General features: G+C 67.2%; 100 protein-coding genes and 2 pseudogenes (2 of these 102 cut by a window edge). 59 read left to right on the plus strand and 43 right to left on the minus strand.

The window, feature by feature from the left end; genetic code table 11:
* From ftrA to WS70_RS22415, 7 genes are all read left to right on the plus strand, one after another.
* On the plus strand, positions 1-307 hold the end of the coding sequence (gene ftrA, locus WS70_RS22380; RefSeq protein ID WP_059469605.1) for a transcriptional regulator FtrA. 650 nt of this gene lie to the left of the window's left edge; the window shows 307 of its 957 coding nt (coding positions 651-957); its start codon lies off the left edge, out of view; it ends in the stop codon at positions 305-307.
* 351 nt (positions 308-658) lie between these two features.
* Positions 659-2,110, plus strand: coding sequence for a M20 family metallopeptidase (locus tag WS70_RS22390; protein ID WP_059469607.1), 1,452 nt, complete (start codon positions 659-661; stop codon positions 2,108-2,110).
* 115 nt (positions 2,111-2,225) lie between these two features.
* Positions 2,226-2,585, plus strand: coding sequence for a TfoX/Sxy family protein (locus WS70_RS22395; protein WP_059469714.1), 360 nt, complete (start codon positions 2,226-2,228; stop codon positions 2,583-2,585).
* A gap of 493 nt (positions 2,586-3,078) precedes the next feature.
* Positions 3,079-3,657 carry an NnrU family protein gene (locus WS70_RS22400; RefSeq protein ID WP_059469715.1) on the plus strand — a complete coding sequence of 193 codons (579 nt, stop codon included), beginning with the start codon at positions 3,079-3,081 and terminating at the stop codon, positions 3,655-3,657.
* A 491-nt stretch (positions 3,658-4,148) separates the two neighbouring features.
* Complete coding sequence (locus WS70_RS22405) at positions 4,149-6,332, plus strand: hypothetical protein (RefSeq protein WP_418230171.1); 2,184 nt, start codon at positions 4,149-4,151, stop codon at positions 6,330-6,332.
* Positions 6,333-6,730: 398 nt separating this feature from the next.
* Complete coding sequence (locus WS70_RS22410) at positions 6,731-7,195, plus strand: GNAT family N-acetyltransferase (RefSeq protein ID WP_059597883.1); 465 nt, start codon at positions 6,731-6,733, stop codon at positions 7,193-7,195.
* A 100-nt stretch (positions 7,196-7,295) separates the two neighbouring features.
* A complete protein-coding gene (locus tag WS70_RS22415; RefSeq protein WP_059597884.1) occupies positions 7,296-7,514 on the plus strand; it encodes a DUF1653 domain-containing protein in 219 nt (72 codons plus the stop codon).
* A 218-nt stretch (positions 7,515-7,732) separates the two neighbouring features.
* Here WS70_RS22415 and WS70_RS22420 read toward each other — a convergent pair whose 3' ends face one another.
* Positions 7,733-8,944: a winged helix-turn-helix domain-containing protein gene (locus WS70_RS22420; RefSeq protein ID WP_059597885.1), complete on the minus strand. Its 1,212-nt coding sequence runs from the start codon at positions 8,942-8,944 to the stop codon at positions 7,733-7,735.
* Positions 8,945-9,341: 397 nt separating this feature from the next.
* Entirely contained in the window at positions 9,342-10,739 is a 1,398-nt protein-coding gene (locus tag WS70_RS22425) for an MFS transporter (RefSeq protein ID WP_059469612.1), read from the minus strand.
* Between the two features lie 110 nt (positions 10,740-10,849).
* Between WS70_RS22425 and WS70_RS32190 the strand changes: the two genes are divergently transcribed.
* Complete coding sequence (locus WS70_RS32190) at positions 10,850-11,209, plus strand: hypothetical protein (RefSeq protein WP_162498984.1); 360 nt, start codon at positions 10,850-10,852, stop codon at positions 11,207-11,209.
* Positions 11,210-11,254: 45 nt separating this feature from the next.
* Positions 11,255-12,982 (plus strand): alpha,alpha-trehalase TreA, encoded by a 1,728-nt coding sequence (gene treA / locus WS70_RS22430; RefSeq protein ID WP_059597886.1) that lies wholly within the window; start codon positions 11,255-11,257, stop codon positions 12,980-12,982.
* 318 nt (positions 12,983-13,300) lie between these two features.
* Here treA and WS70_RS22435 read toward each other — a convergent pair whose 3' ends face one another.
* Positions 13,301-14,191: a helix-turn-helix transcriptional regulator gene (locus tag WS70_RS22435; protein WP_059469615.1), complete on the minus strand. Its 891-nt coding sequence runs from the start codon at positions 14,189-14,191 to the stop codon at positions 13,301-13,303.
* Positions 14,192-14,551: 360 nt separating this feature from the next.
* Here WS70_RS22435 and WS70_RS22445 point away from each other — a divergent pair, with 360 nt between their 5' ends.
* Both WS70_RS22445 and asnB read left to right on the plus strand, forming a co-directional pair.
* On the plus strand, positions 14,552-15,376 hold the full coding sequence (locus WS70_RS22445) for an autoinducer binding domain-containing protein (RefSeq protein ID WP_059597887.1): 825 nt from the start codon (positions 14,552-14,554) through the stop codon (positions 15,374-15,376).
* Positions 15,377-15,594: 218 nt separating this feature from the next.
* Positions 15,595-17,565, plus strand: coding sequence for an asparagine synthase (glutamine-hydrolyzing) (gene asnB / locus WS70_RS22450; RefSeq protein WP_059597888.1), 1,971 nt, complete (start codon positions 15,595-15,597; stop codon positions 17,563-17,565).
* A gap of 49 nt (positions 17,566-17,614) precedes the next feature.
* Here asnB and WS70_RS22455 read toward each other — a convergent pair whose 3' ends face one another.
* The 3 genes from WS70_RS22455 to WS70_RS22465 all read right to left on the minus strand — a co-directional run bounded on the left by WS70_RS22455 (position 17,615) and on the right by WS70_RS22465 (position 21,428).
* Complete coding sequence (locus WS70_RS22455; protein ID WP_059469618.1) at positions 17,615-18,067, minus strand: winged helix-turn-helix domain-containing protein; 453 nt, start codon at positions 18,065-18,067, stop codon at positions 17,615-17,617.
* 658 nt (positions 18,068-18,725) lie between these two features.
* A complete protein-coding gene (locus WS70_RS22460; protein ID WP_059597889.1) occupies positions 18,726-20,963 on the minus strand; it encodes a xanthine dehydrogenase family protein molybdopterin-binding subunit in 2,238 nt (745 codons plus the stop codon).
* 3 nt (positions 20,964-20,966) lie between these two features.
* Complete coding sequence (locus WS70_RS22465; protein ID WP_059597890.1) at positions 20,967-21,428, minus strand: (2Fe-2S)-binding protein; 462 nt, start codon at positions 21,426-21,428, stop codon at positions 20,967-20,969.
* Positions 21,429-21,625: 197 nt separating this feature from the next.
* On the opposite strand from WS70_RS22465, the gene WS70_RS22470 reads away from it, so the two are divergent.
* Positions 21,626-22,612, plus strand: a complete 987-nt coding sequence (locus WS70_RS22470) for an AraC family transcriptional regulator (RefSeq protein ID WP_059469621.1) — start codon at positions 21,626-21,628, stop codon at positions 22,610-22,612.
* A 99-nt stretch (positions 22,613-22,711) separates the two neighbouring features.
* On the plus strand, positions 22,712-23,143 hold the full coding sequence (locus tag WS70_RS22475; protein ID WP_059469716.1) for a nuclear transport factor 2 family protein: 432 nt from the start codon (positions 22,712-22,714) through the stop codon (positions 23,141-23,143).
* Between the two features lie 400 nt (positions 23,144-23,543).
* Here the strand turns inward: WS70_RS22475 and WS70_RS22485 are convergent, their stop codons facing one another.
* Positions 23,544-23,900, minus strand: a complete 357-nt coding sequence (locus WS70_RS22485) for a DUF3564 family protein (protein ID WP_059469623.1) — start codon at positions 23,898-23,900, stop codon at positions 23,544-23,546.
* Positions 23,901-24,293: 393 nt separating this feature from the next.
* On the opposite strand from WS70_RS22485, the gene WS70_RS22495 reads away from it, so the two are divergent.
* From WS70_RS22495 to WS70_RS22505, 3 genes are all read left to right on the plus strand, one after another.
* Complete coding sequence (locus WS70_RS22495) at positions 24,294-25,532, plus strand: SfnB family sulfur acquisition oxidoreductase (protein WP_059469624.1); 1,239 nt, start codon at positions 24,294-24,296, stop codon at positions 25,530-25,532.
* Positions 25,533-25,536: 4 nt separating this feature from the next.
* Positions 25,537-26,751 carry an SfnB family sulfur acquisition oxidoreductase gene (locus tag WS70_RS22500; protein ID WP_059469625.1) on the plus strand — a complete coding sequence of 405 codons (1,215 nt, stop codon included), beginning with the start codon at positions 25,537-25,539 and terminating at the stop codon, positions 26,749-26,751.
* Between the two features lie 88 nt (positions 26,752-26,839).
* A complete protein-coding gene (locus tag WS70_RS22505; RefSeq protein WP_059597892.1) occupies positions 26,840-28,243 on the plus strand; it encodes an LLM class flavin-dependent oxidoreductase in 1,404 nt (467 codons plus the stop codon).
* 357 nt (positions 28,244-28,600) lie between these two features.
* Here WS70_RS22505 and WS70_RS22510 read toward each other — a convergent pair whose 3' ends face one another.
* Positions 28,601-29,929, minus strand: coding sequence for an ATP-binding protein (locus tag WS70_RS22510; RefSeq protein WP_059469627.1), 1,329 nt, complete (start codon positions 29,927-29,929; stop codon positions 28,601-28,603).
* The gene (gene bprR, locus WS70_RS22515; RefSeq protein WP_059469628.1) at positions 29,930-30,652 is read right to left on the minus strand and encodes a two-component system response regulator BprR; all 723 of its coding nucleotides are present in this window, start codon (positions 30,650-30,652) and stop codon (positions 29,930-29,932) included. It lies immediately after the preceding gene.
* Positions 30,653-30,887: 235 nt separating this feature from the next.
* On the opposite strand from bprR, the gene WS70_RS22520 reads away from it, so the two are divergent.
* Positions 30,888-31,634, plus strand: coding sequence for a MipA/OmpV family protein (locus tag WS70_RS22520; RefSeq protein WP_059597893.1), 747 nt, complete (start codon positions 30,888-30,890; stop codon positions 31,632-31,634).
* A 23-nt stretch (positions 31,635-31,657) separates the two neighbouring features.
* The gene (locus WS70_RS22525) at positions 31,658-32,842 is read left to right on the plus strand and encodes an SDR family oxidoreductase (RefSeq protein WP_059597918.1); all 1,185 of its coding nucleotides are present in this window, start codon (positions 31,658-31,660) and stop codon (positions 32,840-32,842) included.
* Positions 32,843-32,864: 22 nt separating this feature from the next.
* Here the strand turns inward: WS70_RS22525 and hpaR are convergent, their stop codons facing one another.
* Entirely contained in the window at positions 32,865-33,302 is a 438-nt protein-coding gene (hpaR, locus tag WS70_RS22530) for a homoprotocatechuate degradation operon regulator HpaR (RefSeq protein WP_059469630.1), read from the minus strand.
* Between the two features lie 165 nt (positions 33,303-33,467).
* Between hpaR and WS70_RS22535 the strand changes: the two genes are divergently transcribed.
* From WS70_RS22535 to hpaI, 7 genes are all read left to right on the plus strand, one after another.
* The gene (locus WS70_RS22535; RefSeq protein WP_059597894.1) at positions 33,468-34,157 is read left to right on the plus strand and encodes a fumarylacetoacetate hydrolase family protein; all 690 of its coding nucleotides are present in this window, start codon (positions 33,468-33,470) and stop codon (positions 34,155-34,157) included.
* Positions 34,154-34,918: a fumarylacetoacetate hydrolase family protein gene (locus WS70_RS22540; protein ID WP_059469632.1), complete on the plus strand. Its 765-nt coding sequence runs from the start codon at positions 34,154-34,156 to the stop codon at positions 34,916-34,918. Before WS70_RS22535 ends, WS70_RS22540 begins: the two co-directional genes overlap by 4 nt.
* Positions 34,919-34,941: 23 nt before the next feature.
* Positions 34,942-36,405, plus strand: a complete 1,464-nt coding sequence (gene hpaE, locus WS70_RS22545) for a 5-carboxymethyl-2-hydroxymuconate semialdehyde dehydrogenase (protein WP_059597895.1) — start codon at positions 34,942-34,944, stop codon at positions 36,403-36,405.
* A 69-nt stretch (positions 36,406-36,474) separates the two neighbouring features.
* Positions 36,475-37,323: a 3,4-dihydroxyphenylacetate 2,3-dioxygenase gene (gene hpaD / locus WS70_RS22550; RefSeq protein WP_059597896.1), complete on the plus strand. Its 849-nt coding sequence runs from the start codon at positions 36,475-36,477 to the stop codon at positions 37,321-37,323.
* A gap of 91 nt (positions 37,324-37,414) precedes the next feature.
* Positions 37,415-37,807, plus strand: coding sequence for a 5-carboxymethyl-2-hydroxymuconate Delta-isomerase (locus WS70_RS22555; RefSeq protein ID WP_059469635.1), 393 nt, complete (start codon positions 37,415-37,417; stop codon positions 37,805-37,807).
* A 23-nt stretch (positions 37,808-37,830) separates the two neighbouring features.
* Entirely contained in the window at positions 37,831-38,634 is an 804-nt protein-coding gene (gene hpaH, locus WS70_RS22560) for a 2-oxo-hept-4-ene-1,7-dioate hydratase (protein ID WP_059469718.1), read from the plus strand.
* 9 nt (positions 38,635-38,643) lie between these two features.
* Positions 38,644-39,450, plus strand: a complete 807-nt coding sequence (hpaI, locus tag WS70_RS22565) for a 4-hydroxy-2-oxoheptanedioate aldolase (RefSeq protein ID WP_059469636.1) — start codon at positions 38,644-38,646, stop codon at positions 39,448-39,450.
* Here hpaI and WS70_RS22570 read toward each other — a convergent pair.
* A complete protein-coding gene (locus WS70_RS22570; RefSeq protein ID WP_059597897.1) occupies positions 39,444-40,286 on the minus strand; it encodes an AraC family transcriptional regulator in 843 nt (280 codons plus the stop codon). The genes hpaI and WS70_RS22570 overlap by 7 nt on opposite strands.
* A gap of 344 nt (positions 40,287-40,630) precedes the next feature.
* Here WS70_RS22570 and WS70_RS22580 point away from each other — a divergent pair, with 344 nt between their 5' ends.
* The gene (locus WS70_RS22580; RefSeq protein ID WP_059597899.1) at positions 40,631-41,596 is read left to right on the plus strand and encodes a quinone oxidoreductase family protein; all 966 of its coding nucleotides are present in this window, start codon (positions 40,631-40,633) and stop codon (positions 41,594-41,596) included.
* A gap of 67 nt (positions 41,597-41,663) precedes the next feature.
* Here the strand turns inward: WS70_RS22580 and WS70_RS22585 are convergent, their stop codons facing one another.
* The 4 genes from WS70_RS22585 to WS70_RS22600 form a co-directional block, all read right to left on the minus strand.
* The gene (locus WS70_RS22585) at positions 41,664-42,755 is read right to left on the minus strand and encodes a porin (protein WP_059597900.1); all 1,092 of its coding nucleotides are present in this window, start codon (positions 42,753-42,755) and stop codon (positions 41,664-41,666) included.
* 362 nt (positions 42,756-43,117) lie between these two features.
* Positions 43,118-44,185: an ABC transporter ATP-binding protein gene (locus WS70_RS22590; protein WP_059469641.1), complete on the minus strand. Its 1,068-nt coding sequence runs from the start codon at positions 44,183-44,185 to the stop codon at positions 43,118-43,120.
* Positions 44,178-45,947, minus strand: a complete 1,770-nt coding sequence (locus tag WS70_RS22595) for an ABC transporter permease (protein ID WP_059597901.1) — start codon at positions 45,945-45,947, stop codon at positions 44,178-44,180. The genes WS70_RS22590 and WS70_RS22595 overlap by 8 nt, the downstream gene beginning before the upstream one ends.
* A 100-nt stretch (positions 45,948-46,047) precedes the next feature.
* On the minus strand, positions 46,048-47,136 hold the full coding sequence (locus WS70_RS22600; RefSeq protein WP_059469643.1) for an ABC transporter substrate-binding protein: 1,089 nt from the start codon (positions 47,134-47,136) through the stop codon (positions 46,048-46,050).
* A gap of 126 nt (positions 47,137-47,262) precedes the next feature.
* On the opposite strand from WS70_RS22600, the gene WS70_RS22605 reads away from it, so the two are divergent.
* Both WS70_RS22605 and WS70_RS22610 read left to right on the plus strand, forming a co-directional pair.
* On the plus strand, positions 47,263-47,934 hold the full coding sequence (locus WS70_RS22605) for a response regulator (protein WP_059597919.1): 672 nt from the start codon (positions 47,263-47,265) through the stop codon (positions 47,932-47,934).
* A complete protein-coding gene (locus WS70_RS22610) occupies positions 47,931-49,430 on the plus strand; it encodes a sensor histidine kinase (protein WP_059597902.1) in 1,500 nt (499 codons plus the stop codon). The genes WS70_RS22605 and WS70_RS22610 overlap by 4 nt, the downstream gene beginning before the upstream one ends.
* Before the next feature lie 125 nt (positions 49,431-49,555).
* Here the strand turns inward: WS70_RS22610 and WS70_RS22615 are convergent, their stop codons facing one another.
* Positions 49,556-50,425 (minus strand): MOSC domain-containing protein, encoded by an 870-nt coding sequence (locus tag WS70_RS22615; RefSeq protein ID WP_059597903.1) that lies wholly within the window; start codon positions 50,423-50,425, stop codon positions 49,556-49,558.
* A gap of 729 nt (positions 50,426-51,154) precedes the next feature.
* On the opposite strand from WS70_RS22615, the gene WS70_RS22620 reads away from it, so the two are divergent.
* Complete coding sequence (locus WS70_RS22620; RefSeq protein WP_059469646.1) at positions 51,155-52,360, plus strand: porin; 1,206 nt, start codon at positions 51,155-51,157, stop codon at positions 52,358-52,360.
* A gap of 489 nt (positions 52,361-52,849) precedes the next feature.
* On the opposite strand, the gene WS70_RS22625 is transcribed toward WS70_RS22620, so the two are convergent.
* Complete coding sequence (locus WS70_RS22625) at positions 52,850-53,200, minus strand: hypothetical protein (protein WP_059469647.1); 351 nt, start codon at positions 53,198-53,200, stop codon at positions 52,850-52,852.
* Between the two features lie 391 nt (positions 53,201-53,591).
* On the opposite strand from WS70_RS22625, the gene WS70_RS22635 reads away from it, so the two are divergent.
* Positions 53,592-54,386: an enoyl-CoA hydratase gene (locus tag WS70_RS22635; protein WP_059469648.1), complete on the plus strand. Its 795-nt coding sequence runs from the start codon at positions 53,592-53,594 to the stop codon at positions 54,384-54,386.
* Positions 54,387-54,597: 211 nt separating this feature from the next.
* On the opposite strand, the gene alr is transcribed toward WS70_RS22635, so the two are convergent.
* On the minus strand, positions 54,598-55,722 hold the full coding sequence (gene alr, locus WS70_RS22640) for an alanine racemase (protein WP_059469649.1): 1,125 nt from the start codon (positions 55,720-55,722) through the stop codon (positions 54,598-54,600).
* A gap of 536 nt (positions 55,723-56,258) precedes the next feature.
* On the opposite strand from alr, the gene WS70_RS22645 reads away from it, so the two are divergent.
* The 3 genes from WS70_RS22645 to egtD all read left to right on the plus strand — a co-directional run bounded on the left by WS70_RS22645 (position 56,259) and on the right by egtD (position 59,016).
* Positions 56,259-56,639 (plus strand): DUF427 domain-containing protein, encoded by a 381-nt coding sequence (locus WS70_RS22645; RefSeq protein ID WP_059469650.1) that lies wholly within the window; start codon positions 56,259-56,261, stop codon positions 56,637-56,639.
* A 168-nt stretch (positions 56,640-56,807) separates the two neighbouring features.
* Entirely contained in the window at positions 56,808-58,040 is a 1,233-nt protein-coding gene (egtB, locus tag WS70_RS22650) for an ergothioneine biosynthesis protein EgtB (RefSeq protein ID WP_059469651.1), read from the plus strand.
* Between the two features lie 4 nt (positions 58,041-58,044).
* The gene (egtD, locus tag WS70_RS22655) at positions 58,045-59,016 is read left to right on the plus strand and encodes an L-histidine N(alpha)-methyltransferase (protein WP_059469652.1); all 972 of its coding nucleotides are present in this window, start codon (positions 58,045-58,047) and stop codon (positions 59,014-59,016) included.
* A 109-nt stretch (positions 59,017-59,125) separates the two neighbouring features.
* On the opposite strand, the gene WS70_RS22660 is transcribed toward egtD, so the two are convergent.
* On the minus strand, positions 59,126-59,539 hold the full coding sequence (locus WS70_RS22660; RefSeq protein ID WP_082715954.1) for a DUF3455 domain-containing protein: 414 nt from the start codon (positions 59,537-59,539) through the stop codon (positions 59,126-59,128).
* A gap of 651 nt (positions 59,540-60,190) precedes the next feature.
* Between WS70_RS22660 and WS70_RS22665 the strand changes: the two genes are divergently transcribed.
* Together WS70_RS22665 and WS70_RS22670 are read left to right on the plus strand one after the other, a co-directional pair.
* Positions 60,191-61,303, plus strand: coding sequence for a patatin-like phospholipase family protein (locus WS70_RS22665; protein ID WP_059597904.1), 1,113 nt, complete (start codon positions 60,191-60,193; stop codon positions 61,301-61,303).
* Positions 61,304-61,515: 212 nt separating this feature from the next.
* Positions 61,516-62,121: a TetR/AcrR family transcriptional regulator gene (locus WS70_RS22670; protein ID WP_059469654.1), complete on the plus strand. Its 606-nt coding sequence runs from the start codon at positions 61,516-61,518 to the stop codon at positions 62,119-62,121.
* 81 nt (positions 62,122-62,202) lie between these two features.
* Here WS70_RS22670 and WS70_RS31765 read toward each other — a convergent pair whose 3' ends face one another.
* Positions 62,203-62,577 (minus strand): hypothetical protein, encoded by a 375-nt coding sequence (locus WS70_RS31765; RefSeq protein ID WP_159082944.1) that lies wholly within the window; start codon positions 62,575-62,577, stop codon positions 62,203-62,205.
* On the opposite strand from WS70_RS31765, the gene WS70_RS22680 reads away from it, so the two are divergent.
* The 6 genes from WS70_RS22680 (at position 62,578) to WS70_RS22710 (ending at position 68,126) form a co-directional block, all read left to right on the plus strand.
* Positions 62,578-63,258 carry a type 1 glutamine amidotransferase domain-containing protein gene (locus WS70_RS22680; protein ID WP_059597906.1) on the plus strand — a complete coding sequence of 227 codons (681 nt, stop codon included), beginning with the start codon at positions 62,578-62,580 and terminating at the stop codon, positions 63,256-63,258.
* Positions 63,259-63,422: 164 nt separating this feature from the next.
* Positions 63,423-64,520, plus strand: coding sequence for an NADH:flavin oxidoreductase/NADH oxidase (locus WS70_RS22685; protein ID WP_059597907.1), 1,098 nt, complete (start codon positions 63,423-63,425; stop codon positions 64,518-64,520).
* Between the two features lie 591 nt (positions 64,521-65,111).
* Positions 65,112-65,873: an enoyl-ACP reductase FabI gene (gene fabI / locus WS70_RS22695; RefSeq protein ID WP_059469658.1), complete on the plus strand. Its 762-nt coding sequence runs from the start codon at positions 65,112-65,114 to the stop codon at positions 65,871-65,873.
* A 123-nt stretch (positions 65,874-65,996) separates the two neighbouring features.
* The gene (locus tag WS70_RS22700) at positions 65,997-66,425 is read left to right on the plus strand and encodes a GNAT family N-acetyltransferase (protein WP_059597908.1); all 429 of its coding nucleotides are present in this window, start codon (positions 65,997-65,999) and stop codon (positions 66,423-66,425) included.
* Positions 66,426-66,534: 109 nt separating this feature from the next.
* The gene (locus tag WS70_RS22705) at positions 66,535-67,605 is read left to right on the plus strand and encodes an AI-2E family transporter (RefSeq protein WP_059597909.1); all 1,071 of its coding nucleotides are present in this window, start codon (positions 66,535-66,537) and stop codon (positions 67,603-67,605) included.
* 125 nt (positions 67,606-67,730) lie between these two features.
* Positions 67,731-68,126: an outer membrane protein assembly factor BamE gene (locus WS70_RS22710; protein WP_059469661.1), complete on the plus strand. Its 396-nt coding sequence runs from the start codon at positions 67,731-67,733 to the stop codon at positions 68,124-68,126.
* Between the two features lie 7 nt (positions 68,127-68,133).
* Here the strand turns inward: WS70_RS22710 and pdxR are convergent, their stop codons facing one another.
* Positions 68,134-69,657 carry a MocR-like pyridoxine biosynthesis transcription factor PdxR gene (pdxR, locus tag WS70_RS22715; RefSeq protein ID WP_059597910.1) on the minus strand — a complete coding sequence of 508 codons (1,524 nt, stop codon included), beginning with the start codon at positions 69,655-69,657 and terminating at the stop codon, positions 68,134-68,136.
* 103 nt (positions 69,658-69,760) lie between these two features.
* Between pdxR and WS70_RS22720 the strand changes: the two genes are divergently transcribed.
* Positions 69,761-70,474: a pyridoxamine 5'-phosphate oxidase family protein gene (locus tag WS70_RS22720; RefSeq protein WP_059469663.1), complete on the plus strand. Its 714-nt coding sequence runs from the start codon at positions 69,761-69,763 to the stop codon at positions 70,472-70,474.
* Between the two features lie 156 nt (positions 70,475-70,630).
* On the opposite strand, the gene WS70_RS22725 is transcribed toward WS70_RS22720, so the two are convergent.
* The 5 genes and pseudogenes from WS70_RS22725 to WS70_RS22740 form a co-directional block, all read right to left on the minus strand.
* Complete coding sequence (locus tag WS70_RS22725) at positions 70,631-70,906, minus strand: ATP-binding protein (RefSeq protein ID WP_108034118.1); 276 nt, start codon at positions 70,904-70,906, stop codon at positions 70,631-70,633.
* Positions 70,855-71,010: pseudogene (locus WS70_RS33145) on the minus strand (efflux transporter outer membrane subunit); the annotation flags it as partial. The pseudogene WS70_RS33145 and the gene WS70_RS22725, both read right to left, overlap by 52 nt.
* A 112-nt stretch (positions 71,011-71,122) precedes the next feature.
* Positions 71,123-71,695, minus strand: a complete 573-nt coding sequence (locus WS70_RS33150; protein ID WP_226382993.1) for a hypothetical protein — start codon at positions 71,693-71,695, stop codon at positions 71,123-71,125.
* A gap of 238 nt (positions 71,696-71,933) precedes the next feature.
* Positions 71,934-72,192: pseudogene (locus tag WS70_RS33690) on the minus strand (helix-turn-helix transcriptional regulator); the annotation flags it as partial.
* A gap of 82 nt (positions 72,193-72,274) precedes the next feature.
* On the minus strand, positions 72,275-73,036 hold the full coding sequence (locus WS70_RS22740) for a Crp/Fnr family transcriptional regulator (protein ID WP_226382942.1): 762 nt from the start codon (positions 73,034-73,036) through the stop codon (positions 72,275-72,277).
* Positions 73,037-73,190: 154 nt separating this feature from the next.
* On the opposite strand from WS70_RS22740, the gene WS70_RS22745 reads away from it, so the two are divergent.
* Positions 73,191-74,852, plus strand: a complete 1,662-nt coding sequence (locus tag WS70_RS22745) for an acyl-CoA synthetase (protein ID WP_059469665.1) — start codon at positions 73,191-73,193, stop codon at positions 74,850-74,852.
* 326 nt (positions 74,853-75,178) lie between these two features.
* On the opposite strand, the gene WS70_RS22750 is transcribed toward WS70_RS22745, so the two are convergent.
* From WS70_RS22750 to WS70_RS22780, 6 genes are all read right to left on the minus strand, one after another.
* The gene (locus WS70_RS22750) at positions 75,179-77,152 is read right to left on the minus strand and encodes an APC family permease (RefSeq protein WP_059597911.1); all 1,974 of its coding nucleotides are present in this window, start codon (positions 77,150-77,152) and stop codon (positions 75,179-75,181) included.
* 158 nt (positions 77,153-77,310) lie between these two features.
* Positions 77,311-79,356 carry a methyl-accepting chemotaxis protein gene (locus WS70_RS22755; RefSeq protein ID WP_059597912.1) on the minus strand — a complete coding sequence of 682 codons (2,046 nt, stop codon included), beginning with the start codon at positions 79,354-79,356 and terminating at the stop codon, positions 77,311-77,313.
* Between the two features lie 720 nt (positions 79,357-80,076).
* A complete protein-coding gene (locus WS70_RS22765) occupies positions 80,077-81,654 on the minus strand; it encodes an efflux transporter outer membrane subunit (RefSeq protein ID WP_059597914.1) in 1,578 nt (525 codons plus the stop codon).
* Between the two features lie 53 nt (positions 81,655-81,707).
* Complete coding sequence (locus tag WS70_RS22770) at positions 81,708-83,675, minus strand: glycosyltransferase (RefSeq protein WP_059597915.1); 1,968 nt, start codon at positions 83,673-83,675, stop codon at positions 81,708-81,710.
* Positions 83,676-83,677: 2 nt separating this feature from the next.
* The gene (locus tag WS70_RS22775; protein WP_418230172.1) at positions 83,678-85,003 is read right to left on the minus strand and encodes a glycoside hydrolase family 88 protein; all 1,326 of its coding nucleotides are present in this window, start codon (positions 85,001-85,003) and stop codon (positions 83,678-83,680) included.
* Positions 85,004-85,038: 35 nt separating this feature from the next.
* Positions 85,039-86,547 (minus strand): HlyD family secretion protein, encoded by a 1,509-nt coding sequence (locus WS70_RS22780; protein WP_059469672.1) that lies wholly within the window; start codon positions 86,545-86,547, stop codon positions 85,039-85,041.
* A gap of 1,054 nt (positions 86,548-87,601) precedes the next feature.
* Here WS70_RS22780 and WS70_RS22790 point away from each other — a divergent pair.
* The 6 genes from WS70_RS22790 to WS70_RS31785 all read left to right on the plus strand — a co-directional run bounded on the left by WS70_RS22790 (position 87,602) and on the right by WS70_RS31785 (position 91,007).
* Positions 87,602-87,925 (plus strand): hypothetical protein, encoded by a 324-nt coding sequence (locus tag WS70_RS22790; protein ID WP_059469673.1) that lies wholly within the window; start codon positions 87,602-87,604, stop codon positions 87,923-87,925.
* A 268-nt stretch (positions 87,926-88,193) separates the two neighbouring features.
* Positions 88,194-88,385, plus strand: coding sequence for a hypothetical protein (locus tag WS70_RS22795; RefSeq protein ID WP_059469674.1), 192 nt, complete (start codon positions 88,194-88,196; stop codon positions 88,383-88,385).
* 418 nt (positions 88,386-88,803) lie between these two features.
* On the plus strand, positions 88,804-89,100 hold the full coding sequence (locus tag WS70_RS31775; RefSeq protein WP_159082945.1) for a hypothetical protein: 297 nt from the start codon (positions 88,804-88,806) through the stop codon (positions 89,098-89,100).
* 29 nt (positions 89,101-89,129) lie between these two features.
* Positions 89,130-89,270, plus strand: a complete 141-nt coding sequence (locus WS70_RS31780) for a hypothetical protein (RefSeq protein WP_159082946.1) — start codon at positions 89,130-89,132, stop codon at positions 89,268-89,270.
* A 359-nt stretch (positions 89,271-89,629) separates the two neighbouring features.
* Positions 89,630-90,598 carry an acetyl-CoA carboxylase carboxyltransferase subunit alpha gene (locus WS70_RS22805; RefSeq protein WP_059597920.1) on the plus strand — a complete coding sequence of 323 codons (969 nt, stop codon included), beginning with the start codon at positions 89,630-89,632 and terminating at the stop codon, positions 90,596-90,598.
* Between the two features lie 175 nt (positions 90,599-90,773).
* Positions 90,774-91,007: a hypothetical protein gene (locus tag WS70_RS31785; protein WP_156441187.1), complete on the plus strand. Its 234-nt coding sequence runs from the start codon at positions 90,774-90,776 to the stop codon at positions 91,005-91,007.
* Positions 91,008-91,312: 305 nt separating this feature from the next.
* Here the strand turns inward: WS70_RS31785 and WS70_RS22815 are convergent, their stop codons facing one another.
* Entirely contained in the window at positions 91,313-91,585 is a 273-nt protein-coding gene (locus tag WS70_RS22815; RefSeq protein WP_059597916.1) for a hypothetical protein, read from the minus strand.
* Between the two features lie 793 nt (positions 91,586-92,378).
* Between WS70_RS22815 and WS70_RS22820 the strand changes: the two genes are divergently transcribed.
* Positions 92,379-93,701, plus strand: a complete 1,323-nt coding sequence (locus WS70_RS22820; protein ID WP_059474209.1) for an IS5 family transposase — start codon at positions 92,379-92,381, stop codon at positions 93,699-93,701.
* A 455-nt stretch (positions 93,702-94,156) separates the two neighbouring features.
* Here WS70_RS22820 and WS70_RS22825 read toward each other — a convergent pair whose 3' ends face one another.
* From WS70_RS22825 to WS70_RS22830, 3 genes are all read right to left on the minus strand, one after another.
* A complete protein-coding gene (locus WS70_RS22825) occupies positions 94,157-94,651 on the minus strand; it encodes a 2,4'-dihydroxyacetophenone dioxygenase family protein (RefSeq protein WP_059596427.1) in 495 nt (164 codons plus the stop codon).
* A gap of 267 nt (positions 94,652-94,918) precedes the next feature.
* Entirely contained in the window at positions 94,919-95,083 is a 165-nt protein-coding gene (locus WS70_RS31790) for a hypothetical protein (RefSeq protein WP_159082947.1), read from the minus strand.
* Between the two features lie 289 nt (positions 95,084-95,372).
* A complete protein-coding gene (locus tag WS70_RS22830) occupies positions 95,373-96,323 on the minus strand; it encodes a LysR family transcriptional regulator (RefSeq protein ID WP_059469677.1) in 951 nt (316 codons plus the stop codon).
* Positions 96,324-96,381: 58 nt separating this feature from the next.
* On the opposite strand from WS70_RS22830, the gene aptA reads away from it, so the two are divergent.
* Together aptA and WS70_RS22840 are read left to right on the plus strand one after the other, a co-directional pair.
* Positions 96,382-97,782, plus strand: coding sequence for an omega-aminotransferase AptA (aptA, locus tag WS70_RS22835; protein ID WP_203236022.1), 1,401 nt, complete (start codon positions 96,382-96,384; stop codon positions 97,780-97,782).
* 219 nt (positions 97,783-98,001) lie between these two features.
* Positions 98,002-99,519 (plus strand): CoA-acylating methylmalonate-semialdehyde dehydrogenase, encoded by a 1,518-nt coding sequence (locus WS70_RS22840; protein WP_059596426.1) that lies wholly within the window; start codon positions 98,002-98,004, stop codon positions 99,517-99,519.
* Between the two features lie 775 nt (positions 99,520-100,294).
* Here the strand turns inward: WS70_RS22840 and WS70_RS22845 are convergent.
* Positions 100,295-100,675: a COG4315 family predicted lipoprotein gene (locus WS70_RS22845; RefSeq protein ID WP_059596425.1), complete on the minus strand. Its 381-nt coding sequence runs from the start codon at positions 100,673-100,675 to the stop codon at positions 100,295-100,297.
* Between the two features lie 194 nt (positions 100,676-100,869).
* Positions 100,870-101,643, minus strand: coding sequence for a helix-turn-helix transcriptional regulator (locus WS70_RS22850; RefSeq protein WP_226382943.1), 774 nt, complete (start codon positions 101,641-101,643; stop codon positions 100,870-100,872).
* Positions 101,644-101,792: 149 nt separating this feature from the next.
* On the opposite strand from WS70_RS22850, the gene WS70_RS22855 reads away from it, so the two are divergent.
* Together WS70_RS22855 and WS70_RS22860 are read left to right on the plus strand one after the other, a co-directional pair.
* Entirely contained in the window at positions 101,793-103,199 is a 1,407-nt protein-coding gene (locus WS70_RS22855; protein ID WP_059469682.1) for an APC family permease, read from the plus strand.
* Positions 103,200-103,226: 27 nt separating this feature from the next.
* The gene (locus tag WS70_RS22860; RefSeq protein ID WP_059469683.1) at positions 103,227-104,357 is read left to right on the plus strand and encodes a DmpA family aminopeptidase; all 1,131 of its coding nucleotides are present in this window, start codon (positions 103,227-103,229) and stop codon (positions 104,355-104,357) included.
* Here WS70_RS22860 and WS70_RS22865 read toward each other — a convergent pair.
* The 3 genes from WS70_RS22865 to WS70_RS22875 form a co-directional block, all read right to left on the minus strand.
* On the minus strand, positions 104,348-105,997 hold the full coding sequence (locus tag WS70_RS22865; RefSeq protein WP_059596424.1) for a histidine-type phosphatase: 1,650 nt from the start codon (positions 105,995-105,997) through the stop codon (positions 104,348-104,350). The two genes, WS70_RS22860 and WS70_RS22865, sit on opposite strands and share 10 nt — an antisense overlap.
* A 173-nt stretch (positions 105,998-106,170) precedes the next feature.
* Positions 106,171-106,386, minus strand: a complete 216-nt coding sequence (locus WS70_RS22870; protein ID WP_059469685.1) for a hypothetical protein — start codon at positions 106,384-106,386, stop codon at positions 106,171-106,173.
* 126 nt (positions 106,387-106,512) lie between these two features.
* The gene (locus WS70_RS22875) at positions 106,513-108,738 is read right to left on the minus strand and encodes an FUSC family protein (RefSeq protein WP_059596423.1); all 2,226 of its coding nucleotides are present in this window, start codon (positions 108,736-108,738) and stop codon (positions 106,513-106,515) included.
* Between the two features lie 206 nt (positions 108,739-108,944).
* Between WS70_RS22875 and WS70_RS22880 the strand changes: the two genes are divergently transcribed.
* A complete protein-coding gene (locus WS70_RS22880; protein ID WP_059596422.1) occupies positions 108,945-109,955 on the plus strand; it encodes a LysR family transcriptional regulator in 1,011 nt (336 codons plus the stop codon).
* A 354-nt stretch (positions 109,956-110,309) separates the two neighbouring features.
* Here the strand turns inward: WS70_RS22880 and WS70_RS22885 are convergent, their stop codons facing one another.
* Positions 110,310-110,612, minus strand: a complete 303-nt coding sequence (locus WS70_RS22885; RefSeq protein WP_059469688.1) for a DUF4148 domain-containing protein — start codon at positions 110,610-110,612, stop codon at positions 110,310-110,312.
* Positions 110,613-110,679: 67 nt separating this feature from the next.
* Positions 110,680-110,913, minus strand: a complete 234-nt coding sequence (locus WS70_RS32485) for a hypothetical protein (protein ID WP_059469689.1) — start codon at positions 110,911-110,913, stop codon at positions 110,680-110,682.
* Between the two features lie 17 nt (positions 110,914-110,930).
* Here WS70_RS32485 and WS70_RS22895 point away from each other — a divergent pair, with 17 nt between their 5' ends.
* The 4 genes from WS70_RS22895 to WS70_RS22915 form a co-directional block, all read left to right on the plus strand.
* Positions 110,931-112,085: a porin gene (locus WS70_RS22895; RefSeq protein WP_059469690.1), complete on the plus strand. Its 1,155-nt coding sequence runs from the start codon at positions 110,931-110,933 to the stop codon at positions 112,083-112,085.
* A gap of 119 nt (positions 112,086-112,204) precedes the next feature.
* A complete protein-coding gene (locus WS70_RS22900) occupies positions 112,205-112,669 on the plus strand; it encodes a VOC family protein (protein WP_059469691.1) in 465 nt (154 codons plus the stop codon).
* A 529-nt stretch (positions 112,670-113,198) separates the two neighbouring features.
* Positions 113,199-114,461: a cytosine permease gene (gene codB, locus WS70_RS22910; RefSeq protein WP_059469693.1), complete on the plus strand. Its 1,263-nt coding sequence runs from the start codon at positions 113,199-113,201 to the stop codon at positions 114,459-114,461.
* Between the two features lie 4 nt (positions 114,462-114,465).
* Positions 114,466-114,690, plus strand: the start of a protein-coding gene (locus WS70_RS22915) for a PucR family transcriptional regulator (RefSeq protein ID WP_059596421.1). It continues 1,008 nt past the right edge of the window; only the first 225 of its 1,233 coding nucleotides appear in the window; it begins with the start codon at positions 114,466-114,468; the stop codon falls past the right edge of the window.

Here is a 114,690-nt window from a genome sequence, read left to right on the forward strand (position 1 = left end):
GATCGACTGGATGCGCGCGCATGCTGCACAGCCGCACACGCTCGCGGCGCTCGCCGCGCGCGCGGCGATGAGCCCGCGCACGCTGCAGCGGCAGTTCCGGGATGCGACGGGGCTCGGACCTTACGAGTGGCTGATCCGCGAGCGGGTCGGGCTCGCGAAGGAGATGATCGAGCGCGATCCCGCGCTGCCCGTCGCGCGCGTCGCCGCGCTTGCGGGATTCGGCTCGGAGGAGTCGCTGCGCCGGCACTTCAGGCGCATCGCGGCGACGAGTCCGGCCGCGTATCGCCGCGGCTTCGATGCGCGTTAGCGAACGCCGGCACGCGAGCGGCTCGGCGGTCGAGAAGGCGCCGCCGCGACGGCGGCCGGCTTGGCACGATTCGGCGCGGCGGCGATCGAGCGACGCAAGTCGAGTCGAGGCATTCGTCGTGCGATGCCGCCATGCGATCGACATCGAGAAACGCGCCGGACGGCGGTTCGATTCGACCTCGATGTCGATCTCGCTTTCACACGCGTGACCGGTCCCTCGACCGGCGCGGAGAAACGATGCATCGAGTTGCATCGCACAACGCGCATCGCCTTTGCGACGCGTGCGTAACCGCCCGCATCGGCGCTATCATCGCCACTCCACTTCCGTCAGACAGCTCGCCTGTTCAGCGCCATGACCATCGCCACGGCTCCCGCCATCGCCCACGACCGCCTCGCCGATTTCATCGAACGCAAATGGAACGACGAGATCCTGCATGCGCTGACCGACTACATCGCGGTGCCCGCGAAAAGCCCCGCGTTCGACCCCGACTGGGCGAAGCACGGCTATCTCGAACGCGTCGTCGTCGATGCCGCGCAATGGGCCGAGCGGCAGCCGGTCAAGGGCCTGAAGGTCGAGATCGTGCGGCTCGCCGGCCGCACGCCGGTGATCTTCTTCGAGACGCCTGCAACGCGCTCGGACAGCACCGACACGATCCTGCTGTACGGCCATCTCGACAAACAGCCCGAATTCGACGGCTGGCGCGCCGACCTCGGCCCGTGGACGCCGAAGTTCGAGGGCGGCAAGCTGTACGGCCGCGGCGGCGCGGACGACGGCTATGCGATCTACGCGAGCCTCGCGGCGCTCGGCGCGCTCGACGCGCAGGGCATCGGGCGGCCGCGCTGCGTCGGCCTCATCGAGACCTGCGAGGAATCGGGCAGCTACGACCTGCTGCCGTACGTCGACGCGCTGCAAGCGCGGCTCGGCGACGTGAGCCTCGTCGTGTGCCTCGATTCGGGTGCGGGCAATTACGATCAGCTGTGGCTCACGACGTCGCTGCGCGGACTCGTGTCGGGCGACTTGCAGGTCGAGGTGCTCGAGGAGGGCGTGCATTCGGGCGTGTACGGCGGGATCGCGCCATCGAGCTTCCGCGTGATGCGGCAGCTCTTCGAGCGGCTCGAGGACGCGGCGACCGGCAATCTGCTGCCGTCGTCGTTCCACTGCGACGTGCCGGCGCGCCGTTTGCGCGAGACGGACGCGGCCGCGTCGATTCTCGGCGACACCGTGTGGAAGGGGCTGCCGTGGGCGTGCGGGCAGGACGGCAAGCCGGTGCTGCCGACGACGACCGATCCGCGCGAGGCGCTTCTCAATTCGACGTGGCGGCCGTCGCTGTCCGTCACGGGCGCGCAAGGGTTGCCCGCGCTCGAGAGCGCGGGCAACGTGCTGCGGCCGTGCACCGCGTTCAAGCTGTCGCTGCGGCTGCCGCCGCTCGTCGACGCCGCGCAGGCGGTCCATCAATTGAAGGCGCTGCTCGAACTCGATCCGCCGTACAACGCGAAGGTCACGTTCAAGCCGGATGCGGGCGCGGCGACCGGCTGGAACGCGCCGGACGTCGCGCCGTGGCTCGGCGCGGCGCTCGACGATGCGTCGCGCCGGCACTTCGGCGCCGACTGCGCATACATGGGCCTGGGCGGCACGATCCCGTTGATGAACGTGCTGCAGGAAGGTTTCCCGGCCGCGCAATTCATGGTGTGCGGGGTGCTCGGCCCGAAGTCGAACGCGCACGGGCCGAACGAGTTCCTGCACGTGCCGTACGCGAAGAAGCTGACGGCCGCGGTGGCCGACGTGATCGCCGCCGCGCGTTGATGCGCTTGCCGATTCGAATGTCTCTTTCGATGACGGCCGCGTTGCCGCATGCCTGCGGCGGCCCGGACGCGGCCGCGGACGTGTGCTCGCGCGCGGCGCGGCGAGGCGGCATCCGATGAACTGGAAAACGGAGAAGCTGCGCGCGGACGAACTGGCCGAGCAGCTTGCGGGTTTCGGGCCGATCGGCGTCGCGCGCTTCTTCAGCGGCGCGTCGCTTAGGCTTGACGGTGTGCTGTTCGGATTCGTTCACGAAGGCTCGCTGTTCCTGCGCGTCGACGACGACAATCGCGCGGCGTTCGAGCGCGCCGGCATGCAGCCGTTCTCATATCCGGGGCGCACGCGGACGGTCGTCGTCGGCGGCTATTACGAGACGCCCGCCGACGTGCTCGAAGACGTCGGCACGTTGCGAGACTGGTGCCGCGACGCGTATCGCGCGGCTGTCCGCGCGGGCGCGCGCCGCGCGAAGCGGAAGTAGCGCGGCGGCGTGCCGCAGCCGGGCGGCGCGCGTCGGCATTCGCAATGGTGTACGGTGTGTGCGATGGCGTGTCGGCGAAGCGGAAGGCAGAGGCAAAGACGACGGTGTGATTGCGCGTCACCGCGTGCCACAGGCTTCGGTCGCCGCGCGCCGCGCTTCGGCGTGAGCGCGCGGTCTGAGAGGAATGGGTGCGTGTTTGCTTCGGCGACACGGAGAGGCGCGCGTGTCGATGCCGGTGCGGGCGCGGCGGGATGCATGATTGCACATGCATCCCGTTGCAAGCGCATCGCCCGATTGCATCGACGCGCGTGCCGTGCAAGCGTGTCGCCGAACGTGCGCGCAGTCACGAAGAATCACGAAGCAAGCGGTACTCGCATCGCGGAAAAGATAAACGCTGGCGCAGCCGATGCGCTCGACGCGAGGTGTACGATGCAGGGCAGCATCGTATGCCGATCCGGCCGACAACAAGATTTCCCCACCTGGAGACATGCTCATGCTCGTCCTGATTCTCGGTTTGTTGATCTTCCTGGGTACGCATTCGATTCGGATGGCCGCGGGCGATTGGCGTGCCGCGCAGATCGCGAGTCTCGGCGAGAAGCGCTGGAAGGGCATGTATGCGCTCGCGTCGGTAGTCGGCTTCGTGCTGATCGTCTGGGGCTACGGGCTCGCGCGCGCGGACACGGCGGCGCTGTGGTCTCCGCCGATCGGCGTCCGGCATCTGACGGGGCTCCTGACGGCGATCGCGTTCGTGCTGCTCGCGGCCGCCTACGTGCCGGGCACGCGGATCAAGGCGCTCGTCGGCCATCCGATGCTCGCGGGCGTGATGGTGTGGGCGATCGCGCATCTGCTCGCGAACGGAACGCTGCATGCGGAGCTGCTGTTCGTCGCGTTCTTCGTGTGGGCGCTCGTCGACTTCATCGTGTCGCGTGCGCGCGATCGGCGCGATGGTATTCGCTATCCGGCCGGGTCGCTTGCGCGCGACGGCGCCGCGATCGGCGTGGGCCTCGTCGCGTGGGCGCTGTTCATGCTCGTGCTGCACGGCTGGCTGATCGGCGTGCGGCCGTTGGCGTGACCGCGGCGTCGCCGCGGCCCGCCCGATGCAGCCGCGGCGATGCCGCGGATCGACGATCGATTGCGGATGGGTGCACCGCCGCATCGCCGCATCACGAACCGGCACGATCGAATCCCGATATATGACGGCCGAATGGCAAAGCGCTGAACATCGGAAAGCCGGGTGATTCCCATTTGCATGGCGCGAAATATAATTATTGAGAGATTCGTGTCCGCCAATCGAATGATCGATAACGAGCGATCGCAGTCAAGCGGCCGGATGGCGCAAGGCCGAGCGCCGAATGGTCGAGCTGTCGAATCGAAAGCTTGAACAATCGAGGCTAAAGTATTGGAAGTCGCCGCCGATAAATGCTTCGGAGGCAAAATGCGTCTCTTTAAAATATCCATTTATTTTCTTTTTTTTAATTCTCTCCAACCGCATCTCAAGCGGCTACGTTTGCGTTCGAAGCTGCCCCCCACAGAGCGAAGGAGCGACGCATGAAATCGACCCGCATGCTGAGCGCACTGTTAGCGATGCTAACCGTAGGGCCGCTGCTGCTCCGGCCGGCGGACGCAAGCGCGCAGACCCCGCTCACTTACACGACGTCGTGGATCGGCAACACGTTCGGCTTCGGCGACGGCAAATGGGTGCAGCAAGATATCGAGGCGATCGCGGTCGCGGCCGACGGCACCGTTTACGCGAACGCGCCGTGGGACGAGAGCGGCGCGGAGGTCAGCGCGTACCGCGGCGGCGATCGCGTCGCGGTGGCCGGATGGACCCACGGCTGGGGCGACAAGGGCGGCGACGCGATCGCGGTCAACGGCACCTATCTGTATGCGGCGATGTCGATTAGCAACGAAAACGGCTTGCTCGTCGGCGCCGACTATCCGCCGAAGGGGCAGACATGGTATGGCGCCACGCGCCGTCCGCTCGCGAGCATCGAGATCGGTGCGCCGTTCGCGAGCGGCATCGGCAACAGCTGGAATCCGACGAAGAACAGCTTCTTGCGCGTGAACGTGTCGCCGACGGGCGTCGACGGCAGCGTGCGCGGCATCGCGGCGACTGACAAGGAACTATACGTCGCGAACACCGCTTCGAACCTGATCGTCGTCTACGACGCGAACACGATGCGCCAGCTGCGTAGTTGGCGGGCGAATCAGCCGGGCCGCATCGCCGTCGACGCAGACGGCTCGCTGTGGGTGATCGAAGGCTATACCACGGCGGCGGCGCGCGCGATCACGCATTACACGGCGTCGGGCGGGGCGCTGCCGTCGCTGGTCGCGCTGCCGCAGGGCGTGCTGCCTGCCGATCTCGCGATCTCGCCGTCGGGGCAGTTGCTGATCGCCGACAGCGGTCCTTCGCAGCAGATCTATGTCTATGCGAAGCCGGCCGGCGTGCCGGTGCTGTCGAGCATCCTCGGCACGCGCTCGGGAATCTTCCACGCCGTCAAGGGCACGCCCGGCGACTGGCGCTTCAACGGACCGACGGGCATCGGCTTCGATCGCGGCGGCAACCTGTACGTATCGCAGAACGGCTTCGGACCGCGCGCGCCGGGTTCGATGCTGACTGGCGAAGGCGCGGTGCTCGAGAGCTACGCCTATGCGAGCCAGGCGCTGAACTGGCGACTCTACGGACTCCTGTTTGTCGACGGCGGCTCGATCGATCCCGACGAGCCGAGCCAGGTGTTCACCGGCTCGAAGCGCTTCGCGATCGACTACACGAAGCCGCCCGGCCAAGACTGGCGCTACGCGGCGTTCACGCTCGATCGCTTCGGCTATCCTGACGATCCTGCGTTCCATCTGCCGAAGGGCGTGCGCGGCGAGCCGATGCTGCGGCGAGTCGGCGGCCGCCGGCTGCTGTATGCGATCGACATGTATTCCCACTATCTGAGCATCTATCGCTTCGATACGGCGACGCAAGGGCAGATCGCGATTCCGGCCGGCCTGCTGTCGCAGAATCCGATTCCCGGCGCCTGGCCCGTCGGCCAGCCGGCGTACGGCGAATGGATGTGGCGCGACACGAACGGCGACGGCAAGGTCGACGCGAGCGAGATCGTCGCGAATCCGTCGAGCGGCGACACGATGCAGAACGGTTTCTGGTGGGTCGATTCGGCGGGCGACGTGTGGCTCGGCTCGCTCGTGAGCGGCATTCGCCGGTTGCCGTTCCAGGGCTTCGACGCTCACGGCAACCCGATCTACGACTATGCGAGCGCGCAGATGTTCGCGATGCCGGCGCCGTTCGACCGGATCGCGCGCGTGTCGTACCAACCGGACAGCGACACGATGTACGTCGCGGGCTTCACGCCGGCGCTGCCGTACGATCCGGCGCACTGGAAGGAGCAGGGGCGTGTGCTCGCCCGCTACGACAACTGGCGCTCGGGCGCGCCCGAGCTGCGCTACGCGATCATGCTGCCGTGGGATATGAGCGCGAATCCGCAGCGCGCGACGGTCGGCTTTGCGGTCGCGGGCAATTACATGTTCGTCGTAGAACTGTACACCGCGAAGATCGACGTCTACGACGCGCGCACCGGCGCGCTCGTCGGCTACATGACGCCGGGCGCCGACGTCGGCGGTACGAGCGGCTGGGTCGATGTCACTCTCGGGATCAGCGCGTTCCTGCGTCCGGGCGGCGAGTACGTCGTGCTCGTCGAGGACGATGCGCGCGCGAAGCTGCTGATGTATCGATGGACGCCGTGATGTTGCGTCACGGCGTCGGTTGCGGGAGCCGTATGGACCGAATGCGCGGGGCGGGGGATCGGGCGGCGGCGGAAAGACGCGGCGCGAGCGGGTGCGGCGGTGTGGGGTGGGGCGCAAGGTTCACGTCGCTATTAATTGGAGAAGGTACGCTAGCCCGCGAACGGCGAACGGCGAACGGCGAACGGCGAACGGCAAGCCGCAAGCCGCAAGTTGTGTGCGTGACGGTCGGCGCGACACGCGGAGCGGGAGAGGCATACGGCCCTGCGCGCGCAGGGCGTGAAGCGCCGCGCTGCAAACGAGTTGAATTGCCCGACGCCGCGCACGCACCGCGCCAAACGCATCGCATCGTCGCCCCTTGTTGACGGACGATACTTCGCGCTATCGTTATAGGCTCCCGCATGCGTTTCGTCTCCCGGAGTTCCGCCGTGCCCATTTCTCCGATCCCCGCCCTGCGTTTCTCGACCGACAAGGCCGAGCTCGACATCGACGCGATCTACGCATTCCTGCGCGACGAAGCGCATTGGTCGAAGGGTATTCCGCGCGATGTGGTCGAGCGGGCGATCGCCGGGTCACTCTGCTTCGGCGCGTATCTCGACGGACGGCTCGTCGGCTTCGCGCGCCTCGTCACCGATCAGGCAACGTTCGCGTATCTCTGCGACGTGTTCGTGCTGAGCGAACATCGCGGCAAAGGCTACGGCCGCGCGCTGATCGATCATGTGTTCGCGCAGGACGCGGTGCGCGGGCAGCGCCGCGTGGCGCTCGTCACGACCGACGCGCACGCGCTGTATCGCCCGGTCGGCTTCACGACGCCCGCGCATCCAGATCGCTGGATGGAGCTGCATCGGCCCGACGTCTACGCGTAGCCGCAGCCGCAGCCGGGCGCGCGCTGAGCTCGGCCGCCCGCCGCCGCGCCCGGCGCGCCGCGCATACAATACGCGCTCATCGATTTTCATGGAGCGCACTATGACCGAGCAGGAAGCCGAACGAATCGCGACGCATCGCCATTACAAGGGCGGGCTGTATCGCGTGATCGGCGTCGCGCGACATTCGGAGACGGAGGAGTCCCTCGTCGTCTACGAACAATTGTGGCCGAAGGCGCGCAGCCTCTGGGTGCGTCCCGAAGCGATGTTCAACGCAACGCTCGCCGACGGCACGCCGCGTTTTCGCAAGCTGAGTGACTGACGCGCGCGGCGCGCACCGGCGGACACGCGCGCGCCGGCGAATCGGCGACGCTCGTCTGAGCGCGTCGCGGCTGCTTCTTTGATTGCGTCGGCCTATTCTTGGCCGGCGCGATCAACGTGCGCGGGACAACGATCTTCGCGCTTCGGCGTTCTATCCTGAAGCCGCGATGCTCGTCGCGGCGCGCCGCCCGCTCGTGATCGGCTTTCCGGCCCCGGACATCAATCCGCACCGATCGCCCGCGCAATCTCCTTCGGCGCGCTGCCGACCTCGACGACGGGCGTCTCGTGCCAATCGGCAAGCTTGCGCACTGCGCGGCCGACGTCGACCGCGAGTCCCGCGCCGAGCCGCACCCCTGGCTCGATGTGCACAGCCTTCAGCTCGAACACGCGTTGCGCGCGATGCGCCTTCGCGTCGACGCGGCCGACGAGCCGCCCGCGATGCAGGATCGGCAGGCAGAAGTAGCCGTAGCGGCGCTTGTGCGCGGGCGTGTAGCACTCGATCGTGTAATCGAAGCCGAACAGCGCCGATGCGCGCCGCCGGTCCCAGACGACAGGATCGAACGGCGACAGCAGCGTCGTGACCGTCGAGCGCAGCGCACCGTCGCGTGCGGCGTCGACGAGCGGCGCGAGCTCGCGATGCACGAACGCGTTTTCCTTCCAGCCGTCGACCGCGACCGGCAGCAGCTGGCCCGCGTCCGCGAGCGCATGCAATTCGTCGCGATACGAGCGCTTCGGCAGCCGGTAATAATCGGCGATCCAGTCTGGGCGAACGATGCCGAGCGCGCGGCAGGTGTTGTCGACGAGGCGCGGCAGCACCGTTTCGCGCGGCGGCAGGTCGCGTGCGTCGTCCCAATCCGGCAGCACGCGCTCGGCGACGTCGTAGACGCGCTGGAAGTTGCGCCGCTCGGCGACCATCAGATGCCCGGTCGAGAACAGCACTTCGAGGTGCCGCTTCTCGGGCTTCCAGTCCCACCAGCCGTTGCCCTTGCCGGCGCTGCGCGTGAAATCGGCGGAGCGCACGGGGCCGCTCGCTCGGACGTGCGCGAGCAGCGCGTCGATTTCCTTGCGATGCTTCGCATGCCATTCGGCTGCATATTTCCAGCCCATTCCGATCGGGTTGAGCATCTTGTGACGCATCAAGCCGAAATCCTCGATCGGCAGGAAGCACGCCTCGTGCGACCAGTATTCGAACAGTTTCGCGTCGGCGAGATGCTCGTCGAGCCATTGCGGCGCATACGGACCGAGCCGGCTGAACAGCACGAGATACGGGCTGCGCGCGACGACGTGGATCGTGTCGATCTGCAGTTGCGCCATCCGGCGGATGGCGGCGAGCACATCGGCCTTGACGGCCTTGCGGCGAGGCGGAGTCAGCAGGCCCTGCGCGGAGAGGTGCAGCGCGCGGGCGGAGGCGATCGAAAGTGGGGCGGTCACGAGCGGCGCGAATGAGCAGACGGAAGCGGATGCGCCACTTTAGCGCGATTCCGCGCGGCGCGTCGTGCGCGGTGAAGCATTGCCACGCGGGCGTCTGACAATCGTTGACAGAAGTCTTTCGGAAGTTTCCTTATAGTCTCATCGACATAAGCACTCTGCTTCCGACGCACGATATCTCAATGGCACGCAGGGAGCGAGTCCGGACGTCTCACCCCCGTCGAGACGGCCGGAGCAGTTCAAGCGGACATCCATGCGGCTTTCAGCCGGCCCCGAGTGGATGTCCGCCGATTTTTTTCGGGGCGAAGAAATTTCGGCGTCCCAATTTCGAACGGCGGCGTGCGCATTCCTTCAGTACATCCACTACCTTCAGCACCGATTCCCCGCGCGCTCGGCCGCTTCAACTGCGCTTGCCGCGCGCGACCTCGTCGCCTGCGTTCGGCTGCAGCCGCCGCGTGATTGGGATCGACGCGAACGAGCACAGCCCGACGACGACGAAGGCCGGCCAGAAGTCCGACCAGACCATCGTCGGATGCCCTTGCGCCCAATGCGATACGTGCAGCACGAGCCCCGCGACCGTCACGCCGAGGCCGAGCGACATCTGCTGGACGACGCTGCCGAGACTCGTTGCGCGGCCCGCGTCGCGCGCGGAGATCTCCGCGTAGATCATCGAATTGAGGCTCGTGAACTGCAGCGCGGGGAAGATGCCGCCGACGAGCACGATGAGCCAGATCGCGAGCACCGACATCCCCGGATGGAACGCGCCGTACGCGGCGATCGCGAGCCCGGCGAACGCCGCGTTGTACATCAGCACGGTGCGAAAGCCGAAACGCTTGAGCGTGCCCGGCGCGAGCATCCGCGTGAGCGCGCCGCCGACGGCCGACGCGCACGTGATCGCGCCGGAATGGAATGCGCTCATCCCGAGCCCTTCCTGCAGCGCGAGCGGCAGCAGGAACGGCACCGCGCCGAGGCCGATCCGGAACAGCGAGCCGCCGACGACGCTCGCGTGATACGTAGGAATGCGCAGGAATCTCAGATCGAGGACCGGCCGCTCGACGCGCCGCGCGTACAGCACGTACATGCCGATGAGCGCCGTGCCCGTCACGCCCATCGCGAGCGCGGTGCCGCGCGACGTGAGCGCGCCGTCGAGCAGCGTGAGACCCATCAGCAGCAGCGCGGCGCCTGCGGCGGAAAGAATGAAGCCGAACCAGTCGAGCGGACCGGGATCCGGCTCGTGCGTGTTCGCGATGTGCTTGTTCGCGAGATAGATGCCGAGGATGCCGATCGGCACGTTGATGAAGAAGATCAGCCGCCAGTGCAGGTACGTCGTGATGAAGCCGCCGAGGAGCGGCCCGGCGGCCGGGCCGAAGAGCGCGGGCACGCTCAGGTAGTTCATCGCACGAACGAGCTCCGAGCGCGGCACCGCGCGGAAGATGATGATGCGGCCGACGGGCACCATCATCGCGCCGCCGACGCCTTGCACGAAGCGCGCGAACGTGAAGAGCTCAAGACTGTTCGACGCCGCGCACAGCAGCGAGCCCGCGACGAAGATGCCGATCGCGGTGCGGAACACGGTGCGCGCGCCGAAGCGGTCGGCGAGCCAGCCGCAGATCGGGATGAACACGCCGAGGCCGACGACGTAGCTCGTGATGGCGATGTTCAGCGTGACCGGATTCTGCCCGAAGTCGCGCGCCATCGCGGGCAGCGCCGTGACGATGATGTTGGCATCTACGCTCTCCATGAACAACGCGCAAGCCACGATCAGCGGTGCGATGAAGGCGTAGATAGCAGACGGCATGGCAACGACGCGCGATAAAGATGCCATTATTGCATCGATTGTTGCAGCATGCTTGCGCATGCAACGACGTGTTGCCGCCGCGCGTCGCTCGTTGCGCACGGCGTGCGCTCGTGCAGTTGATCGACTTCGAGGGGCGGCGGCTGCCCGCCGGGCAGCGGGTCGGCTGCGTCGCGGAGCGGATCGTCGCGGCGCTGCTCGCGGCGTTCGGCAAGGACGGCGCGCGCCCGCTCGACGACCCGGCCGTCGCGGCGCACGACGTGCTCGCGATCGCGAAGGACATCGTCGACGTCGACGCGGTGTGCGAGCGCGGCGAGGCCGGCACGGCCGCGCTCGAAACGCGCGTGCTGTACTGCGTACGGTTATTTGCGCGCAATGTGCGATGGACCGCTTGCGTGAGCGCCGGTTTTCGTGCGAATCTGCGCGGCGCGGCATCCGACAGACCAAAGCCGCGACGCGCCGGGCACGCGTGACAGGAGACCATATTGCCGTTCATCTCGAAAACGGGAGGAGGAGATATGGTCACGCCGCGGCATCGCCCGCTTCATGTCGAAAATCCGCTCTATCGTCGCCTGCTGAGCGCACCTGCATGGGTTGCGCTCGTCGCCGCGGCCGGCATCGGCTGCACGAGCGCGACGCTCGCGCGCGCCGATTCGTCGCGCGCGCCGGCTTCGGCGGCCGTCTCCACGGCGGCCGTCTCCACGGCGGCCGCTTCCACGGCGGCCGCTTCCACGCCGAGTGTGGCGTCGATTCCGCCGCCGCCGAGCCAGCTATACGGCGATCTCTTTGTTGCAGTGCAAACCGCGCAGATCTTCGAAGACCAGAAGACCTTTGTCGATTCGACGCCGAACGCCGATCCCGCGACGATCGTCCAGCTGTACCAGCAGCAAAAGGGTCAGCCCGGCTTCTCGCTGAAGGCGTTCGTCGCGCAGTACTTCACGCCGCCGGCCGATCAGTCGGTGACGCCGCCGCCGAACCAGACGCTGCGCGAGCACATCGACTGGCTGTGGCCGAAGCTCACGCGCACGACGACGACCGTGCCGCCGTACAGTTCGCTGATTCCGCTGCCAAAACCGTACGTGGTGCCGGGCGGACGCTTCCGCGAGGGCTACTACTGGGATACGTATTTCACGATGCTCGGCTTGCAGGAGGCGGGCCGCGAAGATCTCGTCGACGACATGCTCGACAACTTCGCGTACCTGATCGACGCCGTCGGCCACGTGCCGAACGGCAACCGCAGCTATTACGTGAGCCGCTCGCAGCCGCCGTTCTTCGCGTACATGGTGACGCTCGCGGCGAAGGTCGAGGGCAATCGCGTCTACCAGAAGTACCTGCCCGCGCTGCGCAAGGAGTACGCCTACTGGATGCAGGGCGAGCGTACGACGCCGCGCGGTTCGGCGACGCGCAACGTCGTCGCGATGCCGGACGGCGCGGTGCTGAACCGCTACTGGGATGCGAACGACACGCCGCGCGACGAGTCGTATCTCGAGGACGTCAAGACCGCGCAACAGGCGAGCGGCCGGCCGTCGGCCGAAGTCTGGCGCGATTTGCGCGCGGCGGCCGAGAGCGGCTGGGACTTCAGCTCGCGCTGGTTCGGCGACAGCCGCACGCTCGCGACGATCCGCACGACCGCGATCGTGCCCGTCGACCTGAACAGCCTGATGTTCCATCTCGAGACGACGATCGTGAAGGGCTGCGCGGCGACGCGCGACTTTGCATGCGCCGCCGAGTTCGCCGGCCGCGCTGGCAAGCGCGCGGTCGCGGTCAACCGCTATCTGTGGAACCGCAACGGCTACTACGGCGACTACGACTGGAAGCTCGGCAAGCCGCGCGACAACCTGTCGGCTGCGGCGCTGTATCCGCTGTTTGCGGGTGTCGCCTGGCCGGAGCGCGCGAAGCAGACCGCGAGGAACGTGCAGAAGACGCTGCTCGAGCCGGGCGGGCTCGCGACGACGACCTACGACACGACGCAGCAATGGGACGCACCCAACGGCTGGGCGCCGCTGCATTGGATCGCGCTTGTCGGACTGCAGCAATATGGCGAGAAGGCGCTCGCGAACGACATCGGCACGCGTTTCCTCGCCGACGTGAAGGGCGTGTACGCGGCGCAGGGCAAGCTCGTCGAGAAGTACATCGTAGAAGGAACGGGCACGGGCGGCGGTGGCGGCGGCGAGTATCCGCTGCAGGACGGCTTCGGCTGGACCAACGGCGTGACGCTCAAGCTGCTCGATCTGTACGGCGGGTGACGCGCACCCTCGAGCAGGGCGGGCGCGAGCGGCGGCGGCCGGCTCGCGTTCCGTCAGTTGGTTGCGTGTGCAACGGTTGCGGCCGAGGTTCGGCTGCTGTCGGCGACGGTTGTTTGCCGCCGTTCGATGTCGTGCGGCGCGCGCTCGCACAGCGCGACGGCGGCGGCACGGGTGTCGCGTCGCCGTCGAACGGAGATCGGCGCTTTGCATTCGCGATCCGCGATCGCCGTCCGGCCTTCGACTATGGCCGCTCGATCGCAACGACGCAACGACGCGGCGCAACGTCACGCCGCGCGCAAACATTCGCCAATACGCGCATCAGATCAATCCGCGCGCCGACGCGAAATAAGTCAACTGAATCCGGTTCGCGACGCCGAAGCGTTTGCGCAGCTTGCGCAGATGGTAGTCGACGTTGTGCGCGCTGGTGTCGAGCCGTCGGCCGATTTCCTTGTCGGATGCGCCTTCCGCGATGCCGACGAGCAACTCGCGCTCGAACGGTGTGAGGCGCTCGACCGCGCGCTCGCGCGACGACGCGATCAACTGCGGCGCAGCGAACCGATGTACCGACAAGCCGAGCGACAGCACCTGCTCGAGCGTCGCGGACGAGATCCAGTCGCGCGAGCGCCGTGGCGCGGTGTAGCTCGCAAACGCATGCATCCGCGTGCCCGGCACGAGCATCGAATACATCACGCCGCTGCACATGTCATCGTCGTGCATCACGCGCAGAAAGCCGTCGAGCGCGTCCGAGCCGCGCGCCGCGTGATCCCGCGCGAGCTGCCGCAGGTCCCAGACGACGGGCATGCTCGATGCGCGCGTGCCGAGCATCCGCGGATCGACGTCGTGATGGCGACGCCGCACGTAATCGCCGCGATACGCGGCGGGCGTGAACGCTTCGTGCAGATACAGGCATTCGGCGTCGTCGCGCGAGAACTCGATCGCGAAATAGGCGAACGTCGCAAAGCCCATCAGCCGCAACAGGCTCGTCGCGATGCGGCCGCATTCGGCGGTGCCGCGCGCGCTCGCGAGCATCTCCGCGACGCCCAGGCGCGGCGCGAAGCGCGGCTCGGCATCGGCCGCGCGCCTCACGTGGCCGCACCAGACGACGTCGATCGTCTGCGCTTCGCGCGTCGTGCCGTCCGGATTCGAGCGCGACACGGGGCGCGCGACGTTCGCGACGGCGGCGTCTTCCTGCACTGCAATGTCCGACATGACGAAAAACCTCGCGACGGTAATCCGATGCCGTCCGACCGGGCGGCCGGACGCGATGTGCGATCGCAACGTGCATGCTTGTGGCGAGCGCGTGCGCAGCCTGCGTGCTTGCGACCTGCGCATTCGCCACGGGCGCCTCCAACGTGCACGTCGTCGCCACGCACGTCTGCGGCCAACATCGAGACGACACGCGGCGCACCCTTGTCCGGGCGAAGGCATTGTACAAAGCGGCGCGCTTGCGCGTAATATCCCGTAATACTAACCGCGCTCGGCAGCGATACGAAAGCGCGGACCAAAGACCACGTGCTTGTCGGGGTTCCTGCGCAACAGCATCACGCACACAAGAAGCCGGCTTCCCCCATGACAATTGCTGACAGCGCGCCGCGCATCGAATGGTTCTCGCATGCCGAGTTCGTCATGCCGCGCAGCGAATGTGCGCCGCGCGATGCACATCCTTCCGTATCGTCGTTCGCCGCGTCGCACGATTGGCCACGTCGCGCGGCGTTCGACGTCGCGGACTGCGACGCGCGCCTGCGCGCGGCCGGCTTCACGACGCTCTGCTACGGGGCATTCGAGCTGATCGGTCAACAGATGCTCGCCGCGTATCTGTTGCGCGATTTCGCGCCTGTATCGTTCATGCGCGCGTACGTCGAAGGTCGATTGTTCGAAGCCGATCCGCGTTTCGCCGGATGGCGCCAGGGGGTGTCGCCGATCGCGTGGCGGATCGACGAGCTCGACGCGCATGCGCGCCGCACCGGCGAGCGGCGCATGCTCGCGCTCGTGAATTCGTTGCGTGCGCATGCAATGCACAGCGGCGTGATCTTCTGCTGGCCAGCGCCGCATCTCGATTTGCGCGTCGCCGTGAGCCTCGCGTCGGAGGCGCACGACGCATGGCTCGACGATCGCGTGATCGGCTGCGCGCTCGCACTCAGCCTCGACGTGCATCGCGCCGCGCAGCCGCACCTCGACGCGCGTGTCGGCGGCGCACGCGCGTTCGTGCTTGGGGACGACGAAGCGGCGGTGCTCGAGCGGCTCGTGCATGGCCTGTCCGATCAGGAAATCGCGAACGCGCTCAGCACGTCGTTGCATCGCGTCGGCGCGCAGATCCGCACGCTCGAAAAACGCTTCAACGCGCGCAATCGCGCTCAACTCGCCTATCTCGCAGCGCGACGTTTGCGCGGATGACGAAACGCGCATCGGACGCACGCCGGATGGCGCGATGCAACAAATTTGCGCATCGTGTACAAAACCGCTTACAGGCGAATTAATTTTTCAATAGAAAAAAATGACCGCTGCAAGGTGGATTAATTGATGAATATTTTCTTCGTAATATGCGCCCAATCGACGGGTGCAGGACGCCCGTCAAGCCATATCCTTTTCACTATTCAATCGAGATATTCGTCATGTGCGGAATCAGCGGCTTCGTGGGCCCTGTTGCATGCGCACCGGAGACAGCCCGCGCGACCCTCGCGCGAATGACGGACAGTCTCGCGCATCGCGGCCCGGACGATACCGGATTGTGGGTCGATCCCGAGGCGGGCGTCGCGCTCGGGCATCGGCGCCTGTCGATCGTCGATCTGTCGGAGCATGGGCATCAGCCGATGCTGTCGGCGTGCGGCCGCTATGCGATGACGTTCAACGGCGAGATCTACAATTTCCGCGAGTTGCGCCGCGAGCTCGAACGCGAGCGGCGCGCGCCCGAGTGGCGCGGTCATTCGGACAGCGAAGTGCTGCTCGCCGCATTTTCCGCGTGGGGCATCGATCGTGTGCTGCAAAAATCGGTCGGCATGTTTGCGCTCGCGCTATGGAATCGCGAGTCGCGCGTGCTCACGCTCGCACGCGATCGCATCGGCGAGAAGCCGCTCTATTACGGACGCGTCGGCGACTCGTTCGTGTTCGGTTCGGAGCTGAAGGCGCTGCGGCGCTTTCCAGGTTTCGGATCGCGTGCGATTGATCGCGACGCACTGTGCCTGTATCTGCGATACGCGAGCGTGCCCGCGCCGTACACGATCTACGAAGGGATTCGCAAGCTGCCGCCCGGCACGTATGCGCAGCTCGAGAACATCGAGATCGAACCCGCGCCGCGCCGCTACTGGTCGCTCGAGCGCGTGATCGCCGCGGGCCGCGAGAATCCCTTCGATGGCGATGCGAACGCCGCCGTCGCGCAACTCGATCACGTGTTGCGCGATGCGATCGCAGAGCAATCGGTCGCCGACGTACCGCTCGGCGCGTTCTTGTCGGGCGGCGTCGATTCGTCGGTGATCGTCGCGCTGATGCAGACGCAGACCGCGCAGCCAGTGCAGACGTTCACGATCGGCTTCCACGAGGCGGGCTACGACGAAGCGGGCTATGCGAAGGCGGTCGCGCGGCACCTCGGCACGTCGCACACCGAGCTCTACGTGAAGCCGTCCGATGTGCTCGCGACCGTCCCGCGCATGCCTTCCGTCTACGACGAGCCGTTCGCCGATTCGTCGCAGATTCCGACGCTGCTCGTCTCCGAGCTGACGCGTCGTTACGTGAAAGTGAGCCTGTCGGGCGACGGCGGCGACGAACTGTTCGGCGGCTACACGCGCTATTTCCTCACGCCGCGCCTATGGGGCCGGCTGCGTCGCGTGCCGGCGTCGGTACGGATGCGGATCGCGGCCGCGCTGCACGCGTTGCGGCCCGACCACGCGGATCAGATCGCCGCGCTCGTGCAAGGCGTATGGAGCTCGTCCGCGCAGCGCGACGCGTCGCCGCGCGTCGGCGACCGGCTGCACAAGCTCGCCAACGTGATGACGGCGGACAGCCGCACGTCGCTGTACCGGCTGCTGATGTCGTCGGTCCATCATCCGGAGCGCTTCACGCTCGCGGGCCACGAGCCGAAGACGCTGATCGACTCGCCTGACGCGTGGCCCGCCGGCCTGTCGTTCGCCGAACAGGCGATGGCCGTCGATACGCTCACGTACCTGCCGACCGACATCCTGACGAAGGTCGATCGCGCGGCGATGGCAGTGAGTCTCGAGACGCGGATGCCGTTTCTCGATCATCGCGTCGTCGAGTTCGCGTGGCGGCTGCCCGAGGGGCTGCGCATTCCGGACGCGCAGGACAAGTGGCTGCTGCGCAAGCTGCTCTATCGCTACGTGCCGCGGCCGCTGATCGACCGGCCGAAGCAGGGTTTCTGCGCGCCCGTCGGTGCGTGGCTGCGTGGCGAGCTGAGCGACTGGGCGACGGAGCTGCTGTCCCCCGCGCGCCTGCGAGACGAAGGCTATTTCGACGCGGCGCGGGTCGAGCGACTGTGGCGGCAGCATCAGTCGGGCCGGATGAACTGGCAGCATCCGCTGTGGACGGTGCTGATGTTCCAGGCGTGGCTCGAGCGGCAGCGCGCCGAGTAGGCCGCCGAGTGCATGCTGGAAGCCGTCCGCACGGAGGCGCGGGCGGCGTTCAGTGATATTCGGCGACGAACTTGCAGTGCGGCACGGCGGCCGGGCGCGCGATCGGCGCGGCCGCGTCGGCGTCGACGTGGGGCTCGCCGACGCGCGCCGCTTGCTGCTTGTCGTGCGGCTCGACGTGCATCGTCGCCGCGCCGAACAGCACGAGCCGGTAGCCGATCGAATAGATCGGAATGATCCGCATGTTCTTGTCATAGTCGAGGCCGAGCTTCGACCGGATGCGCGACACGTGCGTGTCGAGCGTGCGCGACGACACGGCGAGTTCCCGGCCCCACACAGTCTCCTGGATCGCCTGGCGCGACACGACCTTGTTCATGTTGTCGAGCAGGAATTCGACGACGTCGAATTCGCGCGGAGTCAGGCTGACCAGTTCGCCGTCGATCTCGATGATGCGTCGGACGAAGTCGATCTTGATGTTGTCGATGTACAGATACTTGCAATCCATGATGATCCTCGTGATTCGCAGATGGATGGGGCGAACGACACGAGGGGCTTACTGCAATTGTCGGGCCAGCCTGGCGCAATGCAGCAGGCAAGCGCTTCGAAAGGTCTTTTTTACGACTCAAGTGCATGAATTGACAGCGTTTTCATGCGAGCGTCGCTGGCTTGTCATTACGCTGGAAATGTAACAATCTGAAACCGGTTGAAGGTGTGTTACGTAGCACCGGCGTTCGTGTTACGTCGATGCGAGCGGCGACGTAACACGAGGGGAACGATCGGGACGGGCGGGGCGGCCGGGCTTCGGCTGCCGGGGCGGAATCAGCGAGAAGCGCGCTCTTTGGCGTGGTGTGGCGAGGCGTCGGACGAGGCGGCTGGCTGCACGCGCGAGCGGCGGGGGCGCCGATCCGTCATCGCGGATTGCGACAACTGTCGGCGACCTTTCGACGATTTGGCGAGGCGGCGCCGGCGCGCCGGCGACCGGCTCACGATCTTTTCGGGACGACCAGCGCGCGGCGATGGGTTCAAGACATTCGATTCGACGCGATCATCTGCCATTGCCGATTCGAGACGACCGTTTCGAGAACGCACGTCGAAAACGACCGCATCAAGAACGTCTGTTCCAAAAGCGACCGGCCCGCGCGCCGCGCGCGATGCGTCACGCGTTACGCGGTGGCTTCCCCGGCAGCCGGAAACGGCAGCGTATGGCGCCGCTTGCCGGTCGCGGCGAAGATCGCGTTCGCGACCGCCGGGCCGATCGGCGCGACGCCCGGCTCGCCGACGCCCGTCGGGGCCTCGCCCGACGGCACGATGTGCACCTCGACCTTCGGCATTTCGGCGATCCGCAGCACCCGGTAGCCGTCGAAGTTGTTCTGCTCGACCTTGCCGTCCTTCAGCGTGATCGCGCTGTGCAGCACCGCGCCGAGTCCGAAGCCGATGCCGCCTTCCATCTGCGCGGCGACGATGTCCGGATTGATCGCGGTCCCGCAATCGACCGCGCAGACGACGCGCTCGACCTTCACGCCGCCATGCTCGTCGACCGACACCTCGGCGACCTGTGCAACATAGCTCTTGAACGACTCGGCGACCGCGATCCCGCGTCCGCGGCCCTTCGACAGCGGCTTGCGCGGATCCCAGCCGGCCTTTTCGGCAGCGAGCTCGAGCACGGCCTTCATGCGCGGCTCGTGCGCGAGCAGGTCGCGGCGGAACAGGTACGGGTCCTTGCCCGCCGCATGCGCGGCCTCGTCGATGAACGCCTCGACCGCGTACGCGGTGTGCGAACTGCCGACGACGCGCCACCACAGCACCGGCACGCCGGCCTTCGTCGTCGTCAGCTCGACCGAGACGTTCGGCACCGCGTACGGCAGGTTCGCCGCGCCTTCGACCGACGTCTGGTCGATCCCGTTCTTCACCATCACCGGCTCGAACGGCGTGCCGGCGAGGATCGACTGGCCGACGATCCGGTGCCGCCACGCGACGAGCTTGCCGTCCTTCGTGAGCGCCGCGTCGAGCTTGTGGAAGTACATCGGCCGGTAGAGACCGCCGTGGATGTCGTCCTCGCGGGTCCATTGCAGCTTGACGGGCGTGCCGTTCGCGCCGAGCGCCTTCGCGATCGACACCGCCTCGACGACGTAGTCCGACCACGCGTTCGCGCGCCGGCCGAAGCTGCCGCCCGCGTACAGCGTGTGGATCTTCACTTTCGACGGATCGAGGCCCGCGACGCGCGCCGCGTTGCCCTGATCGATCGTCTGGAACTGGTCACCCGCCCAGATTTCGCAGCTGTCGGCTGTCAGCGTGACGACCGCGTCGAGCGGCTCCATCGGCGCGTGCGCGAGATAGGGGAACTCGTAAGACGCGGAGATCCGCTTCGCCGCGACGGTGAGCGCGCGCTCGGCGTCGCCGTCGCGGCGCGCGGGCGTGCCGGGGCGCTCGGCGAGCTGCCGATACTCGCGCATCATCGCGTCGGAGCTGCGCTTTTCCGCGTTCGAATCGTCCCATTCGACCTTCAGTGCGTCACGGCCTTGCTTCGCGGCCCAGAAGCCCTTCGCGACGACCGCGACGCCGCGCTCCACCTGGACGACCGCCACGACGCCCGGCACCGCCTTCGCCGCCGTCGCATCGAACGACTTCACGGTCGCGCCGAAAAGGGGCGGCCGCTGCAGCAGCGCGACGAGCATGCCGGGCATCGTCACGTCGATCGTGAACTGCGCGGTGCCGTCGGATTTCGCGAGCGCGTCGACGCGCGGCACCGGCTGGCCGATCAGGCGGAACTCGCGCGGCGACTTCAGCGTGACCTTGTCGGGCACGGGCAGCGCGGCCGCGGCCGTCGCGAGCGAGCCGTAGGTCGCCCCGCGGCCGCTGCCCGCGTGGCGCACGTAGCCGTCGCGGGTCGTCAGCTCGGCGGCGGGCACGCTCCATTGCACGGCGGCCGCCGACACGAGCATCGCGCGCGCCTTCGCCCCCGCTTCGCGCAGCTGCATCCACGAATTCGCCATCGCCGAGCTGCCGCCCGTGCCTTGCAGCTTGCCGAACTGCAGGTTCGCGTAGCGCGTCGCGTCGGCGGGCGCGCTCTCGACGCGCACGTCGCGCCAGTTCGCGTCGAGCTCTTCGGCGACGATCGTCGCGATGCCCGTGTACGCGCCCTGGCCCATCTCGAGGTGTTTCGCGATCACGGTCACGCTGTTGTCGGGTGCGACGCGCAGGAACGCGTTCGGCGCGAACGCGCCGGTCGCGGCGGCGGCGTCCGCGCCGGCAGCGGGCGCGGTGGCGGCGAGCGCCGGGCGGCTCGCGTCGAGCCATTCGAAGCCGATCGTGAGGCCGACCGCCGCGGCGGCGCCGGCGGCCTTCAGGAACGTGCGGCGGGACGCGCGCACCGCGTCCGGGAGATCGAGGTCGGTGGTCATCGCTCAGGCCTTCAAGGTGGCGGCCGCTTCGTGGATCGCGGCGCGGATGCGGGTGTAAGTCGCGCAACGGCAGATGTTGCCGTTCATCGCGGCGTCGATGTCGGCGTCGGTCGGCGCTGCGTTCTGCTCGAGGAGCGCGGTCGCCGACATGATCTGGCCGGACTGGCAGTAGCCGCACTGCGGCACTTGCAGCTTGATCCACGCGGCCTGGACGGCCTTCGCGGGCTTGCTCGACAGCCCTTCGATCGTCGTCACGCGCTTGCCGGCGACGGCCGCGAGCGGCAGCACGCACGAGCGCACCGCCTGGCCTTCGAGATGCACAGTGCACGCGCCGCATTGCGCCGCGCCGCAGCCGAACTTCGTGCCGTGCAGGCCCGCATCTTCGCGGATCGCCCAGAGCAGCGGCATCGCGGGATCGGCGTCCAGCGTCAGATTCTTGCCGTTCAGCACAAACGAGGTAGACATGGACAATCTCCGTGGGGATATCCCGGACTTGGCGCCGGGTGATAGCCGGCAGTGTGAGGGACGGACCGCCGTCGTGTTTACACAATCCTGCAAAAATATTGAACAATCCTGCAAATCCCCGAGGGCCGCGCGCGGCGGTTGCATCGTCCGCGCGCGTGCCTGTTCCGATCACGACCACTGACGCTTTTTCATTGACGATGGAACAGCGCTACAACACGTTCGAGCCCGCCGCGCACGCGGCGTCCCCCCGATCCGATGCGCAGCCGCCGCTCGCGCCGCGCGAAGCCGCGCGCCGTGAGCTTGCCGCGCTGATCGACCGCTTCGCGCCCGTCGACGGTGCGTATCCGAGCGCGATTCCCGCGCTGTCGTTCTTCCGCTGCTCGTCGCCCGCCGACCTCGGCTGCAGCGTCACGCGCGCCGCGTTCGTGTTCGCCGCGCAGGGCGCGAAGCGGGTGACGGTCGCGGGCCACGCGTACGAATACGACCATCAGCACTGCCTCGTCACGTCGGTCGATTTGCCGATGCTGTCGCAGGTCACGCGTGCGTCGGCCGATGCGCCGTATCTGTGCGTGAAGATCGCGCTCGATCTGCAGCGGATCGCCGAGCTCGCGGCCGAGATGCGGATGCCGCCGCCGGACGCGGTGCCGACGGGCGAGGGAATCGTCGTCGGCGCGCTGTCCGCGCCGCTGTTCGACGCGGCGTTGCGGCTCGTGCGATTGCTCGATACTCCAGACGACATCCCGATCCTCGCGCCGTTGATCGAAAAGGAACTGCTGTACCGGCTGCTGACGGGCGGGCAGGGCGCGCGGCTGCGGCACATCGCGGTCGCGGGCAGCCAGACGTATCGAATCGCGCGCGCGATCGAATGGATCCGGAATCATTACGCGGAGCCGCTCAGGGTCGAGACGCTCGCGCAGCAGGTCAACATGAGCGTGTCGTCACTGCATCATCACTTCAAGCACATGACGACGCTGAGTCCGCTCCAGTATCAGAAGCAGCTTCGGCTGCACGAGGCGCGCCGGCTGCTGATCGGTCAGCACGCCGACGTCGGCTCGGTCGCGCTCAGGGTCGGGTACGACAGCCCGTCGCAATTTAGCCGCGAGTACAGCCGCCTGTTCGGCGCGCCGCCGTTGCGCGACGTCGTGCAACTGAGGCGGCGCAACGGAATCGGCATGCAGGAATGATGTGAGGGCCGCGCATCCGATCGAACGCGAGACGCCGGTCTCGATTGGGGGGGCATGTCGCGCGGCGAGGGACGTGCGTCTCATTTGTTCCGCATGGTCATGCGCGCATCTGCGCGCGAGCGACGCGACGATACGAACATGAATAGGGACATCGAAATGGCTGTCGACGTGGCGCGCGAGTTCTGGCGCTTGATGAGCACGAACGATTTTCACGCGGTCGCGGCCGTGCTTGCGGACGACTTCGTGCTCGAATGGCCGCAATCGAACGAGCGTATTCGCGGCGCCCGAAACTTCGCGCTGCTGAATAGCGAGTATCCGGCGCATGGATCGTGGATGTTCACCGTCGGCCGCTTGATCGGCGACGCGCACGAGGCCGTGTCCGATGTGTCGGTGACCGACGGCGTTCAGCGGGCGCGGGCGATTTCATTCTTCACGGTGGCGCATCGGAAGATCGTGCGCATCGTCGAGTTCTGGCCCGAGCCGTACGATGCGCCATACGATCGCTCGCATCTCGTCGAGCCGATCGAATAAGCGAAGCGATATGACGGGCGTGAAGCGTCGGATTGCATCGGATCGTGTCGCACGGTCGCGAATTGCATGTGCACGTGCATGCATGTACGCGCGACGTGCGCTTCGAACGATGCGATGCGGACTGCGAGAAAATCAGGCGCTCGCTTCAGGAAAGCTTGACGAAGCGCGCGTCGCGAACGGCCGCGCATGTGCGCACTCGAGCCTCAGGCACGAGCCTCTAAAATGCACGCCATCAATGCAAAGCGGCGTTCGCCTGGTCCGCGAACGCCGCTCTCGACGTGTGATGTGTCGTGGTGGTTTGGAAGGGCGATTTCCGATCGGCGTTCCGATTCGAAAATCGATTGCGTGGCCGATCGTTCCGCGCGGCACCCGGCGATGCGTCGCCGGACGCGCGCCGCGTTCAGCGCACGACGGTGAAGCCCTGATGCTCGGGCTGGAACGACTCCGAGTCGACCGCCTGCAAGCGCCACGCGCCTTGCGGGCGCTTGCCGCCGAGATCCACGGCGCCGTGCTCTTCGTCTTCGGACGACGGCTGTACGTTCGAGAACGACAACCCTTGCAGCCGGCACAGCGCTTCGCCGCTGTCGGCCGAGCACAGCGCAATCGCGCCTTCAACGTCCTTCATTTTGCCCCACGTCGGCAGATCGATGCCCTGATGCGCTTCGCGTGACCACAGATGCTCTTCGGTGTCGAGCCACAGGACCGCGAATTGCTGCGCAGAAGAATCGCTGCCATTGATTCGAATGGTGAGGCGCATGCTTCGTCTCCTTTCGAGGGTTAGCCGGTGAGCTTTCCCAGTCTAGGTGGATTGACGCGGAACGCAAGAAGCGTTGCGAAAAGATTGACGCGGGTCACATCGTCCTGCGTTGGACGATGCGCGCGAACAAACGTGAGCATAGCGTGCGCGCGCGGACTCTTCTGCGCAATCAGGTGTTTTCACGAGCGATGCATGCAAACGCGTGTCATATATGATCCGACCTCGTCGCATGTAGGTGCGTCGATTTGCCGCCTGCATTCGGTCTGCATGCCGCCAATGCAGCGCGCGCGATGCGCATCTTCTGCGGCCCGGAATAACGATTCCCGAATCGATCGGTTGGTCGCGGCGAGCCCCGTTGATAGATTGGTCCCTTGTTCTTCAACGGAGACACGCATGTCCGCGATCTATGAGACGACAGTCCAACCCGCGCGCGACGCGTCCGCGCGAGACGCGCATCCAATCGCGAGCGATGCCGAGGCGCTCGACATCGCGCGCACGCTCGCCGCGCGGCTCGCACAAGGCGCTGCCGAGCGCGATCGCGAACGCCGGTTGCCATACGACGAAATCGACTGGTTCTCGCAATCGGGCCTGTGGGCGATCACGGTGCCGAACGCATACGGCGGCGCGGGCGTGTCGCACGTGACGCTGACCGAGGTCGTGAAGATCGTCGCGGCCGCGGACCCGTCGCTCGCCCAATTGCCGCAGAACCATTTCGGCCTCGTCGACGTGATCGCGCTCACGGGCACCGATGAACAGAAGCGCTTCTTCTTCGGCGAGATCCTGAAGGGCAAGCGCTTCGGCAACGGCTTCTCGGAAAAGGGCACGAAAAACGTGCTCGACCTGAAGACGAAAGTGATCCGCGACGGCGACGGCTATCGCGTCGACGGCACGAAGTTCTATTCGACGGGCGCGCTGTTCGCGCATTACGTGCCGGTGCTCGGGATCGACGATGACCGCAAGGGCTGGCTCGCATACATTCCGAAGGGCACGCCGGGGCTTTCCGTGATCGACGACTGGTCGGGCTTCGGCCAGCGGACGACCGCGAGCGGCACGGTCAAGCTCGACAACGTGCGCGTGCCCGCGTCGCACGTGTTTCCCGCGCATCGCGTATCGGAGCAGCCGACGCTGAACGGTCCGCTGTCGCAGATCATTCAGGCGGCGATCGATGCGGGCATCGCGCACGCGGCGCTCGACGATACGCTGCGCTTCGTGCGCGAGCGCTCGCGACCGTGGATCGACAGCGGCGTCGAGCGCGCGGTCGACGATCCGCTGACGATTCGCGAGATCGGGCGTCTCTTCATTCAACTGCACGCGGCCGATGCGCTGCTCGAGCGCGCGGCGCGCACGCTCGACGCGATCGCCGCGCAAAGCGAGATCGCCGAGGACGACGTCGCGCGCGCATCGGTTGCGGTCGGCGAGGCGAAGGTGCTGACGACCGAGATCGCGCTGCTCGCGAGCGAGAAGCTGTTCGAGCTCGCCGGCACGCAGGCGACGCTCGCCGAGCACGGCCTCGATCGCCACTGGCGCAACGCGCGCACGCATACGCTGCACGATCCGGTGCGCTGGAAGTACCACCTCGTCGGCAACTACTATCTGAACGGCGTCGCGCCCGCGCGCCACGCGTGGAACTGAGCCGATGAACGCCGTCACGCAATCGTCCGCCGCGCGCGCGGCGCGGCGGATTTCGAACGACGCCGAAGCGATCGATGCGGCCCGCACGTTCGCGGCGACGGTCGCGCCCGACGCCGCCGCGCGCGACCGCGAGCGCCGCCTGCCGTATGCGGAGCTCGACGCCTATTCGGCGACGGGCCTCTGGGGCATCGCTGCGCCGCGCGCGTTCGGCGGCGCGGCGGTATCGGCCGCGACGCTCGCGGAAGTGACCGCGATCGTGTCGGAGGCGGATCCCGCGATCGGCCAGATCCCGCAGAACCATTTCTTCATGCTCGAAGTGCTGCGCGTGAACGGCACGCGCGATCAGCAGCGTTTCTATTTCGAGCGTGCGCTCGCGGGCGAGCGCTTCGGCAACGCGCTGTCCGAGCGCGGCACGAAGCACGTGCGCGACTATCGGACGACGATCACGCCCGACGGCGCGGGATTCCGGCTCAACGGCCGGAAGTTCTATTCGACGGGCGCGCGCTTCGCGCACTGGATTCCGGTCGTCGCGAAGGACGCGAACGAGCGGCTGCACGTCGCGTTCACGCCGGCACATGCGCCGGGTCTCACCGTCGAGGACGACTGGAACGGCTTCGGCCAGCGCACGACGGGCAGCGGCACGACGCGGCTCGACAACGTGTACGTCGACGCATCCGCGGTCGTGCCGTACAGCGATGCATTCGATGCGAAGCCGACGCCCGTCGGCCCGTTCGGCCAGCTGCTGCATGCGGCCGTCGATCTCGGCATCGCGCGCGCCGCGTTCGCCGACGCGCGCCGCTTCGTGCGCGAGCGCGCGCGGCCGTGGATCGACAGCGGCGTCGAGCGCGCGAGCGACGATCCACTCACGCTCGAGATCTTCGGCAAGCTCGCGGTGGATCTCGACGCAGCCGGCGCGCTGACCGAGCGCGCGGGCTTGCGCGTCGACGCGGCGATCGACGACGCGAACGAGCGCACGGTCGCGGCCGCGTCGATCGCGGTCGCGAAGGCGCGCGCGGCGACGACCGAGATCGCGCTCGCGGCGTCGTCGCGTCTGCTCGAACTCGCGGGCACGCAAGGCGCGCTCGCCGAGCACGCGCTCGATCGCCACTGGCGCAACGCGCGCACGCATACGCTGCACGATCCGGTGCGCTGGAAATACGTCGCGATCGCCGACTACTACCTGAACGACGCGCTGCCGCCGCGCCACGGCGCGCTGTGACGCGGGACCGCGCATCGATCAACACCGACCAGCACCGTCCCGCATCGAGCACCGACCCGCATCGACCGAATCGAGAGACCGCTCCACCATGACCCGTCAGATCCGTTTCAACGCTTTCGACATGAACTGCGTCGGCCATCAGTCGCCGGGGCTCTGGGCGCATCCGCGCGACGAGTCGTGGCGCTATCGCCAGCTGAGCTACTGGACCGAGCTCGCGCAACTGCTCGAGCGCGGCAAGTTCGACGGCCTCTTCATCGCCGACGTGCTCGGCATCTATGACGTTTATCAGGGCAGCGGCGAAGCGGCGATCCGGCAGGGCGCGCAGGTGCCCGTCAACGATCCGATCCTGCTCGTGTCCGCGATGGCGGCCGTGACGCAGCACCTCGGCTTCGGCATCACGTGCTCGCTGTCGTACGAGCATCCGTATCCGTTCGCGCGGCGCATGTCGACGCTCGATCATCTGACGGGCGGGCGCGTCGGCTGGAACGTCGTCACGTCGTATCTCGACAGCGCCGCGCGCAACCTCGGACTGCCGCAGCAGACGAGCCACGACGAACGCTACGCGATCGCCGACGAGTATCTCGACGTCTGCTACAAGCTGTGGGAGGGCTCGTGGGAGGACGGCGCGATCGTGCGCGACGCCGCGCGCCACGTGTTCGCCGAGCCGTCGAAGGTCCATCCGATCGGCCATCACGGCCGCTATTACGACGTGCCCGGCATCCATCTGTGCGAGCCGTCGCCGCAGCGCACGCCGGTCCTTTATCAGGCGGGCGCGTCGAAGCGCGGCAAGGACTTCGCTGCGCAGCACGCGGAGTGCATCTTCGTCGCCGCGCCGTCGCGGACGATCCTGAAGGCGTTCGTCGCCGACATCCGCGAGCGCGTGAAGCAGTTCGGCCGCGATCCGCGCGACGTGCTGATCTTCAACCTGCACACGGTGATCACGGGCCGCACGTCGGCCGACGCGCACGCGAAGCATGCCGACTATCGCCGCTACGCGAGCGACGAGGGCGCGCTCGCGCTGATGTCCGGCTGGACCGGGATCGACCTGTCGAAGTACGACCTCGACGCGCCGCTCGAGCACGTCGAGAGCAATGCGATTCAGTCGGCGGTCGAGGCGCTGTCGAGCGCGGATCCGACGCGCAAGTGGACCGTGCGCGAAATCGCGCGGTGGGGCGGCATCGGCGGACTCGGGCCGGTGTCGGTCGGCGATCCGCGCGAGATCGCCGACGATCTGCAGTCGTGGGTCGACGAGACCGGCGTCGACGGCTTCAATCTCGCGTATGCGGTGACGCCGGAGACGTTCGTCGACGTCGTCGAGCTCGTCGTGCCGGAACTGCAGCGGCGCGGCGTCTATCAGACCGACTACGCGCCGGGCACGCTGCGCGAGAAACTGCATCGCGCGGGGCCGCGGCTTGCCGCGCCGCATCCGGCCGCGCGCTATCGCGTCGGCGGCGAGCACGCGGTCGCGGAGCGCGTCGCGGCGGGGGAGTGAGAGCGGAGCGGCGGGGCGGCGTCGTCGCTCGGCGGCGACGCGGTCGATGAATGGTTCGACGCGGCGTCGCGTGATCGCGGATTCAACGGCAGACCGAGTGGGGAATCGGGTGGCAATACGAACGGCGAATCGAACGGCAAAGCGAGAGGCGAATCGAACGGCAGAGCGAACGGCAGAGCGAACGGCGAAGCGAGCGGCAAAGCGAACGGCAAAGCGAACGGCAAATCGGCGCCGCCAAGCGGATGCGGCGCGTCTCGAGGAAGCGACGCGCGTCGACCCGATGCATCGCTAGCCGCTTACGCGAAGCGGCCGGCGCGATTCATGGCGAATCGCCGCCTCCGCCACAGTCGACTTGCGTCAAGTCACCCTCTCCCGCGCCATCTGCTCGCGAGCCGGCACCTCGAGCGCCGGCAGCGTGATCGCGAAGCGCGCGCCGCCGATCGGCGCGTCGCCGAGCCGCACGTCGCCGCCGTGCGCGAGCGCGACGCGCCGCACGATCGTAAGCCCCAGCCCGAAGCCGCCTGTCTGCCGGTCGCGGCTCGAATCAAGCCGATGGAACGGCTCGAACACGCGGTCGCGATCGGCGGCCGGAATGCCGGGGCCGTCGTCGTCGACCGTCAGCACGAGCGCGCCCGCTTCGCCGGGCGCCGCCTGCAGCGAGATCGTCGTCTCCGCGTAGCGCATCCCGTTGCGGATCAGATTCAGCAGCGCGCGTGCGACGAGCTTCGCATCGCACACGTGGCACGCGGGCGCGCCGTGAATCGATACGTCGAACGTGAGGCGGCGATCGGCGATGTCGTTCGCGACGCTGCCCGCGACGCTGTCGACCAGCTCCGCGACCGTCACCGGCATCAGCACGAGGTGTCCTTCGCCTTGCTCGAGCCGGCCGATCGTCAGCAATTCGGTGACGAGCTCGTCGAGCTCGCGCACGTCGCGGCGCAGCGCCTCCTGCCGTTCATGCATGCGCCCGGTCGCGTCCGGCGACGCGAGCAGCGCGAGGCCGAACTCGAGCCGCGCGAGCGGCGTCTTCAGCTCGTGCGAGATCCCGTGCATCATCTCGCGCTGCCGCTGGATCGACGCTTCGATCCGCTGCGCCATGTCGTTGAACTGTTGCGAGAGCCCGTAGATGTTCGACTTGCGCGATAGTTGTGCGCGCGTCGACAGCCGGCCGCCGCCGAATGCGCGCGCGGCCGCCTCCAGCTTGCGCAGATCGCGCCAGTGGTAGTGGATCCACAGCGCGACGGCGAGCAGCGTCGCGAGCGCGACGGTCAGGTACGCGGAGATCTGGATGTCGAGGCTCGGCGGCTCGTTCGGGTGCGCGTGCAGCACGGTGCCGTCGACGAGCGGCATGAAATAGTTCTTGCCGTCGTAGCTGATCGCGATCTCGCCGCGATCGAGGTCGCGGCGCTGCTCGGCGCTCAGCAGCTTGCGGGCGTCGTCCATCGAGATGAACTCGAAGCCCTCGTCACCGTGCTTCGCGAGCTCGCTCAGCGCGTGCTTGCGCTCCGGTCCCGGATGGCGCTCGAGATAATCGTTCAGCACGAACGCGTAGGTGGCGAGCGTCTCGCGCGCCGCGCTCGAGATGCGCGCGTAGAAGAACCGGTCGAACGACGTGTTGATGAAGATGATCGCGGCCGCGGCGCAGATGACCACGACGAGATACAGCCTGACGAGCGAGCGCAGCATTCAATCGTCCCACGCGGAAGGGCTGAACAGATAGCCGCGTCCCCAGATCGTCTTGATCTTGTGCGGCTCGGACGATGCGTCCTCGAACCGGCGCCTCAGCTTCGAGATGCCCGAGTCGACCGAGCGGTCGAGACCGTCGAACTCGATGCCGCGCAACTGCTTCAAGATGTCGTCGCGGCTCAGCACGGTGCCCGCCGCGCGCGCGAGGATCAGCAGCAGGTTGAATTCGGCCGTCTTCAGGTCGACGGGCTCGCCGCGCCACGTGACCGTGCGGTTCGGCGGCGAGATCGTCAGCTCGCCGAACACGAGCGCTTCGCTCGCCGGCGTGTCGACGGGCGCGCCCGGCTGCGTGCGGCGCAACAGCGCGCGGGCGCGCGCGACCAGCACGCGCGGCTCGATCGGCTTCGTCACGTAGTCGTCGGCGCCCGTTTCCAGGCCGGCGACCTGGTCGTAGACGTCGGAGCGCGCGGTCAGGATCAGCACCGGCACGTTCGAGAACGCGCGGATCCGGCGGCACACTTCCATGCCGTCGAGATGCGGCAGCATCAGGTCCAGAATCACGAGCGCGGGCTGGTGCTCGCGCACGGCCGCGACGGCGAGATCGCCGCGCCGGATCACCGTCACCGAGAATTCGTAGCTGTCGAGATACTCGCGGATCAGCTGCGCGAGGCGGTCGTCGTCTTCGATCAGCAGCACCCGATATTTGAGCGGGACTTCGTTCATGGTCTCCTCGGAATGGTTCCGCGCGCGCGCGTGGGCGCGGGCAGGGCACGCGCATTCTAGCCGCGCGCGCCGTTTGTCGGGGTCGGCTGCAACAATCGCCGACAATCGAACACAAATCCGCACATATTCCCGAAACTTTCGGGACAGATTCGCGCGGCGCACGAACCTAGACTGCGGACTTCCCGACTCTTCCCCCGACATCGTGAGCCCGTCCATCCACTCTCTTCGCTATTGCGTGCCGTTCGCCGGCTTGATGTCGGTCGCGGCCGCGCATGCGGAAAACGTCTATACGCTCTCGATCGGCGGCGGCTTCGTGCCGCGCTATGCGGGCAGCAACCAGTATCACGGCGTGGTCGCGCCGTTGTTTTCCGCGAAGCTCGACAACGGCTTCTTCATCGGCCCGCTCGACGGCGTCGGCTACAAGCTGAAGCTGCCCGGCGACGCGTTCGTCGCGGCTGCCGTGACCTACGATCCGGGCCGCGCGGACGAAAACCGCTTCGATCTGCCGGGCTCGAACTACCTGAAGGGAATGGGGCGCGTGCCGGGCTCGGTGCTCGTCGCGGTGCGGGCGGGCGTGAAGCTGTACGGCGGCAGCATGCTGAGCGTGACGGTCGATACGCCCGTCACGCATACGTCGCGCGGCGTGTCCGGGCACGTCGACCTCGCGGTGCCGGTGTTCAGCGCGGGGCGCCACGAAGTCGTCGTGACGGGCTCGGTGCACGCGGCGTCCGGCCGCTATACGCAGACATTCTATGGCGTGACCGACGCGCAGGCGGCCGCGACCCGCTTCGCGCCGTACTCGACGAAGGGCGGCATCGACAGCGTGTCGATGTCGGTCGCGTGGACCTACGCGTTCTCGAAGCACTGGTCGGTGAACACGACGGCGGGCGTCACGCATCTGCCCGGCCGTTACGGGAACAGCCCGATCGTGCAGCAGAAGACCAACTACTTCGGGCTGTCGTCGTTGATTTATCGTTTCTGATTCTGAAGAAGGAGGTGGCCATCGTGCTGATCTGGAAAACTGCGCTCTCGCTGACCTGGCGGGCGGACCTCGTGTCGCCCGCGAGCGCGCCCGCCGCGGCAGCGCACGTCGACCGGATCGTGCTGACCGGCGCGACCGGTTTCATCGGCGGCGCGGTGCTCGTATCGCTCGTCAATGCCGGGCTGCTCGATCGCGTCGTGTGCGTCGTGCGCGCGTGCGACCGCGCGCACGCGCTCGTGCGGTTGCGCGCGGCGGCGCTCAGGAGCGGCCTCGCGCCGTTCTGGGCGGAGCGGCTCACCGAAGCGAACGTGATCGCGGGCGAGCTCGACGGCGCGTTCGCCGACGTCGATGCGGCGCGCCTCGCATCGGCGTCGCACGTGATTCATTGCGCGGGCGTCGCGTCGCTCGCCGACGTTCCGGTCATCAACGAGACGAACGTCGACGCGACGCTGCGCTTCGCGCGCCGTTTCGCGGGCAGCCGGCGGCTGCAGCGTTTCGTGCACGTCGGCGCGGCGTTCGCGTGCGGGATGAAAGGGCGCAGCACGGTTTGCGAGGACGATGCGCCGACGTGCGGCCGCGAGGTCGACTTCGTGCCGTACACGCGCGGCAAGCGCGACGCGGAAGCGCAACTGCGCGCGCTCGGCCTGCCGCTCGTCGTCGTGCGGCCGTCGTGCGTCGTCGGCCATACGCTGCTCGGCACGCAGCCGTCGGCGAGCACGTTCTGGATGTTCCGGATCGTTCACGCGGCGCGCCGCTTCACCGCGCGGCCGATGACGCGCATCGACGTGGTCGCGGTCGACGACTGCGCGCGCGCGCTGATGCTGCTCGCGCTGAAGCCGTCGCTCGCGCACGACACGTATCACGTATCGGCGGGCGACGAAGCGCCGACCGTCACGCAGATCGTCCGCGCGATGGACGAGGCGGTGGGCCTCGGCGACGAGCCGCGCTATGCGCTCTGCTCGTCCGCCGAGTTTCCGTCGATCGCGCGCGACGTGCTCGGCCGCCGCGACGTCGCGTGTGCGCGCGTGATCGAGCGGGCGTTGCAGTCTTACGCGGCTTTCGCCGAACTCGACTACGTGTTCGACAACGCGCGCGTGCGCGACGAGATCGACTTCGAACCGCTGCCGTTCGTCGACTACGTGAACGAGTGCATGCGCACGTCGCGCGGCGTCGACGTGCTCGCGCAGATGCCGCGAGCGGTCCGCTGACGGCGCGCGCGGCGGCCGCGCGTCACGAGCCGCCGACTTCGATCAGCTTGTCGAGCGCCTCGTATACTTCGCTCAGCGCGTCCGCGCCGAAGCGTTGCTCGATGAGCCGGTACTGCTCGTCGATGCGCGGACTGATCTGCGTGACGAGCTGACGGCTCTGCGGCGTCAGGCTGACGATCAGCCTGCGCTGATCCTCCTGGGCGCGCGTGCGGCGAATCAGGCCGTCGCGCTCCATCCTCTCCAGCACGCCCGTGAGGCTCGGGCTCAGGATGCAGCAGCGCCGCGCGATCTGCCCGGCTTCGAGCTCATGAGACGGTTCGCCGTCCAGCACGCGAATGATCCGCCATTGCTGCTCCGTCAGCGCAAATTCCTTCAGGATCGGCCGGAACCGGCCCATCAGCGTTTCGCGGGCCTCGAGCAGCAGCATGGCCAGATTGCGATGATCGAACGTACGATTCATGAGGTTCCTGGAATGACGGTTGATCCATCAATCTTAGCAGGGCGAAAATCGTCGGTGACCGCCTTATCGAAGTTATCAGGGTTATCGCGGTTGTTCTTTTCCTGGGCCGTAGTTAATATGTTAAGTAATTGACCCGGCCGCGCGACGCGGTGGAGGATGAATCGTATGGAGCTGTCCCTTGTCGCCGATGGCGCAACCGTCGAAACGGTGCGCATCGGTACGGTCTACGGCGCGTTGCTGAACGACCGCGGCGCGCTCGCGGCGCTCGGCGACGCGGTACATGCGCCGCCGTACAACAAGCCGCCGCAGGCGCCCGTGCTGTACGTGAAGCCTGCGAACACGCACGTGGGCGACGGCGCGGCCGTCGTCGTGCCGGCGGGCGTCGATGCGCTCGAGATCGGTGCGACGGTCGGCGTCGTGTTCGCGCGGCGCACGACGCGCGTGCCGGTCGAACGGGCGCTCGACTTCGTTATAGGTTTTACGCTTGCAAGCGACGTGTCGGTCCCGCATCCCGATTATTATCGGCCGGCGGTGCGCTTCAAGTGCCGCGACGGCTTCTGCCCGCTCGGGCCGGCGATCGTTGCGCGCGCAAGCATCGGCGATCCGGATGCGCTCGCCGTGACCGTGCGCGTCGACGGCGAGCGGCGCTACGAGGCGAGCACCGCGAATCTGATTCGCCCCGTCGCGCAGTTGATCGCCGACGTGTCGGCGTTCATGTCGTTCGACGCGGGCGACGTGCTGCTCGTCGGCGTCGGCCCGAATGCGCCGCGCGCGGCGGCGGGCAGCGCGATCGAGATCGAGGCGCCGGGCCTCGGCGTGTTGCGGCATACGTTGACGGCGGAGGACGCACGATGAAGACTGCACGCGTAGTGTTCAACGGCGCGCTGCACGCGGCCGAGCCGGCGGGCGAGGGGCGCGTGCGGCTCGATACCGGGCGCGTGCTCGCCGAGACGGACGTCTCGTGGCTGCCGCCCGTCGCGCCGCGCACGACGTTCGCGCTCGGCCTCAACTACGCCGATCACGCGAAGGAGCTCGCGTTCAAGGCGCCGACCGAGCCGCTCATCTTCCTGAAGGGGCCGAACACGTTCGTCGGCCATCGCGCGCAGACGGTGCGGCCGGCCGACGCGACGCACATGCACTACGAGTGCGAGCTTGCGGTCGTGATCGGCCGCGTGGCGCGCAACGTGAAGCGCGCGCAGGCGCTCGGCCACGTGCTCGGCTACACGATCGGCAACGATTACGCGATCCGCGATTATCTCGAAAATTACTACCGACCGAACCTGCGCGTGAAGAACCGCGACACGTGCACGCCGCTCGGGCCGTGGCTCGTGACCCGAGACGAGATCGGCGATCCGATGAATCTCGCGCTGCGCACGACGGTCAACGGCGTGGAAACGCAGCGCGGCAACACGCGTGACATGATCTTCGACGTCGCGTCGCTGATCGAGTACATCAGCGGCTTCATGACGCTCGCGCCCGGCGACCTGATCCTGACCGGCACGCCCGAAGGGCTCGCCGACACGAAGCCGGGCGACGAGGTCGTGACCGAGATCGAGGGCGTCGGCCGGCTCGTCAACACGATCGTCGGCGAAGCGGATTACTATCGCGTCGGCTGACGCCGTCGCACAAGGAGAGACGCATGAGCATCAAGCACTGGATCGGCGGCCGGGAGGTCGAAAGCCGAGAGACGTTTACGACGTTCAACCCGGCGACGGGCGAGCCGATCGCCGAGGTCGCGTCGGGCGGCGCGGAAGAAATCGACGCGGCCGTGCGCGCCGCGAAGGAAGCATTCCCGAAGTGGGCGAACACGCCGGCGAAGGCGCGCGCGAAGCTGATGCGCAAGCTCGGCGAACTGATCGAGCGCAACGTGCCGGCGCTCGCCGAACTGGAGACGCAGGACACCGGCCTGCCTATCTCGCAGACGAAGAAGCAACTGATCCCGCGCGCGTCGGAGAACTTCCACTTCTTCGCCGAAGTGTGCACGCAGATGAACGGCCGCAGCTATCCGGTCGACGACCAGATGCTGAACTACACGCTGTATCAGCCGGTCGGCGTGTGCGCGCTCGTGTCGCCGTGGAACGTGCCGTTCATGACCGCGACGTGGAAGACCGCGCCGTGCCTTGCGCTCGGCAACACCGCGGTGCTGAAGATGTCGGAGCTCTCGCCGTTGACGGCCGACCAGCTCGGCCGCCTCGCGCTCGAAGCCGGCATTCCGGCCGGCGTGCTGAACGTCGTGCAGGGCTACGGCGCGACCGCGGGCGATGCGCTCGTCCGGCATCCGGACGTGCGCGCGGTGTCGTTTACGGGCGGCACGGTGACGGGCAAGCGGATCATGGAGCGCGCCGGCCTCAAGAAATATTCGATGGAGCTGGGCGGCAAGTCGCCCGTGCTGATTTTCGACGACGCCGATTTCGACCGCGCGCTCGACGCGTCGCTCTTCACGATCTTCTCGATCAACGGCGAGCGCTGCACGGCCGGCTCGCGGATCTTCGTGCAGCGGACGATCTACGACAGGTTCGTCGCCGAGTTCGCGCGCCGTGCGAACAGCCTGATCGTCGGCGATCCGGCCGACGAGAACACGCAAGTCGGCTCGATGATCACGCGCGCGCACTGGGAGAAGGTAACGGGCTACGTGCGGCTCGGCATCGACGAAGGCGCGCGGCTCGTCGCGGGCGGCCCGGACAAGCCGGCGAACCTGCCCGCGCATCTCGCGAACGGCAACTTCGTGCGGCCGACCGTGTTCGCCGACGTCGACAACCGGATGCGGATCGCGCAGGAAGAGATCTTCGGGCCGGTCGCGTGCCTGATTCCGTTCGACGGCGAGGAAGACGGGCTGCGCCTCGCGAACGACACGCCGTACGGCCTCGCGTCGTACATCTGGACGCAGGACGTCGGCAAGGTGCATCGGCTCGCGCGCGGCATCGAGGCGGGGATGGTGTTCGTCAACAGCCAGAACGTGCGTGATCTGCGCCAGCCGTTCGGCGGCGTGAAGGAATCCGGCACCGGCCGCGAGGGCGGCGAATACAGCTTCGAGGTGTTCGCCGAGATCAAGAACGTCTGCATCTCGATGGGCAGCCATCACATTCCCCGCTGGGGCGTGTGAGGTCCGCGGACAACGAACGATACGCCGCGCGCCGGCGCCGTCGGCCGGCGACGCGGCAGGAGACTCACGATGGGAAAGCTGTCACTCGCCGCGAAGATCACGCACGTGCCGTCGATGTATCTGTCCGAGTTGCCGGGCAGGCATCACGGCTGCCGTGCCGAGGCGATCCGCGGTCATCAGGTGATCGGCGAGCGCTGCCGCGCGCTCGGCGTCGACACGATCGTCGTCGCCGACACGCACTGGCTCGTCAACGCCGGCTATCACGTGAACTGCAACGGGCATTTCGGGGGCGTCTACACGAGCAACGAGCTGCCGCATTTCATTCGCGACATGCGTTATGAATATCCGGGCAATCCGGCGCTCGGCCATCTGATCGCCGCGACCGCGAACGAGCGCGGGATCGGCACGCGCGCGCACGAGATCGACAGTCTCGAGCTCGAGTACGGCACGCTCGTGCCGATGCGCTACATGAACGCCGATCAGCACTTCAAGGTCGTGTCGATCGCGGGCTGGTGCATGTGGCACTCGCTCGACGAGAGCCGGCGCTTCGGCGAGGCGCTCAGGCACGCGATCGAAGCGAGCGATTCGAACGTCGCGTTCTTCGCGAGCGGCTCGCTGTCGCATCGCTTCAACGACAACGGCAGCCCCGAAGCGGCGATCCACATGATCAGCCGCGAGTTCTTCAAGCAAGTGGATCTGCGCGTCGTCGAGCTGTGGAAGCAGGGTGACTTCGCGACGTTCTGCAAGATGCTGCCCGAGTACAACGAGCATTGCTTCGGCGAAGGCGGCATGCACGACACCGCGATGCTGCTCGGCCTGCTCGGCTGGGATCGCTACGACAAGCCGATCGAGATCGTGACCGACTACTTCGCGAGTTCTGGCACCGGGCAGATCAACGCGATCTTTCCGCTGCCGTGAGCGCCATGAGCGCCGTGTGCGCGTCGCGCGCCGATTCACTTCGGATGCCGACGGAATCCTGAGGAAATCCTGAAGAATACGGAGAGCCGACATGCCTCACATCATCGTCGAATACACCGCGAACATCCGTGACGACGCGCGGATTCCCGTGCTGCTCAAGACGGTCAACGAGACGCTGATCGCGCAGGGCGGCGTATTCCCGACAGGCGGCATCCGCTCGCGCGCGATCGAGCTGCAGGATTACTGCGTCGCCGACGGCACCGCCGACGACGCGTTCGTCCACGTGACGCTCAAGATCGGCTCCGGGCGTGACGAGGCGACGAAGAAGGCCGCGTGCGACGCGCTGTTCGACGCGATCAAGGCGCATTTCGCGGCGCTCTACGCGCGGCGCTACCTTGCGCTGTCGATGGAGCTGACCGAGTTCAGCGAGACAGGCTCGTACAAGCACAACAACATCCACGCGCGCTACAAGCGCAGCGCGTGACTCCAACCCCGACAATGACGACCATGCTAGATTCCGCCACCATCGAGTTGCTCGCCCGCCGGCTGCACGTCGCCGAGCGCGAGCGCAGGCAGATTCGCCAGATCTCGCTCGACTATCCGGAGATCACGATCGACGACGCGTACGCGATCCAGCGCACGTGGGTCGACATGAAGCTCGCCGAAGGACGCGTGCTGAAAGGGCACAAGATCGGCTTGACGTCGAAGGCGATGCAGTCGTCTTCGCAGATCGACGAGCCCGACTATGGCGCGCTCCTCGACGACATGTTCTTCGAGGACGGCGCGACGATTCCGACGCGCCGCTTCATCGTGCCGCGCGTCGAGGTCGAGCTCGCGTTCGTGCTCGGCAAGCCGCTGAAGGGGCCGAACTGCACGGTGTTCGACGTCTATGACGCGGTCGACTACGTCGTGCCCGCGCTCGAGATCATCGACGCGCGCAGCCAGTCGATCGATCCGGACACGAAGCGTCCGCGCAAGGTGTTCGACACGATCGCCGACAACGCGGCGAACGCGGGCGTCGTGCTCGGCGGGCGCCCCGTGCGGCCGATGGACGTCGACCTGCGCTGGGTTGCGGCGATCATGTCGCGCAACGGCGTCGTCGAGGAGACGGGCGTCGCGGCGGGCGTGCTGAACCATCCGGCGAACGGCGTCGCGTGGCTCGCGAACCGGCTCGCGCGCTTCGACGTGTCGCTCGACGCGGGCGAGATCATTCTCGGCGGATCGTTCACGCGGCCGTGCGCGGCGAAGAGCGGCGATACGTTCAGCGTCGATTACGGTCCGCTCGGCGCGATCCATTGCTACTTCGAGTGACAGCCGACGATGCGGATTCCTGACAACACGTTCAAGGCCGCGCTCGCGCGCGGCGAAGCGCAGATCGGGCTGTGGCTCGGACTCGCGAATCCCTATAGCGCCGAAGTCGTCGCGGGCGCGGGCTTCGACTGGCTGCTGATCGACGGCGAGCACGCGCCGAACACCGTGCCGACGATCCTCGCGCAATTGCAGGCGATCGCCGCGTATCCGTCGCATCCCGTCGTGCGCGTGCCGTGGAACGACGCGGTCGCCGTCAAGCAGGTGCTCGATCTCGGCGCGCAGACGCTGCTCGTGCCGATGGTGCAGAGCGCGGACGAGGCGCGCGCGGCCGTCGCGGCGAGCCGCTATCCGCCGCACGGCGTCCGCGGCGTCGGCAGCGCGCTCGCGCGCGCGTCGCGCTGGAATCGCGTCGACGATTACCTGCGGCAGGCGAACGACCGGATCGCGGTGCTCGTGCAGGTCGAGACGCGTGCGGGGCTCGACGCGATCGATTCGATCGCGCGCGTCGAAGGCGTCGACGGCGTGTTCATCGGGCCGGCCGATCTTGCGGCCGATCTCGGGCATCTCGGCGATCCCGCGCATCCGGACGTGCAGGCGGGAATCGACCGCGCGATCGAATCGATCGTTGCGGCGGGCAAGGCGGCGGGCATCCTCAGCGCGGATGCGCGTGCCGCGCGGCGCTATCTCGAAGCCGGCGCGACGTTCGTCGCGGTCGGTGTCGACACGACGCTGCTCGCGCGCAGCGCGGAGCGGCTCGCCGCGCAGTTCAAGTCGACGGCCGACGACGCGGCCCGGGCGGGCGACGGCACTTACTGACTCCGCGTCCCGCCCGAATCGGAGGGGCGCGCGCGCCGCGCGCCTTCCCGATGCTTGCCGGACTCCGCGCTCACATACTGCCCAGGCGTCGTGCCGAGCGCCCGGCGGAACATGTCGATGAACGCGCTGATGTTGTCGTAGCCGAGATCGAGCGCGACCGTCGTCACCGTCACGCCGTCCGCGAGCTGTTCGAGCGCGCGCAGCAGGCGCGCCTGCTGACGCCACTGCGCGAGCGTGAGCCCCGTCTCGGCCACGAAGCGGCGGCTCAGCGTGCGCGGCGCCATGCCGGCCCACGCTGCCCATTCGTCGACGCGGCGATTGTCCGCCAGATCGCCGGCCAGCGCATCGGTGATCCGCACGAGTCGCGGATCGCGCGGGCGCGGCAACCCCAGCGATCCCGCTTTCGCCGTCGCGATTTCATCCAGTATCACGTCCGCGATCCGCGCGCGCGCGCAGTCGAGCTCGGCGCCGCGCCAGCTCGCCGCGCGGCGAACCGCCTCGCGCAGCAGCGGCGACGCGACGATCGCGCGCGGCGCGTCCGGCAAGGATGCGCACCGGTGTTCCGCGATGAAGACGCTCCAGCCGGAAAACGGGCCGAACGAGCGCAGCGAATGCACGCGGTGCGGCGGAATCCAGATCGCGTGGATTGCGGGAACCACCCAGTCCTGGTCGTCGAGCCCGATCGACACGAGCCCGCTCGATGTGCCGACGAGTTGTCCGCGCGCGTGGCTGTGCGGCGCGGTCGTGCGCGCGTCGTGCTGCGTCAATTCGGCGGCGGCGACGAACGGGCCGTCGGAGGACATCACGAGTTCGACGGGAAGGAGTGGATCGACCATGGCCTGAATACCGTATCGAATGGCTTTTATACCGGAGACTGGCCTTGAATGCACGCCTACACTGCGTTCACGTTTGTTCGATCCGGCGTGCGGTGCGATGCGAGCCGAACCGATCTTCCCCGAACACACCGAGCGACTCGAAGCCGGCGCGTGGCGATCGGCGGCAGCGCCGTCGCCCCATGCCTCGCGAATGCGCGCGCGGCGGCCGGCGTCGCCGGTGCGCTGTCCGCGCCGCAAGCGATCGATTCGTTCGACCCACTCGAGATCCGCGATGCAGCGCCGCGCGTGTCGCCACGCGCGGCGATCGCGCGATCCCGTTGCAATTCGATGAGCAAGGAGCCTTCATGAAAGCTGCTGTCGTCCAGGGCGCGGGCCAGCGCCCGAGCTACGCCGAATTCGATCCGCCGCGCGCATCGGCCGGCCATCGCGTGATCGACGTGACCGCATCCGCGCTGAGCCGGCTCGCGCAGGCGCGCGCATCGGGCGCGCACTATTCGTCGACGGGCCGTTTCCCGTTCGTGGCAGGAGTCGACGGGACCGGGCGTCTCGACGACGGCCGGCGCGTCTATTTCCTGGGTCCGCAGGCGCCGTTCGGCGCGATGGCGGAGCGCACGCTCGTGCCCGAAGCGAACTGCGTTCCGTTGCCCGATTCGCTCGACGACGTCACGGCGGCCGCGATCGCGATTCCGGGCATGTCGTCATGGGCGGCGCTGACCGAGCGCGCGCGGCTCGTGGCGGGCGAGACGGTGCTCGTCAACGGCGCGACCGGCGCGTCGGGGCGGCTCGCGGTGCGGATCGCCAAACATCTCGGCGCGGCGAAGGTGATCGCGACAGGGCGAAATGCGGATGCGCTCGAAGCGCTGAAATCGGCGGGCGCCGACTTCACGATCTCGCTGGCGCAGGATGACGAACCGGTGGCGCGTGCGTTCGACACACATTTCCGCGCGGGCGTGGATGTCGTGCTGGATTATCTGTGGGGCGCGAGCGCGCGGTCCGCGTTGATTGCCGCGGCGAAGGCGTCGCCCGATGGGCATCCGGTGCGCTTCGTGCAGATCGGCACGATCGGCGGCGCCGACGTGTTGCTGCCGGGCGCGGTGCTGCGCGCCACGGCGATCACGCTGATGGGCAGCGGCATCGGCAGCATTTCGCTGCCGCGCCTGTTGAACGCGGCGCGCGCGGTGTTCGGTGCGGCGGATGCCGCCGGACTGCGGATCGACACCGAAACGATGCCGCTCGCGCGCGTCGACGCGCATTGGGACGACGCGGACAGCCGGGTGCGCCCGGTGTTCACGATGAATGCGTCCGGGTGACGGCGCGCCGCCGCGCGGATGCGGTGCGCGCCGCCCTGCGTCATCGCGCGTCATCGCGCGTCGGCGATCAGAATCGCTGTTGCATCCCCACCGTGACGCCGACCTGCGTGTCGGCATATCCGACCGAATCGCGCGACAGGCTCACGTTCCGCCCATGCTGCGCGATCGCGAAGCCGCCCGCCGCGTACAGCACCGTGCGCTTCGACAGCGCGTATTGCGCGCGCAGCGACACGAGCGTCGGATCGGCGTCGCCGCCGCCCTTGACGTTCTGGTGATAGACCGCGCCGATCAGCGAGAACGCCGGCGTGAAGTCGTACGAGCCGCCGATCCAGTACATGTCGCTCAGTTGCGTCGCCGCTGTCGTGTGGTATGTGCGGCGGTAGTTGCGGTAGCCCGCCATCGTTTTCAGATGGCCGAAGTCGTAGCTGACGCCCGCATGAATCCCCTGCACGTAGTCGACCGGGTCGGCGGGCGTCACACTGTCGCGTGCGCCGTTCTGGCGGTCGAACGTGACGACCGCGGCGAACGGGCCGCTCTCGTAGCCGAGTGCGAAGTCGTACTTCGAGCTCGTCTTCATGCTGCCCGGCACGTTGCCGAAGCCGTACATCGCGCCGAAGCGGAAGGCGCCATACGAGCCGTCGTAGCGCACCGCGTTCGACGAACGCGTGAAGAGGCCGTCCTTGCGGCCGCCCGTCGCCGTCGACGACGTCGCCCACGAGTAGTTCTGCGCGTAGCCCATCGGATCGAACGGCAGCATGTAGTCGTACGTGACGGTGAAGTTGCGGCCGAGCGTCAACTCGCCCCATTTGCCCCTGAGGCCCACCGTCGCGCGCCGCGCGAAGATCGAGTCGGGGCCGTCGTCGAAGCCGCCGTTCGCGAGATCGATCCCGCTTTCGAGCCGGAACACCGCCTTCAGGCCGCCGCCGAGATCCTCGACGCCGCGCAAGCCCCAGCGCGACGTGTTCTTGTTGCCCGACTTGAGACGAAGCGCGCCGCCGCCTTCGGGCGCCGCGTGGTTCACGTACTCGACGCCCGCGTCCATGATGCCGTACAGCGTGACGCTCGATTGCGCGAGCGCGTGGCTGCCCGCAAGGCTCGCCCACGTGGCGATGCCGGCTGTGATCGCCATTCTGCCGGCGATGCGGCGGTGCTTTTTCATCTTCGGTGTCTCCGATTGAGTGATGTTGTTTTAGGTGGCGCGTGCGCATCCGCCGTCGAGCGGCGTGCGCGCGCCGGGTGCGCCGGCGGATGTCGGCGCGGGGTTGCCGCGTGGCGCTACAGGGGCGCTACAGGGGACTTCGTCGAGGCGGCCGGAGAGGGCGTCATGCTGGGTGATCCGAAACAATGGGCGGCGCCGCGTGCGTCGAGCGATTCGTCGCGGCGTTCGCATGCAGCCGATTCCGCGTGCATGCCGCTCGACACGGCTCGCTGTTCACTGTCCGCATCGCGTTCGCCATCACGCACGCCAAAGGCAGTACGTCGTCCGACGCATGCGCCGCCGCCGGCCGCGCCCGGTCTCGGTCAACCCGCCTTCGCGAACGCCCAGCAGTCGTTCGCCGGGAACTCGAGCCAGTGCCGGCCCGCCGCGCGCGGCACCGAGCCGAATGCGCGCAGCCGCAACTCGCCGCAATGGAACAGGTATTCCCACCGGTCGCCGAGATACATCGACGTCACGAGCTCGGCGGGCAGCCGGTTGTCGCCCGGGCCGTCCGCGACCTGCACGCGCTCGACGCGAATCACCGCGTGCGCGTCCTGGCCTGGCCGCAGCGCGCCGCGCGCGAGCGCCGCGAGCCGCCAGCCGTCGCCCTCGAGCGTCACGCGCTCGCCTTCGACCGCGTCGACGCGCGCGTCGATCCGGTTGTTGCTGCCCATGAACTCGGCCGTATACAGCGTGCGCGGCTCGCCGTACAACTCGGCGGGCGTGCCTTCCTGCTCGATGCGGCCGTCGCGCAGCAGCAGGATGCGGTCCGACATCGCCATCGCCTCGGCCTGGTCGTGCGTCACGCACAGCGCGGACAGCCCGAGCGACACGATCAGCTCGCGCAGCCACGCGCGCGCTTCTTCGCGCAGCTTCGCGTCGAGGTTCGACAGCGGCTCGTCGAGCAGGATCACGGGCGGGTTGTAGACGAGCGCGCGGGCGATCGCGACGCGCTGCTGCTGGCCGCCCGACAACTGATGCGGATAGCGTTCGGCGAGCTGGCCGAGGCCGAGCTGGTCGAGCGCGCTCTGCACGCGGCGCTCGATCTCGCCCGCCGCGACGCGGCGCAGCTTGAGCCCGTAGCCGACGTTGTCGGCGACGGTCCGATGCGGCCACAGCGCGTACGACTGGAACACGAGGCCGAGCGAGCGCGCCTCGGCGGGCAGGTCGACGTGGCGCGCGCCGTCGAAGAACGTACGTTCGTCCAGCCGGATGCGGCCGGACGACGGCGTTTCGAGCCCGGCGACCGCGCGCAGCAGCGTCGTCTTGCCGCTGCCCGACGCGCCGAGCAGGCACACGACCTCGCCCGCGTTCAATTCGAACGACACGCCCTTGAGGATCGGGTTCGCGCCGTAGCTCAGATGCAGATCGTCGACGATGAGCTTATCCATGCAGTTTCACTCCGAAGCGCAACGCGACGGCGAGTCCCGCGCCGACCATTGCGATGTTGATGACGGACAGCGCGGCGACCTGATCGACCGCGCCCGTCGCCCAAAGCGACACGAGCAGCGCGCCGATCACCTCGGTGCCGGGCGACAGCAGATAGACGGCCGTCGAGTATTCACGCTCGAAGATCATGAAGATCAGCAGCCACGCGGCGAGCAGGCCGAAGCGCACGAGCGGCAGCGTCACGTCGAGCGACACGCGCGCGCGCGTCGCGCCGACGCTGCGGCCCGCTTCCTCGAGCTCCGGTCCGACCTGCAGGAGCGCGCTCTGGATCACGCGCATCCCATAGGCGAGCCACACGACCGTGTACGCGATCCAGATGCTCCACATCGAGCTCTTCAGCTCGCGCAGGCCCGGCACGAACAGGAAGATCCACAGGAACGCGAGGCCGGCGAGGAGGCCCGGCACCGCGCGCGGCAGCAGCACGATGTAGTCGAGCATGCGCGCGACCCAGTCGTGGCGGCGGTGGCCCGCGAACGCGACGAGCGAATAGAAGCCGATCGCGAGCGCGCCGCCGATCACGCCGATGCCGAGCGTGTTGACGATCGCGCGCACGAGGTTGTCCTGCTCGAACAGCTCGACGAAGTTCGCGACCGTCAGCACTTCGGCGAGCGCCACGCCTTCGCCCCAGTTCGTCACGAACGCGCGCAGCACGATGCCCGAGATCGGCACGATCACGGTGAGCGCGAGCCACACGGCGACGATCGCGAGCGCGACCCAGCGCCACGCGCGCAGCGGCAGCACGGTCGGGCGGCCGGCCTTGCCCTTGACGGTCACGTAACGGTTCGCCGATTTCAGCAGATGGCGCTGCAGCAGCACGAGCGGGAACGTGATCGCGATGATGCACACGGCGACGGCCGCCATCAGGTGATACGACGGCACGCCGAGCTTGTTCGTCAGCTTGTACAGGTATGTCGCGAGCACGAGATGGCCTTCGGGGTCGCCGAGCACGAGCGGCAGCCCGAACACTTCGAAGCCGAGGAAGAACACGAGCACGCCCGAGAAGAGCAGGGCGGGCAGCGTCATCGGCAGGCTCACGTCGAGCGCGACGCGGAATGGCCGCGCACCCGTTACGCGCGCCGCTTCCTCGACGTCCGAGCCGAGGTTGCGCAGCGCGGCCGACGCGTACAGGTATACGTGCGGCACGTGCGTCAGCCCGGCGATCAGCGTGATCGCGAAGATCGAATAGACGTTCCAGGGTACGCTCGATACGCCGAGCAGATCCTTGAACCACACCGAATAGAAGCCGACCGGACCGGCCGCGACGACGTAGCCGAACGCGAGCACCATCGGCGACACGAACACGGGCGTGAGCACGAGCGGCTCGAGCCAGCGGCGGCCGGGCAGGTCGGTGCGCACCATCAGGAACGCGAGGATGCCGCCGAGCGGAATCGAGATGAACAGCATCCCGCCCGCGACGATGAACGAGTTCTTCACGGCCGACCAGAAGTCGGGATCGGTGAAGATGAAGCGGAAGCCTTCGATGCCGAGCGTGCGGTTCGCGTCGAAGAACGGCGCGGACAACAGGCTCTGGAACACGATGAACGCGATCGGCAGCGCGACCGCGATCGTCAGGACTGCGACGACGATCCAGCGCAGCATGCCCGCGAGCGGCCAGAGTCCGCCCGCCGCCGGCGCGGGCGGCGCGCCGTCGCCGCGAGCGTGCGTAACGGGCGCGGACGGTCGGCCGGTGCTGGTTGTAAGCATGAGTTCGCCCTTGCGGCCCGCGGGCCGCGTCGATGGAGAAGGAATGCGAAAAGGGGCGTTCGCGCGGCGGCGGGCCGCGCGCACGGTCACGCGCGCGGGCTCAGCGCTTGATCGATTGCTGCCACTGCTTGAGGAACGCGAGGCGCTTCGACTGATCGAGGTAGACGAGCAGGCCCGAGCCGATCTGGATCGGCTTCAGCGAATCGCCGAGATCCTTCGAGAGGCTCGTCATCGACGTCTCGCCCGCTACGTCCGCGCGGATCGAGTAGAGATTCGCCTGGTTCGCGATCAGCGTCTGGCCGCGCTTCGACAGCAGGTAGTCGACCCACAGCTTCGCCGCGTTCGGATGCCGCGCCTGCTTCGAGATTGTCACGAGGCGGCTCACGACGAGCGTGTAGTCCGTCGGAAACACATAGCCGATCGATTTGTCCTTCTTCGCCTTCGCGTACGCATACGAGCCGATGATGTTGTAGCCGACGAGATTCTCGCCCGACGAGATGCGCTCCATCATCGCGCCCGTGCTCGACTGCAGCTTCGGCCCCGTCGCGCCGATCGCGCGCACGAGCTCCCACGTCGCCTTGTCGTTCACGTGCGCGTCCTGCGTCAGGTAGTTGAAGCCGACGCCGGACTTCTCGATGTCGTAGGTCGTCACCTTGCCCTTGAACTTGTCGGGCTGCGACTGCAGCAGCTTGATCAGGTCGGCGCGCGTCTTCGGCACGTCGTTCCCGGGAATCAGGCGCTTGTTGTAGACGATCGCGAGCGGTTCGTAGGTCGTGCCGTACGCCTGCTTCTGGTACTGCGCCCATTGCGGCACGTGCGGCGTCTCGGGCGAGTCGTACGAAGCCATCAGCCCGTCGTTGACGAGCTTCACCTGCAGATCCATCGCCGAGTTCCACAGTACGTCGGCGCTCGTGCTTTTCGCGGCGCTTTCGCTGACGTAGCGGTTGTAAAGCTCGGTGCTGTTCATGTCGTTGTATTCGATCTTCACGCCATACAGGCTTTCGAAATCCTTGATGAGCGGGCGCACGAGCGCGGTGTCGGTCGTCGAGTAGACGACGAGCTTGCCTTCCTGCTTCGCGGCGTCGATCACGCGTTGGTAGTTGCCCGGATAGCCGGCCGGGACCTGTGCGCCGACAGTGCTTGCGGCGACGAAAAGAATGGCGGCGATGGCGGCCGGTGCGTGCTGCATATCTTCCTCCAGTCGTGTCTTGTTTGGTTCGAGTGACGCGGATGTTAAGCGGCGGGCACTTTCAGTGCGCTTTCATTTTTCGTCACAATGGCTTTCTTTTGATGATGGATTTCCCGAGGTTTGCTGATGCGCGTGCTGCTCGTCGAAGACAATCCGATCCTCGCGCAGTCGCTTGCCGACGCGCTCGCCGCCGCACGTTTCGCGGTCGATCACATGGCGGACGGCGAGGCCGCCGACCACGTGCTGCACACGCAGGACTACGCGCTCGTGATTCTCGATCTCGGGCTGCCGAAGCTCGACGGCCTGGAGGTGCTGCGGCGGCTGCGCGCGCGGCGCAACCCGGTGCCCGTGCTGATCCTGACCGCGCACGGCTCGGTCGAGGACCGCGTGCGCGGGCTCGATCTCGGCGCGGACGACTACCTCGCGAAGCCGTTCGAGCTGACCGAGCTCGAAGCGCGCGCCCGCGCGCTGATCCGGCGCAGCCTGGGCCACGAGCACGCGCGCGTCGAATGCGGGCCGCTCGTGTTCGACAGCGTCGATCGCAGTTTTCGCCTGAACAATGAAGCGCTCGCGCTGACGCCGCGCGAGCGCTCGGTGCTCGAAGTGCTGATCCTGCGCAACGGCCGCGCGATCAACAAGGAGACGCTGTCGGAGAAGATCTTCGGCCTCGACGAATCGGTGAACGCCGACGCGATCGAGATCTACGTGCACCGGCTGCGCAAGAAGCTCGAACGCAGCGGCGTCGCGATCGTCACGCTGCGGGGACTCGGCTATCTGCTCGAGGCGCAGCCGCGATGACGCGGCTCAATCTGCGCGCGCAGGTCGCGCTGTGGCTGCTGCTGCCGTTTCTCGGTCTTCTCGCGCTCGATTCGTGGCTCACGTACCAGCGCGCGATGAACGCCGCGCACGTCGCGTTCGATCGCACGCTCGCGTCGTCGCTGAAGTCGATCCGCGAGGGCGTGCGGCTCGTCTCCGGCGACGTCGAAGTCGATCTGCCGTATCTCGCGCTCGAGATGTTCGAATCGAACGACGGCGGCAAGATCTATTACCTGATTCGCGGCGACGACGGCCGGGCGATCACCGGCTACCGCGACCTGCCGCCGCCTCCGCCGAAAGCGGGCGCGCCGCTGTACGCGCCGTCGTTCTACGACGCCGTCTATCGCGGCGAGCAGCTTCGGATGGCCGCGCTGCGGCTGCCCGTGCACGACGTGCCGACCGCGCGAACGCGCGTCGTCTGGGTGATGGTCGGCGAGACGATCGAGGCGCGGCAGGCGCTCGCGCGCGAGATTCTCGCCGGCTCGCTGCTGCAGGAGGGCTTGCTCGTCGTGCTCGCGCTCGGCATCGTGTGGCTCGGAGTCGGGCGCGGGCTGCGGCCGCTGAACCGGTTGTCGGCGAAGGTCGCCGCACGCGCGGAAGACGACCCGACGCCGCTCGAGACGAGCGGCATGCCGAGCGAAGTCGCGCCGCTCGTCGAATCGATCAACCAGTACATCGGCCGCACGCAGCGGATGCAGGTCGCGCGGCGGCGCTTCTTCGCCGACGCCGCGCATCAGTTGAAGACGCCGCTCGCGGCCGCGCAGGCGGGTGTCGAGCTGGCGCTGCGGCCCGCCGAGCACGCGCGCGTGAGCGTGCATCTGCGGCGCGTGAACGGCGCGGTGCGGCAGGCGGCGAAGATCGTCCAGCAACTGCTGTCGCTGTCGCGGCTCGAATCGGACGTCGCGCCGGCGATCGCGCGCAAGCCGGTCGCGCTCGCGAAGCTCGCGCGCAGCGTGACGCTCGACTGGTCGAGCGTCGCCCGCGCGCGCGGCATCGATCTCGGCTTCGAGCAGGACGCGAGCGTCGACGTGATGGGGCGCGCGGATCTGCTCGGCGAGCTGGTCGGCAATCTGATCGACAACGCGATCCGCTATGCGGGCGACGGCGCGGTGATCACGGTGCGGGTCGCGCGCGACGGCGACTTCGCGCGGCTCGAAGTGATCGACGACGGGCCGGGGATCGCGCCCGGCGAGCGCGACGCGGTGTTCGAGCGCTTCTATCGGAGCCAGGCGACGCTCGCGGTCGAGGGGACGGGGCTCGGGTTGTCGATCGTGCGGGAGATCGCGCGCGTGCATTGGGGGAAGGTCGAGCTGGACGATGTGCTCGGCGAGGGCGATGAGGGCGATGAGGTGGGCGAAGGCGGCAGGAGCAGCGAGAGCAGCGAGAGCGAGGGGTGGTCGAGCGATGGTCCGGCGGACCGCCATGCGCAAGGCCGCGGGCTCGTCGTGCGAGTGACGCTGCCTGTGCATTCGGCGTGAGCGCTTGTTGCGACGGAGGCGGGCCGTCGATCGATCGGCGCGGCGCGGACGGGCGGCCGGCCGGCCGGCGAAGCCTCATCGCTCGAAACCCTTGCGCGCTCCCGCCTTCGCGAGCGCGGGCGAGCTCAATCGTCGAACGCGATCTCCGCGTCGACCGACTGCCCGACCTCCAGAAACGCGCCTTCGCCGTTCACGATGATCGCGTTCTTGCCGAACGTCAGCGCGCCGTCGAACTGCGCGCTGCCGCGATAGACGCTCATCGTGTCGAGCGGTTCGTTCGGCCAGGCGGGGTCCGGCGCGCCGGTGCGCTGGTCGATCGTCGGGACCGGGCAGCGCGTGCAGAGCTTCACGAGGCTCAGGCGCACGCCGCGATTGCCCGTCTGCACGTCGAGGTAGTCGACGTAGTCCTCTTCGTAGGCGTCGAGGCCCGTCAGCACGACGTTCGGCCGGAAGCGGCCCATCGGCACCGCGGACGCGCCCTTGCGGCGCAGCCGCGCGTTCAGATCGTCGAGCGACGACTGGCCGACGACCATGATCGGAAAGCCGTCCGCGAACTGCGCGTACGACGTGAACGCGCCCGTCCATTTCGCGCCGACCACGCGCCGCGCATTGGGCGCGAAGCGCGCGAGCCGCGCAGGCGTGCCGAGGAATTCGCTGAACCAGCGCGCCGCATGCGCGCCGGCGTCGAGTGCGTTCACGGTGTCGCGCCAGATGGTCGCCGCGAGCGGTTCCGCGCCCGCGAGCGCCGACGCCGCGAGCGGCGTGCGCAGCTCCGGCATGCCGGGCGCGGCGACGACGAGGTCGCGCTCGCCGATCTCCGTGCGCACGAGCGCGAGCTTCGGATGTGTGCGCTGCGTGATCATCGCGCCCGTCGGGTCGGCGACCATCCAGTTGCGGTCGTATTCGAGCCCCGTGACGAGCAATTGCGCGCGAACCGTCGCAATGCCCGCGCAGGACTTGATCGGATAGACGAAAAGATCGCTGATGACTGGCATGGCGCGCTCGAACACGGAGACCGGTACGGAGTAAGGAAAACGCAGGCGGAATCGTGATTCTGCCAGATTGCCCGCGTCCCCGACGTTCGGGGCCGAGCGTGTCCGCCAGACGTGCCGAGGCGGGCCGCGCGAATCCCCGGCCGGCCTTGCGTTCGCGCGGCGGCGGCAGGAGGGCCGATCGTCGCGTCACGCCGTGTGGGCGAGCGTGTGCGATGCCCGCCGTCGCCGGTCCGGGGCCCGGTCTTTCCGCCATTCAGGGCCATTTTGCCGAGGGGAAGGGGCTCAAACCTCAAGCGTCAATCCCGAAGCATCCGGCGCCAAGCCCTTGACATCAGGCGTCGCGAGCCGCACAGGCCGGGCGTCGCCGTCCGGATGCCCAAGCTTCCAAGCCCTTGAGCGGCCGAGTTTTCGACCACGCCGGCACCCGGCTCCCGAGATCTCGAATCGTCGCACGAAAGCTTTATGGAAGGCATCTGGAAGGACTGTGTGAATGTAAATTCGGGTAAATACCGGGTTGGAGGGAACCGGTTCCAACTATCGGCGCACGCACCCGCCAAACCCTTGCTGGTGCAGCGTTGAAACTAACTAGTTAGTGAATTCCAGCGTTGTGCGGAGCCTACGAATCTTTATTCTCCGTTTTGCAACAACGACGAATCGGTGAGAATGGCGGCCGCATGGACACACCATGCGTGACACACACCAGAAGAATTTCTTGAGGACGGAGAATCAATGAAAAAGCGCACAGCGGTCGCGATGGCGGCCGTCGGATTGGCGGCTGTCGCCACGGCGCACGCTCAGAGCAGCGTGACGCTTTACGGTATCGTCGATAACGGTATCGCGTATCAGAACAGCAGCACGTCGCTCGGTTCGACGACGGGCGGCCACTCGGCCGTGAAGATGTCGACGGGCGTGTGGGCGGGCAGCCGCTTTGGCCTGAAGGGCAGCGAAGACCTGGGCGGCGGCTCGAAGGCGATCTTCCAGTTGGAGTCGGGCTTCAGCACGGCCAACGGCACGTCGCAATTCTCGGGCGGCATCTTCACACGTCAGGCGTGGGTCGGCCTGACCAATCCGACGTACGGTACGCTGACGGCCGGCCGTCAATACACCGCGTACTACACGCTGCTGTCGCCTTACAGCCCGACGACCTGGCTCACCGGCTACTTCGGCGCGCACCCGGGCGACATCGACTCGCTCGACACCAGCTACCGCACGAACAACTCGCTCGTCTACATGTCGCCGAAGTTCTACGGTTTCACGTTCGGCGGCTCGTATGCATTCGGCGGCCAGCCGGGCAGCGTGAACGCCGGCTCGACGTGGAGCGCGGGCATCCAGTACATGAACGGTCCGCTCGGCGTCGCCGCTGCGTTCCAGCGCGTGAACAACTCGACGCCAGGCGGCGGCGCCGTGTGGGGTGCGAATTCGGCGACGTCGAACGGCGGCGCGCAGACGGCCATTTCGGCGATCAACAACGGCTACACGACCGCGCAGGCGCAGCAGCGCGTCGCGGTGACGGCGGGCTATCAGTTCTCGTCGGCGTGGGACGTATCGGTGTCGTACTCGAACGTGCAGTACATCCCGGGCGTGAACTCGACGTTCCGCAACACGGCGATCTTCAACACCGCGGGCGCGGTGCTGCACTTCAAGCCGTCGGCGACGTGGGATTTCGCGGGCGGCTACGCGTACACGCGAGCGACGCAGTCGAACGGCATCACGAGCGCGGCGCAGTACCATCAGTTCACGCTGTCGCAGTACTACAGCCTGTCGAAGCGCACGGGCCTCTACGCGGTCGAAGCGTATCAGCGCGCGAACGGCAAGACGCTCGCGGGCGGCAAGATCATCGACGCGACCGCATCGATCGGCGACGGCTTCAACGCGTCGCCGTCGTCGTCGCGCAGCCAAGTGGGCCTCGGCGTCGGCCTGATCCACCGCTTCTAAGCGCGGCATTCGGCGCGGCGCTTGCGTCGCGCGCGAAGTCGAACGAGCAGCCGGCCTTCGGGCCGGTTGTTTTTTTGCGTGCGATATTGGCATGCGCGTGTCGTTCACGATCGCTCATCCGCGCGAATGGCGGCGATGTCACCGCGCGCGACGTGTATGTTCGATTTTCGTCCGTTGCCGATTGGCGTGCACGGCGTGCCGCATTCGACAGCGGAAGAACGTTGCATGGAAGATGTGCGCACCGCGCGCCGTTCGCTCGGCCATGCGGATGGCAGCGATGCCCCAGTGCGAGCGGCGTTCGTTCAGCGTGCGTCTATTGGCGACGGGCGTGCATCGATGTGCCGCGCCGGGCGGAAGACGGAGGATGCATCGATGGATCGGGCCGTTTTGCGGTTGTGTGGCCCGCATGCGAGAGCGAGACGGTCGGGCCGTTTTCGTCGCCTCCATGTGATCGGCTGCGCGTCGACGCGCAGCCGCGATCGACGGCCTTTAGCGCGAGACTTCGACGCCGTAGCCCTGCGTGCCGACGCGCAGCACGTTGCCGTCCGGCGTGAATTGGCGGGGGATGTCGGGGGCGGCGGGCGACGGCAGCGCGGGCGTCGCGCGCGGCAAGTCGTCGTCGATCGCGCGCGGCTTCGGCGCGATCTTCACGGCAGTGGGCGGATGATGCATTCGCGCCTCGACGACGCGCGGTGCGACGTGCTTGCGCTTCGCGGCCGGTGCGGGCTTGCGGGCGGACGGATCGTGGCGCGCGCCGATGCTCGGGCCGGTGCGCGCTTCGGGCGGATTCCAGATCTCGACGTATCGCTCGCTTGCGAACGTCGAGGACGTGAAAGCCAATAACAGCAACCCGTATCCAACTCGTTTCACTCTGTCTTCTCCGTGGCCCGTCTCGCGATGCCCGATCGACTTCGGCCGCCTCGCCGATGGGCGAACGGCCCGTCGGACTGTCCGGCGGCACGCGATTTTCGCATGGATCGCCGGTAGCGCGAGCTGTATGAATATACAGCTTTTTCCGGCGATGTCCACCGCTGCGGCGATCTCCTGCGGGCTGTGTCGGTTTTTCGCCGCATCGGCGGATCGGCTTGCGCGCATCGCTTGACGCGACGCGATTTGATTCGGTCGCGATACCGTATACCTTTGTCGAAAACGCACCGGGCGAGGCGGCGGTCCGCACCTGCATGCACCGGTCCGCACGGGCAAGATCCGCATGCCAATCGAGGAGGACGACATGGAACCATCCAGTCACGCATCGGCGCCGCCGCTGCTGCGCGACGATCGCGACGGCGTCGCGACGCTGCGCCTGAATCGGCCGTCGCAGTTCAACGCGTTGTCGGAGGCGCTGCTCGACGCGCTGCAGCGCGAGCTCGCCACGCTCGCCGACGATCCGCGCGTGCGCTGCGTCGTGCTCGCCGCCGAGGGCCGCGCGTTCTGCGCGGGCCACGACCTGCGCGAGATGCGCGGCACGCCCGATCTCGCGTACTACCGCGACCTGTTCGGCCGATGCAGCCGCGTGATGCAGGCGATTCAGGCGCTGCCCGTGCCCGTCGTCGCGCGCGTGCACGGGATCGCGACGGCGGCGGGCTGCCAGCTCGTCGCGTCGTGCGATCTCGCGATCGCCGCCGACACGGCCCGCTTCGCGGTGTCGGGCATCAACGTCGGGCTGTTCTGCTCGACACCCGCCGTCGCGCTTTCCCGCAACGTGTCGACGAAGCGCGCGTTCGACATGCTTGTCACCGGGCGCTTCGTCGATGCGGCGACGGCCGTCGACTGGGGGCTCGTCAACGAGGCGGTGCCGGAGGACGCGCTCGATGCGGCCGTCGCGCGCACGGTCGCGGCGATCGCGTCGAAGAGCCCTGCCGCGGTGCGTTACGGCAAGGCGACGTTCTACCGGCAGCGACAGATGCCGCTCGACGACGCGTACGCGTATGCGTCCGACGTGATGGCGCGCAACATGATGGAACCGGACGCGTGCGAGGGCATCGACGCGTTTCTCGAGAAGCGGCCGGCGCGTTGGCGGGAGTGAGTGCGCGGGTGTGTTTGCGCGGCCGGGCGTGCGGCCGCGGACGTGCGTCGAATGCCGCGAGATCGGTTTCGCACGAGTGGGCGCGTCGTCGATCGCACGCCATCGGCCGGGGGCCGAACTGCTTTGAATGCGCGAGTCGTCCGCGCGGCGCCGAACGCGAAGCCGCCGACGCGGCCGAACGCGTCGCCCGCCGCCGCCCGGCCGATTGCGCTCAGCGCCCGTAGCTGCCCGTTCGCGCGTGCTCGGGCTGCGCCGCCACGGCCGGATACGGATCGACCACCACCGGCACCCGCCGCGCGAGCGCGCACATCAGCTCGTAGCCGATCGTGCCCGCGGCCTCGGCGACGTCGTCGACGCGCACCTGCGCGCCCCACAGCTCGACCGTCGAGCCCACGCCCGCGTTCGGGCACGGCGTGAGATCGACGGTCAGCATGTCCATCGACACGCGCCCGACGACCTGCGTGCGCACGCCGTCGACCGCGATCGGCGTGCCGGTCGGCGCGTGGCGCGGATAGCCGTCCGCGTAGCCGCACGCGACGACGCCGACGCGCACCTCGCGCTCGGCCGCGAAGCGGCGCCCATAGCCGACCGTCTCGCCCGCCGCGAGCGTCTGCACGCCGATGATCCGGCTCGTGACGGTCATCGCCGGCCGCAGCGGCACGTCTGCGATGTGGCGGGCCGCGCCCGTCGGCGATGCGCCGTACAGGATCGTGCCGGGCCGCACCCAGTCGCGATGCGCGCGCGGATGCCACAGCACGGCCGCCGAGTTCGACAGCGTGCGCTCGCCGGGCAGGCCATCAGTCGCCGCGTCGAACGCGCGCATCTGCCAGTCGATCTCGCCTTCGTCGGCGTTCGCGAAGTGCATCATCAGCGCGATGTCGCCGATCGACGGCGCGGCGGCCGCGCGCGCCCACGCGGCGCGGAACGCGTCCGGCCGATAGCCGAGCCGGTTCATCCCCGAGTTCATCTTCAGCTGAATGTCGATCGGCCGCATCGTCTTCGCGGACGTCAGCAGCCTCAATGGCTCGTCGCCGTGCACGGCGACCGTCAGCCGATGGTGGTCGGCGATCTCGACGTCCGCCGCCTCGAAAATCCCTTCGAGCAGCAGGATCGGCTTCGTCCAGCCGAGCTCGCGCACGCGCACCGCTTCGTCGAGGTCGAGGAGCGCGATGCCGTCCGCGTTCGCGAGCGCCGGATAGATGCGCTCGATGCCGTGACCGTAGGCATTCGCCTTGACGACCGACCAGACGCGCGAGCGCGGCGCTTTTTGCCGGACGATTGCAAGATTGTGCGCGACGGCGTCGGGATGAATGCGGGCGACGATGGGGCGGGGCATGAATCTCTCTGCGAAGTGAAGGAAGGCGGTCCGCGCTTCGCTGCGGTTCGCCGCGATGGTCGATCGAGGGTGCGCGTTCGGTGTATATCCACCGTACGAAACGTCACTGCCAGTGTCGGCCGCTATAGTATTTGCAGATCGATGGTTTTATTTAATGTATTTGTCGTATTTTCAGTAAAAACTTGCGGATGTGGCGCACACGCGATGCGCGGCGGCGCTCGTGAACGGTTCGTTGCGCGCGACGGGGCGGAAGGGAACCTCGGCGTGCGCAGCGGTCTATGCGGAAAGGGCGATGCGCATCGGCCATCGATCGACTGTCGCCGCGCACGCAGGAACGAAATCTGCGAACACGAGTGTCAGCGCGAACCGCGCGCATCGCCGTCCGATCTCCGTACGAGGTGCAATTAACGGCGTTCGCAACGGTGATTGTTCGTTCGCTTCAACTTCAGAATTCACGGTTCGTGTGTCGCCCGCCGCGCCCGAGCGGCGTAGGATGTCGCCGAAGTTCGACGTGTTTCGCAACCGGAGGTGCTTTCATGACCCAGTCAAGCCATACCGTCAAGATTCCTGGCCCGGACCATCCGATCACGATCGAAGCAACGGGCGAGCGTGTCGTCGTCGACGCGGGCGGCCACGCGCTCGCCGATACGCGCGACGCGCTCACGCTGCGCGAGGCGTCGTATCCGCCCGTGCAGTACGTGCCGCGCAAGGACGTCGACATGTCGCGGCTCGAACGCACGACGCACACAAGCCATTGCCCGTACAAGGGCGACGCGTCGTATTACAGCATCAAGGGCGCCGGCGAGCGCGGCGTCAATGCGGTTTGGTCGTATGAAACGCCGCATGACGCGATGAAGCAGATCGCCGGCCATCTCGCGTTCTATCCCGATCGCATCGACTCGATCACGATCGGCTGACACCGACGCCATTCATCCACACAAACGGGGCGAGCCGCGAAAACGGTGCTTGTCGCGCGCGGCGTCGCGATTCAGGTCGCGACGCCGCGCGCGTGTCCTATTCTTTGTTGCATGGGTTCGCAGGCGAGGCGTGACGCGCGAGCGAACCATCCAGTCGGGACGGTGCAGATGACGAAGAACGAAGAATCGACGCGCAGTCTCGCGTCGGACCTCGCGCGCGGCTTCACGGACGTGCGCAGTTACAGCGTCGAACTCGCGAGGCCGCTGTCCGCGGAGGATCAGGCGTTGCAGTCGATGCCGGACGCGAGTCCGACGAAGTGGCATCTCGCGCATACGACATGGTTCTTCGAAACCGTGATCCTCGCGCGGCATGCGCGCGGCTACAAGCTGTTCGATTCGCGCTATCCGTATCTCTTCAATTCGTATTACGAAGCGCTCGGCCCGCGTCATGCGCGGCCGCAGCGCGGGATGCTGTCGCGCCCGTCGCTCGACGACGTGCATCGCTATCGACGCCACGTCGACGACGCGCTGCTCGATCTGCTGCGCACGGCCGATCTTTCTTCGCTGGTCGCGATGGAGCCGGAGATCACGCTCGGCCTGCATCACGAACAGCAGCATCAGGAGCTGCTCCTCACTGACATTCTGCATGCGTTCTCGCTGAATCCGCTGCTGCCCGCCTATCGGAGCGACGCGACGCCGGCCGACGACGCGCCGCGCGCGAACGGCGTCGCGCGCTGGTTGCCGCAGCAGGGCGGCATCGTCGAGATCGGTCACGACGGCCGCGGCTTTTCGTTCGACAACGAGCGGCCGCGTCATCGAACGATCCTGCCGCCGTACGAGATCGCCGACCGGCTCGTGACGAACGGCGAATACGCGGCGTTCATCGACGACGGCGGCTATTCGCATCCGGAGTGCTGGCTGTCCGACGGCTGGGCGATGGTCCAGCGCGACGGATTGAAGGCGCCGCTGTACTGGATCGCGTCCGACGGCGGCGAAGGGCTCGGCTGGCGCGAGTTCGGATTCGACGGGCTGCGGCCGCTCGTGCGCGACGCGCCCGTCTCGCACGTGAGCTTCTACGAAGCGGCCGCGTACGCGGAATGGGCGCGCGCGCGCTTGCCGACCGAAGCCGAATGGGAGGCCGCGTTCGACGCGCCGGGCATCGCTCAGATGACGGGCTGTGTGTGGCAGTGGACGCGCTCGTCGTACGACCCGTATCCGGGCTTTCGTCCGATGGCGGGCGTGGCGGCGGAATACAACGGCAAGTTCATGGTCGGGCAGCAGGTGCTGCGCGGCAGCAGCGTCGCGACGCCGCCGGGACACGCGCGCGCGACGTATCGCAACTTTTTTCCGCCGGCCGCGCGCTGGCAATTCACGGGAGTGCGTCTTGCGAGAGATATCTGAAGGGATGGAAGCCGCCGCGGGCGTGGCGATCGAAACGGCGCGCGACAGCGCGTTCGGCCGCGACCTGATCGCCGGACTGCGCCGCTCGCCGCGCAGCATCGCGCCGAAGTATTTCTACGATACGGCGGGTTCCGCGCTGTTCGATCGGATCTGCGAGCTGCCCGAATACTATCCGACGCGCACCGAGCTCGCGATCCTGAAACGTCGCGCAGCCGAGATCGCCGCGCAGATCGGCCGCGACGCGAACCTGATCGAGTTCGGCGCGGGATCGCTGTCGAAGATCCGCGTGCTGCTCGATGCGTGCGCGGCGTCGAATCCGCCCGCGCGCTATCTTCCCGTCGACATCTCGGCCGGTCATCTCGCGCACGCGGCCGCCGCGCTGCGCGACGCGTATCCGTGGCTCGACGTGCAGCCGGTCGTCGCCGATTATCTGCAGTCCGATCAAATGTGTGCGCTCGAGCGTGTGAAGGGCAGGCGCGTCGGGTGTTTTCTCGGCTCGACGATCGGCAATTTTTCGCCCGACGAGGCTTCGGCGTTCTTGCGGCGCGCCGCTTCGTTGCTGGAGGGCGGCGGCCTTCTGATCGGCGTCGATCTCGTGAAGGACGTGTCGATCCTGCACCGCGCGTACAACGACGCGGCGGGCGTGACGGCCGCGTTCAATCTGAATCTGCTCGCGCGCGCGAATGCCGAGCTGGGCGCCGATTTCGTGCTCGATGCGTGGGCGCATCGAGCGTTTTACGACGTCGAGCGTCAGCGCATCGAAATGCATCTCGTGAGCCGGCGTGCGCAGACGGTGCGCGTGGCCGGGTATGCGTTCCGGTTCGAGGCCGGCGAGACGCTGCATACGGAGAACTCGCACAAGTTCACGGTCGACGGGTTTCGCGAGCTGGCGCGCTCGGCGGGGTTTACGCCGGGGACGGTTTGGGTCGATGACGCACGGTTGTTCAGCTTGCATTGGCTCGAGCGTCGCGGGTGAGCGGATAACCGGCCGCGTCGATGCGAGGCTGGACGAATGGGCGGCGACGGCGGCGCGCATCGTCGGATGCGCGCATGCCGACATCGTCGTGGGATGAGCCGGCTTACGCTTACTTCCAGAAGACGTAATGCGCGTAATACGGCGAGCTGCCGACTTGATGCTCGGTCGAGCACGGCGTCGCGGGCGCGGCGCCGCCCATCGTATCGAGCCGCTGCACGTAGCGCACGGATGCGAGCGAGCCGTTCGCGGTCGCGTGCGTCGAGAGGAGCAATTGAGGAATGCTGCCCGCGTTCGGACTCGGCGCGTCGGCGATTTTCTCGCCGACGATGCGGCTGCCGTCCCGTGCTTCCCACGACGGGCCGGCGCCGTGCCGGATCACGGCGACGCCGGACGCGTCGTAAAGCGTGGCTTCGGGGTGCTGGAACACCCATGCGATGCGGCGGTTGCCGTCGTATTCGCAGGAATAGATTTGAAGGCCGGTGGCGGTCGTGACGAATGCTCGTTCGGCATCCTTGGGAATCAGGTTCGACGGAGGCGAGGCCGCGTCGGCGGCGACCGCGCTCGCCCATGCAGCAAGCGCGGTCGCAAACCGTAGCCGTAGCGTGACGCACCGCCGGTTTCGTCTTTGAGCGAGGCCCGTCGTGGACAGGAGGGGATGGCGATCGGATTGGGCGCTTTCGTGCACGATGACGATCCTCGTCGGAATAGGCCGGTCGAATGAAGCATAGCGGACGTCTCGTGGCATGCAAGGCGCGCACTGCGGCGCATGTCGCAAAATCGGCCTGTGCGGAGATTCGAAACCGTCGAGCGCCGCACGTCGCGAATGCCCGGTTGCATGCTGGATGGACAGTCAACGTGTGGAATCGACATGGCGTTGTCGCCCGGCCAGTTCATCGATCGGCACGCTGTCACGTGTGCTCGAGACCATGGCCGGCAAGCGCATGGCGTGCCCCTCGTCGGCAAGCGGCGGTGTGAATGCGCCCATCGCCTACACTTGATCATGGTATTCAGGTCGACCAAACGTCGCATTCGGCGAATGCATTGCATTGAACCCGGGATGCAACTCGGGCAATCGATCGGTGGCCGGCCCAGGCTGCGTCGCCGGCGACGACGCAACGGCGCGTGAACCGCATCATCGACGGCGCATCGGCGGAACAATTCAGCGGGGCGAGCCATGATCGTGAGCCAGCCAGCACGAATGGAATTGCCGGGACAAGTCGTGCTCGTATTTCAGGGCGGCGGTGCATTGGGCGCCTACCAACTCGGCGTCTATCAGGCGCTGGATGAATCCCGAATACGGCCGGATTGGGTGGTCGGTACTTCCATCGGTGCGATCAACGCAGCGTTGATCGTTGGGAATCCGCCGGAGCGCCGCTATCGACGCTTAGCGGAGTTCTGGAATCGGGTCACCGACCAGACCCGACTGGACGTGTCCGCCGCATGGCTCGGCTGGGACAAGACGCTTGCCGAACTGATGATCATCGGCGGCGGCATAGCGGGATTCTTCCTGCCCAATCCGGCTTCCTGGCTCGGGCCGTTGGCCCGATTGGGCGTGGATCGCGCGTCGTATTACCTGGCGGCTCCGCTCCGCGAAACGCTGACCTCTCTCGTCGACTTCGACCTGCTGAACGCCGGGCATCCGCGCCTGACCGTCGGCGCGGTGAACGCCTGCACGGGCGCGATGCGCTATTTTGACTCGCGCGAGCAGCGCCTGACCGTCGAGCACGTCATGAGTTCGGGGGCGCTGCCGCCCGCTTTCCCGGCAGTGCGGATCGATGGCGAGCCCTATTGGGATGGCGGCGTCTATTCCAATACGCCGGTAGAAGTGGTGCTGGACGATAACCCTCGCAAGAGTTCGGTCATCTTCTCGGTGCAGATGTGGAATCCGGCCGGCCCCGAACCGGAAAGCCTGTGGCAGGTATCGGAACGACAAAAAGACATCCAGTACGCAAGCCGCACCGACAGTCATATCGCGCGTCAGCAGCAGATACATCGTCTGCGCCATGTGATCCGCGAACTGGTCAAGCGCTTGCCCGAAGCCGAGCGTGCGACGGCCGAGATCAGGGAACTGGCCGCCTGGGGCTGCCATACCAACATGCGTCTCATCAAGCTCGCCGCGCCTCGGCTCGACGGGGATAACCAGTTGAAGGACATCGATTTCACCCCGACGGGCATCGCTGCCCGCCAGCGTGCGGGCTATGAAGAAGCGATGCGAGCCATCGCGGCGCGTCCGTGGGAGGGGGCAATGGATCCGATGGAAGGATTGACCGTCTACAGCGCGGACTGAGCCGTATCGGGGGAAAGATGCGCTTGACGCTTTGCGGCGAAAGTACGAGGCGCGGGATCGAGCGTCGGCGTCCGGCGTCCGTCGTCCGTTGCTTGTTGCTTGTTGCTTGTTGCCTGTTGCCTGTTTCGCTTTCGGAGCCGTTCCACACGCACGGCAGGGGCATTCAACGCCTTCTAGACGACCGGTCTAATCCCGCGCTATCATCCGCCCTCATGAACGCAGCAGCCACCACCGCCGACGTGCGGCAGCACATCCTCGACACCGCCAAGCCCATCATGCTCTGCAAGGGCTTCACGGGCGTCGGTCTGAACGAGATTCTGGCGGCGGCCGGCGTCCCGAAAGGGTCGTTCTACCATTATTTCGGGTCGAAAGAAGCATTCGGCGAGTCGATCCTCGAGTCGTACTTCGCCGACTACCTCGCGCATCTCGACGCACTGCTCGTGCGCGGCGCCGGCCCCGCGGCCCATCGGCTGATGCGCTATTGGAGCCAATGGCAGGACATGCAGGCGGGTAACGATCCCGAGGGCAAGTGCCTCGTCGTCAAGCTCGGCGCGGAGGTCTGCGATCTGTCGGAGGCGATGCGGGCGGCGCTCGATCGCGGCACGACGCAGATCGTCGCCCGGCTCGCCGCGTGCATCACGGCGGCGTTCGAGGACGGTTCGCTGAAGGTCGATCTCGATCCGCAGCAGACCGCCGCGACGCTTTACGAGCTGTGGGTCGGCGCGACGCTGATCGAAAAGATCCGGCGCAACGGCGAGCCGCTCGCGACCGCGATGGCGACCACCCGCCGCATCCTCGGCCTGCCAGGAGCGCGCTGAGCACGAACTTCAATGCGCGGCGGCGCGTACGACGAACGTCGCGCCGCCGCGTTTTTTACGATCATTTTCTAGACGACTGGTCTAATAGGGGCGCGCGGCATGCCGCATTTCGATGATCGCAATGCAGTGCGAATCCGGTTCGGCGAACGGATCGAAGCGGCAATGACGCGCACCCGCGCGGGCGACGAAAGTCTCGATGCGATGCCGCGCCCGTTCGATCATGGCATCACCGTCGACGTGCTCGCCGGCGATGTCGCACGACGGGCAATGCATGCGACGGCGGCGCTCGATGGCCGTACGCCGCGCAGCGACGAGACGTGACGTGACGCGACGCGACGATGAAGCTGCGCGCGACGCGGATCGCCGCGCGCGCGTTCGAGCGATTCGTAGATGCATGACCGGCGGGCCCGGGCGGGCCGCGCCGCTTGATTTCAACGCTTCAAGGAGGGCATCCAAATGAAGATTCTCGTAGTCCTGACTTCGCACGACGAACTCGGCGCGACCGGCAAGAAAACCGGTTTCTGGCTCGAGGAACTGGCCGCGCCGTACTACGCGCTGAAGGACGCGGGCGCCGAGCTGACGCTCGCGTCGCCGCGCGGCGGGCTGCCGCCCGTCGATCCGAAGAGCAGCGATCCGGCGTCGCAGAGCGATGCGACCCGCCGTTTCGACAAGGACCCCGAAGCGCAGTCCGCGCTCGCGTCGACGCGCAAGCTCGCCGACGTGTCGATCGACGATTACGACGCTGTGTTCTATCCGGGCGGTCACGGTCCGCTGTGGGATCTCGCCGAGGACCGTCATTCGATCGCGCTGATCGAGCGCGCGGTCGCGACGAACAAGCCGGTCGCGGCCGTCTGTCACGCGCCTGGCGTGCTGCGACACGTGAAGGACGCGTCCGGCGCGCCGCTCGTCAAGGGCCGCAAGGTCACGGGCTTCACGAACAGCGAGGAAGCGGCCGTCGAGCTCACCGAGGTCGTGCCGTTCCTCGTCGAAGACATGCTGAAGACGAATGGCGGTGACTATTCGCGCGCGGCCGACTGGGCGCCGCACGTCGTCGTCGACGGGCGGCTCGTCACCGGGCAGAACCCGGCGTCGTCGGAGCCCGTCGCCGAAGCGCTGCTCGAGCTGCTCGAGCAGTGACGCGCCGTGCGGGCGGCCATCCGGCGCGCCGCCCGCAGCGCATGCGCCGCGTCGCGATGCCCGTGCGCCGGCGAACGACGTCGTTGCATCGCATCCCTTCGCATCGCCGAATCACCGAATCATTTCACCGACCCGCAATACGAACACCGAAGAAGGAGTAGTAGATGGCTGCATTGTTCGAACCGCTTCAGTTGAAGGACGTCAAGCTGCGCAACCGCATCGCGGTGCCGCCGATGTGTCAGTACGTCGCCGAGGACGGCGTCGCCAACGAATGGCATCACGTGCATCTCGCGGGCGTCGCGCGCGGCGGCGCGGGGCTCGTGATCGCCGAGGCGACCGCGGTATCGCCGGAAGGCCGCATCACGCCGGGCTGCACCGGCCTCTGGAACAACGAGCAGGCGGCCGCGTTCGAACGCTCGGTCGATGCGATCAAGGCGGCGGGCGCGGTGCCCGGCATCCAGCTCGCGCATGCGGGCCGCAAGGCGAGCGCGAACCGTCCGTGGGAAGGCGACGACCACATCGCCGATGGCGATCCGCGCGGCTGGCGGACGATCGCGCCGTCGGCGGCGCCGTACGGCGCGCATCTGCCGAAGGTGCCGCGCGAGATGACGGTGGGCGACATCGCGCGCGTGAAGGCCGATTACGTCGCGGCCGCGAAGCGCGCGCTCGACGCGGGCTTCGAGTGGCTCGAGCTGCATTTCGCGCACGGCTATCTCGCGCAGAGCTTCTTCTCGGTGCATTCGAACCGCCGCACCGACGCGTACGGCGGCTCCGCGGAGAATCGCGGGCGCTTTCTCGTCGAGACGCTCGCGGCGGTGCGCGAAGTGTGGCCCGAGCGCCTGCCGCTCACCGCGCGCTTCGGGGTGATCGAGTACGACGGTCGCGACGAGGAGACGCTCGCCGAATCGATCGAGCTCGCGAAGCGCTTCAAGCAGGAAGGGCTCGATCTGCTGAGCGTGACGGTCGGCTTCTCGACGCCCGAAGCGCGGATTCCTTGGGGCCCCGCGTTTCTCGCGCCGGTCGCCGAGCGCGTGCGCCGCGAAGCGCAACTGCCCGTCGCGTCTGCTTGGGGGATCGATACGCCGGCGCTCGCGGAGCGCGTCGTCAAGGATGGGCAGCTCGATCTCGTGATGGTCGGCCGCGCACATCTCGCCGATCCGCACTGGCCGTACCGCGCGGCGCTCGAACTCGGCGTCGACCGCGCCGCGTGGACGCTGCCCGCGCCGTACGCGCATTGGCTCGAGCGCTATCGCGCGGCTTGACGGGATCGAGCGGGGATCGGGCGTGCGCGCGTCGGGCCGAGCGGCGACGATGCGTTCGCGTCGGCCGCTGCGCCATCGTCGATTCGACGATTCGTTGCCGCACGCGTGCGACACGGCGCTCGCGCTGCCGCTCGAGCGGGCGTTCACGGCACGGCGCTTCGCATTGTGGCGGCGGCGTGACCCGGCCGCGGGCGGGCGACGTCACGTCGTCCGCCCGTTTTCCTTGGGCGCCCGTGTGCGGCGTCGTCCGATATCGTCCGCCCTCGACGCTTGCCCGCCACGATGCCGCCCTGCCCGGCATGCGGCGTTTGCATCGCGCCGCGCAGTGCCTGTTCGCGATGAAGCGAGCCGCTTCCCGCAACCGAAACGAGATCTGCCGAGCCGTGTCCCGTTGATGTCGATCAACACGCGGCCCGCATCGATCGCCGACAGTCGACGGGCGAGCAACGTGCGGCCGCGTGCCGCACGAGCGCGGACGGCGGCGCGGCATTCATGACGTGAATGTGTCGATTCGCATCGACACGCCGATCTTCGCCATGCGGTCCGGCGCGCCGCCCGCACGCCATCGAACGACCGTCGAAGGAGATCCCTATGCGTCTTCAGCACAAGCGTGGCTTGATCATCGGCATTGCAAACGAAAGCAGCATCGCGTTCGGCTGCGCGAAGGTCATGCGCGAGCAGGGCGCCGAGCTTGCGATCACTTACTTGAACGCGAAGGCCGAGCCTTACGTCCGGCCGCTCGCGGAGCGCCTGGAAAGCCGGCTCGTCGCGCCGTGCGACGTGCGCGAGCCCGGTCAGCTCGAAGACGTGTTCGCGCGCATCGAGCGTGAATGGGGGCGGCTCGACTTCGTGCTGCATTCGATCGCGTATGCGCCGAAGGAAGACCTGCATCGCCGCGTGACGGACTGCTCGCAGGCGGGCTTCGCGATGGCGATGGACGTGTCGTGCCACTCGTTCATTCGCGTCGCGCGTCTTGCCGAGCCGCTGATGGCGAGCGGCGGCTGCCTGATGACCGTCACGTTCTACGGCGCCGAACGGGTGGTCGAGGACTACAACCTGATGGGGCCGGTGAAGGCGGCGCTCGAGAGCGCGGTGCGCTACCTCGCCGCGGAGCTCGGGCCGCGGCGCATTCGCGTGCACGCGTTGTCGCCCGGGCCGCTGAAGACGCGCGCCGCGTCCGGCATCGACCGCTTCGACGCGCTGCTCGAGCGCGTCCGCGCGCGCACGCCGGGGCATCGCCTCGTCGACATCGACGACGTCGGCCACGTCGCCGCGTTTCTCGCGAGCGACGATGCGGCCGCGCTGACGGGCAACGTCGAATACGTCGACGGCGGCTATCACGTCGTCGGCTGATGCCGATGGGCGCGGCGAAGGCGCGTGACGGAGCGCGCGCGTTTGAGCGAACGGCGTACGCACGCTAAGATGGCCGTCTCAGTGCGCATCGACTCGACATCCGCCACGCCCCGAAGGACCGCCATGCCGCCCGTCACGCTCGTCGTCACCGACCGCCCCGAACCTGCGGAGATCGAATTCATCGGCGCGGGCCTGACCGCGTACAACGTCGAGCGCGCCGGCGTCAACGACGAACGTCCGCTCGCCGTGTTCGCGAAGGATCCGGACACGGGCGAGCTGCTCGGCGGCCTGACGGGCCGCACGTCGCTCGGCCTGATGTTCGTCGACCTGTTCTATCTGACCGACACGCTGCGCGGCGACGGCATCGGCCGCGAGATCCTGCGGCTTGCCGAGGAGGAAGGGCGCAGGCGCGGCTGCGGGGCGGCCGTGCTTTACACGATCAGCTTCCAGGCGCCCGCGTTCTACGAGAAGTTCGGCTGGCGACGGTTCGGCGAAGTGCCGTGCGATCCGCCCGGCACGAGCCGCGTGTTCATGACGAAAACGCTGCGCTGAAGGCGGACGCGCGCAACGGTCGGCCGCCGCACCGGCGGCGGCGCGCGCGTCCATTAAGATGGCGGTGTCGCGGCGCTTGCCGCGCTTTCTCATTGCGCCAAGAGTCCTCATGATTCAGAACGCGTCTGTCCCGCCGGAGCCGTCCAGCCGTCCGAAGGCCCAGTCGATCGCGCTCGGCGCGCTGTATGCGGCGCTCGTCGCGCTCGCGTTGTGGGTGATCCGCGATTTCATTCCCGCGATCGCATGGGCGTGCGTCGTCGCGATCGCGCTGTGGCCGGCGTTGCGCCGCATCGACGCGCATCCCGGCTTCCACGGCCGCGCGACGCTCGTCGCCGTCGCGTTGACGTCGGCGGTCGCGCTGCTCGTCGTCGTGCCCATCGCGGCCGGGCTCGTCGAGGCGGTCGATCAGAGCCGCGAGCTGCTCGGCTGGCTGCATCGCGCCGAGCAGACCGGCATTCCCGCGCCCGACGCGCTCGCGCATCTGCCGTTCGGCTCGCAGCAGGCGAGCGCGTGGTGGCAGGCTTATCTCGCGAAGCCGCTGCATCCGGAAGCGGCCGTCAAGGGCGTCGACGGCGGGACCGTCGTCACGTTCGGCCGGCACTTCGGCTCGCGGATCGCGCACGCGGCGGTGCTGTTCGGCTTCATGCTCGTCACGCTGTTCGTGATCTTCCAGGCAGGCCCGCGCCTGTCGGGCGCGCTGCTCACCGGCGTGCGGCGCGCGTTCGGCGACAACGGCGCCGTGCTGCTGCAGCGGATGGCGGCGGCCGTGTACGGGACGGTGACGGGGCTCGTCGTCGTCGGCTTCGGCGAAGGCGTGCTGCTCGGCGTTGCGTACGCGTTCGCCGGCTTGCCGCACGCGGCGTTGCTCGGCCTCGTGACGGCCGTCGCCGCGATGCTGCCGTTCTGCGCGCCGCTCGTGTTCTGCGGCGCCGCATTGTGGCTTTTCGTGCAAGGGGCGGTCAGCTGGGCGATCGGGCTCGCGGCGTTCGGCTTCGTCGTCGTGTTCGTCGCCGAGCACTTCGTGCGCCCGGTGCTGATCGGCAGCTCGGCGCGGCTGCCGTTCCTGCTCGTTTTGTTCGGCATTCTCGGCGGCGCGGAGACGTTCGGGCTGCTCGGCCTTTTCATCGGTCCGGCGCTGATGACGGTGCTGACCGTGTTGTGGGCGGAGTGGGTCGGTTGACGGCGCGCATCGAACGATGCGTTGTTTTTCCGATTGTTTTTAGAAAATTCAACAAAAAGAGAGCGAAACGTCGATTAGCATGCAGTTTTCCACTGCGACGGCTTCGCGCCGCACGGCTGAGCAGCATGCCATTTCAGACGACGAACCGCACCGTTCCCGTACTTGCTTTTCCGCTCGCCGCCGCGTTGCTGATGAGCGGCTGTTCGTGGTTCAGCGGCTGGTTCGACGCGTTCTCGTATGCGAGGCTGCCGCTGCCGAAGGCGGCCGAGCAGCCGGGCGCGACGCAGGTGCAGATCGTGGCGGCGGGCGGCAATCCGGCGAGCGTCAGGATGGTCCGCGACGGTGCGGGCGTCTGCTATAACTACGATCTGCGCCACGGCAACGACCATCGGCCGTACTACGTCGTGTTCGACCGGCGCGGCGTCGTCTCGCGGCACGGCTTCGCAACCTGCGCGGAAGCCGACCGCAACGGGCTGCTGCGCGGCAGCGCGCGCTCGACGCGCGACGAGCCGCGCGCGTGAGCGGCCGCTACGCGATCGCGTCGGCGCCGCCGCCGCTGCGTCGCGCGGTCCGCGCGTCGCGCAGCGCGTCGTCGATCGCGACGCCGAGCCGCCGCACGCACGCGTCGATCCGCTCGGTCGGCACCGCGCCGTAGCCGAGCACGAGGCCGTTGTACGCGGCGTGATCGGTGCCCGGCAGGCAGAAGCGCGACAGCGGCCGCACCGTGATCGAGCGGGCCATCGCCGCGCGCGCGACGTCCGCGTCGGCGACGGGCGCGTCGAGCCGCGCGGACAGATGCATGCCGCCCGCGCCGCCCGACACCGTCAGCGCGCCGCCGAGATGGCGCGCGAGCGCGTCTTGCAGCACGTCGCGCCGCTCCTCGTAGAGCCTGCGCATCCGGCGCAGATGCCGCGTGAAATGTCCCGCTTCGATGAAGTCCGCGAGCGCGAGCTGCTCGGCGAGGCGGCCGCGCGGCGTCAGCGCGCCGATCGTGCGGCGCAGCTCCGGCGCGAGCGCCGCGGACGCGACGACGAAGCCGATCCGCAGCGTCGGAAACATCGTTTTGCTGAACGTGCCGAGATAGACGACGGGCGCGTCGTCGCCGAGGCTCTGCAGCGCGGCGAGCGGCGCGCCGAAATGGCGGAACTCGCTGTCGTAGTCGTCTTCGACGATCCATGCGCCCGCCGCGCGCGCATCCGCGACGAGCGCGACGCGCCGCTCGACGCTCATCACCGCGCCGAGCGGGTACTGGTGCGACGGCGTGATGTAGACGAGCCGGGGCGGATGCGTGCGCCAGTGGTCGGCGGTCGGCGCGAGGCCGTCGGCGTCGACGGGGATCGGCACGAGCCGCAGGTCGGCCGCCTCGAACGCCGCGCGCGCGCCTGCATAGCCAGGGTTCTCGATCCAGACGGTATCGCCCGCGTCGGCGAGTGCGCGCGCGCACAGGTCGAGGCCGTGCTGCGTGCCGTCGGTGACGAACACCTGGTCCGCGTCGCAGCCGATCCCGCGCGACACGCGCAGATATTCGGCGATCGCCTGCCGCAGCCGCAGGTTGCCGCCGAGCGGCGCATGACCGAGCTGCACGGGGCCGATCCGCCGCCACGCGCGCTCGACCGCGCGTCGCCACGACGCGAGCGGAAACTGGTCGAGCGCCGGCATCTCCGGAAGGAACGGCAGCGGCGCTTGCTCGTCGTCGATGTCGGTGTCCGGCAGATCCGCGATGCGCCGCGACAGCGCGGGCCTTGCGCGAGTGGACGATGCGGACGCCCCCGTGGCGGGCAGGCCGACGCGCGCGACCATCGTGCCTTGCCGCCGTGCGACGACGAAGCCCTCGACGGCAAGCCGCTCGTACGCATAGAGCACCGTGTTGCGCGCGATCCGCAGCGTTTCGGCGAGCGCGCGCGACGACAGCAGATACGTGCCGGGCTCGAGCGTGCCGTTCAGGATCGCCGTGCGCAGGCACGCATAGAGCCGATGTTGCTGCGACGCGCGCGCGAGCGCATCGTGCGCGTTGTCCCGCTCGAAATTCGACAGCAATACGCCGTAGTCCATCGTGGCTCCAAAAACTAGTAATCACATGGATCTATTCATGGTGCCACAGATTTTTTATCGTCGAGTCCGTTGAAACGAACATGCCCATGCAGGAGCCACGCCGATGACCTCGACCGCAGCCGATTCTTCGCCCACCGCACCGACCGCGCGCACCCGCTTGCGCCGCGTCGCCTATCGCGGCCACTACGACCGCGCGACCCTCGAAGCGATTCTCGACGCCGCCTACGTGTGCCACGTCGCGTTCGCCGACGAGTCGGGCGTGCATTGCATCCCGACCGCGTGCTGGCGCGAGGGCAATCATCTGTATATCCACGGCTCGAACGGCAGCCGGATGCTGAAGCTCGCGGCGGCGGGCGCGCAGGTGTGCGTGACGGTCACGCATCTCGACGGCCTCGTGCTCGCGCGCTCGGCGTTCAATCATTCGATGAACTATCGATCGGCGGTGATCTACGGCGAGTTCGAGGTCGTGCCCGATTCGCGCAAGGCGGCCGTGCTCGACACGTTCGTCGAGCGGATCGCGCCGGGCCGCAGTCGCGAAGCGCGGCCGGGCGACGCGAACGAGCTCGCGGCGACGACCGTGATGCGCATCGCGCTCGACGAAGCCGCGACGAAGATCCGCACGGGCGGCCCGAAAGACGACGAAGCGGATCTCGGCTTGCCGGTGTGGGCGGGCGTGCTGCCGATGCGCGACGCGCATTTCGCGCCGATCACCGACGCCGCGCCGGCCGGCGTGCCCGATTACGTGCGGCGCTGGCAGGATGCGGTGCCGCTCGGCGAGACGGAGGACGAAGAGGCGAGGCGGGTCGCGGTGCGTTGAGCGGCGGGCTGTCGACGGCGGTTTCGCGCGATGGTCTTGATGAGCGAAGCGACGCCGTGCGCATCGCGCAGGCTATCGCGCAGCGGATGGCCTGCGTCGATTGTCGCCCGCTGTTCGCTGTCCGTCGCCTGTCGCCTGTCGCCTGTCGACCGCCGCTCAAGTCGTCTTCAGCGTCGGCTGCCGCGCGGCCGCCGCCGTCCGCACGTCGCGCGCCTGCGGCTCGGCGTCGGCCGGCCGCGCGGTGACCGAGAATCCGATCGCGTTCCATCCGTCCGCGCATGTGACGAACACGGCGCCGCCGTGCATTTCGGCGACCGCCTTCACGATCGACAGCCCCAGCCCATGGTTCTCGTCGCTGTTCGCGCGCGCTTCCTCGATCCGGTAGACCAGTTGGGCGCGAGCGATGCGCGTGCGGGTGCGGCCGGGCGCCAGTACGAATCGGCCGGGGCGATCCGCCATGCGGCGGGCGTGTCGACGGGCGGGCGACGATAGTCCGGGCCGACCGCGCAGCCGGCGAGCGCGACGGCGGTGAGCGCGAGCGGGAGGAGCGGGCGGCGTGGACGGCGTGATTGCGACTCGAGGGGCTTGGGCGGTTTGGGCGGTTTGGGCGATTCAAGCGATTCAAGCGATTCAAGCGATTCAAGCGATTCAAGCGCGGAGTCTGATTTCTCCATCGTACCGTTCTTGTTCCGCGTTCCAATACAGATCAAGTTGCTGGCTCGGGATCCGTACCAATTCTGCGGATTGTTGCCCTGTAATATCGAATTCAATTTCTGAGATCTTGGTGCCACGCCTGCCAGCCACGGCCGCAAAGATTTCGACCTTATATGTTCCCATTCCATATAAAAGCGTGTCGGGTGCTCCGCGAAGATTGAAATGATGATCGCTGGCAATCCCAGTTGGTCCAACGAACAATCCACTACCGATGGTCAAGCGCCCACTGTCAGTATGTCCCCATAAATTGAATCGATAGATTTGCCCATCCTTGTGAACATGCAGAAATAGATTTTCAACTGCCATCCCCTTTGTCCCTGTCGAGTACAAGCACGTACGGATAAATAGCTTCGGCCAGTTCGGTCCCGCATCCCTTTTCAGGCAGACATAGGTTGGACGGGTCATCTTGAGTTTTCCTCGATTGAACTGAACCAACCAGAAGGTGTACGCCGAGACCACGACCGACACCCCTGAAAGCACCAGTGTGAAAATGTCTTTCAATTCCATGGTGATTGTCCTTTGTCTGAGCGAGGCAGCCGTTTGAATGTTCCAGTGGAAGTTTAGGCGAACGGCCGCATCTGACCGCTCGCAACACCCGCCCAATCACTCTCCGCTGCACGACGCAATAACAACTCAATCGCAGCGCCCAAAATCCCGGAAATCCGGGCGACGACGCATTGAATCGGCGAATCGAAAATCGAATGCGAAATAGAAACGGTTCCTGTCCGCAGACTGCCGGATACCTCGCACCACCCTCCCGATACTGCCCCGGCGTCGCCGCCATCACTTTCCAAAACGCCCGCTGAAAATGCGCCTGATCGGCGAAGCCGGCGTCGAGCGCGACGTCGGCGATCGGCCTGCCGAGCTTCAAGCGCGCGCTGCCGTATCGAATGCGCCGGTTCACGAGATACGCATGCGGTGTCATCCCGTAATGCGCGTCGAACGCGCGGACCAGATACGACGGCGACAACCCGGCCGCCGCAGATGTCGTCGAGCGACAGCGCGTGCGTATGACGCCCGTCGATGCACGGCTCGGCCGCCCTCAGGCCGCCCTCAGGCCGCCCCGAGCGTCGCGGCGGCCCTTCGTCAGATCTGCTCCGTCCCGAACGCCGCGAGCCTCGGCAGATCGAGCACGTCGATCTGGTTGTACGCGATACGCAGCGCGCCGAGCCGTTCGAGATGCTGGAGCGCCTGATTGATCCGCTGCCGCGACACGCCGACCAGCATGCCGAGCTCCTCCTGCGAGATCGCGAGCGTCGCGCCGGTGTCCGGATACAGATCCGGATTGAAGAGCTGCGTGAGCGACTGCGCGACGCGCGCGTTCACGTCGAGCAGACGGCTGTTCTGGATCGACGCGATGAACTCGCCCATCCGGTTGTTCAACTGGCGGATCACGAAGCCCGTGAACGGCAGGCTGCTGTCGAGGAGCGCGTGGAACGTCGTAGCAGGCACGAACAGCACGAGCGAGCGCTGGATTGCGATCACGTCGTACTTGCGCAGCTCGCGCTTGATCACGCTGCCTTCGCCGAACCAGCCGCCCGACGGCACGCCGGAAAATGTGCAGCCGCGCCCGGATGCGTTGTAGATCGCGAGCTTCACGAGCCCGCGATGCACACCGATCCAGTATTCGGACGGCGCCTGCCGGCGCGCGACCCAGTCGCCCGCGTCGCGATGCTCGGCGTGCGACTGCGCGACGACGAGCGCCTGATGCTCGGGCGCGAGCGCGTTGAACCAGCCGCAGCGGGAGAAGAGCGCGCGGAGATCGCCGGGGCCGGTCGCGCCGGCCGTATCGGCCCGCGGCGCGTCGAGCGGCGGCGCGCGGCGAATCGCTTGAACGTCGTCTTGCATCACACAGGGTTTGCGAGGATAGGGAATACGCGGGATCGTCGCGGGCGCGTCTGTCGCTTGGGTGACAGACGGCTCACAATGGCCGCGAGTAGGCTTGTGCAATTGAACCACACACCAACGATATCGAGGCGCGAGCCTTGCAGGAGACGACATCATGACGCAGAGGTTCGAGGAGGGACTCGGCAGGCGCGACGCCAATTACGTGCCGCTCACGCCGATCGATTTCATCGCGCGCGCGGCCGAGGTGTATGGTGACCGCCTCGCCGTCGTGCACGGCGACGTGCGCCGCACGTGGAGTGAGACCTATGCGCGCGCGCGGCGGCTCGCGAGCGCGCTCGAGCGCGCGGGCGTCGGGCGCGGCGACACGGTGGCCGCGCTGCTGCCGAACATCCCGCAGATGATCGAGGCGCACTTCGGCGTGCCGATGGCGGGCGCTGTCCTCAACGCGCTGAACACGCGGCTCGACATCCCGTCGATGCTGTTCATGCTGCGTCACGGCGAGGCGAAGGCGCTGATCGTCGACACCGAATTCGCGGAGTTTGCGCATCGCGCGGCGCTCGAGGTGCCGGGGCTCACGATCGTCAGTGTCGCCGACGCGATGCCCGCCGACCCGGCGCGCTTTCACGGCGCGACCGATTACGAAGCGTTTCTCGCCGGCGGCGATCCGGGATACGCATGGGCGCTGCCGTCCGACGAATGGGATGCGATCGCGCTGAACTACACGTCGGGGACGACGGGCGATCCGAAGGGCGTCGTCTACCACCATCGCGGCGCGTATCTGGCCGCGATCAGCAACATCCTCGAATGGGACATGCCGAAGCACGCGGTCTACCTGTGGACGCTGCCGATGTTCCACTGCAACGGCTGGTGCTTTCCGTGGGCGGTCGCGGCGCGCGCGGGCGTGAACGTGTGCCTGCGCAAGTTCGACGCGAAGCGCGTGCTCGACCTGATCCGCCGCGAGCGCGTCACGCACTACAGCGGCGCGCCGATCGTGCAGAGCGCGATCGCGAACGCGCCGGCCGAATGGCGCGCGGGGATCGCGCACGAGGTGCATGCGTTCGTCGCGGGCGCGGCGCCCGCGCCCGCGGTGATCGCGAAAATGAAGGAGATCGGCTTCGACCTCACGCACGTCTACGGGCTCACCGAAGTGTACGGACCCGCGACCGTCTGCGCGAAGCAGTCGCACTGGGATGCGCTGCCCGACGACGAAATCGCGCAGCTCAACGCGCGGCAGGGCGTGCGCTACCATCTGCAGGCGGGCGCGACGGTGCTCGATCCCGACACGATGATGCCGGTGCCCGCAGACGGCGAGACGATCGGCGAGATCATGTTCCGCGGCAACATCTGCATGAAGGGGTACCTGAAGAACCCGCATGCGACCGACGAGGCGTTCGCGGGTGGCTGGTTTCACACGGGCGATCTGGGCGTGCTGACGCCCGACGGCTACATTCGTATCAAGGATCGCCGCAAAGACATCATCATCTCGGGCGGCGAGAACATCTCGAGCATCGAGGTCGAGGATGCGCTGTACCGGCATCCGGCCGTCGCGGTCGCGGCGGTCGTCGCGCTGCCGGATCCGAAGTGGGGCGAGGTGCCGTGCGCGTTCGTCGAGCTGCGCGACGGCATGACGGCGACCGAGGAGGAAATCATCGCGCACTGCCGGCTGCTGCTCGCCGCGTACAAGATTCCGAAGATGGTGCGGTTCGGCGAACTGCCGAAGACGTCGACCGGGAAGATCCAGAAATTCCAGTTGCGCGCGCAGGTCGGGTCGAGTTCCGCGATCGATCTGGCGGGAGAGGCGGGGAAAAAGGGCTGAGCGGCGCGGGGGCGGCCGGACAGTATCGATCGTTCGGCGTTCCGCAACCCGGCAGCGTGGTGTGTGGCGCGTGGCGTGTGGCGGCGTTCGCGTTCGCCACGCGGGCGGATCGTCGTCGGACACGCGAGTTCGACGGACGTGGCGCGCTGGCGGACCTGACGGTCTCGTCGGGCGCCGGGTCGGCGCGGCGGCGCTGGGTGCCGGCGGTTCCGTCGCGCGCGCTGTGCGCGGGCTGCCTCGACCGATCCTCGGTCAGTCGTTCAGTGATTCCCCCGTCGTCGTCGCTGCCGATCGATCGTCGCGGGCCGTTGCCCGACGCCCTCGCGCTACCCGACGTTCATCGGCAACAACACCATCTGCCGCCCTTGCTGATGCAGCCGCGCCTGCAGTTCGACGGGCGTCTGGTTGTGCAGCCACGCGGTCAGGAAATTCACGCGCCTGAAGATCAGCTTGCTCGCGAAGCAGACGCTGTTCGGAAACGCGTCCATCGTTTCCTCGGCGAGCCGCATGAATTCCACGATCGGATGCGTGCCGAACGCGATCCGGTAGTCGGCCGCGATGCCGTGGCGGCGGCAGTGCGCGACGTAGTAGTCGAGCGACGACGTGATCGTGCGCCGCAGCCGCTCGAGATGCTCTTCGCCGTCGTAGCTCTTCGCGTCGACTTCGCCGACCGCGAGAAAAATCACGTTGCGGAAGTGCCCGGGGAACAGCCGGTTCACCCACAAGAGCGCATGCATGCTCGCGCCGCGATGCTTGCCGACGAGCAGCACCGCGGTCGGCTGCGCCGGATCGGGTTTGCCGGGCGCCGTGGCGTCGTCGACGGCGGGCGGCGCGCCGCCGAACAGCGCATCTTCCTTCGCGAGTTGCGCGCGCGTATCCGAATAGTGTCGCTTGATCAGCAGGCACGCGGCGATCACCGCGCTCGTCACGAGCACCGTCAGCCAGCCGCCCGCCGTGAATTTCTCGACGAGCGTGATCACGAGCACGACGCTCGTCACCGACAGCCCGAGCGCCGACAGCGCGAAATGCTTGAGCCAGCCGGCGTCGCCGCGGCGGCGTCGCCACCAGTACGTGCAGAGGCCGAGCAGCGACATGCTGAACGTCAGGAACACGTTGATGCTGTACAGCACGACGAGGACGTCGACGTTGCCGTGCGTCCACCAGAGGATCAGCAGGCTCGCGACGCCCATCACGACGATTCCGTTCTGGCGGACGAGCCGCGTCGACAGATCGCGAAAGTGGCGCGGCACCCACGAATCGGACGCCATGTTCGACAGCACGGCCGGGCCGTCGAGAAAACCGGTCTGCGCGCCGACGAGCAGGAGCCCCGCCTCGAACGCGAGCACGGCCGCGAGGAGCGCATGCCGCGTGAACGACGAGCCGAGCCCGAGATGGTCGATCACGTTGCCGAACACGACAGCGTTGAGCGTCTGTCCTTCGACGGGCTTCGCATGCCACAGCATGTAGAGCAGGATGATGCCGCCCGCGGTGAACGCGAGCGACGTCGCCATGTAGAACATCGTCACCTTGCCGCTCGGCACGCGCGGCTCGGCGAGCATGTTGACGTTGTTCGACACCGCTTCGAGGCCCGTGTAGGTGCCGCCGCCGAGCGAGAACGCGCGCATCAGCAGCGCGATCATCACGATCGGGCCGAGCGTGTGCGACATCCCGTGCGCTTCGCCCAGCGCGTCGGGCACGACGGCGGCGAGGTGGTCGCCGTGCACCGCGACGCCGTAGACGATGAGGCCGAAGTGCAGCACGACGAAGCCGACGAAGATCGGCAGCAGTACCATGATCGATTCCTTCATCCCGCGGAAGTTGAGGCCCGTCATCAGCACGATCAGCGTGAGCTCGGTCGTGAGCTTGAACGCTTGCGCGCCGACGGGCAGCAGGCTGAAGAACGCATCGACGCCGCTCGCGAGCGACGTCGCGACGGTCAGCACATAGTCGACGAGGAGCGCCGCGCCCGATACGAGCCCGGGCGTCGGACCGAGCAGCGCGGTCGCGACGCGGTAGCCGCCGCCGCCCGTCGGGAACAGCTCGATGACCTGGTTGTAGCCGAGCGCGATGATGAACACGGTCGCGGCGGTCGCGAGCGCGAGGAAGAGGGCGAGCGGCGTGTGCTGGCCGAGCGCGAGGAACGCTTCCTCCGGACCGTAGCACGACGACGACAGCCCGTCGGCGCCGAGCCCGACCCACGCGAGGATCGGCGTCACCGCGATCGCATGCCGGGTGCGCGGATCGAGCGGATCGAGCGGCTTGCCGAACAGGAACTGCCACATCTTGTCGAGCGCGGTCATCGATTCCCTCCGGAGCGAGCGCGGCGGGCCTGCATTCATGCCGCGAGCACAAGGTAAGGGAGCCGCGCGCCGTTTGTCAGTCGGCGTTATCCATGAGGCGGAAGCGTAAGCTTTCGGATGCCTGACGATGCGTCCGAAAGCTCACGAAGGCGTACGCGCTAGTGCGCGCCGGCGTACGCGCGCGCTTCGTGCGTCTGCTGCGCGCCTTCATCCGTCGCGAGCCTGAACACGCTGACCGCGTGCGCGAGCTGCGCGGCCTCGTCGCGCAGCGCGGCGGCTGCGCGCTCGGCGTCCGCGATCAGCGTCGCGTTCTGCTGCGTCGCCGCGCCGATCTGCGTAACCGCGAGATTCACCTGCTCGATCCCGCTCGACTGCTCGCGCGATGCCGCGCTGATTTCGGCGATGATCGCGCGCACCTGATCGACGCGCGCGACGATGTCCTGCATCGCCGCGCGCGCGTCCTCGGCGATCCGGAAGCCGTGCTCGACCGTCGACGCCGATTCGCCGACGAGCGCGTCGATCTCCTTCGCCGCCGACGCGCTGCGCTGCGCGAGTGCGCGCACCTCGGACGCGACGACCGCGAAGCCCTTGCCGTGCTCGCCCGCGCGCGCCGCCTCGACGGCCGCGTTCAGCGCGAGGATGTTGGTCTGGAACGCGATGCCTTCGATCACGCCGGTGATTTCCGCGATCTTGCGCGCGACGCCCTGGATGTCGCCCATCGTCGCGACGACGCGCTGCACGGCCGCGCCGCCTGTCGTCGCGGCGGACGACGCGCCCGTCGCGAGCGCGTTCGCCTGCGCCGCGTGGTCGGCGTTCTGCTGAACGGCCGCCGTGATCTGCTCCATGCTCGCGGCGGTCTGCTCGACGCTGCTCGCCTGCGTCGCGATCCGCGCGGCCATGTCGCTGCTGCCGGCCGCGATCGTCACGGTGCCGTGCGCGATGTCGGCCGCGCCGCGCCGCACCTGCGCGACGATCCGCGCGAGGCCGTCGCCGATGCCGTCGACCGCGCGCACGAGCCGGCCGATCTCGTCGCCGCGGCCGTTTGCATGCGGCGCGTCTGCGCCGTCGTGCGCGCCGTGCGCGGCGATCCGCGCGCTCAGGTCGCCCGCCGCGAAGCGCTCGGACGCATGCGCGGCCGCATCGAGCGGCTTGCTGACGACGCGCTTGACGACCGCGACGAAGAGGGCCGCGAACGCGAGCACGAACACGCAGCCGATCGCGGCGAAGCGGTTGCGGGTCGCGCGCATGTCGGCCATCACTTCGTCGTCGATCGCGATGCCGCCGACGAGCCATTGCCACTGCGGGATCGTGACGAACGACACGAACTTCGCGCGCGGCGCATCGTCGCCTGCGGCGCTGTCGGTCGACGTGAACGACAGTCGGCCTTCCTTCGCGGCGAGCATCTGTGCGTACGGCGCGGCCGCGTCGTCGGCGCGCTGGCCGGCGCGTTCCGGATGGACGATCAGATTGCCGCGGGTCGGGCCGCTCGACGCGTCGAGCACGAAGTAATAGCCGTGCTCGCCGATCTTCAGCTGGCGGATGCCGTTCTCGACGAGCCGCATCTCCGCGCCGACGTCGATCCCGACGAAGAGCGCGCCGACGATCGCGCCGCTCGCGTCCGCGACTGGCTTGTATTGGGTGATGTAACGTTTGCCGAACAGCGTCGCGAGACCGGTGTAAGTCCGGCCAGCCATCAGCGGCGCGTACGCGGGGCCCTTGCGGTCTAGCAGCGTGCCGATCGCGCGGCTGCCGTCCTGCTTTTTCAGCGACGTTGTCACGCGGACGAAATCGTCGCCGGTGCGCGCGAAGATCGTCGTGATCGCGCCGCTCTTCTGCAGGAACTGGTCGGGGATCGAGAAATCGAGGTTCAGCGTCTGGCCGCCGGCGGTGAGCGCGGGCGTCGCGACGCCCGCGATGTCGATCGTCCGTGCGGGATCGAGCGCGTAGCTCGCCGGCAGGAAGCTGGCGAAGAGCGTCATCGCGCGGCTCGCCTCGGCGGTCAGCGCCTCGTCGAAGAGCGCGATCATCGCGGCGATCGAGCGGTCTTTTTCGTCGATTCGCGCGTGAACCTGGTCGGCGACCTGGCCGCCGGCGGCGTGGGTCAGCGCCCAGACGAACGCGGCGAAGAGGAGGGCGAAGAGTGCGCTGGACAGCGCCGCGAGGCGTGCGCCGACGCTCGCGCGCCGGAAGAAGGGCACGTTCATGATGACTCCGGAGTGCGTGAACTGGGGCGTTGGCGGAACGCACGCGTCACCGCTCTCTGATGGCGTGGTTGTCGGCAGGCGGAGGAGATTCTTTAGGATTTTGTAAGGGGGCGGGGCTGACGAGGGTGAGACAGGCGCGCTGCGTGCGGTCCGGCCGCTTCGGCGCGCATTCGTCGCGTGCCCGGCGGGGGGGCGTTTCCGCCGCGCAAGTCTGCGTCGGCGGCGGTTCTTGTCGTTTGGCCGGATTGGATGCGCGCCGGCGTCGAGCTCGAGATCGAATCGGACGTTCGCGGTTGTTTGCGGTTGTTCGTGATTGTTCGTGATTGTTCGCGGATGATGGCGCAACGGCTTCCGGCGATATCCGGTCCGGGAGACTTGACGCGGGCCGGAATCGTGTGTCGGCGATCGAGCGTCGTTCGTCTTGTCTTTATGGCGCCGCCGACTTTCGGATGGTCGCCTGGCTCGGCAACGGGTTTTCGAACGGCGAGGGCTTTCTTTGCTTCGCCGGCCCGAAATGCGGTTTGGCAACGGATGCCGCGCCGCTCGCGGCAGCGAACGGCCGATTTCGCGCGAAGCCGGCGTCGGCGCCTGAAGCGCGCGCGAAGTTCGCCGCCCGCATCGGCCGCGGGCAACAGCATCGCGACTCGCCGCTCGCACGCCGCGTACGGTACGCGATACCACCGAATCTCGCCGCACTGTCACGTCGCCCGCCGTCTGCGGCTACGGTTGCATCTGCGGTTGCGGTTGTGATTGCGGTTGTGGTCGCGACTGCATCTGCTGCTGTGGCCGCATCTGCGACTGCGTTTGCGACTGCGTTTGCGACTGCGACTGCGACTGCGCCGCCACCGCGCCGGTCGATTCGATCCAGCCCCCGCCCAGCGCCTTGTATAGCGTCACGCGGCTCGTCAGGCCCGCAAGCTTGTAGGTCACGAGCGACTGCTGCGCGCCAAAGAGCTGGCGCTGCGCATCGAACACGCCGAAGTAATCGTCGATGCCGTTGCGGAACCGCATTTCGGCGAGGCGCTTGGTCTCGCTCAAATCGCGGATCATCGTCTCCTGCGCTTTCGCTTCCCGCTCGTAGGTGCCGCGCGCGGTCATGCTGTCGGAGACTTCGCGGAACGCGCTCTGGATCGTGCGCTCGTAATTGGCGACGTTGATGTCGCGGCGCACCGTCGCCAGATCGAGGTTCGCCCGGTTGCTGCCCGCGTTGAAGATCGGCAGGGTCAGTTGCGGGGCGAACAGCCAGGCCACGCCGCCGGAGAACAGCCCGGCCAGGCTCGCGCTTGCGACGCCCAGCGCGCCCGTGAGCGAGATTCTCGGGAAGAACGCCGCGCGCGCCGCGCCGATGTTCGCATTCGCGGCGATGAGCTGGTGCTCGGCGGCCATGACGTCGGGGCGGCGCTCGAGCAGCGTCGACGGCAGGCCGGCCGGACACTCCGCCAGCAGCGTCTGGTTGTCGAGCGGCGCCGCACTCGACACCCCGCTCGGCAACGGTCCGCCGGTCAGCAGGGTCAGCGCGTTCTCGTCCTGCGCGACCTGCCGCGTGAATTGCTCGACGGCGACCTGCGCCGTTTGCACCTGGGTGTCGGCGCGGTGTTCGTCGAGCTGCGCCATCGCGCCCGCCTGCTTGCCGCGATGGATCATCTCGGCCGCATCCTGCTGGCTCTTGAGCGTGTCCTGCGCGAGCTTGAGCAGCGCGCGGTCGGCCAGCAAGGTCAGATAGGTGTTCGCCACTTCGGCCACCAGACTGATGTGGACGCTTCGCCGCGCCTCCTCCGTCGCCAGGTATTGCTCCTGCGCGGCATGGCTCAGGCTGCGCACGCGGCCGAATACGTCGATCTCGAAACTGGTGAGGCCGACGCTCGCGGCATACGTGTTGATCAGCGCGGACTGCCCCGGCGCGCGCAACGCGGGGCTCAGGCGCTGACTGGTGAGCCCGACGTTGGCGTCGATCGCGGGAAACTGGGCGGCGCGCTGGATCCGATACAGCGCGCGCGCTTCGTCGATGTTGAGCGTCGCGATGCGCAGGTCGCGGTTATTGGCGAGCGCCCGCGCGATCAACTGCTGCAATTGGGTGTCGACGAAGAAATTCCGCCAGCCGAGATCGGGCGCCGCCGGGCCACTCTGAGTCGCCGCCGGGCCGCCCGGCGCGGAATAGGCCGGGCCGCTCGGATACGCGGACGGGATGGGCGCATCGGGCCGCTTGTAGGTGGGCTCCATCGAGCAGGCGGCTATCCCGAGCGCGAGCACGATGGGCAGCACGCGCAACGGAGGCGAGGGAAACGGAGGGCTTCGCATGGTCGGCGGTTCCAGGACGAGAAGACGGTTGGGCGGGACGGCGACGGCCGGGCTCAGCCCGACAGCGCGCGCTGCATCAGGCGCGAGAGGGCGAGCCGGGGCTGGCCCTGCGCGGCGATGTTGTGCGGCGGATCGCCGAACAGCATGCGGATCAGGCTGTGCCGCGCCGCGATGTCCGCATGGAGCGCGACGCCGACCAGCGAGCCCTGGCGGCGCGCGATGCGGCACGGTACCCAGCCGGTCTGCTCGAGCCACAGCGCGCCTTCGCTGCCTACGGGCAAGGACGACGCGAGCGGGGTCGTCACGGCCGCGCCGTTGCACGACAGATCGCGCGTGGTGACGGAATATTCCCGTTCGCCCAAGCGCAGCAGCGCACGCACGCGATACGGAAAGCGCTCCTCCTTGCGCGGTCGCGGCAATTCCACGCACACCAGCAGCGACGTGAGGTAGAGCGCGAGCGCAATGCTGGTCCACACCGAGTTGAACACCAGTCCCGGCGACGCCGGATCGACCAGCAACGCGCGCCCCAGCCCGAGCGCCGACAGCCCGATCAGGCTCGCATAGAGCGCCACGAACTTGCCGTGGATGATGAGCTTCGAGCGGTCCAGTCCTTTGTTCGTCACCTTGAAGGGCCGCCCGAACGGCCGGACGATCGCGCTTGCGAGCGACGCGCTGACCGCCAGCGCACAGACGATCTGCGTGACCTCGGTGAAGATCGGCAGCGCGCGCCGTCCGGTGATCCACATGCTGTAGCCCCAGTAGCCGATCAGCGCGGGCAGGCCGTAGGCGAGGAACTGCATCGGCTCGCCGTACAGCGTGGGGACGTCGAAGTACCAGTACAGCGGCGGCCCGATGAGCAGCATCAGCGTGAAGGGGCGGCTCAGCCAGTGCAGCATCCCGTGCACGTAGTGCAGCCGCTCGGTGAACGTGTAGCCGCGACCGAGCAACGGGCCGTCCCGCGTGAGGGCGACCTGGATCGTGCCGAGTCCCCAGCGGCTGCGCTGGCTGATGTACTCCGGCAGCCCTTCGGCAGATAGCCCGACCGAAAGCCGCTCGTTGAGCCAGCGCGTCACATAGCCGTGCGGCATCAGCCGATAGGTCAGGTGGATGTCTTCGGTGACCGTGCCGGTGGGGAAGCCGCCGATCAGCTCGACCAGATCGCGCCGCACGACGAACGAGGTGCCGATGCAGAATGCCGTGCCCCACGCATCCTTGGCGGGCTGCATGACGTCGAAGAACGCGCGCTGCTCGTCGACCCAGCATTCGGTCGAGCGCAGGTTGTACTGCACGGGATCGGCGTTGTAGTAGAACTGCGGCGTTTGCACGACGCCGACTGTCGGATCGGAGAAGAGGCCGATCGTGCGCAGCAGGATCTTCCGGTGAGGCGCGAAATCGGCGTCGAGCACCATGATGTAGGGTGCGCCGCCGTCTTCGCTCTGCGCGCTCCGGCGCAGCCCGTTGTTGAGATTGCCGGCCTTCGCGTGCGTGTTGTCCGCGCGCGTGACGTAATGCGCGCCCACCTGCTCGCAGAATGCCTTGAGCCAGTCGCGGCGCGTGTCGTCCAGCACCCAGACGCGGAAGTCCGGATAGTCGATCGCGAACGCCGCGACGATGGTCTTCTCCAGGATGTCCAGCCCTTCGTTGTACGTGGCGATGAAGATGTCGACGCGCGGCACCTTCGCGGCGCGCCGCAGCGCGGCTTCGCCGGCATCGGCGTCGGGCGTGTGGTTGGTGGCGCGGGAGAGCACGACGACGGAGATGAGCGTGTAGGCGAGCGCCGTGCACTCGAAGCCGAAGAAGACGTGCGACCACACGCTCGGGAAGTCCATGCGAGGCTCGGGCAGCGTCTGGGTCGCGCGCCAGATCAGATAGACGATCAGCAGCACGACGGTGATGCCGCCGAACAGGATGCGATCGACGGCGCGCTCACGCTTGCCGAGCAGCGTCAGCAGCAGCACGACCAGCAGCACGCCGCCGTTGATGTCGAGCAATGACTGGTTTTCGAGAAAGAGATCGAACATCGTCACTCCTGAGTATTCCGGGCATTGGGGGCGGCGGTGCGTGGGCCTGGGCAGCCGGCGGGCAGGCAGCCGCCGGGGCGAAACGGGTTCCAGCCCGCCGCTGCGAGCACGGCCCACGCGGTGGCGCCCAGGTGCGGGAGATGGAAGTAATAGAAGTCCTCGGTGGTCGACGTCGGGCCGATCGACAGGCCGGTGCGGATGCGTGGCTCGGGCGTCGCATAGAGCAGGCCGGAAGGCGCGCGCTGCGCGAGCAGCAGCGCCCACAGCGGCCGCGCCTTGTCGTCGTCGCCGACCGCTTGCAGCGTGAGCGCCGCCTGGCCGGTGCCTTCCGTCCATAGGCCGTCCGGATGGGCGTTGAAGCCGTAGCCGCCGTCGATGCGGTGCGCTCGCTCGACCCAGGCGAGGCTGCGGCGCCAGTCGGCCGGCGCGTCCGGTATCGCGAGCAGCGGCCATAGCGACGCGTCGAGCGCCGACGGACCGATGTTGGGGCTGTGGCCGTCGTCGCGCGTGCCGATCAGGAAGCGGCCTTCGCGCGCATCCCACATGGCCGCGACGAAGCCCCGCGAACGCTCCGCGGCGGCGCGCCAGCGGGCTTCGCCCGTGCGCTCCGCGAGCCAATGAAAGACTGCGTACGCATCGACGTTGTGCTCGGTGGATTTCCACCCCTGGCGGATCGGGCGAGGTTCGTGCCCGAACTCGCCGCCGACATAGCCGGCCGGCGCGGTGGCATCGAGCCGGCCCGGATCGACCCAGCTCATCAGCGCGGCGGCGCCGTCGAGATAGCGCTCGTCGTGCGTCGCTTCGTGCACGGCGAGCAGCGACAACGCGGCCCAGGCGACGTTGCCGGTGGCGGTGCCGGCCTGATACGCATCCTCGAACCACCGTTTGCTCGGTGCGTCCCACCAGCCGGGCAGCGGCGCCGCGCCGGTCGGCAGCGCGCCGGCCCGGTAAGCGTTGCGCACGCGCGTGTCGTGGTAATGGCGATCCTGCCTGCTGGCTTGCAGTATCGCGTCGGCAATGCGGCGCGCCTCGTCGGGGCGGCCACAGGCCACCAGCGCGACGCTGGCGAGTGCGTTGTCGTAGACGAACGCCGCCTGCGTCAGTGCCGGCGCCAGCGCCGCGCCGCCGGGCGCTGGCTCGTAGCTGCCGAGAAAGACGGGTCCCGAGCCGGGCACGGCCGCGACGCGCTCGGTCAGCGTCTTGCATCCGGCGGCCAGCAGTTCGGCGCGCTGCGGCGGGCGCTCCGCGCCGTGGGCGTGGCAGGGGGCGAGCATGACGGGCGCCATCGGCAACATCGCCAGCCATGCCACTTTGCGCAAGCAGTGCATGATGTGAAGTTTCATCGGCACTTGTCCGCACGCGCTCAGGCGAGCGACTTGATGTTTTCCGGCCAGTGGCGGCCGCGATCGACGGTCGCCTTCAAGTCGTTCAGCCAGCGCCGGCCGGTCGGCTTGAACTCGTCGAGCCAGCGCCGGCCGCGGTCGACGGTCGACTTGAAGCCGTCCAGCCAGTTCGGGTCGAGGTGGCCCAGATCGGAGACGTTGCTGACGAGCCAGCTCTGGTCGAGGCTCACTTTGGCCCAGTGGCCCATTGCGCAGCGCTCCGTCGGATCGCCGCTCGCGCCGTGAGGCAGCGACGCGAGCGGCCGGTTCAGCTTGGCGATCACGTAGATCTCGTTCTTCTCGATGGGCGGGAAGGGCACGAAATAGCGCGCCTGCTCGCCTTCGGACGCGCGCGGCAGCACCTCGGACACCGAAGCGGGCAGCAGGAACGGCACGCCGTCCATGCGCACGTTCAGATGCGTGCCGGGCAGCAGGTCGTCGCTCAGGCTGCGCGGGAACACCGCCACCACGCGCGATTGCGCGCAATTGCTCACGCGGATCAAGGTCGCGCCGGCGGCCACGCGGGTGCCGGGCGGCGCGAGCACGTCCTCCACCACGCCCGGCTCGCTCGATCGGATCTCGAGGTTGGTCAGGCGCTCGAGCCGCTCCTTCTCGGCGTCGATCAGTTTGTCCACCGATTGGCCGTAGGCGTCGAACTGCGTCATCTCGGCCTTGCGCTGCACGATGTCTGCGCTGAGCAGCCGGCTGCGCTGCGCGAGCGACGCGACCGGGCCGTCGGTAGCGGAAGCGTAGACCTTGCTCCGCGACGCGTCGCCGTTGGCGATCGCGTGTTCGAGCTCGGCGGCCGCGGCGGCCTTGGCGTTGGACAGGATCGACAACTGGTAGCGCGAGGCATTCGTGTACGCCTCGCTCACGGCGCCCGCCCACTGCATCGCCTGGTTGCGGTTGACCACGTCTTCCTGCTGGTCGACTTGCGCTTTCGCAGCCGCCAGTCGCGCCTGCAGCGCGTGGATGTCGGCCGCATGTTCCTTTTGCGACGCAGCCTGATAGCGCTGCAGATCACGCTGAGTCGCGGCAAGCTGGCTCTCGTCGCCCGCGAGCTCGGCGCGCGCCGCGTCGTGGTGCTGCTGATTGTCGAGCGCCTTGCCGGTCAGGTCGATCAGCAGCGCACGATCGATGTTGGGATTCTGCACCGTCATCAGCGGCTGATTGGCTTCGAACGACTTGCCGATCGCGACGTGCTGCTCGGTCACGACGCCTTCGACCGGCGACGTGACGAGCGTCACCTGGCTGTCGACCACCGCGCGTTCGGACGAGCGCGTGAAGATGTTGGGGAACATCATGGTCAGCACCATCCAGATGACGAAGAGCACCAAGCCGTAACTGGCGGTGCGCGGGACGAGATGCCAGAGCGGGCGCCGTACGCGGCGGCCGCGCGTCACCGATTCGTCGCGCGTCGCGAGCAGTGCAGAGCGGGTATCGGCCGGGCGGTTCTCGAGTTGCTGGTCGGGCATGTTGCTCTCCTGCATGGCAAAAATGCGAACAAAGAGACAAAGGATCTCGCACGCCCAGCGCCGTTCGTCGGCCCTGTGCGCTGCTGTCGAATCGAGCCGGTTCCGTCGCGCATGAGCGTGAGCGCGCCGATGCCGGCTTTTCGGTCTAGTTGGTTGCCTGCAGAGCGCCGCGTCCGAGCATCCGTCGGATCGACGCACCGTATGAAAAGGCCGGCTGTACCGGCCCAAGATCAGCCCCGTAACCGCGCAACGCATGCGCACGCGGTCTTGAACTTGCAATGAAGAATCGAGCGGCCCGTGAAGACCCATGCGGCCAAGGCGCTGCGATTGAATTCAGGCTAGTGAAATCGCCGGTGCGCTACTGTAAAAGTGTGTAAAAGGTGATTTCACTAGGACCCCAAAAGGCGGATGTTATGTATGCGCCGAATTCGGCTCGCATGACATTCGTCGTACATAGCCGCCGAGGGTGGCGGGGCGCGGGCGTGGCCGCCGATTGTCCGGGGACGATGCGATTGCGGACGGGATTGCGCTCGCCCTCGATCTTCGATCGTCGCCGCGCTTCGAGCGCGGATTCCTGGTATGAAACTCGCAGCGATCGAGGTGTGATGGATCGGACGCGTAGCGTGTCGCCGCCGGTATGCTCGATGCGGGCGCGAACGCGGACTGCATGCCCATCGCTCGATGTCTGCCAACCTGACGCGAGCGTGGTGGGGGCTGACAAGGCGCGGCGTTTCATGTTCGAGACGCACAGTCGCGTCTCGATTGCAGCGATACGTGTTACGTAACATCTGTGAATCATTTTGATGATGGCCTCGCGTCAGAATGGCCGAGACAGGATGCGCTGCGAAGGCGGGCGTCGTTGATCCTGCTGTGTTCGGGCCGCCTGGTTACGGGGCTGAACGGCCATCGCCGAGCTGCTGCCGGCTTTCTCGCGACCCACATTCTCGACGCTGGCACGGATTCTGCGGCGCATCGCGCACGTGTTTGCGCCGGCCGATCGGCGCAAACACGTGCTAACCGACGGGCGTATCGACCTGATCCGCTCGCCCAACATAGGACGGAGCAAAACATGGACGCGCTCCCGAATCAGTCCGACACGCAATTCCGAGCCTTCCTGGCCAAGCTGCTCGAGCAACCGCAGCCCGCGTGGGGCGAGAAGCAGCAGATCGAACTCGACATGGCGCGTGCGCTGTCCAACGAGATGCTGCAGATCGCGGAGCGCATGCACGCCCATACCTCGGATCTCGAAAGCTGCCTCGTGCTGCTCAAGTACGCGAAGGTGCTCGATTTCATCTTGTCGTCGCTCGCCGCGCGGCGCGATATTCATCCCCGGACGCTCCGCACGATCTTCAAGCTCGCCAAACTCAAGGTCGACGACTCGTATCCGGAGTGAGCCGAATTCGAACGGCGTCGAAGGACGTTCGTCGGCGGCGTCGTGCAAAAGGGGCGAGCGCGGCGGTCGCACCGTTTGCTTGGTCATCGGTCGCGACCGACAAGCGCGCGCTTCCTCTTTCTCTTTTTCGCCGCCGCGCGCGGCGTCGCACGATCTCTTCGCTGGAAAGATCTCTGCGCTGGAAACGGTCGACGCGGGAAGGCGTCGGATCGGCGGTGGCGTTCGGGGTCTTCGTCGTCTCCGTGATCGGGCCGAATGTCGGGCCTCGATGCGCGTGATCGAAGGCGAATCGCAGATGTGCGTGACGCTTCGCTGGATCGGTGACCGGCGTCGCGCCGGGCGCGCGTGGGCGGCAGCCTGTCCACGGATCGTCGTCGACGCGTTCGTCGAGTGCGTGGCGATCGGATCGCGCATGGCTTGCGCTTTCGAGGCGAGATCGAGCGCCCGCGGCGTCGCCTGAGACGATGCGGTCGCTCGACCATCCGAAAGGACGCGACCGGCGACGACAAGTGCATTCGGATCGCTAACCGAATCGGATGCGATGTGGCGCGACGCGCCCGGCAACGGGCTGCGCAGATTCGCGATTTCACCATCGACGTCAACGGACGAATTCCTCGAGCGCGCACATTGCATCGACGAGACGGCTTTAACGGCGGCGTCGTGGAGTTGACGACGAACGCCGATGAATTTGTCCGCCTGATTGGTGCGGAAGATGGAGCGCCCGACCTGTCGGCATGGCGCACGCAATGTATGGCGCAACCGATTCGATGCTTGAATCGCCCCCGTATGCAGCGGATTGCCACGCTGACGGCCTCGTGCGCCAATTGCATCGATTCGATTCGCCGGTCGGAGGCGAGATGTCGGATGCGTGATGCCTTATGAACGAGGCAGGTAATCATTCGTTCGGCGATCACGCGCATCGCCATGGCGATGCTTTTCCAGGCATGCGCGAAGGATCGAATCGGGGCGCGCGTTGCGCGATTGCCGATGCTGCAATCCCGACGCGACGGCATGGCGCAGACGCCTGTGACTTCTCCGTGCTCGAAGGAGCCATGTCGTCTGCTTCATTCTGGAACCGGAATTTTTCGAAAACCGTTTTCAGCCTTTCGGCGCAATTCTGGTGCGACGACCATTCCTTTCCAATCGATTTTTATTGCATGGCACGTCATGATTAGAAAATGAATTTCATCGAAAAATCGGGATATTGCTGCCGTTTTGCGAGGAATTTCTCGCGCTCGAAGGTCCGGCCTTCGATGCCAAGCTGATCGCGGCGCAACGCGCGACGTGCAAGGTGATGGGCATCAACGTCCTCGGCGGCGTAGCCGATTTCGACAAAATCACCTGAGACGCCGCGCGCCGTTTTCCTGCGCCTGCGCTATCTTCGCGCCGCGCGTCCCCGGGGCCGGCGGCCGGTCTCGCGCCTGTTCGCGCTTGTGTCGCGCGTGCGTCGCGGCGGACGCGCGGCGTCCGGGCAACGCCGACGATGCGATAACGGACGTGCGCCGCGCGATGATCCAGGGGCGGTGTGATAGTATCGCGGCCGTGCATGGCGGCGCATTCGCGGCATTCGATTATTCATTTCTCCGCCACGGTGAATGCGCGCATTTCGAATGAATATCGAAAACGGCCGAAAAGCGTGGGCAGTCCGGCGATAATTCACGTCGAATACCTGAGCGTCTGCATTTGCAGCCGGAGAAACACGACATGACGAACGTAACGTATCTTGACTTCGAAAAGGCGATCGGCGAGCTGGACGCGAAGATCGACGCGCTGCGTTGTTCCGAGGACGAATCGGCGATCGATCTCTCCGAGGAGATCAACCGGTTGTCGGCGCGCAGCGAAAAGCTGACGAAGGAACTGTACGAGCGGCTGACGCCGTGGCAAATCGTCCAGGTGGCGCGACATCCCGCGCGGCCGTACACGCTCGATTACGTCAATTATCTGTTCACGGATTTCCACGAGCTGCACGGCGATCGCTGCTATGCGGACGACCAGTCGATCGTCGGCGGGCTCGCGCGCTTCAACGACCGGCCGTGCGTCGTGGCCGGCCACCAGAAGGGACGCAACACGAAAGAGCGCGCGATGCGCAATTTCGGCTATCCGCGGCCCGAGGGATATAGAAAGGCGCTGCGGCTCTTCAAGCTCGCCGAGAAATTCAAGCTGCCGATCTTCACGTTCATCGACACGCCGGGCGCCTGGCCCGGGATCGATGCGGAGGAGCACAACCAGTCCGAGGCAATCGGTCGCAATCTGATGGAAATGGCGAGCCTCCAGACGCCGATCGTCACGACGGTGATCGGCGAGGGCGGCTCGGGCGGCGCGCTCGCAATCGGTGTCTGCGACGTGTCGATCATGCTCCAGTTCGCGACTTATTCCGTTATTTCGCCCGAAAGCTGCTCGTCCATTCTCTGGAAGAATCCGAACTACGCGGAGCAGGCGGCAAACGCGCTGGGCCTGACCGCGCACCGGCTCAAGGCGCTGGGCTTGATCGACAAGATCGCGAACGAACCGGTGGGCGGCGCGCATCGCGATCCGCAACAAATGGCGCTGATGCTCAGGCGCGTCTTGCAGGAAAGCCTGCGAAACGTCGAGTCGCTCGATGCGAAGCAGCTTCTCGCCCGCCGTCACGAGCGGCTCCTGCACTACGGCAAGTTCCGCGAAACGGCGGCATGAACGCATTCGGCTGCGCCGTCGGGCGCCGCGCGCGATAGGCGGCCGGCCGTCACGTGCGTGTGTTCTCCGTATCGGATCTGCACGTCGAATATCCGGGAAACGCGAGGTGGGTGGAAGCGCTCTCGCGTGACGAGGGCACGCGTGACGCCCTCACACCAGGCCGCTTCGATGACGCATGCGCGTGACCGGATTCGTGCCCGCGGTGCGCGGACCCGCATCGATCGATCACGGACCGGATACGCTGCGCGCATGCAGCGATCTCGTGGACGTCAACTGCGCCGAGCATTTAAAGCCGGATGTTGCCGTCGGCGGCTGGACCAAAATGCGACGCATGGCCGGCGATATGGCGGCGGCGATGCTCCGGCCGTCTTGCCGCGGTGTCCGCCGGTCTACTCGATGCCAGTTATGACGAACGCCGGCGACATCGAGATTGTCGGCATCGTCATTTGAACGGACGCCAATCCGTTCGGGATTTCCTGCATCCCGATCCTCAATGAAAGCGAGTGGTGCACGGCGAGCCGATGCCAGTGCCTCGTGCTTTTCATCTTTCCGGAATAGGTTGAAAAGCGCGCTGCGCGGAGGGCGGGATTTGCATGCCACGGCGGCGCGGCACCGTATGAAAATAAGAGGCGGCCGATCGGCAATCGCCGGTCGGCCGAAAATCAAGTAAAAGAATCCAGTGCAATGGATTTCGCGGATCGATTGACCGCCTGGTTATCGAATGGCGAATCGGCTCGCTGCCGTTCCATTCGCGCATACATTGGCGTAGATGTAGAAAATCCTGTTCGTGGAAAAGGCCGAGTATATGAGTGAAAAGGTCTCTTTTTCGCTAAATGAATAAGTGGTGTCGGCGATGGTTGCCAGAAGGTTGCCGTTCGTATCGGTTTCGATTTTGCTGATCGGTCCTGATTTGCAGAGTATGTCTGCGGACGCGTAGGAGGACGCAAACATCATGGCTGACAAAAGAACGGTCACGATTTTTCTCATGGCTTTTCCCTTGAGGAATGTATTGATGCATTGGATTGAGGTGCTGCTGATGCTCGGTGCTATATTGCCGGGCTTTCGAAACTATCGGCGCCAGTGTGCTCCGCAATATGTCGTTGATTAATGCGATGCTGAATTGGAAATAAATTCATTCATGGTTGCCGCTTTGATGTTGGTGTACTGCGAAAATGATGAGTATTTTGATCTGTATTGCGGCGCACAACGAAGGTTATTATTTGGAATTGCGAAGTTCCAATAATATTAATTCATCGATCCTTGTGATTAATAAGTATCTTGAATGGCTTTCTGGTTTAAAAAATCTCGATCCTTATTGTTCAGTTTTTTTGTCGATTGATTGTGACGGTTTCGTAAATGACGGATATTGGTATTGAATTCATATAAACGACGATGGTGTTGAGGAGGCGCAGGGACAAGTGCGATCGACGCCGAAGCGAGCGAACGGCTCGGCGCGATCCCTGAACAGCTTCGCGTCATCCGGCATCTGCCGGTCGCATCGGCTCCCCATGCGAATGTCAATGCACAAGATGTCGTTGGATGACGGCCTGCGTCTCGTTCATGGCGGCGACGCAGTTCGGTTGACTGCGGCGGTTCCGCCCATCGCTGCGACAAGCCCGTCGCGATCCCAGGCGGCGCGCCGGGATGTCGGATAGAGAGTCGAACCTGAACAATCCTGGACGGCTTATACGGAAAGGCGGTGAGGCCGAAACGGTGTTGTTGGATTTGCAGGAAGCAGGCATATTGACGCGTGAATCCTGCAAATCCTGACGAGGTGTGGATGGGTCCGAAGTTGCCGGTGACAGAGGGAGATTTCTTCCGCCAACCGCTGCGCGAGCAGATCAATCTGAAGCATCCGTTGATTCGCCTGGCCGATCTGATCGACTGGGCTCGGTTGAGCACGACGATGAGTGCGAGTTTCGCATCGTCTCGTGGCCGACCGGCAACGTCGCCGCGTTTGATCGCAGGGCTGCTGTACTTGCAGCACGCGTTCGACCTGTCGGATGAAGAGGTCGTCTGGCAATGGCTGGAGAACCCGTACTGGCAAGTGTTCACCGGCGAGACGTACTTGCAGACGAAACCGCCGATCGATCCGTCGAGCCTGACGCGCTGGCGTAAGCGCCTGGGCGAAGCCGGCGTTGAAGAACTGTTGGCTGAGACGATCGAAGCGGCCAAACGCGCAAAGGTCATCAAGACGACGAGCCTGAAGCGGGTGATTGTCGATACGACGGTGATGGAAAAGGCGATTGCGCATCCCACCGATTCGCGCCTGCTCGAACGTTGCCGGGAACATCTGGTGAAGGCCGCCGCCCAGCACGGGCTGAAGCTGCGGCAGAACTACAACCGCGAAGCGCCGCGTCTGGCGGGCCAGATCGGGCGCTATGCGCATGCGAAGCAGTACAAGCGGATGAAGAAGGCGCTGCGCACTTTGCGTTCACGAGTGGGGCGCGTGATGCGTGACGTGGAGCGGCAACTGGAAGGCGTTGTTCAGCAAAGTCGCGCGGAGTTGGAAGACTTGATCAGCCGCACGAAGCGGATTCTCACGCAGAAGCAGAAGGACAAAAACAAGCTGTATGCGCTGCACGCGCCGGAAGTGGAGTGCCTGGCGAAAGGCAAAGCGCGCAAGCCGTACGAATTTGGCGTGAAGGTGTCGATCACCACGACGCACAAGGAAGGTCTGGTAGTCGGAGCTCGTTCAATGCCGGGCAATCCATACGACGGGCACACGTTGGCCGAAGCGTTAGAACAAGCGGCGATCCTGAGCGATGTGCAGCCGGAGATCGCCGTCGTCGACCGCGGCTACAAGGGCGTCGCCGTCGATGGTGTGAAGGTCTATCACCCAGGTTTGCGACGCGGTATCACACGCGGCCTGCGAGCAATGATCCGGCGTCGCAGCGCAATCGAACCGGCCATCGGGCACATGAAGGCCGACGGCAAGCTCGATCGAAATTGGCTCAAGGGTTCGTTGGGCGATGCGATTCATGCGGTGCTGTGCGGCGCTGGCCACAACCTGCGGATGATCCTGCGCAACCTGCGGCTTTTTTACGCCCTGATTCTCGTCGCTTTGCTCAGCTTCCGAGCCGCTGCGCCGTCGGCGGCGTAGCTTCATCTGCGCGACAAAACGAATTGTTCAGGGCCGACTAGAGAGAAGTCATTCGTTGATCGCACACGATCAATTTGGGCGCGGTAGGCGACGGCGACACGGCATCGGCGGATCGCCGGAGCGATCGCGTGGGCTACGCGCGGCAAGAACGGCTGCGCGCGATCGACGGACGATGAATTGCGGCCCGTCGGTACGGACGGCCCCGATGCCGCGATTCGACCGGGCTGCGGTACTGGACGCCCCGTTGTGCCCACGCTCCGTTCAAGCCAAGCGGGACGACCGGCGTGATGATTCGGCTTCGTGTTCAAGACCGCTCAGGGCCGGCCTCCGGGAATGCGCGGCCTTCCGCGCGTGCGGCTGCGCCGGGCCGGCAGCGTTTCGTCACCGACTGCAGTCGACCGGTTGCGATCAGTCGCGGCGCGGCGATCCGGTGCGGCAAGCCGCGCTGCGCGCGTTCAGCGCGTGACGAAAGGCGGCGCGACATCCGGCGTCGCGCGAGCGAACTTGCGTTCGCGCAGCAGCGCGACCCGGCCGTTCTCGCGCGCCGTCTCGTTGCCCGCTTCGTCGAGCAACACGAGATCGCCGCGCATCACGTTGAACGTCACGACTTCGCCCGTCTCCGACGCGATCGCCTCCGGCGTATGGTGCGAGCCCGCCGGCTCGAGCACCGTGCTGCCGGGCCGCGCGATCCAGTCGTATTCGCGATAGCGCCACTCTCCCTGCAACGTGTAGACGAATACCGCGCCGTCGTGCCGATGCCGCGGCAGCGCGAGCCCGACCGGCATCTTGAGCAGCACGGTCATCTCGTCGTCGGCGACGTTGATGTGCAGGTACTTGATCGCGAGCCCGGGCAGGCGCGCGTCCATCGGCAGCCATGGGCGGTCGCCGTCCTGCAGGCACGAGATCGGCGGCAGGAGCGCGGCGGAGGCGGGCGGCAACGATGGGTTCATGGCTTGGCGCGGCGCATCATGCGCGCGGAGGAATGCGGGAAGCGGAATTATCGCAGAGCGGGAGGCGGTAGTGGACGGCTGGCGCGCACGGCCCGCGGAGCCGTTCAAGATCGTCGCCCGTCGGGCACGTCGAACATGTTCTTTCGCATCGTCAGTCACGTTTTCTTCGCAAGGGAAGACAATCCGAGCATGCCGCCGGGCTTCCCTTGAACGATCTTGGCGCGTGCGCACCCTTTCGACGACTCATCCTGTAGTGAAAGTGGTCTTCTACGCAACACGCGCGATCGCATTCGCGCCGGTCTGGTGATGGCGTAGTCCTTTCGAGCGGAAATCGTCCGGAAAAGGCACGTCGGCTCGCCGGTCTTCGGGCATATGGCGGTGACGTGACGTGTCGTCGGAAAGCTCGATTACGTTTTCACCATCGAAGCTCATCCGATTCGAACGGTTTTCGCCCGGCTGTCCGCAGTATCCGGCGTGCCCGCGTGCCTGTTCGTGCAAGCGGCGAAGACCTCGCCGCAAATCCGAACGAGCCATTCGCATCAGAATGCGGAAAGGGGGCGCACACCGCGAGCGAGCGGACGGTCGCGGTGCAAGCCGAGCGCGGCGTTCGGACGGCTATGAAGAAATCGTCGGTCTTCACGCTTGGCACCGGTCGACCGCGGCGGCCGCATGGAAGCTGCCGGCTTCATCGACCGAATGTCGGAGGATTCGGGCCTCGCGCTCATGCTTTCGCCGGCGCCGCCGCATGCGCGGCCTCCAGGCAGGCCTGGAACAGCAGCGCTGCCCGCGACGGCTGCGGCGAGCGCCGCAGCAGGCTCACGAACCGGCACGAATAATGAAACCGCTGCGGCGCGACCGGCCGCATCAGCCCCTTCGCCTCGAAGCTCTCCGCATAGTGATCGGGCAGGAACCCGAGATACCGTCCCGACAGAATCAGCGTCGCGATCGATTCCTGATCGGACGCCGTCGCGCTGCGCGTCAGCTTCGCGCGGTGGCTCAGCTCCATGTTCGGCGAATGGTAGCCGAGCCCCGCGAACGCGAAGCCGCGCACCTGGCTCCATGTCAGCTTGCCGTGCGGCGCGTCGAACAGCGGATGGCGCTTGCCGCAGTAGAGCAGCATCCGTTCGTCGAAGAGATCCGCATAGACGAGGCTGCCCGAGCTTCGGTGCGCGGGAATGATCCCGACCTGATAACTGCCGTCGATGATCCCCCGCTCGACCTCGTTGATCGACGCGACGTGCAGGTTCAGCGCGACGTCCGGCGCTTCGTCGTGAAAGCGCCCGATCGCGTCGCCGAGCCGCGCCTTCGGGTTCGTCGCGGTCTTGTCGAACACGGCGATGTGCAGCTCGCCGCCCATCCGGTCGTGAATCCCGTCGACGCGGCTCCTGAACGCCTCGACCGACGCCATCAGCCGCAGCGTCTCCTCGTAGACGGTCTGGCCCTCGGGCGTCAGCGTGAAGCCCGCGCGGCCGCGCCGGCACAGCACGAGGCCGAGGCGCGTTTCGAGATCCTTTACGTGCCGGCTGATCGTCGAGATTCCGATGTTCAGCTCCAGTTCGGCAGCCGCCATCCCGCCGCACTGAACGACGCTCCTGAACACGCGCAGCAGGCGCAGGTCCATGTCGGTGAGCTGGCCGAGGAGCGCGCGGCTCTTCGGTTTTCTTGCTTGCATGAATGCTCAAGTAAACATTGATATTGCGATATTCAAAAGACTATTCGTCGACTCGACAATGCGCAACATCTTCATTTCTCCGCGCGCCGCGATGCCGACCGACATGAACGCTCTGACCGAACCGACGACCCCCGACACGCCCCTGCGCACCGACGCCGCGTGGCTCGACGCCCACTGGATGCCGTTTACCGCGAACCGCCAGTTCAAGCAGGATCCGCGGATCATCGTCGAAGGCACGGGCGCGTACTACACGGACGCCGACGGCCGCAAGATCTTCGACGGCCTGTCCGGCCTCTGGTGCTGCGGCCTCGGCCACGGCCGCGCCGAGATCTCGGACGCGGTCGCTCGCCAGGTCGCGCGGCTCGACTATTCGCCGGCGTTCCAGTTCGGCCATCCGCAATCTTTCGCGCTGGCCAACAGGATCAAGGCGCTGACGCCCGCCGGCCTCGACTACGTGTTCTTCACGGGCTCGGGCTCGGAAGCGGCCGACACGTCGCTGAAGATGGCGCGCGCGTACTGGCGCGCAAAGGGCAAGGGCACGAAGACGCGCCTGATCGGCCGCGAGAAGGGCTATCACGGCGTGAACTTCGGCGGCATCTCGGTCGGCGGGATCGGGCCGAACCGCAAGCTGTTCGGCCAGGGCATCGACGCCGATTTCCTGCCGCACACGCAACTGCCCGAGAACACGTTCTCGCGCGGGCTGCCCGAGCACGGCGCCGAACTGGCCGACCGGCTGCTCGACCTGATCGCGCTGCACGACGCGTCGAACATCGCCGCGGTGATCGTCGAGCCGTTCTCGGGCTCGGCGGGCGTCGTGGTGCCGCCGAAGGGCTATCTGCAGCGGCTGCGCGAGATCTGCACCGCGCACGACATCCTGCTGATCTTCGACGAAGTCATCACGGGCTTCGGCCGCGCGGGCGCAATGACGGGCGCGGAGGCGTTCGGCGTCGTGCCGGACATCATGAACGTCGCGAAGCAGGTGACGAACGGCGCGCAGCCGCTCGGCGCGGTGATCGCGAAGCAGGACATCTACGACACGTTCATGGCCGCGGGCGGCCTCGACTACATGCTCGAGTTCCCGCACGGCTATACGTACTCGGCGCATCCGGTCGCGTGCGCGGCGGGCGTCGCGGCGCTCGACCTGCTCGAGAAGGAAGACGCGATCGGCCGCGTGCGCGAACTCGCGCCGCATTTCGAGGCGGCCGTGCACGGCCTGAAGGGCGTGCGCCACGTCGCCGACATCCGCAACTGCGGGCTCGCCGCGGGCCTGACGATCGAGCACGCGCCGGGCGAACCCGCGCGCCGTCCGTACGAGATCGCGATGCATTGCTGGAAGAACGGCTTCTACGTGCGCTACGGCGGCGACACGATTCAGCTCGCGCCGCCGTTCATCGCCGAGAGGCGCGAGATCGACAGCCTGATCAGCGCGCTGAACGATGCGCTGATCGCGACGGCCTGACGCGCAGGGCCGCGCGCTTCGGACGGCGGCCGGACGGTTTTCGGCCGCGCTCGGGCGGCGCGACGGCGTTCGCCCGATCCGGCGGTCGCTGTTCGGCACGGTTCGACTGGGCCCGGCTGGTTGCGGCCCGGCTCGCGCGGCGCACGTTGGCGCGGCGCTTGTTCGCCCGGCCGCGCGGACGCGGATTCAACGACACACACGATTGCAGGAAACATCGCGATGAAACACGACAGCAACGTCACCCCCACCCTCGGCCACCTGATCGGCGGCAAGCGCGTCGACGGCGGCGACCGCATCCAGCCGGTGTTCGACCCGGCGACGGGCGCGTCGGCGAAAAGCGTGCAGCTCGCCGACAAGCCGACCGTCGAAGCGGCGATCGCCGCCGCGCAGGCCGCGTATCCGGCGTGGCGCAACACGCCGCCGTTGAAGCGCGCGCGCGTGATGAGCCGCCTGAGGACGCTGCTCGAGGCGCACGCGGACGAGCTGTGCGCGCTGATCACGGCCGAGCACGGCAAAGTGCTCGGCGATGCGATGGGCGAGCTGCAGCGCGGAATCGAGAACGTCGAATACGCGAGCTACGCGCCCGAGCTGCTGAAGGGCGAGCACAGCAAGAACGTCGGTCCGGCGATCGATTCGTGGAGCGAGTTCCAGGCGCTCGGCGTCGTCGCGGGGGTCACGCCGTTCAACTTCCCGGTGATGGTGCCGCTGTGGATGTGGCCGATGGCGGTCGCATGCGGCAACACGTTCGTGCTGAAGCCTTCGGAGCGCACGCCGTCGTCGACGCTCAGGATGGCCGAGCTCGCGCTCGAAGCGGGCCTGCCGCCCGGCGTGCTGAACGTCGTCAACGGCGACAAGGAAGCGGTCGACACGATCCTGACCGATCCGCGCGTGAAGGCGGTGAGCTTCGTCGGCTCGACGCCGATCGCCGAGTACATCTACACGACGGGCTGCGCGCACGGCAAGCGCGTGCAGGCGCTGGGCGGCGCGAAGAACTTCGCGGTCGTGATGCCGGACGCCGACATCGGCAACGCGGTCAATGCGCTGATGGGCGCCGCGTACGGCTCGTGCGGCGAGCGCTGCATGGCGATTCCGCTTGTCGTCGCGATCGGCGACGAGACGGCGGACAAGATCGTCGAAGGCCTCACGGCCGAGATCGCGAAGATGAAGGTCGGCCCGGGCACGGGCGACGGCGTCGACATGGGCCCGCTCGTCACGCAGCAGCATTTCGAGAAGGTGACGGGTTTCGTCGACGCGGGCGTCGCCGCGGGCGCGTCGCTCGTCGTCGACGGGCGCGGCGTGAAGATCGACGGCCACGACGGCGGCTACTACCTCGGCCCGTGCCTGTTCGATCACGTGAAGCCCGGCATGCCGATCTATCAGCACGAGATTTTCGGGCCGGTGCTCGGCGTCGTGCGCGTCGCGTCGCTCGGCGACGCGATGGCGCTCGTCGATGCGCACGAGTACGGCAACGGCACGTGTCTCTTCACGCGCGACGGCGAAGCCGCGCGCTTCTTCAGCGACAACATCCAGGTCGGGATGGTCGGCATCAACGTGCCGCTGCCGGTGCCCGTCGCCTATCACTCGTTCGGCGGCTGGAAGCGGTCGCTGTTCGGCGATCTGCACGCATACGGCCCGGACGCGGTGCGCTTCTACACGAAGCGCAAGACGATCACGCAGCGCTGGCCGTCGGCCGGCGTGCGTGAGGGGACGGTGTTCAGCTTTCCGTCGAGCCGCTGAGCAGCTTTCAAGTTTGGCCCATCCAGGTCGTTCGGCGGCGCGTTTCGTCGACGGCTTGTTCGAAGCCCGCGGAAACGCGGGTTTTTTCTTTTCGGGCGTGCGCGGCCCGCGGCGTGCGGCGCGTGCGTCGCGTGCGTCGCGTGCGGAGCGGGCGGCATCGCGTCGTTCTTCGTTCGCTGTCGATCGTCGTGTCGACGTTCGCCGTTCGCTGATGGGCGGCTTCGGCGGCGCGGCTGCGGTTTTCCGATGCGCGGGCGGATACGCTCGCGGTGCGTCGCGGCGCGATATCGCGTGTGTATCGAGCGCTGTGGTGGCATCGGCGTCCGGGCGGAAGACGGCCGATCGTCGCGCATCGAGGCACTTGCGCGCCACGCGATTGCGGCGATACGCGGGCCTTGAGTTGCGGGCCGAGACGTGCGACTTGCGACGCAGCGCTACAGCGTCGACCGGGATAGGTTCTGGAATGCGCAAGTATCGCGAGGCATGCTGTCGAATTTGGCGTCCGCGATGGCGGCGCGCATGCGGTCCGCACTGCGCGTGTGTGCTGACGGTGCTGCTCGTCGGCACCTTCCGCGTCAATGGAACGCGCGTGCCGCTCTCGATAGGCTTGGCGCTCGCGCGACCGACCGTCGCGATCGAAGGTGCGGCGCGCGGCGCCAGGCGAGTGCGAGAGAAGCGCTATGCTGCGATGTCCGCGCTCGCACTCGCCTTGCACTTGCACCCGCGCAGCACCGCACCGCTTACGTCATCTCGCCGCGTCGCCCCCTCGGCGCGTTTACTCCTTCAGTGCGTGCCAGACGTCCTTGAAGCCGTCGCCTTTCATGTCGCCTTTCGCGGCGTCCTTCGCGAAGAAATAGAGCGGCTTGCCCCGGTACGCCCATTGCAGCGTGCCGTCGTCGCGCTTGATGATCGTGTAGCCGCCCGTCGGCTGATCGGTTGCGCTCGCCTTGTACGGCGGCCAGTTCGTCGTGCACGGGCCGTTGCACATGCTCTTCCCTGAGTTCGGGGCGTCCTTGTCGAACGTGTAAAGCGTCATGCCGTTGGCCGCGACCAGCATGCCGCCGCTCGGCATCGCGGGCGCATCGGCGAGCGCGGCGACCGGCGCGAACCCGATCGCGAGCGCGTAAGCGACATAAGCGACATAAGCGGTTCTCATGGCTGTCTCCTTGTCCTGGCGGGCGCGGCGAACGCACGGGCGGCGCCGACGCGACGGCGCTATTGCGTCGCGGCCGTGCCGCATGCGTTCCGAGCCCTTTCAAACCATAGGCGGTTTTCCGGTAGGAGGAAAGGCGATCGTCGCGCGCGCGGCCGGGAAAACCGCCGGCCGCGCGGCTCGCGTGCACCGTCGCATCAACGCGGGACGTCGTGCCCGAGCGCCTGCAGGAACAGCGAGAACAGCTCCGGCTGCGACGAAATCCCGAGCTTCGAATACAAGTGCCGCCGATGCACCTTGACGGTTTCGGGCGAGATCGCGAGCCGCTCGGCGATCGCCTTCGACGAGTTGCCGCGCAGCACGAGCCGCGCGATCGCCATCTCGCGCTCGGTCAGCAGCTCCGCGCCGAAGCTCGCGAGCGCGCGCTCGACGCGCGCTGCGAGATCGTCGTCGGCGCGTCCGCGCGCCGCGTCGCCTTGCAGCTTGCGCTGCTGGCGGATCGCCGCGAAAAGCCACGGCGCGCACGTGGCGAGCCGGCCGATCGCGTCGGTGCCGAAGCGCGTGTGCGCACCGAGCGACAGCGACAGCGTCTCGTCGGGCCGCGTGCGCACGATGATCTGCAACTCGTCCTCGCCGACCGCGTCGCGGAAATAGCTGAGGAAATACTCGCTTTGCCGGAACAGGTCGGGCGCGATTTCCTCGAGCCGATAGCAGCCGTCCGCGAGGCCGTCGTGCGCGGCCTGCAGGAACGGATCGAGCAGATAGAGTCCGTCGAGATAGAGCGGCACGGGCGACGGCCCGCTTGCGCCGCCCGTGTCGTATTCGTCGAGCACGACGGGCGCGCCGTCGCGGCCGAGCGCGGTCGCGAGCGCGTTGTCGAACGGCACGATCTCGTTGAGAAACAGGATCAGAAAGCGCCAGAAACGCGGCTCGCCGAGGTGATCGAGCGCGCGTCCGAACGCTTGATGCATCGCTACTTCGCTGAACAGTCGGTCCATGTGCGACCCGGTTTGGCGTAACCCCAAGGGGGAATGGCGGCGCGCAATTTGGCTTCCTAGACTGCGCCCCATGCGTGGCCCGAGTATGGGCGTTCAAAAATCCCGCGGCAAAGGAGTGCAAGATGGCGATGATATCGGAGTCTTCGAGCGTGGCGTCCGCCGCGCCGGCTGAAGTGCGCGCACCGGATGCGCTCGTGCGGTCGCTCAGCGTGCGCGACGTCGTGATGATCACGGTGTCGGGCGTGACGCCCGCGAGCTCGATCTTCGTGATCGCGCCGTTCGCGATCCAGCAGGCGGGCAGCGGCGCGGTGATGTCGTTCGTGCTGGGCGGGCTGCTCGCGTTCGCGTTCGCGCTTTGCTACGCAGAACTGAGCGCCGCGCACCGCAGCGCGGGCGGCGAGTACGTGATGGTCAAGCGCGTGTTCGGCGCGCTGCCCGGCTATCTGACGTTCGTCGCGGTGCTCGCCGTCAACGTGTTCATCCCAGCCGTGCTCGCGAGCGGCGCCGCGCCTTACCTGAACGCCGCGCTCGGCACGCATTTCGGCAATCAGTCGGTCGCGCTCGCGATCGTGCTCGCGAGCTATGTTCTCGGCATCCTGAACATCCGGACCAATGCGTGGATCACCGGCGCGTTTCTCGTGATCGAGATCCTCGTGCTCGCGTTGATCGCGTATCTCGGCTTCTCCGAGCCGCATCGATCGGCGCTCGCGCTCGTGCACCCGGTCGTCGCGAACGGCGCCGCGCTCGTGCCCGCGACGCTCGCCGCGATCATGCCGGCCGTCGGCACGGCGATCTTCTGCTACAACGGCTTCGGCGCGGCCGTGTTTCTCGCCGAGGATCTCGAAGGCGGCAACCGCGACATCGCGAAGGCGGTGATCTGCTCGCTCGCGGTGATCCTCGTCGTCGAACTCGTGCCGCTGACCGCGATCGTGCTCGGCGCGCCGTCGTTCGTCGAGCTCGCGAAGAGCGCCGATCCGATCGGCTATGTCGTCAGCGCGCTCAGCAATCCCGGCGTGTCGCGCGTCGTGAGCGGCGGCATCTTCCTGTCGGTGTTCAATGCGATCATCGCGATCGTCATCATGGTCGGGCGCTTCCTGTACAGCAGCGGACGCCATGCGTTGTGGGCGCGCTCGTGCAACGGCGCGTTCACGCGCATCCATCCGCGCTTCGAGTCGCCGTGGATTGCGACGCTGACGCTCGCGGTGCCGTCGACGCTCCTCGTGTTCGTGTCGAGCCTCGACGAGCTGACTGCGTTCACCGTCGATCTGCTGCTGCTCATCTACCTCGCCGTCGGCGTCGCGGCGCTCGCGAGCCGCGTGATGCGGCGCGACGTCGATCATCATTACCGGATGCCATGGTGGCCGCTGCCGCCGGTCGTCGCGATCGCGGGCGCCGGGTATACGTTGTATACGACGATCGCCGCCGCGACGAAGCCGACCGACCTATACATCATCGCCGGACTCGCCGTCGTCTCGCTCGCGACCTACGCGCTCTGGGCGCGCCGCAGCACGGCGTTCCGCGAACTCTGACCAACGAACTGGGAGAGGACCATCAGCATGCGCACACGAGATCTGGGCATCCGCATCGGCCGCGGCAAGCCGGGACGCTTCAACGCGATCACCGACGTCGCGGGCGTGCGGGTCGGGCATCACACGCTGCACGTCGATGCGGGCGACGCGTCGGCGCACACGGGCGTGACGGTGATCGAGCCGCGCGCCGGCCGAGCGCGCGACGAGCCTTGCTTCGCAGGCGTTCACGTGCTGAACGGCAATGGCGACGCGACCGGGCTCGAATGGATCCGCGAGGCGGGGCTCTTGACGACGCCGATCGCTTATACGAACACGCATGGCGTCGGCGTCGTGCGCGACGCGCTGATCGCGATCGAGCGCGCGCAGGGCGGCGCGCGCGATCGCGATCATGTGTACTGGTGCATGCCGGTCGTGATGGAGACCTTCGACGGACTCCTGAACGACATCTGGGGGCAGCACGTGCAAGCCGAACATGTTGCGCAGGCGCTCGCCGTCGCGTGTTCGGGGCCCGTCGAGGAGGGCTGCGTCGGCGGCGGCACCGGGATGATCTGCCACGAGTTCAAGGGCGGCATCGGCACCGCGTCGCGTGTCGTCGCCGATGCGTCGGGCGGCTGGACGGTCGGCGCGCTCGTGCAGGCGAATTACGGGCAGCGCGCCGCGCTGCGCGTCGCGGGCTACCCGGTCGGAGAAGTGCTGCGCGACGCGCATTCGCCGTTCAGCGAGCCTGCCGCGGCGGGCGAGCCCGGAATGGGCTCGATCGTCGTGACGCTCGCGACCGATGCGCCGCTGCTGCCGCATCAATGCACGCGGCTCGCGCAGCGCGCGAGCGTCGGCCTTGCGCGCGTCGGCGGCGGCACTGACAACTCGAGCGGCGACATCTTCGTCGCGTTCGCGACCGGCAACACCGGCTTGCCGGTCGCGAGCTACGGACGCTCGGGGCCGACGACGATCGGCGTGCGGATGGTCGCCGACGCGCACATCTCGGCGCTATTCGACGCGGCGGCGGAAGCGGTCGAGGAGGCGATCGTCAACGCGCTCGTGGCGGCGACCGGTCTCGCGGCGCGCGGCGTGCGCGTCGACGCGCTCGGTGCGGCGCGGCTCGTCGATGCGATGCGCGAGACCGGATGGCGGCCGCGCACGGGCGACGCTCAGCCGTAGCCGTGGCAACGCTTCAGGCCCGCGTAGTCGTAGAAGCGGCTGCCGGGCGCGATGCGCGCGTCGTCGCATGCGGCCTGGAAATCGGTCTCGCGCTCGTTGTACAGCATCTTCACGATGAGCCGTGAACCGTTGCGGTAAACGTCCCACTGCAGGTTCGCGGCCATCGGCGACACCGTCTCGCCGCGCCACGGGTTGCTCGCGTATGTGTAGGTCTGCGCCTGCGGCACGGGCGCGAATACACTTTTGAGCTTCAGGATCGACGCGAACGGAATCACGACTTCGGCATGCGTGAAGCGCAGCTTCGCCGCGTTCGTCAGGTCGCCGCGCGCGATCGCATCGATCTCGCCGAAGAAGTCGTCGACGAGCCCCTGCGCCATCCGGTACGTGACCGGATTCGCTTCGGCGATGCCTGGGCCTTTCTCGTAGAAATCCTCGGCGTCCTGAAGATAGGCGAGGTACTCGGCCTGCGGCGCGGCGATGTAGCGCTCCATCGCGACGCCGCCTGTCTCGGTCGTCATCGCGGGCGCGACCTGCAGCAGGTTGTACAGCACGTTAGCGGCGTCGGCGGCCGACTTGATCTTCGTCTTGCCGTCGCCCTTGATCGTGTTGCCGAACTTGCCGTCCGCCGACGCGAACGTATACGTGCCCGTGTTCGAGAACGTGTAGCCCGTCGTGCCGAGCTTCGCGACGAAATCGGGCGTCACGAGGCCGGCGAGCACCGTCTGCGCGACCTGTGTCGTCTGCGGCGACTGCGCGATCGCATCGAGCTTCGCGGTGACGACGGAATTGCTCCCGTACGCCTGATACGCGATGCTGTCGCGATAGATCGCGTAATACGGATCGGTCATCGACGTGACGAGATCGGTCGCGGGCTTCAGCGAGTGGAAGTACAGGAGAAAGCGGTTGACGCCCGCGGCTTGCGCGACGGGCGCGCCTTCCGGGTAGCCGGCCGGCGCGGGCGGCAGCGTGATCGACTGCGCGAGCGCGGGGCGCGCGGCGACGAGCGCGCCGGAGAAGTACGTCGAGCTGTCGACTGCGCGATCCTGGCCGGAATTGACGACGACGATCCTGCGCGGCGCGCTGCCGGCCGCCGCGCCCGCAACCGTGTCGAACAGCGCGGGCAGCCGCTGCAGCAGCCGCGCGGCGAGTTGCCGATGCTCGCGGATGCCGGCTTGCGTGAGATTGCCGTAACCGGGCGTCGAGATGCCCGCGACGCCGTAGCCGAGCAGCGCGTTCGCCTTCATCATCGTGAACGTGTCGGCCTTCAACTGCTGGCCGAGCGGCGTCAGCGCACCGTCGGCGTCGGCCTTCTGCAGCATGTCGTAAATCGCGCCGTCGTACTTGAAGCCGGACAGCCCGCGCGAGCCGTGGCGCGCGACCATCTCCGTATAGACGGGTGCGTAACCCGCGGGCGGCGCTTCGTAGGTCGATGCGTCCTGCTGCGGACGATAAGGCGTCTTCGTCTGATAGTAGGTGGGTGTCGCCGATGCCGGGGACGGTGCCGACGCGGGTGCATCAGGCGTCGGGTTCGGCTGCGCGGACGGCGGCGAGCCGTCGTCGTTCGCGTCATCGGCGCCGCAAGCGGCGAGCGCGGCGCACAGCAGGGTTGGAGCGAGAAGGCGGGAGAGGCGACGTTTCATCGACACGGAGGAGCGAAGGCTGATCGGCTTGAAGGCACCGCCGCTCGTCGAGACGTTGCGCGGACGGTGAATCGAGCGCGCAGTCTCGCAAAGGAATTTGACAGCTTGAAGTCATGAAACGGAAAGCTCTTCGCGAGCTTTCCGTGCAGGCGGGAGCGCGGCGCGCACGACGCTCAACTGCCGAAGTAGATGTTGCAGAAGCTGACCGGGCCGACGCATTCGTTCGGGTCTTTGCGGTCTTGATGGGCGGCGGGGACGCGGCCGGCGGATTGCACGGTCTCGGTGCGGTTCGCCGGTTGCCGGCCCGCGTCGGCGGCGGGTTGCGCGTGAGCAGCGGCCATGACGGCAGACAGCGACAGCGCGACGACGGCGATTTGCAGCGACTTCATTTGAATTTCTCCTTGAGGTTTTCCGTCTTGCGTGACGGTGATGAAACTATATGACTCGGATCGGATTGGATTAATCGGCCGGCCTGGGGAGCTTCTTTCCATTTCGCACAACGATCGTTCGGTGCGTCAGCCGCGCCTTGCGCGCTCGCGCTCGCGGGCGCGCGCGCCGCGATTGAATGGCGCGTCCTGGTCGATCAGCGCGCAGCGGATGAAGTGCAGGCAGCTCACGATGCGCTGCATCTGCCGGCGCTCGTCGGGCACCGCATACCACAGGTGCTGCGTGTGCTGGACCGCGCGGATCGCGAGATTGACCGACTTCAGCGCGCGCGCGAGCCGATGCGCGTCGGGCGTCTCGAAGAGCGGCGGCAGCGCCTCGCGCACCGCGTCGATCAGGACGGTCCAGCGCAGCGCCTGCGCGGGCTGCGCGGCCGTGAACGACTGCATCTCGCGGCGCAGGTCGATCACCGCGTGGCCGACTTCGAGCGTCGCGAGCATCCAGTGCAGCGCGTCGCGATGTCGTCGCGAGCGCTTCATCAGCAGGTTGCGCAGCTGCGACATCAGATCGTGCGAGCTCGACTGGAAGCGCTGGTCGAGGCCTTGCAGCGGGCCGTCGCACGCGAGCGTGACCTGGCGGCGCAAGTCGCGCGTGATCCGGCCGGTGAGCCACGGCATCTCTGCGGGGAAGATCACCGCGAACGCGAGCGACGCGGCGAGCATCGACGCGACGAGCGCAAGCCCGTTGTTCATCAGCGCGTCGGGAGCGTAGGCGATTACATTGTCGGGCCCCGCGAGCAGGCAGAAGAACACGACGAAGCCGATCCCGTAGCCGGACTTGCCGGGGCGTGTCGCGAGATACGCGCCCGCCGCGAGCGTGGGGGCGAGCGTCACGCACAGCAGCGGAAAGCCATCGATGTTCGGATACACGTAGCAGATGTACAGATAGCCCGCGATCGTCGCGAGCGCCGCGCCCGCGGCCATCTGCGCGACGAAGCGGCTCGCGCGCGGCGCGGTCGAGCTGAGCGCGCACGCGATCGCGGTGCCGATCACCGCGAGCCCGCCGCTCGACCATTCGGATGCGATCCAGAACGCGCTCATCGCGCCCATCGCGGCGAGCGTGCGCAGGAACGTGAAGCCGACGAAGTAGCGGTTGGTCTTCACCGCGTAGCGCGTGACCGAGCGCTCGAGCACGTGGCTGTCGAGCGCGAGCGACGCATGTGTCTCCGCATAGCCGAGGAAATCGTCGACGAAGCGGTAGAGCAGCTCGATCGCGGTGTCGAAGTCGAGCACGCCGGCGCTCGCGAGCGTCTCGACCGCGCGCCGCGACGCGCGCGCGCGCTTCGGCAGCGCGGCGAGATACGCGCTCAGCTCGACGAGCGCCGGCGCGGGCGGGCTCGCTTGCGCCGCGCGCTGCCGCGCGAGATCGTCACGCAGCGCGGACAGCACGGCCGGCAGCGCATCGACGTGCGGGGCGATCGCCGCGAGCACTTCGACCGCACGGTTCGCGCGCAGCCGCCTGAGCAACTGATGGAATGCATGGAGCCGTGCGCACGCGTTCATGAACTCGCTGTTCAGTCGCGCGAGCCGCCGGCTGCGCGCGCGGATGTGCGGATCCTCAAACGATGCGAACGCGCGCGTCGCCTCGAAGCCGACGATGCCGTCGACGAAATCGGCGAAGCGCCGCTCGAAATCGCTGCGTTCGACGGAGCCGGCCAGCGTGCTCGCGGCGAACGCGACGAAATCGGCGTGCCGGCCGTTCAGCGAGCGCATCAGCGCGTCGCTCGAGCTGACGGGAAACACGAGCGCGCTGACCGCGCCCGAGCAGAAGATGCCGACCGCGACTTCGGCCGCGCGCGTGAGCGCGGACAGGAACAGCGTGTTCGGCGCCATCACCGCGGGCAGGCCGATCAGCGCGGCGGTATAGCCGGCGAGCACGTAGCCGTACCAGCGGAAGTGCCGGTTGCGCACGGCGGCCGCGATGCAGCCCGCGACCCACAGCGTGATGCCCGCCATGTAGAGCTCCGGCTGCTGCGCGAACAGGCCGCCCAGCGCGAGCGCGGCGGCGAGCCCGACGCCCGTGCCGACGATGCGATAGAAGCTCTTCGCGAACACCATCCCGCTCATCGGCTGCATCAGCACGAACACGGTCGTCATCGCGATTCGCGGCTGCGACAGGTCGAGCAGCATCGCGATGCCCATCGCGAGCAGCGCGGCTGTGACCGTCTTCGCGAGATGCAGCCAGACGAGGCCGTCGCGGCCCGCCCAGTCGCACGCGAGCCTGCCGACGCTTCGCAGCCGCTCCTGCCATCGTTGCGGGTCGATGAGGATTCGCTGTAGCGTGGGCTCGTGCTTCATGGCTTGTGGCAGTGCTTCTGGCAGACGCATATCGAGGGCCTCCGGCCTGCGCGACGATGCCAGTCCCGGCCGGAGAGGCGCCGATTGTAGGAGCCGCGCGCCCGCGTATTAACGCAACTGCGGGGAAACCTTAGTTGCCGTGGCGGCAACAATGCGCGTGTCCCGCTGGAGGACAATATCGACTCTTCGGAATGTTTTGGACACGAATGGATACGTTACAGAACATGCGGGTGTTCGCTCGCGTGGTGGAGGCAGGCAGCTTCACGGCAGCCGCGCAATCACTGAATTCGACGACGGGCGCGATGTCGCGCGCGGTGTCCGAGCTCGAGGCCCGGCTGCGCACGCGCCTGATGAACCGCTCGACGCGGCGTCTCGCGTTGACGCCCGCCGGCGAGCGCTATCTGCTGCGTTGCCGGCAGATTCTCGCGGACGTCGATCAGGCGGAAGAAGATGCGAGCCGCGCGCACGAGCGACCCGCCGGCGTGCTGCGGATGCATAGCTTCGCGAGCATCGGCCAGCATTACGTATTGCCCGCGCTGACCGCATACCGCGGCCAGCATCCGGACGTGTCGATCGAGCTCACGCTGTCGCAGCGGATGCCGGACCTGTTCGACGGATCGAGCGACATGGCGGTCGTGACCGCGTCGTCGCTGCCCGATTCCGAGCTCGTGTCGCATCTGCTCGGCTCGACGTTCAGCATTCTGTGCGCGACGCCCGCGTATCTGCGCGCGCACGGCGCGCCGCGCGCCCCGCGCGATCTCGCGCGGCACGCGTGCCTGACGCTGCGCACGCCCGCGTTCCCGACGCACGAATGGCTGCTCGAAGGGCCGAACGGCACCGAGGAGATCAAGGTCGACGGTCCGGTGCAGACCAATACCGCCGAATCGCTCGCGGTCGCGATCCGCGCGGGGATCGGCATAGGCATGCTGCCGCTCTATGCGGCGATCGAAGACCTGCGCTGCGGCAATCTCGTGCGTGTGCTGCCCGCGCATCGGCTGCAGAAGATGAACGTCTATGCGCTCTATCCGTCGCGCCGTTTCATCGATGCAAAGGTGCGGACCTGGGTCGACGCGCTGCGCTTCCACATGCCGAAGATGATTGCGCGCGACGAAGCGATGCTGGCGGCGATCGGCGCGGAGGCGTCCGACGCGACGCAAAGCACGATCGCCGTGGCGCTCGACGTCGGCCTCGAATCGACGCACGCGCTCAGTCATTGATCGAGCTTTCGGTGGCGGCGGGACGCGCTGCCTCGCCGTTCCGGATGGACGGCGGCGCGTCGCGTATCGTGTCGCTTGCGGGCTTGGCGTGTTGCATTGTCGTGTCGAGAGCGGGACGTTGCGCGGCGCGGTCGAGGGTGGGTTGGATTCGCTGCATGTTCGCGTCGTCATTGCATCGTCATTGACCAGGCGATGAAACGATGTGCGAGTGGACCGGTTGCGCAATGCAACGGCGAGGCAGCGAAATAATGAAGCGGCAAACAGCAAACAGCAAACAGCAAAGAGACGATGCATCGCGCATCGCCTCTTCTTCCGTGATGTCTCCTTGCCCGACGTCTCCCGAGCGACGCTCGCTTATTGCGCGTTCGCCGCCGGCTTGCCGGCCTGCGTGGCACCCGCGACAGCCGGACCGTGCGCGGACTCGGCGGCCTTGCGCGCGGCGAGACGTTTCGCTTCGAGACGGCGCTGCGCAGCCTGGATGTCGTCCGGATAGGTCGTCTCGTTGCCGCGCGACGGCTGATAGCCGACCGATTCCAGATCGGCGAGCTCCTGAATGACTTGCGCGCGCGTGAGCGAGCCGTTCGCTGATTGGGCAAACGAGACGACCGGTGCGGCGAGCACGAGTGCGGTGGCAACGGTGACGACGATCGATTTCAAGATGACCTCCAGTGTGATTCGGTTCGATGCAGTTCGCGATGGACGATCCGAACTGACGAAGCAAAGTCTACGCAGCGGCCGCGCGTGGAAAAACCGGCGGCGCCGGTACGCAGCCTTCCAGATCGCACAACACTGAAAAGCAGAAGGGCGCGTCACGCAGCCAATCGGGGTGCGGTTGCGTGACGGAAATGTGTCCGTTCGTTCCGGCCTGCGCAAAGAAGCGCTGCGCGCCGGGCCGCTGATCCGGGACGGACGAATCCCTACACTCGATCGTCGTCGGATCGAGTCGTTTCATTTCCATCAACAAGGAGTTTCGTTGTGAAAAACATCCGGTTTGCATGCGCGACCGCAGGGGTCCTGGCCGCGACGGCCGCACACGCACAGAGCTCGGTCACGCTGTACGGGCTGATCGACGCGGGGATCATGTATACGAACAACGTCGCGAGCGGCAACGCGCACGGCGGCCTCGTGCAGGCGACGACGGGCGCCGTCAACGGCAGCCGCTTCGGCGTGCGCGGCGCCGAGGATCTCGGCGGCGGCCTGAAGGCGCTGTTCGTGCTGGAGAACGGCTTCAACGACGAAAACGGCAAGCTCGGCCAGGACGGCCGGCTGTTCGGCCGCTTCGCGTACGTCGGGCTGTCGGACAATCGTTTCGGCACCCTGACGATCGGCCGGCAGTACGATTCGCTCGTCGATTTCGTCGCGCCGCTGTCGGCGACGGCGGGCACGTTCGGCGACGCGAGCTTCGCGCATCCGTTCGACAACGACAACCTGAACCACTCGCTGCGAATCAGCAACGCGCTGAAGTACACGAGCAACACGTACGCGGGCTTCAAGTTCGGCGGCATGTACGCGATGTCGAACAGCACCGATTTCGCAACGAACCGCGCATACAGCTTCGGCGCAAGCTACACGCGCGGCCCGCTGAACGTCGCAGCCGGCTACTTGCAGATCAACGGCTCGAAGGGCGCGACCGCGAGCAGCCCGGGCGCGGTCGACGTCGTCGAACCGGCGGCGAACGGCAAGGGCGGCTTCTCGCTCGGCGCGGACCGGATGCGCTCGTACGGCGGCGGCGTCGACTACGCGTTCGGCCCGGCGACGGTCGGCTTCGTATACACGCGCGCCGAATACGAGAACACCGCGTCGTTCGGCTCGACGGGCGGCACGGTCCGCTTCGACAACTACGAGCTGAACGGAAAGTACCAGGTGACGCCCGCGTTCAGCGTCGGCGCCGCGTACACGTATACGGATGGCCACGTCGACGACACCGTCAAGTACGGTTCCGATCCGAAATGGCATCAGGTCGATCTGCAGGCCGTGTACCGTTTGTCGCTGCGCACCGACGTTTATCTCGAAGGAATGTATCAGCACGCATCGGGACGCAACTACGTGGCGATGATCAACACCGCGGGCGGCGCGTCGTCGACGGGGAATCAGGTCGTCGCGGCAGTCGGTTTTCGTACGCGCTTCTAACGATTCCGGCGGCGCGGCGCGGCGTGCGCAGCCGAGCGACGGAGCCCGAATCTATGGCTTGACAGGGCATGCGGCTTTGACGAAAGTGATTTCCCGTCAACGCCGAAGGAGCCGTTCAAATGCATGCCACATTCCGTCGTCCGTCGTTCAGCAGTGCGGTGTTCTACCGCGATCCGCGCGTCGCGCTCGAATGGCTCGAACGCGCGTTCGGCTTTACGCGCAGCCTGGTCGTCAACGATGCGGAGGGACGCATCGCGCACGCCGAGATGTCGTTCGGCGAAAGCGTCGTGATGATCGGCGCCGGCGGTTGGAGCGACTTCGCCGTCAGCCCGTCGTTGCTCGACGGCAAGAACACGCAATGCGTGCACGTACAGCTCGAGTCCGGCATCGACGCGCATTGCGAGCGGGCCCGCGCGGCGGGCGCCGTCATCCTGCAAGAGCCCGCCGATCAGTTCTACGGCGACCGCACGTACCGCGCTCGCGATCCTGAGCGACATGTCTGGACGTTCGGCCAGACGGTGCGCCGCGTTTCGCGAGAAGAAGCCGAGCAGCGCAGCGGGCTGACGATCGAAGGCTGGAAGTGAAAGCGGCGTGACGATGCGGCGTGCAGTTCGCACGGCGCATCGTTTCGTCTATCCGCGTCAAACCGTCACGCCGTTGCGTCGCCGCGAGAACGCGGCGTCGTTCCTAGTCTTCAAATCGATGTCCGTCTCGCGGGCAATCGGCCGCGCGCGGCGGCCCCGCACGTTCGCCGCCCGGCGTCGTCTCCACGTTTATCGGCGGGCTTTTCAGCACGCACGCCATGCCCGATTTCAACGGAATATGTCCGTCAAAATTCAGACATAATCGGCAATTTTTAAACGTAGAGGTGAATCGGTTATTGCGGCCCGAAATACTTCCATTTAATCGCATTATCGCGTTAAGCGATTTGCACAGTAGAATGGCGGCCGAGTGGCGGTATGATGCACGTCGCTTGTGCAAGGTGAATGACGAAGATTGTCCGCTTTGCAATATTCGAGTTCGATTTCGGTATGGATTGTCCGAATCGGGATGCGGCGGCCTTATTGACCGTGCATCATCCGTTCACGCTGGAATGCTGGAGACCAATAAACGATGGCGACACGGGGCGAATTCTCATTGAGCGAAGTGCCGGCGCACGAGCGCAAAGGCGTGCTGTCGATCACGATGGTGCTGCTCAGCTTCACGTTTTTCACGGGCACGATGTTCGCGGGCGGCAAGATCGGCGTCGCGTTTCGCGTCGTCGACATGTTGTGGGTCGCGGTTGTCGGCAACCTGCTGCTCGCTGTCTACGCGGCGGCGCTCGCGTTCGTCGCGTCGCGCAGCGGTCTGAACTCGGTGCTGATGGGGCGCTTCTGCTTCGGCGAGGTCGGCAGCAAGCTGTCCGACTTCCTGCTCGGCTTTGCCGAGCTCGGCTGGTATGCATGGGGCACCGCGACCGTCGCAATCGTGCTCGTCAAGCTGCTCGGCTGGCCCGCGTCGGTCACGACGCCGCTGATGGTGCTGTTCGGGTTCGGCTTCGCGATCACCGCGATCGTCGGCTATCGCGGGATGGACGCGCTGTCGCGCGTGTCGGTGCCGCTGATGTTCGTGCTGCTCGTCGTGTCGATGTGGATCGCGACGCGCGACGTCGGCGGCTGGCCCGGCCTCGCGAAGATCGTGCCGACGCAGCCGATGAGCTTCGCCGCCGCGGTCACGATGGTGTTCGGCACGTTCGCGAGCGGCGCGACCCAGGCGACCAACTGGACGCGGCTCGCGAAGAGCGGCCGCGCGGCCGTCGCCGCGAGCATGATCGGCTTTTTCGTCGGCAACGGCCTGATGATCGTCGCGGGCGCGTATTGCGCGATCGTCTATCAGCAGCCGGACATCGTCGAAGTGATGATGCTGCAAGGGCTGTCGATCGCGGCCGTCGTGATGCTCTGCATGAACCTGTGGACGATCCAGGGGCCGACGATCTACAACGTGTCGGCGGCCGCGTGCCATTTGCTGCGCACCGAGCGTCGCCGCGCGCTGACGCTCGTCGGCGCGGCGGTCGGCATCGTGCTCGCGATCGGCGGCATGTACGAACTGTTGATTCCGTTCCTGATCTTGCTCGGCTCGATCATCCCGCCCGTCGGCGGCGTGATCCTCGCGGACTTCTGGTATCGCCACCGCGGCCGCTATCCGGCGATCGCGACCGCGCCGCTGCCGCGCTTCAACGTCGCGGGGCTCGCCGCGTATGCGATCGGCGCGGCGCTCGCGTATGCGTCGCCGTGGATCGCGCCGCTCGTCGGCATTGCCGCGTCGTCGCTCTGCTACATCGTGTTCGTGCAGGTCGCGAGCCGCATCGCGCGTGCGCCGTCGATCCAGGGGGAGTGAAGCGATGAGTCTGACCGTCAGCGAGATCCTGCAACTGCCCGGCCTCGAAGAGCTCGAGCTGCGCGCGGGTGAGCGCGGCGTGCAGCGGCCGGTGCGCTGGTACTACGTCGCCGAGAACGAAGGCATCGCCGACTGGGTGATGGGCGGCGAGCTCGTGTTCGTCACCGGGATCAATCATCCGCGCGACGAGGCGAACCTGCTGCAATTGATTCGCGAAGGCGCGAAGAGC

Source organism: Burkholderia mayonis (assembly GCF_001523745.2).
GTDB classification, from domain to species: Bacteria; Pseudomonadota; Gammaproteobacteria; order Burkholderiales; family Burkholderiaceae; genus Burkholderia; species Burkholderia mayonis.

What these genes read in the sequence shown, in the direction of transcription:
- WS70_RS22635 (WP_059469648.1), top strand. Translation starts at nt 53,592, where the DNA reads ATGGAACCATCCAGTCACGCATCGGCGCCGCCGCTGCTGCGCGACGAT.
- egtD (WP_059469652.1), top strand. Translation starts at nt 58,045, where the DNA reads ATGGAAGCCGCCGCGGGCGTGGCGATCGAAACGGCGCGCGACAGCGCG.
- pdxR (WP_059597910.1), bottom strand. Translation starts at nt 69,657, where the DNA reads ATGGACTACGGCGTATTGCTGTCGAATTTCGAGCGGGACAACGCGCAC.
- WS70_RS22500 (WP_059469625.1), top strand. Translation starts at nt 25,537, where the DNA reads ATGAACGCCGTCACGCAATCGTCCGCCGCGCGCGCGGCGCGGCGGATT.
- hpaH (WP_059469718.1), top strand. Translation starts at nt 37,831, where the DNA reads ATGCTAGATTCCGCCACCATCGAGTTGCTCGCCCGCCGGCTGCACGTC.
- WS70_RS22600 (WP_059469643.1), bottom strand. Translation starts at nt 47,136, where the DNA reads ATGCAGCACGCACCGGCCGCCATCGCCGCCATTCTTTTCGTCGCCGCA.
- hpaI (WP_059469636.1), top strand. Translation starts at nt 38,644, where the DNA reads ATGCGGATTCCTGACAACACGTTCAAGGCCGCGCTCGCGCGCGGCGAA.
- WS70_RS22535 (WP_059597894.1), top strand. Translation starts at nt 33,468, where the DNA reads ATGGAGCTGTCCCTTGTCGCCGATGGCGCAACCGTCGAAACGGTGCGC.
- WS70_RS22585 (WP_059597900.1), bottom strand. Translation starts at nt 42,755, where the DNA reads ATGAAAAAGCACCGCCGCATCGCCGGCAGAATGGCGATCACAGCCGGC.
- WS70_RS22445 (WP_059597887.1), top strand. Translation starts at nt 14,552, where the DNA reads ATGACAATTGCTGACAGCGCGCCGCGCATCGAATGGTTCTCGCATGCC.
- WS70_RS22580 (WP_059597899.1), top strand. Translation starts at nt 40,631, where the DNA reads ATGAAAGCTGCTGTCGTCCAGGGCGCGGGCCAGCGCCCGAGCTACGCC.
- WS70_RS22775 (WP_418230172.1), bottom strand. Translation starts at nt 85,003, where the DNA reads ATGCACTGCTTGCGCAAAGTGGCATGGCTGGCGATGTTGCCGATGGCG.
- asnB (WP_059597888.1), top strand. Translation starts at nt 15,595, where the DNA reads ATGTGCGGAATCAGCGGCTTCGTGGGCCCTGTTGCATGCGCACCGGAG.
- WS70_RS31790 (WP_159082947.1), bottom strand. Translation starts at nt 95,083, where the DNA reads ATGAGCTTCGATGGTGAAAACGTAATCGAGCTTTCCGACGACACGTCA.
- WS70_RS22880 (WP_059596422.1), top strand. Translation starts at nt 108,945, where the DNA reads ATGGATACGTTACAGAACATGCGGGTGTTCGCTCGCGTGGTGGAGGCA.
- WS70_RS22830 (WP_059469677.1), bottom strand. Translation starts at nt 96,323, where the DNA reads ATGCAAGCAAGAAAACCGAAGAGCCGCGCGCTCCTCGGCCAGCTCACC.
- hpaE (WP_059597895.1), top strand. Translation starts at nt 34,942, where the DNA reads ATGAGCATCAAGCACTGGATCGGCGGCCGGGAGGTCGAAAGCCGAGAG.
- WS70_RS22475 (WP_059469716.1), top strand. Translation starts at nt 22,712, where the DNA reads ATGCGCGCATCTGCGCGCGAGCGACGCGACGATACGAACATGAATAGG.
- WS70_RS22415 (WP_059597884.1), top strand. Translation starts at nt 7,296, where the DNA reads ATGACCGAGCAGGAAGCCGAACGAATCGCGACGCATCGCCATTACAAG.
- WS70_RS22850 (WP_226382943.1), bottom strand. Translation starts at nt 101,643, where the DNA reads ATGCATCAAGCGTTCGGACGCGCGCTCGATCACCTCGGCGAGCCGCGT.
- WS70_RS22485 (WP_059469623.1), bottom strand. Translation starts at nt 23,900, where the DNA reads ATGCGCCTCACCATTCGAATCAATGGCAGCGATTCTTCTGCGCAGCAA.
- WS70_RS31775 (WP_159082945.1), top strand. Translation starts at nt 88,804, where the DNA reads ATGAACGAGGCAGGTAATCATTCGTTCGGCGATCACGCGCATCGCCAT.
- treA (WP_059597886.1), top strand. Translation starts at nt 11,255, where the DNA reads ATGGTCACGCCGCGGCATCGCCCGCTTCATGTCGAAAATCCGCTCTAT.
- fabI (WP_059469658.1), top strand. Translation starts at nt 65,112, where the DNA reads ATGCGTCTTCAGCACAAGCGTGGCTTGATCATCGGCATTGCAAACGAA.
- WS70_RS22645 (WP_059469650.1), top strand. Translation starts at nt 56,259, where the DNA reads ATGACCCAGTCAAGCCATACCGTCAAGATTCCTGGCCCGGACCATCCG.
- WS70_RS22900 (WP_059469691.1), top strand. Translation starts at nt 112,205, where the DNA reads ATGCATGCCACATTCCGTCGTCCGTCGTTCAGCAGTGCGGTGTTCTAC.
- WS70_RS22870 (WP_059469685.1), bottom strand. Translation starts at nt 106,386, where the DNA reads ATGAAGTCGCTGCAAATCGCCGTCGTCGCGCTGTCGCTGTCTGCCGTC.
- alr (WP_059469649.1), bottom strand. Translation starts at nt 55,722, where the DNA reads ATGCCCCGCCCCATCGTCGCCCGCATTCATCCCGACGCCGTCGCGCAC.
- WS70_RS22465 (WP_059597890.1), bottom strand. Translation starts at nt 21,428, where the DNA reads ATGTCTACCTCGTTTGTGCTGAACGGCAAGAATCTGACGCTGGACGCC.
- WS70_RS22590 (WP_059469641.1), bottom strand. Translation starts at nt 44,185, where the DNA reads ATGGATAAGCTCATCGTCGACGATCTGCATCTGAGCTACGGCGCGAAC.
- WS70_RS22555 (WP_059469635.1), top strand. Translation starts at nt 37,415, where the DNA reads ATGCCTCACATCATCGTCGAATACACCGCGAACATCCGTGACGACGCG.
- WS70_RS22505 (WP_059597892.1), top strand. Translation starts at nt 26,840, where the DNA reads ATGACCCGTCAGATCCGTTTCAACGCTTTCGACATGAACTGCGTCGGC.
- WS70_RS22700 (WP_059597908.1), top strand. Translation starts at nt 65,997, where the DNA reads ATGCCGCCCGTCACGCTCGTCGTCACCGACCGCCCCGAACCTGCGGAG.
- WS70_RS22805 (WP_059597920.1), top strand. Translation starts at nt 89,630, where the DNA reads ATGACGAACGTAACGTATCTTGACTTCGAAAAGGCGATCGGCGAGCTG.
- WS70_RS22665 (WP_059597904.1), top strand. Translation starts at nt 60,191, where the DNA reads ATGATCGTGAGCCAGCCAGCACGAATGGAATTGCCGGGACAAGTCGTG.
- WS70_RS22865 (WP_059596424.1), bottom strand. Translation starts at nt 105,997, where the DNA reads ATGAAACGTCGCCTCTCCCGCCTTCTCGCTCCAACCCTGCTGTGCGCC.
- WS70_RS22790 (WP_059469673.1), top strand. Translation starts at nt 87,602, where the DNA reads ATGGACGCGCTCCCGAATCAGTCCGACACGCAATTCCGAGCCTTCCTG.
- WS70_RS22860 (WP_059469683.1), top strand. Translation starts at nt 103,227, where the DNA reads ATGCGCACACGAGATCTGGGCATCCGCATCGGCCGCGGCAAGCCGGGA.
- codB (WP_059469693.1), top strand. Translation starts at nt 113,199, where the DNA reads ATGGCGACACGGGGCGAATTCTCATTGAGCGAAGTGCCGGCGCACGAG.
- WS70_RS22470 (WP_059469621.1), top strand. Translation starts at nt 21,626, where the DNA reads ATGGAACAGCGCTACAACACGTTCGAGCCCGCCGCGCACGCGGCGTCC.
- WS70_RS31785 (WP_156441187.1), top strand. Translation starts at nt 90,774, where the DNA reads ATGCGCGTGACCGGATTCGTGCCCGCGGTGCGCGGACCCGCATCGATC.
- WS70_RS22745 (WP_059469665.1), top strand. Translation starts at nt 73,191, where the DNA reads ATGACGCAGAGGTTCGAGGAGGGACTCGGCAGGCGCGACGCCAATTAC.
- WS70_RS22840 (WP_059596426.1), top strand. Translation starts at nt 98,002, where the DNA reads ATGAAACACGACAGCAACGTCACCCCCACCCTCGGCCACCTGATCGGC.
- WS70_RS22855 (WP_059469682.1), top strand. Translation starts at nt 101,793, where the DNA reads ATGGCGATGATATCGGAGTCTTCGAGCGTGGCGTCCGCCGCGCCGGCT.
- WS70_RS33150 (WP_226382993.1), bottom strand. Translation starts at nt 71,695, where the DNA reads ATGGAATTGAAAGACATTTTCACACTGGTGCTTTCAGGGGTGTCGGTC.
- WS70_RS22820 (WP_059474209.1), top strand. Translation starts at nt 92,379, where the DNA reads ATGGGTCCGAAGTTGCCGGTGACAGAGGGAGATTTCTTCCGCCAACCG.
- WS70_RS22605 (WP_059597919.1), top strand. Translation starts at nt 47,263, where the DNA reads ATGCGCGTGCTGCTCGTCGAAGACAATCCGATCCTCGCGCAGTCGCTT.
- WS70_RS22755 (WP_059597912.1), bottom strand. Translation starts at nt 79,356, where the DNA reads ATGAACGTGCCCTTCTTCCGGCGCGCGAGCGTCGGCGCACGCCTCGCG.
- WS70_RS22455 (WP_059469618.1), bottom strand. Translation starts at nt 18,067, where the DNA reads ATGGATTGCAAGTATCTGTACATCGACAACATCAAGATCGACTTCGTC.
- WS70_RS22795 (WP_059469674.1), top strand. Translation starts at nt 88,194, where the DNA reads ATGCGCGTGATCGAAGGCGAATCGCAGATGTGCGTGACGCTTCGCTGG.
- WS70_RS22875 (WP_059596423.1), bottom strand. Translation starts at nt 108,738, where the DNA reads ATGAAGCACGAGCCCACGCTACAGCGAATCCTCATCGACCCGCAACGA.
- WS70_RS22685 (WP_059597907.1), top strand. Translation starts at nt 63,423, where the DNA reads ATGGCTGCATTGTTCGAACCGCTTCAGTTGAAGGACGTCAAGCTGCGC.
- WS70_RS22750 (WP_059597911.1), bottom strand. Translation starts at nt 77,152, where the DNA reads ATGACCGCGCTCGACAAGATGTGGCAGTTCCTGTTCGGCAAGCCGCTC.
- WS70_RS22670 (WP_059469654.1), top strand. Translation starts at nt 61,516, where the DNA reads ATGAACGCAGCAGCCACCACCGCCGACGTGCGGCAGCACATCCTCGAC.
- WS70_RS22680 (WP_059597906.1), top strand. Translation starts at nt 62,578, where the DNA reads ATGAAGATTCTCGTAGTCCTGACTTCGCACGACGAACTCGGCGCGACC.
- WS70_RS22435 (WP_059469615.1), bottom strand. Translation starts at nt 14,191, where the DNA reads ATGTCGGACATTGCAGTGCAGGAAGACGCCGCCGTCGCGAACGTCGCG.
- WS70_RS22770 (WP_059597915.1), bottom strand. Translation starts at nt 83,675, where the DNA reads ATGTTCGATCTCTTTCTCGAAAACCAGTCATTGCTCGACATCAACGGC.
- WS70_RS22395 (WP_059469714.1), top strand. Translation starts at nt 2,226, where the DNA reads ATGAACTGGAAAACGGAGAAGCTGCGCGCGGACGAACTGGCCGAGCAG.
- WS70_RS22540 (WP_059469632.1), top strand. Translation starts at nt 34,154, where the DNA reads ATGAAGACTGCACGCGTAGTGTTCAACGGCGCGCTGCACGCGGCCGAG.
- WS70_RS22405 (WP_418230171.1), top strand. Translation starts at nt 4,149, where the DNA reads ATGCTGAGCGCACTGTTAGCGATGCTAACCGTAGGGCCGCTGCTGCTC.
- WS70_RS22410 (WP_059597883.1), top strand. Translation starts at nt 6,731, where the DNA reads ATGCGTTTCGTCTCCCGGAGTTCCGCCGTGCCCATTTCTCCGATCCCC.
- WS70_RS32485 (WP_059469689.1), bottom strand. Translation starts at nt 110,913, where the DNA reads ATGGAAATGAAACGACTCGATCCGACGACGATCGAGTGTAGGGATTCG.
- bprR (WP_059469628.1), bottom strand. Translation starts at nt 30,652, where the DNA reads ATGAACGAAGTCCCGCTCAAATATCGGGTGCTGCTGATCGAAGACGAC.
- WS70_RS22720 (WP_059469663.1), top strand. Translation starts at nt 69,761, where the DNA reads ATGACCTCGACCGCAGCCGATTCTTCGCCCACCGCACCGACCGCGCGC.
- WS70_RS22845 (WP_059596425.1), bottom strand. Translation starts at nt 100,675, where the DNA reads ATGAGAACCGCTTATGTCGCTTATGTCGCTTACGCGCTCGCGATCGGG.
- WS70_RS22595 (WP_059597901.1), bottom strand. Translation starts at nt 45,947, where the DNA reads ATGCTTACAACCAGCACCGGCCGACCGTCCGCGCCCGTTACGCACGCT.
- WS70_RS22740 (WP_226382942.1), bottom strand. Translation starts at nt 73,036, where the DNA reads ATGCAAGACGACGTTCAAGCGATTCGCCGCGCGCCGCCGCTCGACGCG.
- aptA (WP_203236022.1), top strand. Translation starts at nt 96,382, where the DNA reads ATGCGCAACATCTTCATTTCTCCGCGCGCCGCGATGCCGACCGACATG.
- WS70_RS22495 (WP_059469624.1), top strand. Translation starts at nt 24,294, where the DNA reads ATGTCCGCGATCTATGAGACGACAGTCCAACCCGCGCGCGACGCGTCC.
- WS70_RS22390 (WP_059469607.1), top strand. Translation starts at nt 659, where the DNA reads ATGACCATCGCCACGGCTCCCGCCATCGCCCACGACCGCCTCGCCGAT.
- hpaD (WP_059597896.1), top strand. Translation starts at nt 36,475, where the DNA reads ATGGGAAAGCTGTCACTCGCCGCGAAGATCACGCACGTGCCGTCGATG.
- WS70_RS22620 (WP_059469646.1), top strand. Translation starts at nt 51,155, where the DNA reads ATGAAAAAGCGCACAGCGGTCGCGATGGCGGCCGTCGGATTGGCGGCT.
- WS70_RS22610 (WP_059597902.1), top strand. Translation starts at nt 47,931, where the DNA reads ATGACGCGGCTCAATCTGCGCGCGCAGGTCGCGCTGTGGCTGCTGCTG.
- WS70_RS22400 (WP_059469715.1), top strand. Translation starts at nt 3,079, where the DNA reads ATGCTCGTCCTGATTCTCGGTTTGTTGATCTTCCTGGGTACGCATTCG.
- WS70_RS22765 (WP_059597914.1), bottom strand. Translation starts at nt 81,654, where the DNA reads ATGCGAAGCCCTCCGTTTCCCTCGCCTCCGTTGCGCGTGCTGCCCATC.
- WS70_RS22425 (WP_059469612.1), bottom strand. Translation starts at nt 10,739, where the DNA reads ATGCCGTCTGCTATCTACGCCTTCATCGCACCGCTGATCGTGGCTTGC.
- WS70_RS22460 (WP_059597889.1), bottom strand. Translation starts at nt 20,963, where the DNA reads ATGACCACCGACCTCGATCTCCCGGACGCGGTGCGCGCGTCCCGCCGC.
- WS70_RS22780 (WP_059469672.1), bottom strand. Translation starts at nt 86,547, where the DNA reads ATGCAGGAGAGCAACATGCCCGACCAGCAACTCGAGAACCGCCCGGCC.
- hpaR (WP_059469630.1), bottom strand. Translation starts at nt 33,302, where the DNA reads ATGAATCGTACGTTCGATCATCGCAATCTGGCCATGCTGCTGCTCGAG.
- WS70_RS22705 (WP_059597909.1), top strand. Translation starts at nt 66,535, where the DNA reads ATGATTCAGAACGCGTCTGTCCCGCCGGAGCCGTCCAGCCGTCCGAAG.
- WS70_RS22615 (WP_059597903.1), bottom strand. Translation starts at nt 50,425, where the DNA reads ATGCCAGTCATCAGCGATCTTTTCGTCTATCCGATCAAGTCCTGCGCG.
- WS70_RS22570 (WP_059597897.1), bottom strand. Translation starts at nt 40,286, where the DNA reads ATGGTCGATCCACTCCTTCCCGTCGAACTCGTGATGTCCTCCGACGGC.
- WS70_RS22815 (WP_059597916.1), bottom strand. Translation starts at nt 91,585, where the DNA reads ATGAGAAAAATCGTGACCGTTCTTTTGTCAGCCATGATGTTTGCGTCC.
- egtB (WP_059469651.1), top strand. Translation starts at nt 56,808, where the DNA reads ATGACGAAGAACGAAGAATCGACGCGCAGTCTCGCGTCGGACCTCGCG.
- WS70_RS22510 (WP_059469627.1), bottom strand. Translation starts at nt 29,929, where the DNA reads ATGCTGCGCTCGCTCGTCAGGCTGTATCTCGTCGTGGTCATCTGCGCC.
- WS70_RS22710 (WP_059469661.1), top strand. Translation starts at nt 67,731, where the DNA reads ATGCCATTTCAGACGACGAACCGCACCGTTCCCGTACTTGCTTTTCCG.
- WS70_RS22825 (WP_059596427.1), bottom strand. Translation starts at nt 94,651, where the DNA reads ATGAACCCATCGTTGCCGCCCGCCTCCGCCGCGCTCCTGCCGCCGATC.